Source organism: Bradyrhizobium sp. MOS001 (genome assembly GCF_004634465.1).
In the GTDB taxonomy this organism is placed as follows: domain Bacteria; phylum Pseudomonadota; class Alphaproteobacteria; order Rhizobiales; family Xanthobacteraceae; genus Bradyrhizobium; species Bradyrhizobium barranii.
This window is the reverse complement of record NZ_SPVJ01000003.1, coordinates 342,506-447,524: the sequence shown is the minus strand read 5'-3', so window position 1 is coordinate 447,524 and position 105,019 is coordinate 342,506. Positions and strand designations below refer to the sequence as shown.

The 105,019-nt window shown below is 61.8% G+C and carries 85 protein-coding genes and 1 pseudogene (1 of these 86 only partly in view); 47 read left to right on the top strand and 39 right to left on the bottom strand.

Features of this window, described 5'->3' with window-relative positions; genetic code table 11:
* Nucleotides 1-211: 211 nt before the first annotated feature.
* From CT676_RS07710 to CT676_RS07700, 3 genes are read right to left on the bottom strand one after another with little or no spacing between them, the layout of a single operon-like run.
* Entirely contained in the window at nt 212-1,084 is an 873-nt protein-coding gene (locus CT676_RS07710; protein WP_028149198.1) for an ABC transporter permease, read from the bottom strand.
* Nucleotides 1,081-2,022, bottom strand: a complete 942-nt coding sequence (locus CT676_RS07705; RefSeq protein ID WP_135214268.1) for an ABC transporter permease — start codon at nt 2,020-2,022, stop codon at nt 1,081-1,083. Before CT676_RS07705 ends, CT676_RS07710 begins: the two co-directional genes overlap by 4 nt.
* Nucleotides 2,023-2,079: 57 nt before the next feature.
* Nucleotides 2,080-3,591, bottom strand: a complete 1,512-nt coding sequence (locus tag CT676_RS07700; protein WP_135214267.1) for an ABC transporter substrate-binding protein — start codon at nt 3,589-3,591, stop codon at nt 2,080-2,082.
* A gap of 221 nt (nt 3,592-3,812) precedes the next feature.
* Here CT676_RS07700 and CT676_RS07695 point away from each other — a divergent pair, with 221 nt between their 5' ends.
* The 5 genes from CT676_RS07695 to CT676_RS07675 are packed head-to-tail and all read left to right on the top strand — an operon-like array spanning nt 3,813 to nt 10,311.
* Nucleotides 3,813-5,021, top strand: a complete 1,209-nt coding sequence (locus CT676_RS07695) for an ROK family transcriptional regulator (protein WP_343287537.1) — start codon at nt 3,813-3,815, stop codon at nt 5,019-5,021.
* Nucleotides 5,018-5,794, top strand: coding sequence for a glucosamine-6-phosphate deaminase (gene nagB, locus CT676_RS07690; RefSeq protein WP_135214266.1), 777 nt, complete (start codon nt 5,018-5,020; stop codon nt 5,792-5,794). Before CT676_RS07695 ends, nagB begins: the two co-directional genes overlap by 4 nt.
* A complete protein-coding gene (gene ggt / locus CT676_RS07685; RefSeq protein ID WP_135214265.1) occupies nt 5,791-7,386 on the top strand; it encodes a gamma-glutamyltransferase in 1,596 nt (531 codons plus the stop codon). The genes nagB and ggt overlap by 4 nt, the downstream gene beginning before the upstream one ends.
* A gap of 36 nt (nt 7,387-7,422) precedes the next feature.
* A complete protein-coding gene (locus CT676_RS07680) occupies nt 7,423-9,048 on the top strand; it encodes an ABC transporter ATP-binding protein (RefSeq protein ID WP_135214264.1) in 1,626 nt (541 codons plus the stop codon).
* 33 nt (nt 9,049-9,081) lie between these two features.
* Nucleotides 9,082-10,311: a Gfo/Idh/MocA family oxidoreductase gene (locus tag CT676_RS07675; RefSeq protein ID WP_135214263.1), complete on the top strand. Its 1,230-nt coding sequence runs from the start codon at nt 9,082-9,084 to the stop codon at nt 10,309-10,311.
* Nucleotides 10,312-10,400: 89 nt separating this feature from the next.
* Here CT676_RS07675 and CT676_RS07670 read toward each other — a convergent pair whose 3' ends face one another.
* The 4 genes from CT676_RS07670 to madL all read right to left on the bottom strand — a co-directional run bounded on the left by CT676_RS07670 (nt 10,401) and on the right by madL (nt 13,904).
* Complete coding sequence (locus CT676_RS07670; RefSeq protein WP_135214262.1) at nt 10,401-11,549, bottom strand: ABC transporter substrate-binding protein; 1,149 nt, start codon at nt 11,547-11,549, stop codon at nt 10,401-10,403.
* A 466-nt stretch (nt 11,550-12,015) separates the two neighbouring features.
* Nucleotides 12,016-12,702 carry a GntR family transcriptional regulator gene (locus tag CT676_RS07660; RefSeq protein ID WP_071911412.1) on the bottom strand — a complete coding sequence of 229 codons (687 nt, stop codon included), beginning with the start codon at nt 12,700-12,702 and terminating at the stop codon, nt 12,016-12,018.
* Entirely contained in the window at nt 12,703-13,467 is a 765-nt protein-coding gene (madM, locus tag CT676_RS07655; protein ID WP_063981840.1) for a malonate transporter subunit MadM, read from the bottom strand.
* Nucleotides 13,464-13,904, bottom strand: a complete 441-nt coding sequence (gene madL / locus CT676_RS07650; RefSeq protein WP_028149209.1) for a malonate transporter subunit MadL — start codon at nt 13,902-13,904, stop codon at nt 13,464-13,466. The genes madM and madL overlap by 4 nt, the downstream gene beginning before the upstream one ends.
* Nucleotides 13,905-14,097: 193 nt before the next feature.
* Here madL and mdcA point away from each other — a divergent pair, with 193 nt between their 5' ends.
* From mdcA to CT676_RS07615, 7 genes are read left to right on the top strand one after another with little or no spacing between them, the layout of a single operon-like run.
* Nucleotides 14,098-15,744, top strand: a complete 1,647-nt coding sequence (mdcA, locus tag CT676_RS07645) for a malonate decarboxylase subunit alpha (RefSeq protein WP_135214261.1) — start codon at nt 14,098-14,100, stop codon at nt 15,742-15,744.
* Nucleotides 15,745-15,754: 10 nt separating this feature from the next.
* Nucleotides 15,755-16,072: a malonate decarboxylase acyl carrier protein gene (gene mdcC, locus CT676_RS07640; protein WP_071911406.1), complete on the top strand. Its 318-nt coding sequence runs from the start codon at nt 15,755-15,757 to the stop codon at nt 16,070-16,072.
* On the top strand, nt 16,069-16,983 hold the full coding sequence (locus CT676_RS07635) for a biotin-independent malonate decarboxylase subunit beta (RefSeq protein WP_135214260.1): 915 nt from the start codon (nt 16,069-16,071) through the stop codon (nt 16,981-16,983). The genes mdcC and CT676_RS07635 overlap by 4 nt, the downstream gene beginning before the upstream one ends.
* Nucleotides 16,970-17,710: a biotin-independent malonate decarboxylase subunit gamma gene (gene mdcE, locus CT676_RS07630; RefSeq protein WP_135214259.1), complete on the top strand. Its 741-nt coding sequence runs from the start codon at nt 16,970-16,972 to the stop codon at nt 17,708-17,710. The genes CT676_RS07635 and mdcE overlap by 14 nt, the downstream gene beginning before the upstream one ends.
* The gene (mdcG, locus tag CT676_RS07625; protein WP_135214258.1) at nt 17,703-18,350 is read left to right on the top strand and encodes a malonate decarboxylase holo-[acyl-carrier-protein] synthase; all 648 of its coding nucleotides are present in this window, start codon (nt 17,703-17,705) and stop codon (nt 18,348-18,350) included. The genes mdcE and mdcG overlap by 8 nt, the downstream gene beginning before the upstream one ends.
* A complete protein-coding gene (gene mdcB / locus CT676_RS07620; RefSeq protein ID WP_063981834.1) occupies nt 18,347-19,210 on the top strand; it encodes a triphosphoribosyl-dephospho-CoA synthase MdcB in 864 nt (287 codons plus the stop codon). Before mdcG ends, mdcB begins: the two co-directional genes overlap by 4 nt.
* Entirely contained in the window at nt 19,210-20,130 is a 921-nt protein-coding gene (locus CT676_RS07615; RefSeq protein WP_084795019.1) for an acyltransferase domain-containing protein, read from the top strand. Before mdcB ends, CT676_RS07615 begins: the two co-directional genes overlap by 1 nt.
* Here CT676_RS07615 and CT676_RS07610 read toward each other — a convergent pair.
* Nucleotides 20,070-21,095 (bottom strand): hypothetical protein, encoded by a 1,026-nt coding sequence (locus tag CT676_RS07610; protein ID WP_135214257.1) that lies wholly within the window; start codon nt 21,093-21,095, stop codon nt 20,070-20,072. The genes CT676_RS07615 and CT676_RS07610 overlap by 61 nt on opposite strands.
* Before the next feature lie 348 nt (nt 21,096-21,443).
* Between CT676_RS07610 and CT676_RS07605 the strand changes: the two genes are divergently transcribed.
* The 4 genes from CT676_RS07605 to CT676_RS07590 all read left to right on the top strand — a co-directional run bounded on the left by CT676_RS07605 (nt 21,444) and on the right by CT676_RS07590 (nt 26,933).
* A complete protein-coding gene (locus CT676_RS07605; RefSeq protein ID WP_244623099.1) occupies nt 21,444-22,877 on the top strand; it encodes a hypothetical protein in 1,434 nt (477 codons plus the stop codon).
* A 145-nt stretch (nt 22,878-23,022) separates the two neighbouring features.
* Complete coding sequence (locus CT676_RS07600; protein ID WP_244623098.1) at nt 23,023-23,586, top strand: hypothetical protein; 564 nt, start codon at nt 23,023-23,025, stop codon at nt 23,584-23,586.
* A 141-nt stretch (nt 23,587-23,727) separates the two neighbouring features.
* Nucleotides 23,728-25,464 (top strand): ATP-binding cassette domain-containing protein, encoded by a 1,737-nt coding sequence (locus tag CT676_RS07595; protein ID WP_135214255.1) that lies wholly within the window; start codon nt 23,728-23,730, stop codon nt 25,462-25,464.
* A 116-nt stretch (nt 25,465-25,580) separates the two neighbouring features.
* Nucleotides 25,581-26,933, top strand: coding sequence for an HlyD family type I secretion periplasmic adaptor subunit (locus CT676_RS07590; RefSeq protein ID WP_244623097.1), 1,353 nt, complete (start codon nt 25,581-25,583; stop codon nt 26,931-26,933).
* Nucleotides 26,934-26,989: 56 nt separating this feature from the next.
* Here the strand turns inward: CT676_RS07590 and CT676_RS07585 are convergent, their stop codons facing one another.
* From CT676_RS07585 to CT676_RS07565, 4 genes are all read right to left on the bottom strand, one after another.
* Complete coding sequence (locus CT676_RS07585) at nt 26,990-27,772, bottom strand: response regulator transcription factor (protein ID WP_135214253.1); 783 nt, start codon at nt 27,770-27,772, stop codon at nt 26,990-26,992.
* 212 nt (nt 27,773-27,984) lie between these two features.
* Nucleotides 27,985-28,569, bottom strand: a complete 585-nt coding sequence (locus tag CT676_RS45150; protein WP_244623096.1) for a hypothetical protein — start codon at nt 28,567-28,569, stop codon at nt 27,985-27,987.
* Between the two features lie 297 nt (nt 28,570-28,866).
* Complete coding sequence (locus CT676_RS07570) at nt 28,867-29,427, bottom strand: hypothetical protein (RefSeq protein ID WP_135214251.1); 561 nt, start codon at nt 29,425-29,427, stop codon at nt 28,867-28,869.
* Between the two features lie 430 nt (nt 29,428-29,857).
* Nucleotides 29,858-31,651 carry a caspase family protein gene (locus CT676_RS07565; protein ID WP_135214250.1) on the bottom strand — a complete coding sequence of 598 codons (1,794 nt, stop codon included), beginning with the start codon at nt 31,649-31,651 and terminating at the stop codon, nt 29,858-29,860.
* A gap of 211 nt (nt 31,652-31,862) precedes the next feature.
* On the opposite strand from CT676_RS07565, the gene CT676_RS07560 reads away from it, so the two are divergent.
* The 3 genes from CT676_RS07560 to CT676_RS07550 all read left to right on the top strand — a co-directional run bounded on the left by CT676_RS07560 (nt 31,863) and on the right by CT676_RS07550 (nt 36,020).
* Nucleotides 31,863-32,633: an isoprenylcysteine carboxylmethyltransferase family protein gene (locus CT676_RS07560; protein WP_063981829.1), complete on the top strand. Its 771-nt coding sequence runs from the start codon at nt 31,863-31,865 to the stop codon at nt 32,631-32,633.
* 382 nt (nt 32,634-33,015) lie between these two features.
* Nucleotides 33,016-34,893 carry a caspase family protein gene (locus tag CT676_RS07555; protein ID WP_244623095.1) on the top strand — a complete coding sequence of 626 codons (1,878 nt, stop codon included), beginning with the start codon at nt 33,016-33,018 and terminating at the stop codon, nt 34,891-34,893.
* Nucleotides 34,894-35,033: 140 nt separating this feature from the next.
* Nucleotides 35,034-36,020: a hypothetical protein gene (locus tag CT676_RS07550; RefSeq protein WP_135214248.1), complete on the top strand. Its 987-nt coding sequence runs from the start codon at nt 35,034-35,036 to the stop codon at nt 36,018-36,020.
* 17 nt (nt 36,021-36,037) lie between these two features.
* On the opposite strand, the gene CT676_RS07545 is transcribed toward CT676_RS07550, so the two are convergent.
* Genes CT676_RS07545 through CT676_RS07535 form a run of 3 tightly spaced genes read right to left on the bottom strand, consistent with a single transcriptional unit; the run spans nt 36,038 to nt 40,264 of the window.
* The gene (locus CT676_RS07545; RefSeq protein WP_135214247.1) at nt 36,038-36,685 is read right to left on the bottom strand and encodes a DUF4384 domain-containing protein; all 648 of its coding nucleotides are present in this window, start codon (nt 36,683-36,685) and stop codon (nt 36,038-36,040) included.
* A gap of 18 nt (nt 36,686-36,703) precedes the next feature.
* Entirely contained in the window at nt 36,704-38,482 is a 1,779-nt protein-coding gene (locus tag CT676_RS07540; RefSeq protein WP_167767974.1) for a caspase family protein, read from the bottom strand.
* A gap of 57 nt (nt 38,483-38,539) precedes the next feature.
* Nucleotides 38,540-40,264 (bottom strand): hypothetical protein, encoded by a 1,725-nt coding sequence (locus CT676_RS07535; protein WP_135214245.1) that lies wholly within the window; start codon nt 40,262-40,264, stop codon nt 38,540-38,542.
* A gap of 157 nt (nt 40,265-40,421) precedes the next feature.
* Between CT676_RS07535 and CT676_RS07530 the strand changes: the two genes are divergently transcribed.
* Nucleotides 40,422-40,703, top strand: coding sequence for a hypothetical protein (locus tag CT676_RS07530; RefSeq protein WP_028156828.1), 282 nt, complete (start codon nt 40,422-40,424; stop codon nt 40,701-40,703).
* A 98-nt stretch (nt 40,704-40,801) separates the two neighbouring features.
* On the top strand, nt 40,802-41,785 hold the full coding sequence (locus CT676_RS07525; RefSeq protein WP_167767973.1) for a DUF4424 domain-containing protein: 984 nt from the start codon (nt 40,802-40,804) through the stop codon (nt 41,783-41,785).
* Between the two features lie 9 nt (nt 41,786-41,794).
* On the opposite strand, the gene CT676_RS07520 is transcribed toward CT676_RS07525, so the two are convergent.
* Genes CT676_RS07520 through tssI form a run of 9 tightly spaced genes read right to left on the bottom strand, consistent with a single transcriptional unit; the run spans nt 41,795 to nt 55,384 of the window.
* Nucleotides 41,795-43,603, bottom strand: a complete 1,809-nt coding sequence (locus tag CT676_RS07520) for a serine/threonine-protein kinase (RefSeq protein WP_135214243.1) — start codon at nt 43,601-43,603, stop codon at nt 41,795-41,797.
* Nucleotides 43,600-44,376: a protein phosphatase 2C domain-containing protein gene (locus tag CT676_RS07515; RefSeq protein WP_135214242.1), complete on the bottom strand. Its 777-nt coding sequence runs from the start codon at nt 44,374-44,376 to the stop codon at nt 43,600-43,602. The genes CT676_RS07520 and CT676_RS07515 overlap by 4 nt, the downstream gene beginning before the upstream one ends.
* A gap of 6 nt (nt 44,377-44,382) precedes the next feature.
* Nucleotides 44,383-45,084 carry a type VI secretion system-associated protein TagF gene (gene tagF, locus CT676_RS07510; RefSeq protein WP_135214280.1) on the bottom strand — a complete coding sequence of 234 codons (702 nt, stop codon included), beginning with the start codon at nt 45,082-45,084 and terminating at the stop codon, nt 44,383-44,385.
* Nucleotides 45,081-48,623: a type VI secretion system membrane subunit TssM gene (gene tssM / locus CT676_RS07505; RefSeq protein WP_135214241.1), complete on the bottom strand. Its 3,543-nt coding sequence runs from the start codon at nt 48,621-48,623 to the stop codon at nt 45,081-45,083. Before tssM ends, tagF begins: the two co-directional genes overlap by 4 nt.
* Nucleotides 48,624-48,666: 43 nt before the next feature.
* Nucleotides 48,667-50,193, bottom strand: coding sequence for a type VI secretion system protein TssL, long form (gene tssL, locus CT676_RS07500; protein WP_135214240.1), 1,527 nt, complete (start codon nt 50,191-50,193; stop codon nt 48,667-48,669).
* Nucleotides 50,190-51,527, bottom strand: coding sequence for a type VI secretion system baseplate subunit TssK (gene tssK / locus CT676_RS07495; RefSeq protein WP_014493496.1), 1,338 nt, complete (start codon nt 51,525-51,527; stop codon nt 50,190-50,192). Before tssK ends, tssL begins: the two co-directional genes overlap by 4 nt.
* Before the next feature lie 48 nt (nt 51,528-51,575).
* The gene (gene tagH / locus CT676_RS07490) at nt 51,576-52,934 is read right to left on the bottom strand and encodes a type VI secretion system-associated FHA domain protein TagH (protein WP_167767972.1); all 1,359 of its coding nucleotides are present in this window, start codon (nt 52,932-52,934) and stop codon (nt 51,576-51,578) included.
* 12 nt (nt 52,935-52,946) lie between these two features.
* Nucleotides 52,947-53,510 carry a hypothetical protein gene (locus CT676_RS07485; protein WP_135214238.1) on the bottom strand — a complete coding sequence of 188 codons (564 nt, stop codon included), beginning with the start codon at nt 53,508-53,510 and terminating at the stop codon, nt 52,947-52,949.
* Nucleotides 53,511-53,515: 5 nt separating this feature from the next.
* Entirely contained in the window at nt 53,516-55,384 is a 1,869-nt protein-coding gene (gene tssI / locus CT676_RS07480) for a type VI secretion system tip protein TssI/VgrG (protein ID WP_135214237.1), read from the bottom strand.
* Between the two features lie 352 nt (nt 55,385-55,736).
* Here tssI and CT676_RS07475 point away from each other — a divergent pair, with 352 nt between their 5' ends.
* The 9 genes from CT676_RS07475 to CT676_RS07435 all read left to right on the top strand — a co-directional run bounded on the left by CT676_RS07475 (nt 55,737) and on the right by CT676_RS07435 (nt 67,816).
* Entirely contained in the window at nt 55,737-57,050 is a 1,314-nt protein-coding gene (locus CT676_RS07475; protein ID WP_167767979.1) for a type VI secretion system ImpA family N-terminal domain-containing protein, read from the top strand.
* A 127-nt stretch (nt 57,051-57,177) separates the two neighbouring features.
* The gene (gene tssB, locus CT676_RS07470) at nt 57,178-57,705 is read left to right on the top strand and encodes a type VI secretion system contractile sheath small subunit (protein WP_028150766.1); all 528 of its coding nucleotides are present in this window, start codon (nt 57,178-57,180) and stop codon (nt 57,703-57,705) included.
* 16 nt (nt 57,706-57,721) lie between these two features.
* Entirely contained in the window at nt 57,722-59,224 is a 1,503-nt protein-coding gene (tssC, locus tag CT676_RS07465) for a type VI secretion system contractile sheath large subunit (RefSeq protein WP_028150765.1), read from the top strand.
* A gap of 48 nt (nt 59,225-59,272) precedes the next feature.
* On the top strand, nt 59,273-59,758 hold the full coding sequence (locus tag CT676_RS07460; protein WP_014493489.1) for a type VI secretion system tube protein Hcp: 486 nt from the start codon (nt 59,273-59,275) through the stop codon (nt 59,756-59,758).
* A gap of 180 nt (nt 59,759-59,938) precedes the next feature.
* On the top strand, nt 59,939-60,487 hold the full coding sequence (gene tssE, locus CT676_RS07455) for a type VI secretion system baseplate subunit TssE (protein ID WP_094184183.1): 549 nt from the start codon (nt 59,939-59,941) through the stop codon (nt 60,485-60,487).
* 1 nt (nt 60,488) lies between these two features.
* Nucleotides 60,489-62,456: a type VI secretion system baseplate subunit TssF gene (gene tssF, locus CT676_RS07450; RefSeq protein WP_135214235.1), complete on the top strand. Its 1,968-nt coding sequence runs from the start codon at nt 60,489-60,491 to the stop codon at nt 62,454-62,456.
* Nucleotides 62,420-63,484, top strand: coding sequence for a type VI secretion system baseplate subunit TssG (tssG, locus tag CT676_RS07445; RefSeq protein ID WP_135214234.1), 1,065 nt, complete (start codon nt 62,420-62,422; stop codon nt 63,482-63,484). Before tssF ends, tssG begins: the two co-directional genes overlap by 37 nt.
* 97 nt (nt 63,485-63,581) lie before the next feature.
* Nucleotides 63,582-66,221: a type VI secretion system ATPase TssH gene (gene tssH, locus CT676_RS07440; RefSeq protein ID WP_063981813.1), complete on the top strand. Its 2,640-nt coding sequence runs from the start codon at nt 63,582-63,584 to the stop codon at nt 66,219-66,221.
* Nucleotides 66,222-66,226: 5 nt separating this feature from the next.
* Nucleotides 66,227-67,816, top strand: coding sequence for a class I SAM-dependent methyltransferase (locus CT676_RS07435; protein WP_167767971.1), 1,590 nt, complete (start codon nt 66,227-66,229; stop codon nt 67,814-67,816).
* A 90-nt stretch (nt 67,817-67,906) separates the two neighbouring features.
* On the opposite strand, the gene CT676_RS07430 is transcribed toward CT676_RS07435, so the two are convergent.
* The gene (locus CT676_RS07430) at nt 67,907-68,602 is read right to left on the bottom strand and encodes a hypothetical protein (protein WP_244623093.1); all 696 of its coding nucleotides are present in this window, start codon (nt 68,600-68,602) and stop codon (nt 67,907-67,909) included.
* Between the two features lie 135 nt (nt 68,603-68,737).
* Between CT676_RS07430 and CT676_RS07425 the strand changes: the two genes are divergently transcribed.
* Complete coding sequence (locus CT676_RS07425; RefSeq protein ID WP_167767970.1) at nt 68,738-69,616, top strand: hypothetical protein; 879 nt, start codon at nt 68,738-68,740, stop codon at nt 69,614-69,616.
* 212 nt (nt 69,617-69,828) lie between these two features.
* A complete protein-coding gene (locus CT676_RS07420) occupies nt 69,829-70,827 on the top strand; it encodes a hypothetical protein (protein ID WP_244623092.1) in 999 nt (332 codons plus the stop codon).
* A gap of 120 nt (nt 70,828-70,947) precedes the next feature.
* Here CT676_RS07420 and CT676_RS07415 read toward each other — a convergent pair whose 3' ends face one another.
* Both CT676_RS07415 and CT676_RS07410 read right to left on the bottom strand, forming a co-directional pair.
* Nucleotides 70,948-71,850, bottom strand: coding sequence for a hypothetical protein (locus CT676_RS07415; protein WP_135214232.1), 903 nt, complete (start codon nt 71,848-71,850; stop codon nt 70,948-70,950).
* A gap of 117 nt (nt 71,851-71,967) precedes the next feature.
* Complete coding sequence (locus tag CT676_RS07410; RefSeq protein ID WP_135214231.1) at nt 71,968-72,534, bottom strand: hypothetical protein; 567 nt, start codon at nt 72,532-72,534, stop codon at nt 71,968-71,970.
* Between the two features lie 373 nt (nt 72,535-72,907).
* Here CT676_RS07410 and CT676_RS07405 point away from each other — a divergent pair, with 373 nt between their 5' ends.
* Together CT676_RS07405 and CT676_RS07395 are read left to right on the top strand one after the other, a co-directional pair.
* A complete protein-coding gene (locus CT676_RS07405; RefSeq protein ID WP_063981808.1) occupies nt 72,908-73,936 on the top strand; it encodes a hypothetical protein in 1,029 nt (342 codons plus the stop codon).
* A 495-nt stretch (nt 73,937-74,431) separates the two neighbouring features.
* A pseudogene (locus CT676_RS07395) lies at nt 74,432-75,348 on the top strand (lipid A biosynthesis lauroyl acyltransferase).
* Here CT676_RS07395 and CT676_RS07390 read toward each other — a convergent pair.
* From CT676_RS07390 to CT676_RS07365, 5 genes are all read right to left on the bottom strand, one after another.
* Nucleotides 75,328-76,947: a B12-binding domain-containing radical SAM protein gene (locus CT676_RS07390; protein ID WP_135214230.1), complete on the bottom strand. Its 1,620-nt coding sequence runs from the start codon at nt 76,945-76,947 to the stop codon at nt 75,328-75,330. The pseudogene CT676_RS07395 and the gene CT676_RS07390 sit on opposite strands and share 21 nt — an antisense overlap.
* A gap of 216 nt (nt 76,948-77,163) precedes the next feature.
* Nucleotides 77,164-77,571: a Rap1a/Tai family immunity protein gene (locus CT676_RS07385; RefSeq protein WP_071911343.1), complete on the bottom strand. Its 408-nt coding sequence runs from the start codon at nt 77,569-77,571 to the stop codon at nt 77,164-77,166.
* 699 nt (nt 77,572-78,270) lie between these two features.
* The gene (locus CT676_RS07380; protein ID WP_063981798.1) at nt 78,271-78,960 is read right to left on the bottom strand and encodes a hypothetical protein; all 690 of its coding nucleotides are present in this window, start codon (nt 78,958-78,960) and stop codon (nt 78,271-78,273) included.
* 495 nt (nt 78,961-79,455) lie between these two features.
* Nucleotides 79,456-80,040 carry a protein-S-isoprenylcysteine O-methyltransferase gene (locus tag CT676_RS07370; protein ID WP_063981797.1) on the bottom strand — a complete coding sequence of 195 codons (585 nt, stop codon included), beginning with the start codon at nt 80,038-80,040 and terminating at the stop codon, nt 79,456-79,458.
* Between the two features lie 5 nt (nt 80,041-80,045).
* Nucleotides 80,046-81,278, bottom strand: a complete 1,233-nt coding sequence (locus tag CT676_RS07365; RefSeq protein WP_135214229.1) for a hypothetical protein — start codon at nt 81,276-81,278, stop codon at nt 80,046-80,048.
* A 185-nt stretch (nt 81,279-81,463) separates the two neighbouring features.
* On the opposite strand from CT676_RS07365, the gene CT676_RS07360 reads away from it, so the two are divergent.
* The 4 genes from CT676_RS07360 to CT676_RS07345 all read left to right on the top strand — a co-directional run bounded on the left by CT676_RS07360 (nt 81,464) and on the right by CT676_RS07345 (nt 84,294).
* Nucleotides 81,464-82,186 carry an SGNH/GDSL hydrolase family protein gene (locus CT676_RS07360; protein ID WP_244623091.1) on the top strand — a complete coding sequence of 241 codons (723 nt, stop codon included), beginning with the start codon at nt 81,464-81,466 and terminating at the stop codon, nt 82,184-82,186.
* 182 nt (nt 82,187-82,368) lie between these two features.
* Entirely contained in the window at nt 82,369-82,629 is a 261-nt protein-coding gene (locus tag CT676_RS07355; protein ID WP_135214228.1) for a hypothetical protein, read from the top strand.
* Nucleotides 82,630-83,731: 1,102 nt separating this feature from the next.
* Nucleotides 83,732-83,905 (top strand): hypothetical protein, encoded by a 174-nt coding sequence (locus CT676_RS43900; protein ID WP_166343440.1) that lies wholly within the window; start codon nt 83,732-83,734, stop codon nt 83,903-83,905.
* Between the two features lie 8 nt (nt 83,906-83,913).
* Entirely contained in the window at nt 83,914-84,294 is a 381-nt protein-coding gene (locus CT676_RS07345) for a hypothetical protein (RefSeq protein ID WP_244623090.1), read from the top strand.
* 188 nt (nt 84,295-84,482) lie between these two features.
* Here the strand turns inward: CT676_RS07345 and tenA are convergent, their stop codons facing one another.
* The 5 genes from tenA to CT676_RS07320 all read right to left on the bottom strand — a co-directional run bounded on the left by tenA (nt 84,483) and on the right by CT676_RS07320 (nt 89,961).
* The gene (gene tenA / locus CT676_RS07340; protein WP_135214225.1) at nt 84,483-85,157 is read right to left on the bottom strand and encodes a thiaminase II; all 675 of its coding nucleotides are present in this window, start codon (nt 85,155-85,157) and stop codon (nt 84,483-84,485) included.
* Nucleotides 85,158-85,656: 499 nt separating this feature from the next.
* Nucleotides 85,657-86,517: a carbohydrate ABC transporter permease gene (locus tag CT676_RS07335; RefSeq protein ID WP_135214224.1), complete on the bottom strand. Its 861-nt coding sequence runs from the start codon at nt 86,515-86,517 to the stop codon at nt 85,657-85,659.
* Entirely contained in the window at nt 86,514-87,401 is an 888-nt protein-coding gene (locus CT676_RS07330) for a sugar ABC transporter permease (RefSeq protein WP_135214223.1), read from the bottom strand. The genes CT676_RS07335 and CT676_RS07330 overlap by 4 nt, the downstream gene beginning before the upstream one ends.
* 65 nt (nt 87,402-87,466) lie before the next feature.
* Nucleotides 87,467-88,810, bottom strand: a complete 1,344-nt coding sequence (locus CT676_RS07325; protein WP_135214222.1) for an extracellular solute-binding protein — start codon at nt 88,808-88,810, stop codon at nt 87,467-87,469.
* Nucleotides 88,811-88,923: 113 nt separating this feature from the next.
* Nucleotides 88,924-89,961 carry a LacI family DNA-binding transcriptional regulator gene (locus tag CT676_RS07320; RefSeq protein WP_135214221.1) on the bottom strand — a complete coding sequence of 346 codons (1,038 nt, stop codon included), beginning with the start codon at nt 89,959-89,961 and terminating at the stop codon, nt 88,924-88,926.
* A gap of 69 nt (nt 89,962-90,030) precedes the next feature.
* Here CT676_RS07320 and CT676_RS07315 point away from each other — a divergent pair, with 69 nt between their 5' ends.
* Genes CT676_RS07315 through CT676_RS07300 form a run of 4 tightly spaced genes read left to right on the top strand, consistent with a single transcriptional unit; the run spans nt 90,031 to nt 94,072 of the window.
* Entirely contained in the window at nt 90,031-90,873 is an 843-nt protein-coding gene (locus CT676_RS07315) for a glucosamine-6-phosphate deaminase (RefSeq protein ID WP_244623089.1), read from the top strand.
* Nucleotides 90,870-92,018, top strand: a complete 1,149-nt coding sequence (locus tag CT676_RS07310) for an amidohydrolase family protein (protein ID WP_135214220.1) — start codon at nt 90,870-90,872, stop codon at nt 92,016-92,018. Before CT676_RS07315 ends, CT676_RS07310 begins: the two co-directional genes overlap by 4 nt.
* 10 nt (nt 92,019-92,028) lie before the next feature.
* A complete protein-coding gene (locus CT676_RS07305) occupies nt 92,029-93,075 on the top strand; it encodes a Gfo/Idh/MocA family oxidoreductase (RefSeq protein ID WP_135214219.1) in 1,047 nt (348 codons plus the stop codon).
* A complete protein-coding gene (locus tag CT676_RS07300; RefSeq protein ID WP_135214218.1) occupies nt 93,065-94,072 on the top strand; it encodes a Gfo/Idh/MocA family oxidoreductase in 1,008 nt (335 codons plus the stop codon). Before CT676_RS07305 ends, CT676_RS07300 begins: the two co-directional genes overlap by 11 nt.
* A 502-nt stretch (nt 94,073-94,574) precedes the next feature.
* Here CT676_RS07300 and CT676_RS07295 read toward each other — a convergent pair.
* Both CT676_RS07295 and CT676_RS07290 read right to left on the bottom strand, forming a co-directional pair.
* Entirely contained in the window at nt 94,575-95,210 is a 636-nt protein-coding gene (locus CT676_RS07295) for a response regulator transcription factor (protein WP_028152046.1), read from the bottom strand.
* 313 nt (nt 95,211-95,523) lie between these two features.
* Nucleotides 95,524-96,741: an ATP-binding protein gene (locus CT676_RS07290; RefSeq protein WP_244623088.1), complete on the bottom strand. Its 1,218-nt coding sequence runs from the start codon at nt 96,739-96,741 to the stop codon at nt 95,524-95,526.
* Nucleotides 96,742-97,301: 560 nt separating this feature from the next.
* Here CT676_RS07290 and CT676_RS07285 point away from each other — a divergent pair.
* From CT676_RS07285 to CT676_RS07265, 5 genes are all read left to right on the top strand, one after another.
* On the top strand, nt 97,302-98,900 hold the full coding sequence (locus CT676_RS07285; RefSeq protein WP_135214217.1) for a DcaP family trimeric outer membrane transporter: 1,599 nt from the start codon (nt 97,302-97,304) through the stop codon (nt 98,898-98,900).
* A 411-nt stretch (nt 98,901-99,311) separates the two neighbouring features.
* Nucleotides 99,312-100,877, top strand: coding sequence for an AbgT family transporter (locus tag CT676_RS07280; RefSeq protein WP_135214216.1), 1,566 nt, complete (start codon nt 99,312-99,314; stop codon nt 100,875-100,877).
* Between the two features lie 202 nt (nt 100,878-101,079).
* A complete protein-coding gene (gene glsA / locus CT676_RS07275) occupies nt 101,080-102,078 on the top strand; it encodes a glutaminase A (RefSeq protein ID WP_135214215.1) in 999 nt (332 codons plus the stop codon).
* Nucleotides 102,079-102,150: 72 nt separating this feature from the next.
* Nucleotides 102,151-103,800 carry an MFS transporter gene (locus CT676_RS07270; RefSeq protein ID WP_244623086.1) on the top strand — a complete coding sequence of 550 codons (1,650 nt, stop codon included), beginning with the start codon at nt 102,151-102,153 and terminating at the stop codon, nt 103,798-103,800.
* A gap of 103 nt (nt 103,801-103,903) precedes the next feature.
* On the top strand, nt 103,904-105,019 hold the 5' portion of the coding sequence (locus tag CT676_RS07265; RefSeq protein WP_135214214.1) for a M20/M25/M40 family metallo-hydrolase. It continues 267 nt past the right edge of the window; the window shows 1,116 of its 1,383 coding nt (coding positions 1-1,116); the start codon lies at nt 103,904-103,906; the stop codon falls past the right edge of the window.

Sequence of the window (105,019 nt, the reverse complement as noted above, 5' to 3'; positions counted from 1 at the left end):
TGATTGCGGGACATCCCGCCCTCGATCGCGGACACGACACGCTTGCGAAGATCCAGAGAATAAGGCTTGCCCATCCATGCTGGCCTCCAACCCAGCCAGAATGGTGAATCAGAAACACACCGATTTGGGAATCCCAAATCGATTCAACCTAACCCCATCCCGCTTTAGGCCACGCCGCGGAGTCCCCCAGCGGAACAGGCTCGTCTTCCATCTAGTGCCTGGGATTGAGGGCATCATTCAGGCCGTCACCCATCAGGTTGAAGCCGATGACGAGCGCAATGATCGCGAGGCCGGGCCAGAAGGCCATCCATGGCGCCTCGCCGAGAAATTGCCTGGCAACGTCAAGCATGGCGCCCCATGAGGGGGCCGGAGGAAGCTGGCCAAGCCCCAGAAAGGCCAGGCTCGCCTCGGCGAGAACTGCAATCGCCATGGTCAGCGTCGCCTGCACAATCGTCGGCGCAAGCACGTTCGGCAGCACCTGTCCGGTCAGGATGGCGAGATGGCCGAGGCCCTGGGACCGGGCCGCGGCGATGTAATCCTCGGTGCAGACAACCAGCGTCTCGGCACGCGCGACACGAACGAACACCGGCACGGCGGAAATGCCGATGGCAATCATCGCATTTTGCAGGCTGGGGCCCAGGAACGCGGCGAGCGCAATCGCCAGCACCAGAAAGGGGCAAGCGAGCAGCGCATCGGCGAAGCGCGAGATCACCATGTCGGTGAGGCCGCCGAAATAGCCGGCCATGAGACCAAACGGAAGGCCGATCAGCACCGCGACCGTCACGGAGACGATGCCGGCGGCAAGCGAGGCTTGCGTGCCGAAGATCACGCGCGACAGCACGTCCCGACCGAGATCGTCGGTGCCGAACCAATGTGCCGCACCGGGTGCCGCGCGAATCGCCATCCAGTCCGGCGAGTTTGGATCGTACGGCGCAATCCACGAGGCAAACACCGCCAGCACGACGAAGAACAGGATGATCGTGGCCCCGATGACGGCGGATGGTTCGCGCAACAGGCGACGAATTTCCGAAGGAGCGGCGGCGCGTGCCTGACTTGCGACCGGCACCGTCTCAATCGAGCTCATGACCTGAGCCTCGGATTGAGCAGCACATAGGCCACGTCGGCAATCAGGCTCATCAGGAGGAATACGGCTGCTGTGCAGAGCACGACCGCCTGAACCACGGCATAATCGCGGCTGAACACGCCGTCGACGACCATCTTGCCGAAACCCGGGATGGAAAAGACCTGCTCCGTCAACACCGCGCCGGCCAGCAGTTCGCCAAATTGCAGTGTGCCCAGCGTGACCACGGGAATCAGCGCGTTCGGCAACGCGTGACGCATCACGATGGTGCTTTCGCGGACGCCCTTCGCGCGGGCGGTGCGCACGTAGTCCTGCTTCATCGCCTCGATCATCGCGCCGCGGACATGGCGCATCATGATCGCAGCGGTGCCCGTGCCGAGCACCAAAGCGGGCATCAGCATCGAAAGCAGGTTGCCTCCCACGCTCTCGGACGGCGGAACGAAACCTCCGGCCGGAAGCCAGCCGAGATTCACCGAGAACAGAAGGATCAGCATGATCCCCAGCCAGAAATGCGGGATCGACAGTCCGGCAAGCCCGAACAGACTGGCGCCGTAGTCGAAGGGCGTCCCGCGCCCCAGCGCCGCGAAGATCCCGATCGGCAACCCGACGAGCAGCGCGACCAGCATCGACAGGGTCGCGAGCTCAGCGGTCACCGGCAATTTTTCCGCCAGCATGGTGCCGATCGGTAATCGGGTGCGTACCGACGTGCCGAAGTCACCGTGCACCAGGGCTTTCAGCCAGACGGCGTATTGCACCGGGATCGGATCATTGAAGCGATACTTCTGCCGAAGATATTCAACGACTTCGGGATTACGCTCTTCTCCGGCGAGCGCCAGCGCAGGATCGCCGGGCAGCAGTTTCTGCAGACCGAACACCATCATCGACACCAGCAACAGGGTCGGCAGCAGGACGGCAAGCCGGCGCAGAAGCAAGCTCTTCATCGGGGCAGACTGGTCCTCACCAGGACGAGCGCATCGGCGGGCGCGAGGCGTTGCACATCAATTCACAGGCCTGACACCGACCAGGCGCAACAGACCGTCCGGCACCATGACGATGCCGCCGACCGATTTGCGGGCCGCAAAGAACCAGTTCGGGTGATGGAGGGGAATCGACGAGAGCGCCGTCAGGTAAATGTCCGTCGCTTTGGCGTAGAGTGCCTTGCGCTTGGCTTCGTCAGCCTCGCCCCGGGCCTGGTTCAGGATCGCATCGAGATCCTTGTTGCAGTACTTGTTGACGTTCTGGGAGCCCGCGCAACTGAAAAAGGCGACCAGCGTCGGGTCCGGGTCAGCGCGGCCGCTCCAGTTGCCGATATAGGCTTCGAAATTGCCGTTCATGTAGCGCTCGATGGCCGTGGTCGTTTCCATGGGCAGCAGCTTGACGTCGAAACCGGCCTCGCCCGCCATCGACTGTATGATCTGTGCGACCCGGGAATCGCCGGCCGTATTCTCGTACTGGATCTCGACCGGCACGCGAGTCATTCCGGCGGCGGCAATCATTGCCTTGGCCTTGGCAACATCGCGAGCCGGCGCCTTGCGCGCGCTATCGTAGAACGGAGATGACGGCGGGATCATCTGGTTATCCGCCAGGAACTCGCCGTTGAAGGCAACGCGGTTGATGACATTGCGATCGATCGCCAGCTCAAAGGCCTGACGCAGCGTCGAGTTCTTGCCGAGTGGCGTATCGGCCTTCGCGCCCGCGCCGACATTGAACATCAGATGCGAGACGGCAAGTCCCTGGCCGGAATGCAGGGCGAGGTTGGGATCGTCGCGTACGGTCTTGAGATCGGTCGGCGCGATACGCTCCGCGAGATCGAGATCGCCCGCCCGGACACGCGACAACCGCACGGTCGAGTCGGGAACGTAGTAGTAGACGACCTCGTCATAGCCGACCCGTGCAGCGTTCCAGTAGCCGGGATATTTCTTGACGCGAATGAGGTCGCGCGACTTGCGCTCGGCAAATTGATACGGACCGGCACAGACCGGCGCGGCCGCAAATTCCCCGGCTTTCTCCGTGGCGGCCTTGGGCGAGACCATCATGCCGGCACGATCGCTGAGATTGGCAAGCAGCGGCACGAACGGCTCCGACAGGTTGAACTTCACCTTGTCCGCGGCAAGCGCTTCGACGCTCGCGACCGGCGCCAGCTCGGCCTTGCGCTTGGAATCCGGCATGGACTTCATGCGCTCGATATTGAACTTGACTGCCGCTGCATCGAACGCGGTGCCATCGTGGAACGTGACGTTCTGGCGTAGCGTAAAGGTGATCGACTTGCCGTCCGCGGACCACTCCCATGCCTCTGCCAGCTGCGGCACGATCTTGAGGTCGGGGGAGATATCGACGAGCTTGTCACACAGCGCCGCAAACACGAAGCGGCCGGAGTATGTGCCGCTGAGTGCCGGGTCGAGCGCATCGGGATCGTCCTGAATGCCGACCCGCAATGTCGCGGCACTCGCCGAGACCAGGCCCGATGCGATCATCAGAATTGCCGCCCACGCCGTGCCCGTCCGCTTCATACGGAATTCCTTTCGTCGCACGCCTATCCCAAGGCTTCCAAGGCTCTGCTGTTGGAGGTCAAGACAAGCACGACTGAACCTATTTGTAAATGTCTCGAACAAATCATGGAACTAAATTACAATACATCGCTTTCGAGAGCGCAAAATCCTCGTGCCTCACCCCTTGACGACAGATCAAGCGAAGTATTAGTTCGGTATATTGACTAATTGGATTGAGGCCCATGCCAGACGCCCCCTCATCGCCCGTTGCGCGACAGCAATCCGTGCGCCTTGTGGTAGAGCGCCTGCTGCGCGATCGCTCGGTATCGCGCGCCGAAATCGCCCGCAGCACGGGCCTGTCCAAGCAGACCATCTCCGAAGTGATGCGTGATCTCGAGCGCGACGGCTGGGTCCATGAGGACGGTCAAATCCAGGGCAGCGTGGGGAGAAGCGCCGTCACCTATGCGCTCCGGCCGGATGCCGCCTTCGTGTTGGGTATCGACCTTGGCGGCACGAAACTGCACGTCGCACTTGCCGATCTGCACGGTGAGATCGTCGCCGAGAGCATCGAACCGACATCCTGCGACGGCGGCGCTGCCGTGGTCGCACAGATCGATCGCATGAAGGATGCCCTGCTTCAGCGTGCGTCCGTATCGGCGCAACGCTTGCGCGGCGGCGTGATGGGAAGTCCGGGGATGGTCGACCCAGCGTCGGGCAGCATCGTCATCGCGCCCAATATCCCCGGACTGGATAGCCTGGACGTGAGGGCCGCGCTGCGCGAACGGCTCGGAATCGACGTCGCTATCGAAAATGACGTCAATCTCGCCGCAATCGGGGAGCACTGGCGCGGCAACAGCCGCAAGGCGCGCAGTTTCGCCTTCATCGCAGTCGGCACCGGCATTGGCATGGGCATCTTTTCGAACGGCTATCTCGTGCGCGGCGCACGCGGGGCGGCCGGCGAGATAGCCTACCTGCCGCTTGGGGGCGATCCCTACGATGCGCGCGGTCTTCGGTTCGGCACCCTGGAAACCGCGATCGGCAGCGCCGGCATTGTCGAACGCTATATCGCGCTCGGCGGCGCGCCCGGCAGTACCGTGCGCGATGTCTTCGATCGGCTCGCGGTCGAGGAGGCGGCGCGAGTGACGATCGACGAGATCGGCCGGATCCTCACGACCGCGATCCTGGCCGTGCACAGCATCCTCGATTCGGAAATCATCATCATGGGCGGCAGCATCGGCGCGCGGCCCGAGTTGAAGGTCCGGATCGATGAACATCTGGCACGCTGCATGCGCGAGCCTGTTCGTATCGAGCTCAGCGCGCTCGGCAATCGCGCCACGCTGATCGGCGCGATCGGAAGCGCGATCGACCTCGTGCATCGCTCGTTGTTTGGCATCGGCAAGGATGCGGGCCCGCTGGCTCTTCCTTTCACGGCAGCAGATGTCGCGGCATGAAGGAGCAGGCGCCGAGAATCGAAGTTGTCGGCAATGCCGCCGCCGTCGCGGAACGCGCAGCCGCGCTCGTCATCGCGCGGCTACACGATCGGCGGCCGGTTACCCTCGGTCTTGCGACCGGAGCGACAATGGCGCCGCTCTATGCCCGCCTTGTCGCCGCGACCCGCGCCGGCCTCATCTCATTCCGAACGGTGTCGAGTTTCAACCTCGATGAATATGTGGGCGTCGCACCCCAATCGCCCGGAAGCTTCCATGCCTATATGCAGCAGCACTTGTTCAGGCATGTGGATATGGAAGCCGGTCGGGCAAAGATCCCCGATGGCACGGCCGACGACGTCGCCGCCGAGGCCGCGCGCTATGAGGCGCAGATTGCGGCTGCCGGGGGCATCGACCTCCTGCTCCTCGGCATCGGCGCCAATGGCCATATCGGCTTCAATGAGCCAGGTTCGGATTTCGCCTCACGTACCCGCGAGGTCAGACTCGACGAGGCAACCCGCATCGCGAATGCCATCAATTTTCCCGATCCGGCGTCGGTTCCCGAACGTGCGATCACAATGGGCATAGCAACAATCCTGGAGGCTCGGAGCATCCTCCTGATCGCCAAGGGACCGGAGAAAGCAGCCGCACTCGCGGCCGCGATCGAGGGTCCGATCACAACAGCTTGTCCTGCCTCGGCACTCCGCCTGCATGGCAACGTCGATATCCTTTGCGATGAACCGGCTGCCGCAGCCCTCGCCACGCGGCCCCACAACAACAATCGGAGAAGGGCATGAGCTGGGGACAGCGCGATTTCATGGTGCCGGGGCGCTCGCTGGCGGTGGGCGATCGGGGCATGGCCGCGACCTCTCATCCGGCTGTCACGCTCGCTGCGGTCGAGATCCTGCGCAGTGGCGGCAATGCGGTCGATGCCGCCATTGCCGCGATCGCCCTCCAGGGTGTCATTGATCCGCATATGACCGGCATCGGCGGCGACTGTTTTGCGATCTATGCTCCCGCCTCCGGCAAGCCCGTCGCTGTCAACGGCTCGGGCCGAGCGCCGGCGAAGGCCGAGCTCGGCTGGTTTCGGCAACGCGGGCTGGCGTCGATCCCGGACGATTCACCCCATGCAGTGACAGTTCCGGGTGCGGTCGATGCCTGGTGCCGCCTCTCTGGCGACTATGGTTCAAAAGGCCTGGACGAGGTTCTGGCGCCGGCGATCCGCGCGGCCGAGACCGGCTTTGTGGTGACGCCCCGCGCCGCACTGGATTGGGCACGCTACGCCGATCGCATCGAACGACATCAGACTGGCGTACCGGTCTATCTGCCCGGTGGCGCTGCGCCCGCCGTCGGCAGCAAGCTCAATCATCCCGCACTCGGCGCGACGCTGCGCCGGATTGCACGCGAGGGACGCGCCACGTTTTACGAAGGTGCCGTCGCCGAAGAAATCGTCGCGACATTGAAGGCGCTGGGCGGAGTGATGCAGCTTGAAGATCTCGCAAGTGCCCGATCGGAGTACGTTGAGCCGATCAGCGCCGACTACCGCGATCATCAAATCCTGCAATGCCCGCCTAACGGACAGGGCGTCGCGGCGCTGCTGATCGCCCGCATCCTTGCCGGCTTCGACATGGCCAGTCCGGCGCTCGGCGAGGCGGATCGCATTCACCTCCTAGCCGAGGCAACCAAGGCGGCCTACCGGCAGCGCGACGCGCTGGTCGCCGATCCGGAATTCCGTCCGCTCGATGTCGATTCGCTACTCTCAGAGGCGTCAGTTGCGGCATTGCGCTCCGCCGTCGACCTGAAGCGTGCCAGCGCATCAGCGGATTTTGACATGCCTGTTCATCGTGACACGGCCTACGTTGCGGTCGCCGACCGCGACGGCAACATGGTATCCTTCATCAATTCGCTTTTCTTCGCGTTCGGCAGCGGCATCTACGCTCCTCGCGCTGGCGTGCTATTGCAGAACCGGGGTTCGGGATTCTCCCTTCTCGAAGGACATCCCAATGCGATTGCGCCGCGAAAACGTCCCTTTCACACCATCATTCCGGGTCTGCTGGCGAAGCATGGCAAGCCGATCATGGCCTTTGGCGTGATGGGTGGACAATACCAGGCGGCGGGACATATGCAGATCCTGAGCGGCGTGCTCGATCGTGGGCTCGACATTCAGCAGTCCTCGGATGCGCCGCGCAGCTTTGCGTTTGATGGCACACTGAGTCTCGAACCCACGATTCCCGGCTCCGTCGCCGACGAATTGATTGCGCGCGGTCATCGCGTGATCTGGGCGGACGAACCGCTCGGAGGTTGTCAGGCCGTGCACGTCGATCATTCCAGGGGCGTCATTCTCGGCGCGTCGGACCATCGCAAGGACGGCATTGCACTGGCGGCGTGACCAGGATGAGAAAGACGTGATGTCGGATCGGACAGCATGAGCGAGACAATAGAGGCGATCCTGTCGATCGAGCGGCTGACGCTGGCGCTGCCCGCCGGCGGGGATCGTGCCTCTGCCGTCGAGGACGTTTCGCTTGCTCTGCATCCGCGACAAATCCTCTGCGTCGTCGGGGAATCCGGCTCCGGTAAATCGGTCTGCGCCTCTGCTGTCATGGGCCTGCTGCCCAGGGCCATTCGCCCGGTTGCAGGGGCCATACACTTTGAGGGGCGCGATTTGCTGAACCTCCCCGCAGCAGAATGGCGGACGTTGCGCGGGCGACGCATCGCGATGATCTTCCAGGAACCGATGACAGCGCTCAATCCTGTGATCAGGATCGGCGACCAGATCATGGAAGCGTTCGAGGCGCACGGACAATTCACGCCAACTGAGCGGCAAACCCACTTGCGCGCCCTCCTCGAAGAGGTCGGCATGCGCGACCTCGAGCGGATCATCCACAGCTACCCGCATCAATTGTCGGGTGGCCAGCGTCAGCGTGCCATGATCGCAATGGCCCTTGCGCTCGAACCATCGATCTTGGTCGCGGACGAACCAACCACGGCACTCGACGTCACGACACAGGCACAGATCCTTCGGTTGATCCGGGACATTCAGCAGCGGCGCGGCATGGCGGTGCTGTTCATCACCCATGATTTCGGCGTCGTCGCCGACATCGCGGACCGCGTCGCGGTCATGGAGAAGGGGCGCGTCGTCGAACAGGGGTCCGTGGAGGACGTGCTCGAACGCCCGCAGCATCCCTATACGCGTCGGCTGCTCGCCGCGGTGCCCGGCGGGACCCCGCCGGTCCGGGTCCGGGTCGAGGACGAACCGATCGCCTGCGCCGCGACCGGACTTGCGAAGATCTATCGTGGCAGCGACTGGTTCAGCTCGCAGACCGAGGTCGCAGCCGTAAAGAATGTGACCTTCGAAATCCGGCGCGGCGAGACGCTCGGCCTCGTTGGAGAGTCCGGCTCGGGCAAGAGCACGATCGGTCGGCTGGTGATGCGTCTCACCGACGCCGATGCCGGTGTGGTCCGTATCGGCGAACTGGATTTCTCCGAGGCTCGCGGTGCCGGCCTGCGGGCCGCCCGCAAGCACGTCCAAATGGTGTTCCAGGATCCCTTCGCCTCGCTCAATCCGCGTCGCCGCGTCGGGCGAATTATCGCCGACGGACCGATCGCGCACGGCGTCCCGCCGGCGCAGGCCTTCGCACGTGCCGAGGAACTGCTGGCACTCGTGGGACTCGACCCGAGCGCCGCGCGACGCTTTCCGCATGAATTCTCCGGAGGGCAACGCCAGCGGATCGGAATTGCGCGCGCGCTGGCGCTCGACCCAGAGGTGCTGGTGGCCGACGAACCGGTGTCGGCACTCGACGTCTCTGTCCAGGCGCAGGTGCTCACCTTGCTCGAGACGTTGAAGGCGCGGCTGCGGCTGGCGGTGCTGTTCATCACCCACGATCTCAACGTCGCGGCCCAGGTCTGCGACAGGATCGCAGTGATGCGCCTCGGAGAAATCGTCGAGATCAGGCCGACGGCAGATCTACTGACACGGCCGGAGCATCCCTACACGCAGGCACTGCTGGCCGCGATCCCGGGCAGGCAACGCAGGACGCCCACGTCGGTCTGAACCACCACATTTTCATTGAAGGAGGTCTCTGACATGCAGAAGCTCACGGAACTTCCAATGCTGCGCATCGGCCTTGTCGGCAGCGGCTTCATCGCCGCGTTCCATCTGCAGTCCATGCTCGGCGTGCGCAACGTCAGCGTCGGCGGCGTCTACAGCCGTTCCGCCGAGCGACGGACGCGCATCGCCGACAAGGCGCGCAATCTTGGCCTTGGGCCGGCGCATGTGTTTGACAGCATCGAGGCGATGGCAATGTCCGGCGAGGTCGACGCGCTTTGGCTGTTGACGCCGAACGACAGCCGTCTCGACATCATGCGCGAGATCCACCGCGTGACCAAGGCCGGGGCTCCCCTGCGCGCCATCGCCTGCGAAAAGCCACTCGCCCGCACGCTTGCCGAAGCACGGGAGATGCGCAGGCTCGTCGAAGATGCAGGCCTGCTTCACGGTTATCTGGAGAACCAGCTTTTCTCGACCGCGGTGATGCGCGGCAAGGACATCATCTGGCGGCGAGCCGTACCCGGAAGTGGACGCCCCTATCTCGCGCGTGCCGCCGAGGAGCATTCAGGACCGCACGAGCCATGGTTCTGGCAAGGCGACAAGCAAGGAGGGGGCGTGCTCTCCGACATGATGTGCCATTCAGTCGAGGTCGCACGCTTCATGCTGACCGCGCCAGGCGCAAAGCGCGACTCCCTACGGCTGGTCAGTGCCAGCGCCACGACGGCCAATCTCAAATGGACGCGCCCCCACTACGCTGCCGACCTCAAGAGGCGAATGGGGGTCGATTTCACCAAACGTCCGGTCGAAGATTTCGCGCGCGGGATACTTTCGATGGAAGATACCGACGGGAATCAATTGATGATCGAGGCGACAACCTCATGGGCGTATGTCGGCGCGGGCTTGCGCATCCAGCTTGAACTGCTTGGTCCCGAATATTCGATGGAGTTCTCCTCGCTCTCGACTGGCCTCAAGGTCTTCCTCTCCCGCGCGATCAGCGGATCAGAGGGCGAGGATCTCGTCGAGAAGCAGAATTCCGAGCAAGGTCTGATGCCGGTAGTCGAGGACGAAGCCGGCATCTACGGCTACACCGACGAGAACCGCCATATGGTGGAGGCATTCAGGCGGGGCATGAGTCCGGCAGAAACCTTCGATGACGGGGTCGGCGTCATGGAAATGCTTATGGGGCTCTATCGCTCCGCGGAGCTTGGCCGGACCATCCATTTCCCGGATCCCGAACTCGAGCACTATGTCCCTCTCGTGGCGCGCTGACGGCGTGCCCTGTCCTGCAGGCTGACGAGTCGAGATCACCGACAAGAAGCTCGGCTTCAACATCGCGTCTTCCCGAGGATGGCGCGCTGCTATTTCGCCAAGCGGAACTTCCCGCCCTCGACCTTGATCAAAAAGGCTGAGCGTTCATCATAGCCGTTGTGGTCGGTCTTGCTCATGTTCGACAGCCCGTTGTTGAGATAGATGTTCTCCCCGCGCTCGAGTTCGTCCCGCAGAGCTGCACGAAACTCGGGCGTACCCGGCTTCGTCGTCTTCAGCGCGTTCGGAGCAGCTTTCCCGATCAGCGCGACGACATCCCAGAGGTGAGCCGCGAACATATTGGGCTTCTGACCGTTCACCGCCTCATAGGCCGTCACGAACTGCTCCGTCGCGTGACGGAACGGGTCTCCCGCCGGAAGATCGGCCGCAACGGTAAAGGCCTCGCCGGCGAAAATAGCGCCTTCGACGGTCGCGCCTCCGAGCTTGATGAACTCCTCGCTGGCTACGCCATGCGTCTGGAAGATCTTTCCGGTGTATCCGCGCTCACGGAGCGCCTGCTGCGGCAGGACCGCCGGTGTGCCAGCAGAAGCAATGAAGACGGCGTCAGGATTCGTCGACATCACCTTCAACGCCTGGCCGGTGACGCTGGTATCCGCACGCGCGTAGACTTCATGTGTCGTCACCGTCAGGCCCAAGGTCGGCGCAAGGCGGCTCACCTCCTTATAGTAACCTTCGCCATACCCATCCGAAACACCGATAAAGCCAAGCGTCTTCGCGCCGGATTTCGCGATGTATTTGAGAATGGCGCTCGCCATCAGGTCATCGTTGGGGACGACCTTGAAGGCCCAGGCCCGCTTGTCGTCCAGCGGCTGAACGATGGCGGTGGCGGCCGCAAGCGATAGCAGCGGCGTCTTCGACTCCAGCGCGACGTCGAGCATCGGCATGGTCACCGGCGTCAGAGAAGACCCGACCAGCACGTCGACCTTGTCCTGGATCACGAGCCGGCGCGCGTTCTGGATCCCTTTGGTGGAATCAGACTCGTCGTCCAGGATGATGTAGGTCGCCTTCTCTCCGCCGATCTCTTTTGGCAGAGCTGCGACAGTCTTGAGCTGGGGTTGCCCCAACGCAGATCCCGGGCCAGTGGCCGAAATCACAATTCCGACTTTGATTTCCGCGTGCGCCGCGCATCCATAAAGTACGCAGGCCACAACAAGACAAACGCGCGTGAAACCGATCGTCATACAGCTCCTCCCTGTCCGCCCCAGTGCTTCGGCTGGTTGCATCGGACCCCGCGGGGCAGCATCAACGCCCCGGAGGAGATCGTCCGATATTCTGGCCCTGTCCCGGGGTTACGAGCAACCAGACGAGCGACCCTAAGCGGATTGCAGGGCCGTGTCTGTCCCTATGCCTAGGGACAAGGACCCGCGTCTCAAGCCAGGCGCCGGCCCAAGCCGCAGGAGTACGGTTCGTTGCGTATGTTTTGCTTCGGACTATTGGCCTAACAGCTTCCTGATACCTGTCAAACCGGCACGCAGGAACGGATCTGAGTGGATGTAGAAATATTTGACGCCGCGCTCAAGCCGCTCGGCGCGATGCGAGCGCGGCGCGCCTCGATCAGGCAGAATGGGCACGCGACCTTACCAATGGTCCATGCCTGCGGCCGCCGGATGCGGTCATGCTATCGGCCCGATCGTGCGATCGGGCTACTCAGCCGAGGCGATCATCGATGTAGCGCCTGAGTGCGGACGCGGCATTCAGCATGTGCGCACGCATTCGGCGCGCGGCAGTCTCTCCGTCACCTTCCGCGATCGCCTGCATGATGGCGTCATGCTCGTCGCGGGACTTGCGAATGCGATCGCCCTGCCGCAATTGGGTGCGGCGGAAGGCGCTGAGCCGCGAACGCACGTCCTGCGCCTGCTCGGCGAGAAACGAGTTGTGCGTTGCGCGATAGATGCATTCGTGGAATTCGCGGTTGAACGTGTCATAGGCATCGACATCGTTGGCCTCGACCATCTTCAACGAGGCGTCATGGAGTTCGATCAGATGGCTCCGCTCGAGCGGGGTCATGCGGTAGGTCGCGAGCCTGACGCACATGGCTTCCACCTCGGCGCTGGTCTCGAACATGTCCATGATGCGCTCCGGCGTCATCCGCGCAACGACGAGGCCGCGGCGGCCGCGCACCTCGACGAGGCCGCTGACCACGAGTTGGCGAAGCGCCTCCCGCACCGGCGTGCGGGAAGCTCCAAAACGATCGGCAAGCTGCTGCTCTTCCAGGGCCGAACCGGCGACGAGCGCACCTGAGGCAATCTCGTCCGTGAGCGCATTCCGGATGCGATCGGAGAGCAGCCCGCCATCGTCCTCCGCGTCGACTGCGACCTTCAATACTTCTGCCATTCAGCCTCCCGTGATCGCGCGCACCGCGAAGTAAAGGATCGAGGGCGCGACCAGGCATCCGAGCCCGGTGTGGAATGTCGCCGTCAGCGCACCATAGGGCACCAGACGCCGGTCCGTCGCCGCCAACCCTCCAGACACGCCGCTGACCGTTCCCATCAAGCCGCCGAACACCATCGCGCTACGCGGATTGTTCAGGCCGATCATCTTCGCCACAAAGGGCGTGCCGATCATGACGATCACTGCCTTGAATACACCGGTCGCGATCGAGAGCGCAATAACCGGTGAGGATGCGCCGATCGCCGCACCCGTGACCGGGCCCACGATGTAGGTGACCGCACCGGCGCCGATCGTCGTCAGCGATTCCGCGTCAGTGTAGCCAAACGCCGCGGCGACGAACACGCCGAGAATGAACGGCACCACCGTTCCCAGTCCGAGTGCGACCGCACCGATCACCCCGGCCTTGCGCGCGTGGACGACATCGACCTCGAAGGCGGTTGCGACGATGGCGAAATCGCGCAGCATCGCTCCACCCATCAGGCCGATCCCGGCTAGGGCCGGCAGGTCGGCCACGCCCTTCTCGCCGCCGGTGGAGATGCCTCCCCAAAAGGCTAGCGCAAGGCCCAGCATGATCGCGATCGCCGAGGCGTGAATGCGCCCGAAGGTGAGATATTTCGAGATCGCTCCGGAGATCCACATCAGGATTCCGACGACCGCGAACGCAGTGATCAGCGCATTGGCGGCGAGAATGTGAGACATCATGATCATCCGATCCTTCCGGACTTGAAGTGGGGCACAGGTGCAGCGAGCGCCTCGGCCTCTCGCGCCTCGATCTCGTCCATGGTCTCGACACGACCGCTGAACCGGCCGATCAGGGCCACCATCGCGAAACACACCGCGACCGCGCCGATCCCCGCAATGACGACGATCGGACCGCCTTTTGCCGCGGCGACCACGTTCTGCTGCGCGGCCATGGCGACCACGATCGGAATGTAGAAGCTGCCCCAGAACTCGACGCCGGTCTTGAGCCCGTGGCTGAGTATGCCGTGCCGCACCAGCCAGAGCCGGGCCGCGATCAAGAACATCATGGCGATGCCCACGCCGCCGACATTGGCCTTCACGCCGAGGGCGACGCCGAGCAGGTCCCCCAGCAGGCCCCCTAAGAGGGTGCAGATCGCGAGCAGCGCTACGCCGGAAATGGTCACGGGCGCCTCCCCTCGGCGAGCAGGGCACGATCCCCAGGACTTGGACTATCTGCATGCATTCGCATCGTAAATTCCCTCCTGTGTATGCGAATATCCATCGCTTATGGGTTTATGCATGCACTAATTGACATTTGAGAGCAATACGCATACATTTAGGCAATCGAAAGCCAACCCCGCATGCCAAGGAGCCGAAATGAGCGATTGGGGTATGCAAAAGGCCGCCCTGGCGGAGCGCCTGGCGGCCGGCGGCCAGCACGCGAAGGGCAAGATGGTGCCCATTGCGAACCTGCCTGCATTCCTGAGGGCGGTGATCTGGTCAGGGGACCGGGTTTGCCTGGAGGGCGATAATCAGAAGCAGGCCGACATCCTCGCCTCGGCGCTCGCGAACCTCGACCCCCAGGATGTCCATGACCTGCACATGGTGCAGTCGGGGGTGGTCCTGCCCGCCCATCTCGACATCTTCGACAAGGGAATCGCGCGACGGCTCGACTTCTCCTATTCGGGGCCGCAAGCGGCCCGCATCGCGCGCATGCTGTTCGGCCGCAAGATCGAGCTCGGGGCCGTGCACACATACCTCGAGCTGTTCGCCCGGTATTTCATCGATCTCACGCCGAATGTCGCACTCATCGCGGCGGTGAGCGCCGACAAGGACGGCAATCTCTATACGGGGCCGAACACCGAAGACACGCCGACGGTGGTCGAGGCGACGAGCTATAAGAACGGTCTCGTCGTGGCGCAGGTCACCGAAATCGTCGACAAGGTGCCGCGCGTCGATATTCCCGGCGACCTCGTGCATTTCGTGGTCGAGGCCGGCCGCCCCTTCTATGTCGAGCCGCTCTTCACCCGCGACCCGGCCGCGATCACCGAGACCCAGATCCTGACCGCAATGCTCGCGATCAAGGGCATCTACGCGCCCTACGGCGTGCGCCGGCTCAACCATGGCATCGGCTTCAACACCGCCGCGATCGAGCTGCTGCTGCCGACTTATGGCGAGAGGCTCGGCCTCAAGGGCAAGATCTGCACCCATTTCGCGCTCAACCCGCATCCCACGATCATTCCGGCGATCGAATCCGGCTGGGTCGACCAGATCCACTGTTTCGGCTCGGAAGTCGGCATGGAGGATTACGTCGCGGCGCGTTCCGACGTCTTCTTCACCGGGCCCGACGGCTCGCTGCGATCGAACCGCGCCTTCTGCCAGACGGCGGGCCTCTATGCCTGCGACATGTTCATCGGATCGACGCTCCAGATCGACCTCGAGGGCCACAGCTCGACGGTGACGACCAGCCGCATCGCCGGCTTCGGCGGTGCGCCCAACATGGGCTCCGATCCGCGCGGCCGGCGCCACCCGAGCGAACCCTGGCTCAAGGCCGGCGCCGAAGCCGATCCCGATTCCAACGCGGCGCTGCGCCGCGGCCGCAAGCTGGTGGTGCAGATCGGCGAGACCTTCGGCGATCGCAATGCGCCGCTGTTCGTCGAGCGGCTCGATGCGCTCGATCTGGCGCGCGAGCTCAAGCTCGATCTCGCGCCGGTGATGGTTTACTCGGACGACGTCACCCACATCGTCACCGAGGAAGGCATCGCCAACCTCTTGATGTGCCGCAGCAAGGACGAGCGCGAGCAGGCGATCCGCGGCGTTGCCGGCTACACCGATATCGGACGCGCGCGTGATGCGAAGCTGGTCGAACAGCTCAGGCAGCGCGGCGTGATCCAGCGCCCCGAGGATCTCGGCATCGATCCGCTCGACGCCGACCGGCGCCTGCTGGCGGCCCGCTCGATCAAGGACCTCATGCTGGCCTCCGGCGGTCTCTACCGCCCGCCCAGCCGCTTCCGCAATTGGTGAGGAGTTTTGCATGGAAAAGCTCAGCTTCAGACTGACTGCCCCGAGATGCGCCGGCGGCACTCGCACCCAGGCGATCGTCGGCGTCGTCGCCTCCGGCAATCTCGAAGTCCTGCTGGAACGCGTCTCGCCGGCAGATGTCTGCACCATCGACATCGCAACGGCTGCTCATGGCTTCGGCATGGTCTGGGACGCCGTGGTCCGCGACTTCGTCGCCCGCCGCTCCGCCGGGGGCTTGCGCATTTCCATCAATGACGGCGGAGCCAGGCCCGACACAGTGGCGCTGCGCCTTGCGCAAGGCGTCCGCAAGATCGAGGAGCCGGAACGTTGACAGCCGTCACAGCCGACGCCAATTTGCTGAGCTGGTACGAGGCCAGCGCCCGCCAGCGCATCGACGCGCTCGTCGACGCCGGCAGCTTTACCGAACTCAACGGCCCCGAGCTGCGCGAGATGAGCCCGCATCTGGCGATCTTCGACCTGCCGGAACAGTTCGACGACGGCATCGTCGTCGGCCGCGGCCGTCTGGACGGCGCGCCCGTGCTCGTCGCGGCGCAGGAGGGACGCTTCATGGGCGGTGCCTTCGGCGAGATCCATGGCGCCAAGCTCACGGGCCTCTTGCGTGCCGCGCGTGCGCTTCATCAGGACGTACTGATCCTGTTCGACACCGGCGGCGTGCGGCTTCAGGAAGCCAATGCGGGCGAGCTCGCCATCGCCGAGATCATGCGCGCGATCATCGAGGCACGGCGCGCCGGCATCCACGTGGTCGGCCTGATCGGCGGCCGTGCCGGCTGTTATGGCGGCGGCAGCCTGATCGCCGGCACCTGTTCGCACCTGATCATCTCGGAACAAGGCCGGCTCAGTGTCAGCGGCCCCGAGGTGATCGAGACCAACAAGGGCATCGAGGAGTTCGACTCGCGCGATCGCGCGCTGGTGTGGCGCACCATGGGCGGCAAACACCGTTACCTCATCGGCGGCGCTGATGCGTTCGTCGACGACGAGGCGCAGGCGTTTCGTCAGGCGGCGGTCGACGCGCTCAAAGCCAACAGACGATGCGACGTGGCGGTGCTCGAAGCCGAGCAGACGCGCCTCGAGCGGCGATTGCAGCGTTTCGGCGAGGCCGAGGACGCCATCGAGATCTGGCAGACGCTCAGCATCGACCAGCCGACTCAGATTCCCGCACTTCCGACCGGCGCATTTCTTCGCGCGGCAGACAACAGGGAGAACGCCGATGACGCTCGATGAAATCCTGGCCAGTCTCTTTCCAAACGGCAGCAAGATCGCAACCACGGGCGCGATGATCGCGGGACAGGCGATCCTGCCCGGTGGAGGTCCCGTCCACGTGCTGGGCATCACGCAGGGTCAGCCGCTCGGTGTCGATGAGGCGATCGTGCTCGCAGGCCACGTGATCGAGATCGTCAAATCCGGCGATCGTGCGCCGATCCTGGTCCTGGTGGATTCGTCGAGCCAGCGCATGAGCAAGCGCGACGAGTTGCTTGGCCTCAGTGAGTATCTGTCGCATCTCGCCAAGACCCTGCTGCTGGCGGAAGCCGAGGGACACCGCACCGTCGGCCTGCTCTATGGTGGCAGCGCGGCCGGTGCGTTCATCGCCACCGCGCTCGCCACGGCTACGCTGGTGGCGCTGCCCGGAGCGCATCCCGCCGTGATGGATCTGCCGTCGATGGCGCGGGTCACCAAGCTGCCGATCGATGTGCTGAAGGCCAAGGCGGAAGCGACGCCGGTGTTCGCGCCTGGCCTCGACAACATGGTGCAGACCGGCGGCATTCACGCCGTCTGGGATGAAAATGCGCCTTTGGCGCCGCAGCTTGCGGCCGTGCTGCAACGGCCGCAGGGACAGGACGATCGCGCCCGGCTCGGCGCCGAGCGTGGCGGCCGGCGGAAGGCGGCCGAGATCGCCGATCGGGTTGTCACGCTCGCGGCAGCCGCGCATGAGGGGGCGCAACATGGCTGAAGCCCTCCAGCGCCATACGATGGTGACGGCCTCGGCCACCGGGTGGGCCGCCGCGATGAGCCGAAATCCCGCGCTCGCCAGCGAGCCGATTATCGAGGGCTGGGCGCGCACCGGCCGCCCGCTCGTGGTTCGCAGGCCGGCCTGCAACGACCCCGCAGGCATGATTCCGCTTGGCCTGCCGCTGCCGCCGAGCCACGGCAAGCGGCGTATCGCGGTCGCGCTCGCCCCCGGCGAACTCATCGCGCATGCTCCGCCGCCATTGCTGGCGGATACGGCAGCAGCCGCGCCGGCGTCGTGGCGCCAGACCATCGACCTGCTCGTCCGCCTTCTGCCTGAGACGCGCACGTACGGCAGTCTGGCCTGGCAGCATCTCACCGGCCTGCCCTATCTGTCCGATGGGTCGGACCTCGACCTGCTCTGGCCGCTGTCGTCGGCGAGGCACGCGATCACCCTGCCGTCCGACATCGCGCGGATCGGAGAGACGGCGCCGATGCGGCTCGACGGCGAGATCGTCTATCACGCCGGCGGCGTGCAATGGCGCGAGCTGACCGGCGCTGACGAGGACGAAGTCCTCGTCAAAGGCGCGGCCGGCGTTCATGTCACCACGCGTGCGGCGTTTCTCGCCGGTGGCGCGTCATGAATGTCGCGCTGAGATGGCAAGCGCCGCCGCAACGCGCGCTCCGCGCGGAGCAGCTCGGTCATCTCGCATCGCTGTGCCTGAAGCTCGAAGTCGAGACCTATCCGAAGCCGGGGCTCGTCAGCCACGTCGACAACGGCGCGCATCGCGATATGGACGCCGGGCTCCTGTGCCGAAGCGCCGACACGCTGGCTCCGTTCTTCCACGACCTCGCAGCCGCGGGCGCCGAGGGCGCCGGCATGGACCGGTTGCGCGCGATCGGGGTTGCGGCGGAGCGCGCGATGTTGGCGGCGACCTCAGGTGTGAACACGCATCGCGGCGCGATCTTCGGACTGGGTCTGCTCTGCGCCGCGGCCGGGTATCGCGGCGCTCTCGGTATCCGCAAGCCGCTCGGCGAATTGGTGTCGCAACGTTGGGGCGACGCCATCTACGCAGGCCCGATATCCCTGCGTAGCCACGGCGCCGTGGCGTCACGTCGCTACGGCGCCGGCGGCGCCAGGGCGGAAGCGGCTTGTGGCTTCCCCTCCGTCTATGACATCGCCCTTCCCGCGCTGCATGCGGCGCGGACGCTCGCGCCTCGGGATGAGGAGGCGGTTCGGGTTCAGACCTGCATGGCGCTGATCGCAGATGTTGCCGACACCAATCTGTTGCACAGGGGCGGAGTTGACGGATTGCGCTTCGCGCAGGCCAGCGCATCCGCATTCCTTGCCGCAGGCGGAATCGGTTGCCCAGGCTGGCGCAAGCACGCCGACGGCATTCACCAGGCGTTCGTCGCGCGCAATCTCAGTCCGGGCGGATCGGCAGATCTGCTCGCCATGGCTCTGTTTGTGGACGCTCTCTTCGTCGATCGGCTGGCCCCCTGATGCTTGCACTGCTCTGCGGCGGACAAGGCACCCTGTCGGACAATATCTTCGATCTCGTCGCCGATCGGCCTGCTGCGGAATCGGTCTTCGCCGCTGCGACCGCTTGTCTCGGCGAAGATCCGCGGAAGTTCATAAGGACGCGCCGCGCGGACGAGCTGTCCGCCAACCATGCCAGCCAGATCCTAACCGTCACATCGGCGCTCGCGATCCACGCCTGTATCGCGGACTTGCTGACTGAGGGCACCGCTGTCACGGGCTACAGCGTCGGCGAGATGGCGGCCTGGAGCGTTGCGGGAATATGGACCGCCGCCGAAGCGTTGCGACTGACCGATATCCGCGCCCGATTGATGGACGGCGTGGCGGGGCCGGATGGGCGGCTCGGCTATGTCCGCGGGCTCGAACGAGCCACGCTCGAACACCTGCTCGAGACGCACCGCTGCGAGATCGCAATCAGGAATCCCGGCCTTCTTGTCGTGGTTGGAGGCGCGGAGTGCGATGTCATCGCCCTCTGTCAGGAGGCGACGACACAGGGCGCCGCCCGCGCCGGTCTTCTCGCCGTCAAAATCGCCTCGCATACGACGCGTCTCGAACCGGCCTGCACGCCCTTGCAGCAAGCGCTTGCGACCAGCAGACGCGCTCCTGTCGCAGACCAACGAACCCTCCTCGCAGGGGATGGCGGCGAGCGCATCTTCTCCGTGACCGATGCGACAGCAAAGCTCGCATGCCAGATCGCGCGCCCGATCGACTGGGCGGCGACGCTGGAGGCTCTCGTAGAGCTCGGGGTCGATCAAGTCCTGGACCTCGGTCCAGGACACGCGCTTGCCGAGATGACGCAAGGCTTCCATCCATCGATCCGCTGCTACGCCGCCGACGGATTTCGCACGATCGATGGTCTGCGAAACTGGGTTGTTTCCGAATAGGCAGGGCGCCCGGCGGCTCGCGATTGAGCGAACGCATGAAATTTCTCGAGAGAACTCGCCCTCGACAAGAGAAGCCTCCAGATACTCACCGCGATCGGTGCTGAAAGCTGTGGTGTTGAGCGACGCCAGGCATTGCCCCATAAGTCCTGTTGGGCCCAAACCAGGGAGCCGCGCCGCCAGGGAGCTCGAGGCCCATTCTGCCTGCTGGCGTCAACTCGCCGCTGGCAAGCGAATAATAGCTGGGGCAGCAGCGCGGCCCACCGAATGGTTAGACTCGCGCTCAAGACGGAGACAAGCCCCAAAGCCATCAGCAGCATGCCAAGCCAGGTCCAAACCCGTCCGTCATCGCCCGCCTCTGCGGCGGAAAAGGCGAGCGGCGCCGCCGAGGCGGCAACCACGTCACTGGCGGCTGGCGCCGCCGCAAGGAGTGCCTCCACGTCGACCTGGCGCGGCGTGATCTCGTCGGCCGTGAGCCGGTCGCGTTTGGAAAGGGGGGCCGGCGACGCGCGGGTTGCGATCCCGGTGGCGAGGACGGGACTGGCATCAACCACCTGCGCGGGCACGGACGGGCTCGGCCGGGACGTATCCGCAGGTGCGGAGCGCGGCAGCTCCGCGCGCGCATCCACCACCGTCTTCCGCTTGCGCGCCGCGGTCTGGTTCTCTTCGGCCGCGGCGACACGATGTTTGGTGGCGCGTTGCTGAACCAGCTTCTTCGCCCTCTCAGTTCCTTCGGCGATCTGGAACCAGCATCTGCGCTGGCCTTCCACCCGATAGACCCAGTGCTGGCCATCGGCGGTCGACTTGCCGGGCCGCGTCAAGCACTCTGCTTCCGCGGAAGCGGGCGCAGGGGCTGTGGCGGGACCGGCATTGAAGAGTTCGGAAAGAGGCGTCGAAAACGCGGATGATGTCGAGAGACCTGCAATAAGCGTAAAAGCGGCGCAATAAACTCGCAAATGACCGGACATGGAAAACCCCGGTGTTGCGCCCCTGCCCGGACGGGAGCGTTGGCCGTGACCTAGGTCGCAATGCGACCTAAATCCGGCAACGCCGTGGATTCATTTTGGCCGCAGGCGATCTGGCCGTCAGCTCGATTGTCCATTTTCGCCATCCCCTCAAGGTCGCACTTTCAAGCATCGGCCCACGCAAAGTTGCAAAGGCTGTTTACCCGAACGGATGTAGCCGATGTTACTGGTGCCAGACGAAGCGCTATATCCGAACTGACGACTGGGCATTCGACCTTCCCGGGATGACAGTCTGTCGGGAGTGCAGAACCCGTCCGATCGCGCGGAGCGATTGCGATGAGGGAGGCTACGATGGATTTTTCGCGGATGTCGGATGCAATCCGGCTGCATCACGCCTCCCATCGCCACGATGGGTACGATGGTGACGACGAAGCGGGTCCGGCACCGAGCGCACCGTTCCTGACTGACGCGGTTGGCGGTGGCGCCCTGGTCCATGGTCCCCGCCCGTTTGCAGGTCTTGCAGATTCTGGAGCGCACCCCGCGAGCGCGAACACCCAGCACAATGACTCCGACCCGATTCAATCCAAACATCCCACGTCGGTGGGCGACACGGGCGGCCACGTCGGCAACCACGCTGCGGCGGGCCTGGATGCTTCGTCCACCACGCCCGCTTCCGGCGCATCACATCCCGGGATGGGCATTGCTGCGGTCGAGAGCGGAGCCAACACGGCCGGAAACGGCGGAGATGGCTACTTCTACGGAAGCATCATTCACGCGTCCCTGTTGATCTATCAACCGATCAACATCTCGGTGAGCTTGGGATACGGCTCGGTCGCCCTGGCCAACCAGTCCAACAATTTGAATGTCGATCAGTCCGCCTTTCAGATGGCCGGCGTCGGCGGCCATGGCGGCAATGACAACATTGCATCGGGAGGCAGCGTCAGTACGTCCCTAGGCGCCGGCCTGATCGCGAGCGGCGACAACGGCGCCGGAAACGGCGGCAGTGGCTATTTCTCGGGTGCGATCGTGGACGCTCCCGTGGTGATCTATCATCCGATCAATATTGCGGTGGCGGCCTCGGGCGGCACTGCGCATGCAAGTCAATCGAACACGGTGGATATCGATCAATCGGCCACTCAGATCGCGGGCGTCGGCGGAAGTGGCGGATATGGCAATTTGGCCGCCGGCGGCAGCGTCATGACGCTCGACCCCAGCTGGGGATCAAGCAACGGAGGCGGCGTCTTTGGCGTTCAAACGGGCGGAAGCCAGGCCGGCAATGGCGGTGACGGCGTGTTCTACGGTGAACTCGTCCATACCTCGTTTGTAGTGTACAACCCGATCAACATCGCAATCGCGGGCTATGGTTCCAGCACTTACGCGGTCCAGATAAATGATGTCTCCGTGGATCAATCCGCGGTTCAGATCGCTGGCATTGGCGGGCACGGCGGCAACGACAACGCCGCAGCGGGCGGCCATGCAAGCCTTCTTTCCCATAATCTGTGGGGCGGTTCCGATACGATCGCGACCGGCTCGAACAGCGCAGGCAATGGCGGCAACGGCTATTTTGCCGGCAGTCTGATCGACGTCAGCGTCGCGATCTATGCACCCATCAACATCGCAATCGCAGGTCCCCATTCGACGGCCGTAGCCGATCAGGTCAACAACGTGCACATCGACCAGAGTGCGGTCCAGATCGCCGGCGTTGGCGGGGACGGCGGCCACGGCAATCTCGCACTGGGTGGCGATGCCGCGCATCTCTTGTCGGATCTTCACCTGGTGGCATAGCGAAACGTCGCATCGCTCGCATAGCCGATCGCATCGCGGCACGCGCCGTCGCCACTCTTCGCATGCAAAGCCCGCGCAGAGGCGCGTCTCCTGACGAAATGTCGTACTTTCGTACGTAGGCCCACCAAACCGGATGGTGTCCGATTTGACATCTATCGCCATCGCGCGCGGGCGGACCAGACTTGCCGCGCGCGTCCGCCTGATCGGGATGGATGTTGCACGACAGCCAACAAACCGACGGAGGCCTCAAATGATGCCAAAGGCAATCAACATCTCGGATACGATCAAAGTCAAATCGATCGACACCGGTGGTCAAAGTGCCGGAAATGGCGGCGACGGTACTTTCAAGGGAGCCATCATCAGCAAGCCGACTGTCAACTACGATCCGACCAACAAGGCGGAAGGTGCCGACGTGCACGTGAACACCGGCGATCACGTCAAACAAACGGCGGATTGGGATGCCGGCGGCGCAAACGCCAAGGCCTCGTATTTTTCGAAGGCCCATGGCGGAGACGCCGAGTCGAACGGAAGCCAAAAATCCTACAGCGGCTACGATACCTCCAAGGTCTACGCCAATACGGATGCCACCCAGATCAACAAGGTCATGGTGGACCAGCACCAGGAAGTTGTGGCCGGCATCGGCGGCGATGGCGGAGACGGCAACTTCGCATGGGGTGGCGGAGTGACCTTCCATCTCGATACGCTCTAACCAGCCGCTCGTCCGACTGGCGGGACCGGCGGCCGCGGCCGCCGGTCCTGGATTTCACGCCAATGATCTACCGATGCCGTTGCCGGATTGCGTTGGCCATCGGTCAAGTGCGCCGGACCTCGATTTCAGGCGGTGACGATCATGCTGATGCCGCCCATTCGGTTGCCTATCCTGCCGCAGATCAGGACGCCACTGCACGCGGCCCTCCGGTCCTGCGCGGGACCGCTCGGTCTCGTATTCGCGTATAGCTGCAGCTACAACCTGCTCCTGTTTGCGCCCTCGATCTATCTTCTTCAGATCTACGACCGGGTGTTGTCGAGCCGGAGTGGCGACACCTTGCTCCTGCTCACGCTCATTGTCGCGATCACAGTGGTCGTCGGCGGCGTGTTCGATGCGTTGCGGCGCGCCGTCCTGGGACGCCTTGGCGCCTGGCTCGACGATCGCCTTCGTCCTTGCGTGCTTTCGGCCGGCCTCGAATCGGCGCTTCGCAGCGATTGGACGCAAGCGTCGGGCGCATATCGGGATCTCACCGTGCTGCGCCAGTTCGTCGAGTCCGGCGCATGTCCGATGCTGTTCGACGCGCTCTGGGCGCCCTTGTTCCTCCTTGTGCTCTTTCTGATCCATCCCCTGCTTGGCGTGGTGGGCGCCTGTTGCGTCGCCTTCCTGTTCGCGCTCACAGTTGCCGGTGAGCTGGTCACGGAAGACGTTCTGCTCAGATCCGGCGCCGCGCTGTCCAGAAGCTGCGGCCGCCTCCAGACTGCAGCGAGCAACATCCACATGATCCGCGCCATGGGAATGTTCGATAGCGCTGCGCGCATGATCCACCGTGACGCGCAGCACGCCCGCAGAGAGCACGATGTGGCACTCCGGCGAGGCGAGATCGTCTCGCTGGCCACCAAGCCGGTTCGCGCGCTGTCGCAGGTCTTGATCATGGGGGCTGCCGCATGGCTCGTCCTCGATCACGGGAAGAGTCCGGCCATCATCTTTGCTGCCACGCTGATGTTCGGCCGTGCGCTCGCGCCGGTCGAAAGTGCGGTCGCAGGCTGGAAATCACTCGTGACGGCCGTGAGCGCCTGTCAGCGGCTCGGCGCGCTTCTCGCCGCATTCCCCGTCACCCGGCAGCAGAACGCGGAGGTTTCTCCGCCGCAGGCGCGAAGCGGCCTCGTCGTCGACAATGTTGACGTGAGGCTTGCGGGGACCAACCGTCTTCTGCTGAACGGTGTCTCGCTCAGCCTCATGCCCGGAGAATGCCTTGGCATCATCGGTCCGTCCGGGTCAGGCAAGTCCTTGCTCGGCCAGGTGATCGCCGGGCTGTCGATGCCAACGCATGGCCGTATCCTCCTCGACAATACTGACGTCTCGCTGCTTCGCGAGGGCCGAAGCGGCGACCGCCTCGGATATCTCCCCCAGGACATCAACCTGCTCGGCGACACGATCAACGACATCATCGCACGCCTTGAAGATGCCGACCGACGGAAAGTCATCGAAGCGGCCAAGCTCGTCGGTATCCATGGGGCGATCATGGGCCTGCCGCTGGGGTACGACACGGTGGTTCAGAGCGAAGCAACCTTCTCGCGCGGGTATCGGCAGCGCCTCGGTCTCGCCCGCGCCTTTTTCGGCAGTCCACGCCTCGTCGTTCTCGACGAACCCAACGCCAGCCTCGACTACGGGGGCGAGCGAATGCTCCTGGATGCCATCGAGCACATGAAGCTCGCAGGCGTCATCCTTGTCGTCGTCACTCACCGGATGGGTCTCCTCGCCGCCACGGACAAGATTGCCATCATGGAGGGCGGCGCGGTCGCCGCGTTCGGCGACAGCGAGGACATCTTTGAACGGCACCTGAGCCGCCCCCAGGTTACTTCGCAGATTGCGCCATGATCTGGAACTCTCTCACCATATGGACGCATCCCGCCGTATCGAGACTTCCCATGATCTGGGACCAGCTCATGCGAGCGCCGGCGAGCCCCCTGCCCGCCCGGCGATCTGGCGTCGTGGTGACCGCAATCGACGATTTCGAGCCTCTGGAATTTCCATGGTGTTCGACGCCCACGCCGACCTCTCCGCGCGGAAGGCTTCGCGGTATCACCGTCGCGGGCAATCTGCTGGTGCTCTGCTTCATGCTAGGGCTTGGGACATGGGCGAGCCTCGCGCCTCTCGAGAGCGCCGCGATCGCCTCCGGCGTCGTGGAATCGGAATCGAGCCGCAAGACGATTCAGCATCTGGAAGGCGGCATCATCAGGAAGATCCTGGTTTCGGATGGCGATATCGTGCGCAGCGGCCAAACGCTGATCGAGCTGGACGACACCCGGGCCGGCTCGGAGATGCAAAGCCTCCAAGGCCAATTCTGGGATGCCGCTGCTCGTGCCGCACGGCTTCAAGCCGAGCAGCAGAGATTCGAGAGGATCGCAATCCCGGACGCGCTGGAACAGGACAGCAGGCAGAGCGAGGTGGCGGCCGCCGCGGTGTCGGCGCAGCAATTCATTTTTCAGGCACGCCTCCAGGTTCACGAGTCGCAGCTTGCGGTCATTCGCGAACGAAGGCGTCAAGTCGAGAAGGAGATCGAAGGTCTCAAGGCTCAGGAAACCGCCACCGGGCAACGGGTCGACATCGTTCGGGAGGAACTGGATATGGTCGCGACCCTCGTCAACAAGGGACTCGAACGGCGGCCGCGGCTGCTGAACCTGCAGCGGGAGCTGGCCGACGTTGAGGGCCGCCGCGGCGAGATCGCCGCGCAGATTGCCCGCGCCGGGCAGGTCATCAGCGAACAGCAGGCCACCTTGTTCAAGCTCGAGAGCGAGAGGCAGAACGAGATCGCACAGTCGCTTCGTGAAGCACAGAACCAGATATTCCAGCTCCGCGAGCGGTTGCTTGCGGCCAGGGATCAGCTATCGCGAACGGAGATCAAGGCGCCCGAGGACGGCGTGATAACCGATCTGCGGGTTCATACGGCCGGCGGCGTCATCGGAGCGGGCGCTCCGCTCATGGACCTGGTGCCCCGGCAAGACCGTCTCGTCGTGACCGCGCGCCTGAGGCCCGAGGACATCGATGTGGTTCATCCCGGCCTCAATGCCGAGGTTCAACTCGTACCGTACAATCAGCGTCGCGTGCCTCGCCTGAAGGGAACCGTCGTGCACGTATCCGCAGACCGGCTGCTCGACAAGCGTACCGACCAGCCATACTACGCGACCAGGATCCGGATCGACGACGGACAGATCGTCGCGAACGACATCCAGATCGTCCCCGGCATGCCGGTTCAGGTGTTCATCACGACGGGGCGCGGCACCGTGGCTCTCTACGCGCTCAGGCCCCTGCTCGACAGCTTCCGTGGTGCATTCAGAGAGGACTGAAGCGCGATGAGATTCGGGTGAATCGTCATCGCGCCTTTCCGGGTCCGGATCATGCATTAGGTCTCCGGCATGAGAGCCACGCCGGGGACGTGATCGCGACTCGGCGCGGGCAACCGGCCGCGCCAGCGGAGCACGGCCTCCGTGCGATTGTGAGCGGCACATTTCCTCATGATATGCTGAATGTGCATTTTGACCGTGCTTTCCGACAGGCCCAATTTGGCGGCGATCAGCTTGTTGGGCAGGCCGAGCTCCAGTTCCGCCAGAACCTGTAGCTCACGAGGCGTGAGATCGGTCACACTCCTGTCGATAGCCACTCTGGCTCCCTCGTTCATCAGATATGCGGGCGCGAGCCCGCGCGCATCCGGCGGCTCGAAATCCGGTATCCTGTTCATCCCGGCCACGGGCAACGGCCTGTAGGCGCCGCCGACAAGAACAAGGCGCAGGCCGGCTATGGCGATCTCGATCGGTAGCGAGGTGGAAAGAAAGCCGCGCACGCCCCGCTGCATCGCGGCCTGCACGGTCGGCTCGTCCTCGTGGTTTGACAGGACCACAGTGGCGGCGTTGGGACAACACTCCGCAACGAAGGCGAGATCGTCCTCAACCGAGGGATCGCCGATGGGCTTGTCCGCGATACTCAGCAGCACCAGACGAACATCGCGGGCTGACGTGCAGTCCAGGCCTTGGACCGATGCCATGTCAAGGATCTCAAGTTCGTCCAGCTCCCGCCTGAGGACGTGCAGAATGCATGTACGAGGCAACAGGAGCGGCTCGATGATCACCAGAACCGGCAAATGAAGGGATTCATTAAGCCGTTTTGAAGTGTTGGTTATGTCGTGCATGATGTCCTCGAGATGAAAAGAACCTCCGCGATATTCCCATTCCGTATTGCGTCTCCCCTGCTGCTGCATTCATCCTGAATGCATCATCACGAGAGCGGCGCAGTGCCGCGTTAGTGCCGTATCCACTGCGGGATCACTCGACACCTGGGGGGAAATTCTTTCCGCTCAAATCATCTGGGCGTGTACCGCGCGGTGGTGCAGTCGACGCATCCCTAATTGCAGATATTTCGATACGCCGTTGATGCCGCCGACCCTGACTTGCCGTCGACGACATATGCTTCATCCTCCTTCACGAGATACAGGAACGGCCTCTCGCCAGTCTCGCCGCCTGACGCGCTTCTTCCTTTCACGCGGCCGCAAATCGTATCCACGGGGCGTCCAAACATGTTCTTTCGCATTGCGCGCTTCACGTCGCTGAGTTCGACCGTTTCCGGCCCCCTCATCTGCGTCGCGATCGCAACCTTCGCCTTGTCCAGAGCAGGGTCCGGCATTTCCGCGGGCCGTTCGGATGCCGGGACGCTGATGCTCGTCCGCGGGGACGCCGCTTTGGCAAGGTCGGTCGATCCGCGTTTCTTCGGAGATTTCGGAGATGATGTCTTGCCGGGCCTTGCCAGCGTTGCGGAACTCGATCTGACAGCCGCAGGCTCTTGCGCCAACGCCGTCGGCATTGGCGGCGCGGGTTGGGCGACAGCGAAACAGGGTCGTGACGCGCATCCGAGGAAATACCCTCGGGAAGGCGCAAACCAGCCAAAGCCGATCAGGACTCCCGCCAGCACTCCGACAAAAAGCAGTCCCATCCGATTCCCCTCCTCCGGGAGCTCGGCTCGCACTCGTAACTAGGACTAATTCCGCGCTGGTGATCTATCTGTTGCGCAAAAGCATTAAGCGCCCATTAAGCGCGCGCCGTTGTCCGGCCCATGCCTGGATGGGCGGATTAGATCGGGCTCCAGACCCGTGCCGAAATGACCGCGCCGATTGCCACAATGTAGTCGTTTTTCTGAATTCGGCGGAGATCGCCACGCGAGGAGGACGTTCCCCCGCTTCGGACACGCGATCTGCAGGACGACGGCGACTTCGGCGGTCGGCCCGACGACTTATCCGCCAAATCGCTTGATCAGCTTTGAGCCCTTGGCTGCATCGATCTGCTGGCCAGTCAAGTCGGAGCCGGCGCTCAATCCTTTCGTCATGAGGTTCTTGACGCGTTGCGCCGCCTGCTTCTCATTGGAATAGTCGATCTCGACATGATCGAGGCTCATCAGATGGCCAAGCTCGTGAGCCCAGGCGCGTCCATTGGCGTGGTCATTGCCATACCACTGGACGAAGCTTGCCGGCTCGGGTTCGCTATTGGGGTATGAACTTCCGCCGGCGGATAGATTTTCAATCGAATTGACGAGGTAGATGTGGATGGCATTGTCCGGATCGTGCCGAGAGGCAAGAACACCCAGCAATCGCTGATCATTGCTGCGCGCGCTCTTTGCCATGTCGAGCGGCTTCTCCATCAAGCAATCGCTGATCACGAACGCGATCTTGGCCTTTGACCAGATCGTATTGACCACGTCGAGCGCCTTCTTGGCCGCGTCGCTGCTCCATTGCCCGGGCTCAACGACCCCCCTGTCGGCAAATGGCGTGATGTAAATCCTCAACGGAATGGGCATCAGCTTCTCCGAAGTCCGAAATTGCGATCGTATCTCCCTGCGCCGTCTTTCGAAGATGGTCACGGCCGGAAAGACGCTGTCCGGTCCTCAGCTACGGCGACAGCTGCCGGCCTGAGGGCAATCACATATGCGCACTTCGCGTTCCTATGCGCTTTCGCGGCAGCAATCGCGTGAGCGGTTTGTTTGACCCTTGTTAGCCACAACGGCGACTAACGAGCCACGTTTCGCCCGCCTCGTCGACTGAACGTGAATCGGGTCAGACGAGCATGTGCCCCTGGTGCGCGGGTCGGCCAATCCAGCTGGAAAATGTGTCGCGAAGACCCGGAAATCTCCGCAAGGAAAGACTGGGGCCGGGCTTACGTTCAGAATGGCCGATGCAGACTCGAACGGCATGCTTGAACACGGCGCTACACGATATCGGCTGAAATCTTCAGGGCAGGAAGAACATGAATGGCATTCCGCCGCCTTCCGGCTTGTTGCTTGCGCTGGCCTCGGGTCTTGCGGGTCTTGCAGGAGCAGCTTCCCTCTCCCTTCGTTCAAGTCTTGCGGACGGGGCCTGACGGACCTTGCGCTTCTCGCATTCATCGTCGCCATTCAGAAAGTAACCCGCAGCGCAGGCAATCTTGACACAACGATCGCCGTCGCGCTTGAGGCCGGATCCGCAAATCAAAGGACAAACCCGCGCCGGTTTGAGCTTGATCGCATCGAGCGCATCGGCGCTCGCGGTCTTGGTATCGAACTTGGTGCCGGCGCTTTGATTGAACAGCTCAAGCGAGCGCCGCGACGCCGCATCCCACTCCCCACTGGCCGATCCCGTGAGGCAACCGACCCGGCGCAATTCGGTTTGCACCGATTTTGCCAGCTCGGCTGGCGAAGGTGGCGGCACGGGAGCCTGTGGATTGGGGAGCGCTGCCACTTTTGTGTCAGTGTTTGCCTTCGCCTCTTGCGGCTGACCTGTTGCTGATGGTGCAGCGTTCTTCGCGGCAGGTGCCGTTTCAGCCGCGACACGCCTTTGTTCGGCTTGAGCAGCCTGATGCTGCGCGGTTTCCTTGGCGGCCTCGGCGGCGGCCCGCGCTTCCTGCGCTGCCTTCAGATCCGACGCAGCCTTGGCAAGTTGCATCTGTTGTGCGCCCTCGTTCACGAGCCGCGCCTGCTCCTGCTCGGCCTGACGCGCCTTTTCGGCCGCAGCAACGCGCTTCTCCTCCGCATCGATTTTGGCGAGCTGAAGCTTTGCGAGACTTGCGTAGTAACCATCCGGATACTGGACGATGAAGAAGTTCAGTGCATCCTTGTTGCCAACCTGCAGCGCGAGCTCGTAGTCGCGCCGTATTTCGGATCGCAGCGTTGGCGATGGGGCAGCTTCCTTCGCTGCCTCCCTGGCTGGTTCTCCGGCTGGTTCCCTGGTTGGCCCCTTGGCTGTTTCCTTGGCTGTTTCCTTGGCGGGCACCAGCGGCACGTCGTCGCCGCCAAGCGTGCCGTAAACATAGGGCTCCTGCCGATTGCCCGTCGCTTTCATGACGTCGTCGCGAACGAAGCCGAACACTCTGCGCAAATCCAGACCCGGAGTCCCGATATATTTGACCAATGCGGCAGCGTAGGGACTGTTCTTGCTGTTGCCGTCCGACGCTGTCGAGCCAGCCTTGGCGGCGAAGGCAACCAGAGTATTCGCCGTCGCCGGCTCAATTCGGGCAAGGCCCCGGCTGATGGACCGCGAGCCGACCGTCCGTTTCATCTTTTCGGAGAAAGGATTGTTGCGGCAAGCGTCGAGGATCACAAGCCGCAGCTGCCTTGCCGGTTCAATGGCCAGCATGACGCGATCGAGCGAAAACGCCTCATCGTACACATCCGTATCGCGCTCGAGGGTGGCGTCGACCGGGATCAGATAGTTCGTACCTTCGATCTCCATACCATGACCGGCGTAGTAGATGACGGCCACATCTGCGTCGCGAGCCTGATCGGCAAAATCGCGCAGCGTGCGCCGCATCTCGATCGCCTGAAGATCCTGGCGGGTTTGCACAACGTCAAAACCTGCGTTCTTTAGTGTCGCCTCGACAATCGCAGCGTCATTGACGGGATTCGAAAGTGGCGCCGCGTTTTTGTAGGCAGAATTGCCAATGACAAGTGCGACGCGATTCCCCGCCCATGCCGGCTGACAGAAGAAGAGCAGCAGCACAGGAAGAAGGAACAAGATTCGGCGCAAATTCACGAATCCGTGCAAACCCATGGCAGTACTACTGTTTAATTATGCGCTTTATCATTCGTGTCGCCACGACAGGTTCGGTTCAATGACAACTCGACGATCCGGAAGGTCCGCGGAATGTGGAACCGCATGGGACTGGCTGGTGTGGCCGCGCCCGGAGATGTGGCCAGCCAATTGACCTCTCCAGGGGCCTGGCGTCTAGTGAGGCAGATTTTGAGCGAGCGAGATCACTGCTGTGACTGACGCGAAGGTCGGCCAGGAGGGGACAGCCAGGAACCGGATCGCCGGCGGCGTCAATCCCTGGCTGGACTGGACCTCCAGGGTGGCCATCGTGATCGTCTATGGCGGGTCTGCTCTCATTGGCGCCGCCAGCATCCATCGCCTTCCGTTGGGCAGCGTGGACAACTTGCTGATGATCGCAGCCAGTATTGCCAACGTCCTGTTCCTCGGACTCGTTGCACTGACAACCATGACCCGGCTGGTCCCGACAATGAAGTCGAAGGGCGTTGAGATGCGGGTCTCGGCCCTGCTGGGCGCATTTCCGACCGTCGCACTCGCTTTCCTTCCGAAGGCAGAGCTCGGCCCGATCTGGTCGGCTCTGTCCACGACGTTGATCCTTGTGGGGATCTCGCTTTCTATCGTGGTACTCCGCTGGTTGGGCAAATCCTTCAGCATTCTACCGGAGGCGAGGCGCCTTGTGACGGAAGGGCCTTATCGAGTCGTCCGGCATCCCCTCTACCTATGTGAGGGGATTGCGTTGGTCGGTGTCACACTTCAGGTCCTTTCACCACTTGCCGTGCTCATCGCCATCGTGGTTGCGATGATTCAGTGCCGACGAATGATCAACGAAGAGCGGATTCTAAGACTGGCCTTCCCTGAATATGACGTCTATGCCGCGGCAACGCCTTTTCTGATCCCTGCAGGTCTGATCCCCGCGAGACTCGGGCGGCGAGCTCATCAGGCCGGACCGGAGCTCTCGACCAAGGCGATCGATCCGCACGCCTGACACCGCGCTTCACGTCTCCTCGATGTGCGGCTCAGCGGAACTCGAGTTTGAACCAAGCCGGAGGCCTTGTGCCGCGCTGCCACGAGCAGCCCCCAGAAAAATAACCGTTTTATATCAATATCTTATATTGTGATCGCGCCCTCAGCAGAGCACTGGCGGGCGCCTATCATCCACATGAATCGGCGGATAGCGCCCGGCGCAATATCTTCCATGCCTTTTGAACGCGTCCGCATTTCGCAACAACACATAGGAATGGATCGGGCTCGAGTTTGGTACTGTATGCAGATAGGCAGCCGCCAGTAGCGTACGAATTCAGGAGCTGTTTCTCACGCGGCCATCTTCGCGACGTCACCATTCTACGGGCATAGGTTGAGTGTTCGCCATGAGAGTGTACAAGCACCTTCGAATTTTGCTTCTTCTCGCCGCTTCGCTGTTCCTGGCCTCTCAGCCAGCCTGGGCGACAAAGCGCGTGGCTTTGGTGGTCGGCAATTCCAACTATCAAAACGCCCCTCTGCTCCCAAACCCGGCCAACGACGCTGCGGCTATCACCGCGACCTTGAAGGGAGCAGGTTTCGACGTGGTTGACTCAAGACTTAACCTCGCCGCGACCGATATGCGGCGGGCCTTGAGAGAATTCGCCGATCAGGCCCGCAATGCCGACATAGCTCTGGTGTACTACGCCGGCCACGGTATCGAGATCGACGGGACAAACTATCTGATCCCGACCGACGCCAGACTCGAACGAGACACGGACATCTACGACGAAGCATTCTCGCTCGACCGCGTCCTGCTGGCGATTGAGCCTGCGAGGCAACTACGCGTGGTGATCGTCGACGCGTGCCGCAACAATCCGTTTGCCGATTCGATGAAACGTACAGTTGCCTCGCGATCGATCAGCCGCGGGCTGGCCAGGGTCGAGCCCACCGTCTCCAACACGCTGATCGCGTTTGCCGCCAAAGCGGGACTAACCGCACTCGATGGCAACAGCCAGAATAGCCCGTACGCGACGGCCCTCGTGAAGTACATCGCAAAGCCGGGGCTCGACTTGCGAAGGGCTTTCGGCTTCGTCCGCGACGATGTCTTGCAAGCCACGGGCAACCGACAGGAACCCTATGTCTACGGCTCGCTCGGCGGCGAAGACGTTGCGCTTGTTCCGGCGACCAAGGCCGAGGAGCCGGTACAGGCAGCCAACCCCCAGTCGGAAATTCGACGTGATTACGAGTTGGCCTTGCAGCTCCGCAACAAGCCTGCTCTGAACGCGTTCCTGACCCAACATCCGGACGGATACTACTCAAATCTGGCCAAGCTGCAGCTCAATCAGCTCGACGCCGAGGACGCACGCGTCGCGGCCACGGCGAAAGCGCAGGAGGCCGAGCAGCAGCGAGCTCGCCTGATGTCCCAGGGCGCCCAGCGTGCCGACCAGGAGAAGGCGGCCGCGGATCTGAAGGCTGCGGAAGAGGCCCGGATTGCGGCCGAGAAGACGAAGCAAGCGGCGCAGGAGCAGGCCGCAGAGGCGGAACGGAAACGTATTGCATCCGAATCTACAATCGTCGCTGCACTCTCCGGGAATAAACCGGCTGTTGAGAGTACCGTCGCGGATAAGCCAGCGGCCGCTACGCCCGCTGAGGACAGCAAGACGCCCAAGCTTGCCGCGCTGAGCGACGAGCCGCGCCAGACCGATATCGCAAAGGCCGATCTCTCCAAGTCCGTAGATATCGCCAAGTCTGTACAAGGCGAATTGAGCCGCGTCGGCTGCTTCACCGGCGCCGTCAATGGCCAATGGAATGCGGCCTCACAGCGCTCGTTGGCTCTCTTCAACCAGCACGCGGGAACCAAATTCGACGCCAAGCTCGCAAGTCTCGACGCGCTTGACGCAATCAAGCTCAAGCCGTCCCGGGTCTGTCCCCTGATCTGTGATCATGGCTACAAGGCTGACGGTGACCTGTGCAGCAGGATCACCTGTGCCGAGGGTTCGTTCCTCAACGACGACAATGAATGCGAGAAGCGACCCGGGAAGAAACCGGTTGCAAAGCGCAACACGGACGAGCGTCCGTCACGTGCGGATCGTTCGGCACGCGAGAGGCCGGCGCCGGCAGCCGACGTTCCGCGGCGACAAGCAACTGCGAGGTCCGGCGGTGGCGGTGGTCAGGTCGTTTGCGATCAATCTCTGTGCCGTCAGGTTAGAAGCGGCTGCCACCTCGAATACCGTGGCGGCGGCGGCCCCGGGGGCAACGTGGGTAATGTCGAGTCCTGCAACTAGCAACGCGCAAGGCTGCCACGGCGTCATGGAAGGCCAGGAGGCCGCGCGGATCTTGGTGTCGAGAAGGTGTGACGGGCGGCAGAGCTTAACACTGGGTCATCCAGGTCCGTGCCTAGATTGGCCGAAGCGGAGCGACCTGCGTGGTTGCGTGTGAGCTTGAGCAAAAGGACGCCAACGCCTTTCCCGGGGTGACGCTCTTCACGAAGCGGCAGGCCCCCGGCATGAAGCCGACGGCGGTTTATCTTCCGCCAAAGCACCCAACAGCTGCCACCAAGTTCGATGTCGTGATCTGGCTTCACGGCTTCTATGTCAAAAACCATGAATTCCTCTTCCACAGCGATCCAGCGCGGCTGCGCGAACAGGTCCGGGATTCCGGCAAGGACGTAGTGCTTATCGCGCCGTTCCTGGGCTACGAGTATGCCGTTGGCGACACCTTTGCCGGAAACTACAGCGTGTCTGACCTGGCAACCGCGAACTGGGGCGAACGCTATCTCGAGGAGATCCTTGGAGCTCTTGCCAGGTTCCTGGGCCTCTCCTCGACGTCCATTCCTCAGCTCCAGATCGGCAAGCTCATCATCGCATGCCACTCCGGCGGCGGTAACGGCATGCGTAATCTCGTTGGGAGCCTTGGAAAGTATCAGGGCAAGCTGACGGCCTGTTGGGGATTTGACTGCCTCTACGGTGCCAATGCGCGGCCCGATGATGCGACCTTCTGGTACCAATGGCTGTCCGGACAGAGCGGCCGGGCGCTCGAGATCGTGTATGGTCCATCAACTCTGCCGCAATCGGTGAAGCTGGACCTGATCGGGCGTGGGCTGGCGACGACCGATGGCAATCAAACTCAGCCTCAGCGCCCTGCCCTCAAGAACCTCAGCGTAAGCTTGGGTCATCACGATCTATTCCCGGCATTTGGCCAGATGGTCAGGGTCAACGATCTTGACCCGGCTTTCGTGGATCGCTTCATGATACCGCAGGTCGCGGACCAGCCGCGGCATAAGCCCGCGCCGCAGCGCGGGGAATTCCTCCAGCACGCAATTTCCAACGTTCGCAGCGCTTTTCCCTTTCCAAAGGACATTCACTACATGATCGCCCGGGGTGGCTTCTTCAGCCGACTGAGCAAGCTATGACCCAAGCTTCACCGGACTCACTTGATGGAATAAGATTTGACGTCGAACGACCAATTGTTCGTCACCAGCTTTCCGCTGCTGTTGTCCGGCACGCGCAGCTCGCTGGTCCAGGCCGATAGATAGCTCAACGCGTCGGCCTGACCTTCCAGCTTGCGGGGCATGTCCGGCAAATCGAGCAATTGCACGCGTCGCTCGCTCAGGATGGCGATCATCACAGCGGACCCCGTCGGCGGTGCGACGACATATTCAAAACCACGCTGTCGCGCCGCCGGGGCAGGAACAACAAATTCGACACCCGGCTTGACGAGATTGATGTCGCGTTCGTTCGACTGCGCCAATAGCTCGGGGGTCGGAAAGATCTGGGACATCCGCCCTTCCGCGTCGACGTCGACCAAAATGAGATATCCGGTCTTCCTGGCCGTGACGCCGAACGAGACCTTGCCGCCGACGTTGACGGTCTGGCTCGGCAGGATCTGAAGGGACACACTCGCGGCATTGGTCTGCCCGCGCACCGCTTGTACAGGCCAAAGCCAACGTGCGTACGTCGTGCCGACATGCAACGACGCCGTCGGCAATGGTGCTGCGGACGCAGCTCCGCTACCCGCCAGCAGCAGCAGGAATGCGAGCCATGGTCGCGCCTGGCGGATCGGCTGCGATGACGGCATGGCCTGCTCCCCTAAGAGTCAGGGAGCACTGAAGAAGCCGATCGAGGCGATTCGCGCGTCTGCGGGCAAGTAACGCTCGAGACTCTTGATCACTTGCCCCGAGGCGCGACGCCGGTTGAACTGCATCAGGGCTGTCTCAAGATCTACCATGCGTTGCTGCGAGGTCACCGCAACGATCTGTTCCGCACCGAACGGCTCGCCGACCCTGAGCGGTAGGCGCAAACTCGCCGATCGGGCCAGCGCCGCATCAGAACCCACCGGATACAACAATTGGATGGTGCCATCGCCAGACACATTGAACAGCAGCACCGCCCTTGACGCCACATCGGACAGGTCAACTTCGACGGTCTGGCCAGCACGCTGTTGGCGATCGTCTGGCCAGATGCGCATGATCTGCGGCGACCGGGTCGCAATGCGTTTCAGTTCACGAATTGCCGCTGTCCGGTCGACTACCGTCGGCAGGTCTGCAACGTCGATCCCGTAGGCGACCACGTCGCCCCACGCGATCACGTCGTGCGACACGGGATCCCAGATCAGGTCGGGATTGTCCGTCGGTTGGACCGCCTGCACGGGAACATCCTTTGGCTTCACGCTCGCAAAATAGCTCGTCTTGCCGTCGAGCGCCGCCAGCCGGATTGGTGCAGCGAGGCGGAGAGGCCCCGGCGCGTCGCCGGCCGGAAGTTCCTTGGTTGCCGCCGCGGCAAGCGTCGGAATGGTTGGTGCCTTGGCCGTGACAGACGGCGGCGCGGGCGCCTGTCCCTCGATGGCCCCGGATCCGGCCGGCCCAGAGGCCGCTCTCGCGGCCGGCCCCTGAATCAGCACGACACCGCGCGTCAATTCGAAGGCGACGTCGGTATCCGGCGTCTGAGGCGGCGATGATACGGTCACAATGTTCTGGCGCTGGTCCGAGAGCTGATAGACCACCTGTCGAACATTGCTGAAGAGCTCCTTGAGCGTCACCTTCCCATCGTGATTGATGTCTGCGCTCCCCTCCACCGCCCGCGCGACCGCATAGCTGAGAGCCCCGCGCAGGCCATCGATGCCAGGGATGCGGACTTCCGGTGCCTTGGTGTAGCGGTCCACCGCAGCCAGGAACGCCGTGTGGTCAAGATCGAGTTCTGACTTCGGATCGTTGCTGTCCGACACCGGCTTCAGTTCGTCGACCAGCAACGTGTAACGCGGAACCTGCCGGAAGCTCATCTCAGCGGCACGCGGATCGATATCGCGCACCATGCCGCCACCGTGGCAGGTATCAGCCACGAAGATCACCCTCGCCCCGCGCAGCTCGAACTGCCGGATGAAATGGTTGAACTCGCTGCCCAGAACACGTTCAACCGACCCGGTTGGCGTAGTTTCAAAGCCTGGCAGCAAGAACACGTTTTCCATTCCGTCCGGCTCCGAGCCCTTGACGCGCTCCGGTTCCTGGGTGCCATGACCGGCGATCGACAGAAAGATGAGGTCGTTGTTCTTGGTCCGCTCCACCAGTGCACTGATCTCGCGCAGGACGCTTGCCCTGTCGGCCTGGGCGTTCGTCAGTACGACGACGTCGCCAACCCCCATGCTTTTCAAGCTGGTCACGATGTCAGTGGCGTCAGCGACCGCGCCCTTCAATTTCCGCACGTGCTGATAGTCATCGATCCCGATCACGAGCGCGCGCACGGCCGCCCCGTCCGGATTGCTGATCGACAGTCCTCCTGCCGCATATGCGTGAGGGGTTATCAGCCCGATCAACGCAGCGAGCCCGATGGTGGCGCATAGCCGCCTGATCCCGCAATCAAATCCTCTGGGCATCCGCATCGTGATCCACCTCGACATCATGCCTACCCATTTTGTAGCTCTGGCGACACACCGGGTTCAGCGCCTTTTGCTTGCCGTTTTGCGGCCCGCCGGCGATTGTTCGGTCTCCTGATAGGCGCTCGCTGAAACTGCCGTCTGATCGTCCGCGAAGGCTCGAAAGCGGACCGGAACGTAGCCGCGCGAAAGCAAGCTCGCCAACGGGTAGACGTTGCGGCAGACGCGGCCGTTGCAGCCGCCGGTCGAGGATTCCATCACCTCGGCCTTGCGATCCGGCGTGAACCGCAGGAACAACATCACATGCGAGCCCGGCTTGTTCAGCGCATCGCCGGGCCTCAGGTCCCAGGGATTTGCCACGGGCGCTGCGATCGCGGGGATAGCGGCAGTCGTGTAGTGGACGGAGAGCCCCCACGCGGCGCTGACGAATGCCGAGCAGTCGACGCCAGCCACATCCGGCCGTGGTGCATTGCGAGTGCACACATTGCCAGCCAGCGTTCCGCTCTCGATCCGCTGCCGGAAGTTCGCGAGCGAACCGTGGCAGCCCCAGCAATAGGGTACACCGCGCACCTCCTGGTTCACCTTTCCCTGCAGATACCACGGCCGACGAACACGGCTGAAGCCGCTGCATTGGCTGTCAGGATCGTTGCCGTAATTCGCCTGCGTCAGCTTCCACTGGATGCCCTCGAACGCAAACGCTGTCTCGATCGCCTGCTGGCGATTGGACGGTCTCACGGCGGCCGACGCGTCAAATTTGACGCCGGATTGCGGTGCCGGCGCGGCTGCCGTTCGCGACGGCCGCACGTCGATAATCGAAGCGTTGGTCAGAGGCCTGAAGCCCACACCAACCACTTCAATACCGTCCGGCTTGGTCCGCAGGAAATAGACATCGCCATCGCCCGAAACCGTGACGAACCGCCGGGTCAGCGGCGTGTTTTCCAAAGGAAGCTCGTAGATTCCTTCGAGACGCCCGTTCGCGGCATAGCGTGCGACGAACGTGGAGGCATTCTTTCCCGACGGCGGAACGTCCTCCGCCAGCACATAGAAGCGGTCACTGTTGTCAATCTCGAGAAACTCTACCGTGCCGAGCTGGTTGCGCACCCGCAGGCCGAGCTGGCCGATCGTCTCGTTGGTGACCATGGTCTGGATTTCGACCCGTACGCTGGCATTGCCCTTGTCCGGAATGATATCGGCAATCACCGAGCCCTTGCTTCGAGTAGCAACATATTGCCGGTCGGGCTGCCGCGTCGTCTTGATGATGGCCGCGCGGGTGTTCTGGTCGAGCAGGTCGGTGGCGCTGCCTGGCGTCTGTGATCCCATCTGGGCAAAAGCCGAGACGGCGACCTGGTCGTCCGCGCCACGGCTCGAGACCTCTTCAAGCTGGATCACATCACCACCGAGGCCGCGCGTGGATTGCCCCGGCGCCGCCTTCAGCGTCCGTACGCCGCCGTCCCAAACCATGATGTCGTCGTTGTGGACGACGAGATCCGTCGGCTGGACGTCTTTCGGCATGTTGAGGACGTCAGGATCTGAGCTCGGCTGTTTCGGATCAAACTGGAGGATGCGACCGTTGATCTGATCGAGCACAAACAGGTTGCCCTGCCCGTCGGCGCTGAGTGCTTGCGGTCCCGCGAGTTCCACGTCCTCGCTGGCCGGGACGATGCCGACCATGGAAGCGGCCGAACCGCCGGCAAAGCTGCGTACGACAGTATCGTCGGCGTACGCCTTGGTTCCAAGAATGCCAGCGCCAACGATGAAGACCCAGATCCAATGACTTGGACGAAGCATGTTCGCCTCAATGTACCCCGAACCGATCGCCGCGTCGGATCGACTAATCCGAGATGCCGTTGATGCGGCGCGTCAATTAGTGGTGAGCAATCTCAATCACGTTCAATCTATCACTGGACGGTGATAGTCCGAATGTCTTCAGCTTGCGGTGCAAAACATGGCCCGGAATAGATTTGAGCAGGTGAGCGAAGTCCAGCCCGACGCGATCACGCTTGTCCTGAAACGCGACAATGACGGCATCTCCGGATCGATCGTGCTGCCGGCCGCCGCGAGCGGGGGACGGCTGACGACCGACCAGGTCAGCGCGCAGTTGCCGGCGCAGGATGCTTTTCGCGGCGCGATCCGGCTGGCAAACGACGTAAAGCTCGCGCTCGTAGTGTGCGATCCAGACGGGGTCTGGAAGTCTGAGTGGGGCGATCTTTATCAGCCGATCGATTGACCCGCACCGGATGGAACCAGCATATGCTGCGACGCCACATCGAGACGAGCTTGCCGAACGGACCCTCCCCCCGACCATCGTTCTGGATACGGGCCTCCATGGTCGCGCTGCTGGTTGCGACAAGCTGGCCGGCACGCGCCAACGACTCGGCTGCGGAATTGTCGATCGGCGGGCTCCAGTTCGTACGCACCAATGACGTGGCCATGGAGAGCGAGAACCTTCGTATCGCGCTCGACAGGATTAGCGTTCGCTATCAATTCGCCAACGTCACCGCCAAGCCGGTCACGCTTACCGTTGCCTTTCCGCTGCCCGACATCGACCTGTCGGAGGCTGAGAACATCGCACTGCCGTCAAATGATCCGATCAACTTCGTCGACTTCGAGACCAAGGTCGATGGCAGCCCGGCGCCGCTGACCGTCGATCAGCGCGCCATGGTCGGCAACAAGGATGTCAGTGCCCTGCTCCGCGAACTCAAGTTGCCGCTGCTGCCGATTGGTAACCGCGAGATCCGGGTGAACGACCTGCCCGAGGCGACCCGGGCCCGGCTCGTGGACGACGGACTTCTGATGCCTGCCGGAATGAGCGACAACGGTCGGCAGCAGTACGCGCCAAGTTGGGTTATCAAGACCTCGGCTGTGCGCCAGCAGGTGTTTCCGCCCATGCGCACCGTCTTGGTCGAACACCAGTACCGGCCGAGCGTCGGCTCCAGTCCCGACACCATCCTGCGCTCGAGCCTGCGCCGCAGTGGCGCACTCGCTCAGGAAGTCGCGCGTTACAGGAAAGAATACTGCGTCCAGGATACGTTCCTCGCCGAACTCGACAAGCGCGCGGGCAGCAACCAGACCAACAGCGCGAAACTGCAGGAGCGGCGCATATCGTATGTGCTCAAGACCGGCGCGAATTGGGCCGGGCCGATCCGCTCATTCAAACTGACTATCGACCCAGGCGGCAGCGACCGTTTGGTGAGCTTCTGTCCCGGGCGGCTAAAGGCATCGTCCGCTACTGGAAACATGCTTGAATATACGGCAAGCGACTTCAAGCCAGATGCCGACCTGAAAATCCTGGTGATCGGAACATTCTGAGCGTGCTGGTCAATTGGTGAGCAGTACGTAGCGCGCGGCCGCGATGACAGTCACCTTGTTGCGCTGAGCCTCGCTTAGCGCCTGCAGAAAGAACGTGTCGGCAGCCATCGGTCGCGGCTGGCGCAATGAGTCCAGAACCTGCGGAACCGCCACGACCAACAGCAATTGCGGACCGCTCGCGCGCGCTGTCGGGAGCGTAAACGAAAGTGAGTCGATGCCCGGCTTCAGAAGGTAGGAGAGGCTCTGGACTTCGCCGCGATCCGACACCATGAGCAGCTCCACCACGCGGTTGGCAAAGTTCTCAATGGTCCCATTAAGGGTTTCGCCGCCCTTCAGCTCTGTCGCTGACAGGGTGATGCGTGGCATTCGCGCCTGATCGCTCCCGACCTGACTCAAGAACTTGACGGCTGGGCATTGCGCCTGGGTCACTTGCCTGACGCCGACCGAAGCTTCGAAACCCTGCTCACGCCGAAACGCTTTGTCGAAGGTGTCGAATGGGGCGGTCGAGGCACCGAACCCTTCGATGACAGCCGCATTTGGGCTCACAGCAATCGGCAAGACAAAGAAGCAGTCACCGCCAGAATATTGGGCCACGTATTTGCGGATGCGCTCAGCTCGCCCCGGCCCATCGAGCGCCGGAGACGGCGTTGCCGTCGGCTGCGCGGACAACTTCTCTGTCTCTTGGCGTCCGGGCTGTGGTCCAGCGGGCTCGACCTTCGGCGGCACCATTGTTCCAGCGAGTTTCGGAGGTGGCGGCAAGACCGCGGTGCCGGGCGCTGACCAGACCAGCTTGTAGAAGGCATATCCGCTACCGCCGACCAGCAGCAACAATGCCGCCACGCCCGCCCCCAGCCAGAGGCCGCGCGCACTCCGCGCGGTCGACGGCATCGTGCCCTGCGACGGCGGCGCCGCGCTTTCCGGCCGCCGTAGCGGATCGAAGCCATATAACGGCGCGGCCGGTGTCTGGGCCGAACCGGTTGGCGTCCAGCTGGCGACCTCCCCCATGGTCGGGCGCAATGCCGGATCAGGCTGCAGCATCCGCTCCAGCAAAGGCCGGATTCGCATATCAACCGCACCGAGATCGGGCACACGCCGGCGCTTCTCCACCAGTTGAAACTGGCTGCCGCCCATGTCGAGTTTCTGCCCGGTCAGCGCATGGAACAGCACAAGACCGAAGCTGTAGACATCGGATTTCGCAGTCACGTCATTGCCGTACAACCCAACCTGTTCCGGCGATGCGTAATTGTCCTTGCCGGCGAAGCCCGAGCCGATGATGGTCTTGTCACCCATCTGGGTCGACCGGGCGATGCCGAAGTCGATGATCTTGGCCCGCCTGACGTCGTCGAGCGGAACGATGATGTTGTCCGGAGAAACGTCACGATGGATGATGCCGTGCTCATGGGCGGCCTCCAGTCCCGATGCGACGCGCTGCATCAGCCTGATCAGCGCCTCGAAGGCCAACGGCCCATCATCGAGCATGTTCGAGAGCGAGCGGCCATTCACGAATTCCATCGCGAGATAAGGTCGCTGCAGCACCGGCTCCACGGTAAACAGGAAGTAACGAACGATCGCGTCATGCGGAAGATTGTGGAGTGCCGCGGCCTCTCGACGGAACAGCGCGAGCGCCGCCTCGTTGTCAACCATGTCGGGCAGCAGCATTTTCACCGCAACAGGCGATCCAGTCTGGATCTCACGGCATTTGTACACCTCACCCATGCCGCCCGCGCCGATCACCGCTTCGATCTCGTAAATGCCGTTGAGACGCGTGCCGGGCGGCACGCCGTGATAGGACGATCGGAACGGATCGTTCGGGGTCATGGTTGCGGCTCCCGATTGAGCGGAGATCTTGTCGCCTCCTGAGATCGTGGCGTCAGCAGTCGCACGATCACAATCGTCACGTTGTCAAGCCCGCCACGATCAAGAGCCAGCGCGAGCATGTCATCGCAAGCCGCCTGGGCGCGTCGCGTAGCCACGTGCTGCAGGATCTCGTCGTCCTGCACGTGCCTGGTCAGGCCATCGCTGCAGATCACGAAGATATCCTCCGGCTCGGCCGGGCCTGTCACCACCTCAAATTCCGGATCATCGGCGACACCGACGGCACGAGTAATGGCATTGCTCGGCCAATCATTCACGTCTTCGCGCGACAGAGCACCTTCGGCGATCAGTTCCTCCAGTTCGCTGTGATCGTGCGACACTTGGCTAATTGCGCCACGACTGATCAGGTAGACCCGGCTGTCACCCGCCCATATGCAAGCGTAGTAGCTATCGCGAACGAGCAGAACCGCCGCTGTGGTCCCGACGGTGGCACCCTGTCGTTCATGACTTAGCGCCAGTATCTGCTGGTTTGCGCTGAACAGCCGCTCCTCGCATTCCGCCAGCAGGTCTGCGGCTGATTCTGGCGTGCCGATCGCGTCAAGCGACTGCACGACAATGCGACTGGCGAGATCGCCGGCCTCGTGACCACCCATACCGTCGGCGACCGCCCAAAGGCCGACGTCGGTTCGTACCAAACATGAATCCTCGTTCCGCTCCCGCACCCGTCCGGCATGGGTGACGCTACCAACATCGAACAAGGATGGAATATGCACCATCGCGTGTCATCCATTCCCGGATGCCGCGTGGCCGAGATCACCGGTCAGCAGCGTGATGTAGTGAAACGGATCTGGTAATCCGCGGCAACTCAGCGCCATTGGCGGAAAGCCTTCCCCTCCGGCGGTCCACCAGAAGCTAGCCGCGGCGTAGACCTGTGGGTTGGTGGCGCAAAGTGCTGCAAACGACCCCGCGAAGGCGTCGACCGCCGAGGCCCTTCCCATTGCCGCAGCACCCAGCGACGTGATCGGCGGATCGCCGGCGATGGTCTCCTGCAGTCGTGGCACCGCAAGCCGATCCAATGCATCGGAGATCTGCTCGAAGGTTGCGGCCCGATCCAGGGTCGAAAGCATGAACGCTTCCACTTGCCCGAACCATTCGTCCTGCGGATCAATGCTCGGCGGCGGCAGCGAGACGGCCTCGCCGGTCACCGCATGCAGGGTCAAGGGATAGTATCGCCCCACCCCGTCGAGCGAGGGCATGATCGCACCCGCCACTGTCGTGCCGCAGATCGCGGCGCCGAGCCAAAACCGCCAGACCGGAGCGGTCAGAAAGGCCTGCTGCCATCCTGGGCCAAGCTGGTGGCGACTTGCTGACAGCGCGGCCTGTACCCACGGCTCCCAGGCTTCCAGGAAGCTGCGCGGGGTCGCGATCGCGATGAAATCGCGCTTGGCGCCGATCTTGCCGAATAGCCCGCAACGCATGGTCATATCCCGGTCGGGCAACGAAACTCGCGCAGCACTGACAGGTTCAGCGGGTTGCGCAACGACCCAGTCGAAATTTGATAGTTGAGCTCGCGCCCCGCGACGATGAAAGTCGCGCTGGCCGTTTCCGCTTTCACGACCAACGAGCCCGCCTCCAGCATCCGAAAGAGCGACCAGGGACCAATGCGCTCAAGCACGGATGGCGCGCCGGTGTCGTTACTAACTGAAATTGCCGTTCGCGGCGCCGGGCCCGGCCATAGGACGGTCGTTGGCGAGTTGCTCTGAGGCGGTGGTGATGGCGGTGGCGTCGGTTGCGGACCGCCGAACAAGGACGACGTGGCCGGTCCGGGAATGGTTGGGCTCGCAATCGTGGTGCCGCCGATCTCGGTCTTAACGGTCACGCCTGGCCCCGGTGCCCCAGGAGGCCGGATCGCGAAAGAAACGGCGGGCACACCGCCGCCCGTCTGGAAGAACGCATCCCGGATATAGGCCGCATTCTGGAATTGTTTGAGCGTGTCGGGCGAGAACGACCGACCAACGGGGCTCTCCTTGCGCCAAGCCCAGTCCGACCGCGACGTGTCGGCATAAGGTGCCAGGTACTGGGTGAAGAACTTGTCCATAACGCCATTCGGACTGAACAATTTGGCAAAATCCGCCAGCGGGACTTCCTGGCCGCTGCTGCGGACAAACGGGTAGCGGTTGGTCACAGTCTGTTGGCAGACCGGCGTGACCTGATCGCGCAACGCTTGCAGGATTTGCCCGGCGGTTGAAGCCGCGATGCTGCCTTCGAACTCCGCGGCTGCTGCGCGCAGCATGTCGGAGAACGGCGGCGGCATGCGCGAGGCATTGTTGCGGAGCGCTGCGACCTGGGTCTGAAGCGCAGCCGTGGCCTGTGCTGTCAGTTGGGGATTCTCGACGATCAACGTCAGGTTCTGCGCGATGTCGTTCAGGTTCGCGACGGTCGAGTCGATCGGCCGGCGGGTGCTCTCGCCTTCGAGCGCCGCGTGGTAAGGTTTGAACTGCGCCTCGATCGTCGCGCCAGGCGGTCCATCCTGGGCATTCGTGAAGAGTGCCGGCGCCGGTGCGGCAGCTGGCGCCGAAGCATTTGCCGGCTTCGCCCGTTCCTTGGTCAGCACCGTCTCGTCGCGCACCGATTCCAGAATTTGCCGCATCGGCGAGGTCGGCGCCGAAAGCGCCCGCAGCACCTCGTATTTCGGCTTGTCGGCGAGCAGCTTCTTCAGGCGCAGGCTCCCGAGCGCCGTTCGCCAGGTCGTCACGAAATCGTTGGAATAGATGTTGAGCAGATCGCCGGCCAGATTGTCGTACTGCTGGTCGATGGCCGACTGCTGGCCTGCATCACCCAAGACCCATCGCTCCCGCTTCATCCGCTCAGACAATCCGGACAGCCGGGCGACGAACTTCTGATGGAAGCCGTTATACGTGAAGAACTCAGGTACCCGCACCGCGTCCAAAGGCTGCCCTGTCGTGGTTTCGAACACGACACCCATGTCAGGTCCGCCATGGCGGCTAGCGATCCAGTCGCCAGCGGTCGATGCGCGAGCCTCCGATTTCAGAAACTCGTAGGCACGTTGCGACACGCTCAGGCGCGCCAAGGAGCTCTGGGCCTGCTTGATCAACCGGCCGTCGAGTTCGACCAGCGGCGGCTGCTCGGTCTCGAGGTCGAACATTGCCACGAGGTTCTCGTCGAGCAGACGCCGCCCTTCCGCGTTGGTGGCGCCAGGATAGAGGTTGTCCGCCCAGTCACGCTGCATCCAGGAGCGGATCAGCTCGCGGTCCGGCGACTGCAGGCCGCCGACCATCAGATAGACCTTGAGCGCCTCGTAGACGAAGGCAGGTTCGTTGATGCGCGCATTGAGCTGCTCCTCGAGGCGATACAGCAGGCGCGGCCGGAACATGCGCTCAAGCGCCGTATGATAGGCCGCCTTCGACGGCGACAGCAGCCGGGCGTGCTGACTGAGCCCGTAGCGAGCCGACAGAGGCACCGACTCGCCGCGCGATCCGTAGCCTGCCGGGGCGTTGCGCAGCCGGTAGAGTAGCGGCAGCACCTTGTCGAGATCATGATCGGCAATCAGCGTCTGCCTGATAAGTGGAGCGCCGGCGGCCGCATACTCGCTATCCGCCTGCAGGCTTTGCTCGATCAAATCGGAGTTCCGCTTGTAGCTCATCAGCCAGGCTGCGATCAGTCCGATCGAGACCAGGCCAATCAATGACAGGGCCGCGGTTTTCAGGATCAGCGCGCGGCGCACCGCGGCACGGTCGGTCGACACCCAGTCGGCCTCGCCGATGATGACCTTGGAAATCAGGTCGGCGAGGAAGAAACTCTTGCCCGCGCCCGAATAGGATCCGGAACCGACCTCCTCAGCGCCGAACGTACGTGCCAGCGACCCGATCAATTGGTCGATCGGCGTGCCCTGCTGCGTACCCGAGGTAAAGTAGAAACCGCGCAGATTCGCGTTCACGTGATAGCGCGTCGGCTCGAAGATCTGGTTGAGGAAATCGTGGATCTGGGGCTTGAGCCGCGCCATCTGTGCCGGAAAGCCGAACAATTGCACGCGGTGCTGGGGCGTCGGCTCGTCCTGCAGACGGTCGAGCGTCTCCTCGCTCAGGCGCTCCAGCAGACGGTCGAACTCGACCGGGATCTGCCCCACCAGATTCTGGGTCTTGTCTGCGGTCTGGAACGTGGCACCCCAGACTTGGCGGCGGCCGGCCTCGCCGAGATAGGCGAAATACTCGGTGAAGCCGGCAACGAGATCGGCTTTGGTAAATAGCGCGTAGACCGGGAAGCTGACCTTGAGTCTCTGATGCAACTCGAGCAGGCGCATCCTGATGGCATCGGCGTGAAGTGCGAGTTCCTGCTTCGGCAGCGTCAGGATGTCTTCGATACTGATGGCGACAAGGACGCCGTTGATCGGCTGGCGCGACCGGCTTTTCTTCAGGATGTCCAGGAACGCCAGCCAGCTGTCCTTGTCGGCCTTGCTGTTGGAGTCCTGGGTCGTGTAGCGGCCGGCGGTATCGATCAGCACCGCCTCCTCGGTAAACCACCAATCGCAGTAGCGCGTACCGCCGACCCCCGCGATCGCTGCGGGCGTCGCCCCGCGCGCGAGCGGAAATTTGAGCCCGGAATTGACCAGCGCCGTGGTCTTGCCGGCGCCGGGCGGACCGATGATGACGTACCACGGCAGATCGTAGAGATAGCCCGACTTGTTGCCGCTGGCGGTCTTCAGCGTCGCGAGCGCATCCTTCATGCGCTCCTTGAGCACCGGTTCATCGCTGACAGGCTGGTCCGCACCAGCGATGCCATCGGCAATCTCCTTGGCACCCTTGCGCCGCTTGAACAGATTGAGGCCAACGACGCCTGCCACGACCGTGGTGAGCAGCAGAATAGCGATCTGCCGGACGATATGGTTCTCCAGCGGTCGCCAGTCGCCGAACGCGATGAAGGGACCGGCGAGATAGATCACCGCTCCGAGCGAGCTGAGCCCTACTCCGTAGAGAACGATGCGAAGAATGTCCTTGGCAAGCATCTAACCGTACCTGTTGCAAACCACCTGACCCGGCGGTATCCGCCTATTCGCTGCGTTCGATAAAGATCTCGACGCGCCGGTTCTTGGCGCGTCCCTCGGGTGTCGTGTTGCTACCGATTGGCGCATCTGCTCCTTTGCCCTCGACGTCGACGCGCGAACCATCGGTCAAGCCAGGCTTCAATGCCGCGGCAACCGCCTTGGCACGCTCGACCGACAACTCGAAATTTGTCGGGAAGCGGACTGTGCGGATCGGCGAACTGTCGGTATGGCCGACGACCCGGATCCGTCCCGGCTCCTTGTCGAGGGTTGCCGCGACGCGGAGTGCGATCGGCTTGAAGCCGTCGAGGATGGTCGCCTGGCCCGACGCGAACAACGCCAGGTCGCAGACCCTGATCACGATGAAGCTCGGGGTCTGGTCCGCCGTCATGGCACAGGCGGTGTTCTCCTTCGCGAGCGCGTTGCGGATGCGTTGCAACTGGGTGATGCGATCCGGTGGCGGCGGGGGCGGAGGCGGCGGCGGTGGTGCAACGACCTGGCGTTTGAGCTCGATCGGGCCGGCCGGATGGAGCGCGAGCGCCACCTCGGCAGCATTCTCTGCACGGCCAGCGAGGAGCGTCCGCAGGACGAAATAGGACCCGGTCAGCAGCGCGGCGACGACGGCCGCGACGAGCCAGACCGGAACGCGCAGACGCTGCCGGCGCCCCGCCAGCGCCTGTCCGCGCCAGTTGGGCGACAGGTCGCTCATCGTCTTCGGCCGGACCCGGCGCAACAATTCATAAAGGTTACGCTGGATCAGCTGCAGGTTCGCAAGTCCGCCCCCTGACGTCCGGTGAATGCCCTGAAAACCAAGCGCAAGGCAGGCGTGCTGAAGTTCGAGGACGGGATAGTTGACCAGTGGATCAACCTTCAAATGGTCGAGGATCTCGAAGAAACGGACGCCGCCGACACGCTCGCCGAAGAACCGGCTCAGCATCGAATATTGCGTCCAGACGTGGCGCTCCTCGGTCGGGATGTGCTGCACGATATCGTCGGCAGTGGCACACAGGATGTATTTCGCTGTGTTGGCCTGGTGCTCGGATATGCCCGCGGAACGGATGTCCTTCTCGAAGAACTTGATCGCGTCTGCAACCTGCTCCATCAAACTCGCGAACGACGCGCGCATGAGCGCCACCCGCAACCGACCAAGCAGCTGCAGCAACGGGCCCGCAGCGCGCATCACTGGATTGGCATTTGGCGCGACGAGATCGTCGACGCGCAACGGCGGTCCTGGCGGTAGCATGGGCTGCTGCGCCTGGGCTTGCGCGGGTGTCGATATCCATTCCTCAGCGGGATGGCTGGCCGGCGCGGAGGCGTAGTTCGAGCCCTGCGGGACAGGAGAAAATGATGGCGGTGGCGCCGGCGCGCCGGGAGAGGGTACCGGTGATGGCGAATAGCCTGGACGTGCCGCAGGCCCCTCGCCCAGCGGCGGCTGAAAGGTCGGCGCCGGCGGCAACTTCCCGCCGGGGTTGGGACGGATGATCGTCCGTTCGCCCCGACCGAAAGGATTGACCGGCTTGTCCCTGTCGCTCATGGCCTGTCTTCCAGGATGGCCCAAAGATACAGCTCAAGCTCCGGCCAGTCGCCGGAGAAATGCATTCCGATCGAGGCCGCCGTGCTGAACTCGGGCCACAGCGGCGACTTGCGGTCGAGATAGAAATAGACGTGATCCGTGATGGCCCGGATGTGCGGCGGCGGCGTCGGCAAATGCGCCAAGGTCAGGCCCGGCAGGTTTGCGTGCACGATCTCGTTCATCTTGGTGTTCGGCCCGACCTTGAACAGATGCGGGAAATCGTTCTGGATCTCCACGAGCGGCCGCCGTGCGGCAACCTCCAGCACCAGGGTCGCGTTTCGGAATAGCGCTCGATCGCGGATCGGCGACACGAACGCATTCTGTGCGCGCTCGATGATCTCCAGGCGGATCGCCCGCCGGCCCAATCGCGCGCTCAGGAAGTCCTGGATGTCGCTCACCAAGGGTGTGAAGACGTTCTCGAGATCGTCGTGATCGTAAGCCGGATAGTTGCGCGCCCGCCGTTCCGCCGTAGAAAATGTCGCAAGTTCACCCGCGAATCTCAGCAATTCCTCGTACAGGCGCTCGGGGTGCACGCTGCCGGAGCGCTGGAAATGAGTCAGGACGGGAATGGTACGGTTCAGCACTTGCAGGACCAGATAGTCGACGCTCTGCAACCCACCGCCGGATGACGGATCGACCGCGTAACGCGCGAGCTCGTCGAGTTTGGTCTCGACCCAGCCGATGATGCGGTTGAGCCAGCCATCGATGATCGGATGCGCGGCGCAGATCAGCATCGGCGGCACGAATTTATCGTCGAACAGGATGTTCTTGTCGCGCACCTCGAGAATGCGCGCGATGCCGAGCCCCATGTATCCGGGCTTGCTGCTCTTGCGCAGTTCGAACGACAAGCGCGGATAGGCGATGTCGATCTCTTCCTCGATGCGTAGCGCAGAGGTCGAGTCGATGAAGGTTTCCGAACTACGAACATAACGACTGGCGCTGTCGGTGCGATCCTCGTCGACCTCGCGGGTGTTTGGCGCCGCGACCGGCATCATCAGCCAGACGACCTGGCCTGCGGCCGTCTCCGGCACGTCGATCGCTTCGGGAATTTGGCTGTCCGCTGGGATATCGAACGGCGTACCGTCCGGCATGACGCCGGACGCATTGCGCACCGCGAACTTGCTCTGTTCGGTAAGATCTTTGTCGATCTCCAGCTGGGCAAAGCCCCACGGGTATGGTGTCGTGTAGCGAACGCGCTTTTCCAGCAAGTGTTCGATGTAGCGGTCGTTCTGCTGCAGATGATGCGGCCGCAGAAACAGACCTTCCGACCAGAAAACTTTGCTGTACCAAGACATTCCTACATCCACTTAGAAATTGTCGGCAGCCGCGTGGTCGCCGATAGTTTACTTTGAACCGGGCTTGTCACCGCGGTCGTAATAGTTCGAGAAATGCAACATAAAGGTTTCGATCGGCGCGCTGTTGTCGCGACCAAGATGCGCCTTCCAGCGCGTCAAGAACTCGTCCCAGAGTTTGCCCTTGTTCGTGCCGAGCCAGGAGCTCGCGCCACGCTGAAGCTCGAGCTCGCGGGCCATCAGCGTCGGATCTATGCCCGCAATCAGCTCATGGACAGCGTGCTGCATCGCCATGTAGGTCTTCAACTGATGTGACTTGAGATCACTGAAGCCCTGTGCAAAGGCGCGCTGTGCGTCGAGGTAGCTGCGCGTCGGCGGCCCAAAGAGAATGCGCATCGCTTCTTCCGAGGTCGGCGAGAACTTCAGCGGATTATTTTCGAGGGCTTGGACGGTGGTTTGGCTGGTGCTACGGGTCAGTTGCTTGGCTTGGGTCCGCGCCTGCAGCAGCGCCATCAGATTATCCACGGTCATACGCAAGATGACGCCAAGCTGTTCGGCGAGTTCGGCATCGGACTTGCTCGCAAAGAAATTGTCCGGCAATCCTGCAGCGCGCGCCACCAGTCGCGCGAACTCGGTACCGCCGACTGGCTTGGCCGTGACAGGTCCCTCGTCTGCCGCTGGCGCCGGGCGCGATGGCGATGCTGGCGGCTGGGCAGCGGCTGGTTCATCATCGATCCATACCGACGGCCGGCGTGGGGTCGGCATGATGGGCGGGCGCTCGACTTGCGGTTTCGGCGCGTTGGCTGGACCGGCTGCCCAGTTCATGTCGTCGTCCTGCTCGGACGGTTGGTACGGAGACGCCGGCTGTGACCGTCGGAACGGGTCTACACCCGGTGCCGGGACGCTCGCCGCCCAATCCAGGAACCCCGGATTGACGGGCCGCGCAGCCTCGCGTGGCTTCTTCAGCAGTTGCGGATCGATCGGCGGCGGAACGTCACGATCGGCTGTCCAAAGCTCTCCATAGTCGGCATGCTGCTGGACCGAGGGTTCGCGCAGTTGCGCCTCATGGTTTGGGCTGCCCCCGCCAGCCTCATTCTCCAGCGAAACTCCGATGATGTAGTGGCCGATCGTGAGTCGGTCACCGTCGCGCAAGCGGTGCGGCCCCCGCATGCGCTGGTCGGCACCGTTGAGAAAGGTGCCGTTGGTCGAAACGTCGTGCAGCCAATAGCCACCGTCGCGAAAGTGCACCTCGCAATGCTTTCCGGAAATCGTCCGCGCCGGATCCGGCAGCGTCCAGTCGAGGTGACGGTCCCGGCCAATATCGACTGAACGCCTGCCGGTGACCGTAAACGACACAGGTCCGCCATCCGGAAGGTTCGGTTCGTTCTCGATATTAAAGCGAAGCACCATCACATCGTCTCGTTAGCGCGGAGGGCGCGGTTCGCCGCGAGCCAATTGAATACCATCCTCTAGGCATGACGTCATTATCCGGTCCCGGGAGTCACGGGGGAGCCGGCAGAGGCCGATCAGCAGTGCTGCACGCACCGCCCGCGCGGCCTGATCTGGCTTAGCTTCCACGGGCGCAAATTCCGGGGGAACCACGCTTCCGCCGGACCAGCCGGCCGCCAGCGCCAGCCATGTCGCCGGCTGCTCAGGATCATTGGCATTGCCGACAGCCAGCGCCTTGTTCCGGGACTGCTCGTCCGGTTGCCGGACCCAGGTCTCCACAATATTCAGCGACCTGGTATCGCTGGCGTCGAAATGGTCGAACATCAGTTGCAGAGAGCGACATCCCCAGGCAACTGCTACGCGCCTGGGAAGCAGATAGGCACAGTAAGACACGGCCGGGTGCCAATTCCGCGCATCGGCGGCCTCCTGAAGGAAGTCCAGCGAAGGCTTGTCAGCGTCGGCTTTGCCGACATCATAACGCGCCAAGGGATAGGCCTGAAACAGATCCTGAACCGTACCGAACCGAACTTGTCCCATGACCGTCAACCAACAAGGGTTGGAGTACCGTGGGCGACCAGCGGACCACCGGCAGCAAGCGCCATACCGGCCTGCGCCGTCATGGCGATCGTCGGCGCGTTGATGACGATGCCCGCCGGGGTCAGGATGATCTGACTAGGACCCACCTGCAGGGTGATGTTGGCATTGGCCATGAGCGTGATGCTGAGGCCTGCATTAACAGACTGGTCCATGGCCAAAGTGATGTGCTGACCACCCAACTGGATATCGAGCTTATCATTGCCGTTCTTGAGCGTGGTGTTGCGCGTGTCGCCGCCAAATGCAGCTTCGCCGATGGTACGTGTCTCGGTGTCGCGGACCGTTACGTCGTGGTCCTTCTCGGCATGCACCGTGATCTTCTCGGATCCCTTCTTGTCCTCGAAGTTCCACTCGTTGAAGCCGCCGCCGCCTTTGGTGGAGTCCGACTTCAATCCCGCAATCGTCTTCTTCGACGGCAGATCGTAGGGCAGCTTGTATTCGTCGTTGTACACGGTGCCGATCACCAGGGGCCGGTCCGGATCCCCCTCCAGGAATTCGATAACGACTTCCTGTCCGACGCGTGGGATGATCTGACCGCCCCAGCGCTTGCCAGACCAAACCTGAGCCACGCGCAACCGGCACGACCGCTTCTTCTTCCGATCCCAGAAAAAGCGGACATAGATTTCGCCCAGGGACTCGACGTCGATTTCCTCGCTCGAATTATCGTCTTTGGTCACCACCTTGGCCGTCTGGATGCCGTTGATTCTTGGCTTCGGCGTCATCATCAGCGCTCGAAACGGCCGATCGCTCGGCAAGAACTCGTAGCTGCCGAAATAGACGTGTTGCCCTGCGTCGCTCGGACCGCCGGTGCGATAGGATTCGATCGAGAACGAGTGCACAGCTCGCACCACGAGATATTCGACGTTCTGCGAGTCCTTGGAGTGCTTTTCGAGCTTCGTCAGCCCACCGGGGAACAGGTTGACGGCGTCGCCATTGCCGCGGCGACGCCGATCCATCGCCTGCTCTGCCTGGAGCTGGATCTTCGCGTAGCGCTCGCCGTCGGATTTCTCCTTGAACTTCCCGGGATAGTCATAAAACTCCATCTCCGACCGAGTGTAATGCTCGGAGCCCTTGGCGTCGCTGATCATCTGAGCGTTGGGCTTCTGATAGTTGTAATCGTTGAGTTCGATCTTGCCGGTACGAAATCGTCGCTCCGATACCCATTCATAGATGTGCTGCTCGCCGCGCCGGTCGGCACCCGCCAGCGGGATGTAGGGAATCGTAGCAAGACCATTGATCGGACTGTGCGACGATTTGGAGTCCGCCAACACCAGCGTGTGCTTGCCGCCCTCATGCTTGAAGAAGTAGTAGATGCCGTGCTGCTCCATCAGCCGGCACACGAAGTTCATGTCGGTCTCGCGGTACTGAACGCAATATTCGAGCTTCGGACAAGAACCCTCTTCGGTCAGTTTGGATTCATAGTCGGTGAAGCCGCGTTCGTTGAAGACCTCTTTGATGATGTCGGGCGCCTTCTTGTCCTGAAAGATCCGGCAATCGGTGGTCCGCGACAACAGCCATAACCAGGGCCTCAGCACGATCCGGTAGCTGAAATAGTCGTTCTTCACCCCGAGCCACTGGGCCTCCGTCAGAATGCCGCTGAACTCGCGCTCCTTTTCATGCAGCTTTATGGTCAGCGTGCACTGCTGACCGATAGCGCGGTCGAAGTCGAGGTCGGCATCCTCACTGAGACACTCGATGCGATACTCGAACAGTTCGCTGAGACCTTCCGAGCCTTCGAATCCGGCAAAAACCAAAACGTCCTTGCCAAGAGGCGTCTTGAGTTCGCAGAGGCGGGTATCCTGCGTAAGCTGGCCCATGTGGGCTTAAACTCCCTCCTTCGATCGAATGACCCGCTGCAAAAAAGCTGATCAGACGTTATGCAAGAACGACGGAAATCCTGCGTGCCGCCGGCTGTGCCGGCAAGCCCGCCCCAGGGCTGGGCTTCCTGACGTTCCACAACGGCCGCCAAAGAACTACCCCGGGCCATCAAGTAGTCGGCTCCAAGAGCTTGCCGGTTCACGCGAAAATGGCATGATCTTCGGGAATGAACCAAGGTCGGCAGGCATCTGACCCATAGGTATAGATTCCGGATCATGCGCCCCCGCGCGATCCCCTAGTCGCCACGGGCTCGGCAGCGGGGCCGTGAACGAGCAGATGGACGGTCCGCATATGCTTGACGTCGCCTCCCTGACGCAGCCCATTGCCGCTGACGATCCCTGCGGGCCGGATCTCGACGCCATCGGAGACGTCCAATATCTGAACTTCTTCGCAGGTGCGGAATCGCTGCTACCGATGTCGTTCTTCGAGGTCGTCAATGCCAACGGAGAGCGTGGACGCTTCGATCCAAAGGCAGTCGATTTTGCCGGCCAGTTTGCCGCCGCGCAGCCCATTCTGGCGCGTACCCGCGATCTGCGCCTGAACCTGCTGCTGGCCAAGTTTTCAATCCTCAACCGCGATCTCGACGGCTTTCTCTGCTGCCTGAAGGCGACCAACCTGCTGCTGCGCGAGCAGTGGGAGGCGGTGCATCCGAAGGGCGAGGACGGCGACTACGCACTTCGCGCCGTCACAGTCGAGGCGATCGACGTGTTCCCGACCGTGATCAACCCGCTCCAGTTCCTTCCCCTGATCGAGAACCGCAGACACGGCAACCTCAACTACCGTGCCTACCAGATCGCTCAGGGCGAAATTCCCGCCGGCGACGCCGACGCCGACGGCCCTGATCTGGCGGCCATCGAGCGCATCGTCAGCGAGACAGATCTCGACACTCTCAAGGCAACCAGCGGGCGGTGCTCCGCGGTCGCTGCTGAAATCGCGGGTATCAAGCAAACCTGGCACGAGAGGTTGAACGCGGGGCAACCGATCAGCCTCGACAGGCTCTCTGGCTTGGTTAACGGCATGGCTGCCTGGCTTGCGGGTCTTGTCGCGTCGCGCGATCCGGCCGCGATCGCCGCAACCGCGGAAGATGTCGGACCTGTCGATACACAGGCGCCGTCAGACACGACCGGTGTGGTGACTTCATCCGCACAAGCATCTGCAGCGCTTGCAGCAGTGGCAGGCTATTTTGCCCGAATGGAACCGTCCAACCCGGCACTGTTGCTGGTGCGTCAAGCGCAGGAGATGGTTGGCAAGTCATTCATTGAAGTCATGCGGATGCTGGTGCCTGCGCACGTGGAGAGCGCTGCGATCAACATCGGGCGCGACAAGGTCTTCGACCTGCCGATCGAACGGATGGCGGAACTCGCCACGTCATTCTCATCGACGGCCGAGAACAACACCCAAGATATTGTATTTTCAGTGGAAAGCAGAGCGCAAGCCTTGGGCCTGCTGGCAAAGGTGGCGTCGTTTTTCCGAGCCGCAGAGCCGTCCAGCCCCATCCCCTTTTTGGCAGATCGCGCGCGCGACCTCGCGCAACGAGACTTTCTCAGCCTTTTGAATGATGTTCTTCCTGAGGGAGCGCTTAAAACAATCGACAGATCGCATTGAACCCAGCTTTCGCTCGAGGGCACTAAATGGACACAAGGATGTTTGCCGACCGCAGCAACTTGAAGTCCCCTAGCCGATCTGCGTCGCGCAAATTCGACGTCTAAAGCGATTTCGTAGTGAGGGAACCATGGCTACAGATAGCGGTCAAAAATTCATTCGTCGAAATCGCGCACCACGCGTGCACATCACATACGAAGATCCTTACGACGCCGAGCGGCTGATCGAACTGCCGTTCGTCATGGGCGTCCTCTCCGACCTTTCCGGCAATAACCCCGGCGTCGAGAAGGCGAAGGTCGAGGAGCGCAAATTCCTCGAGTTCGACATGGACAATTTCGACAGTCGCATGGCGGCAATCCAGCCCGGTGTGACGGCGCGCGTCGCCAATCGTCTCAGCGACGGATCAGACGAAAAACTTTCGGTCAATCTGCGCTTCAACAAGATGGCCGACTTCACTCCCGTGGCCGTCGCCCGCCAGGTGCCGGCTACAGCCAAGCTGCTCGAGGCGCGCGAACAACTTGCCAACCTGCTGCGCTACATGGATGGCAAGGTAGCCGCCGAGGATCAGCTGAAAAAACTTCTGGCCGATCCTCAACTGATGGCAGCGCTTCGGGAACGCGCGATCAGCCAGTCGACCGAACCTGGCACCGAGAGCTAAGGAAGGAACGGGGACCATGGCAAAAGAAGCTGTTCACAAAGAGAGCACCACCCAGGTCAAGACCGTCGAAGCTGACGAGTTTGCCACTCTGCTGAAGCAAAGCTTCAAACCGCGCACCGAGCGCGCAGCGACCGAGGTCGACAACGCGGTATCCACGCTCGTTCAGGAGGCATTGAAAGACTCGAGCGTCATCAAGTCGGACGTGCTCGACACTATCGAGGAGATGATCGCGCGGATCGACCAGAAGCTGACCGCGCAGATGAACGAGATCATTCACGCACCCGAATTCCAGGCGATCGAAAGTACCTGGCGGGGCCTCCACTACCTCGTCTTCAACTCGGAGACCGACGCCAACCTCAAGATCCGGGTCATGAACGTCTCGAAGAACGAGCTGTATCGTAATCTGCGGCTTTACCCCGATGCGCGCTGGGACCAGAGCCCATTGTTCAAGCAGATCTACGAATACGAGTTCGGCCAGTTGGGCGGCGAGCCGTTCGGCTGCCTTATCGGCGACTACTATTTCAGCCACCTCCCCACCGACGTACAGTTGCTGCGCGATCTCAGCAAGATCGCCGGCGCCGCACACGCCCCCTTCTTCAGCGGCGCCGAGCCGACGCTGATGGGAATGGACTCGTGGACCGAATTGTCCAACCCTCGCGATATCGGCAAGGTGTTCGACACGCCGGAATATGCCGCATGGAAGGGACTGCGCGACCAGGACGACTCGCGTTATCTCGGCCTGTGCATGCCGCGCGCGCTGGGTCGCCTCCCCTACGGCGCGAAATCGGAGCCTGTGGAGGAGTTCGCCTTCGAGGAGGAGACAGACGGGCACACCGGCGACAAATACGGCTGGATCAACGCCGCCTATGCGATGGCGGTCAACATCAACCGCGCCTTCAAGGAGTTCGGCTGGTGCACGCGTATCCGCGGTGTGCAATCCGGCGGCGAGGTCATCAATCTGCCGACGCACACATTCCCGACCGACGACGGTGGGGTCGATCTGAAATGCCCGACCGAGATCGCCATCAGCGATCGCCGCGAGCACGAACTTGCAAAGGCGGGCCTCATCCCGCTGATCCATCGCAAGAACACCGACAAGGCCGCCTTCATCGGTGCCCAGTCGCTTTACAAGCCGAAGAAGTATTTCGGCGAGAAGGGCGTGGATGCAACCGCGTCCGACAACCTGTCGTCACGTCTGCCCTACATGTTCGCAGTGTCTCGCTTTGCGCACTATCTGAAGTGCATGGTTCGCGACAAGATCGGATCCATGAAGGAGAAGGATGAGCTGACGGTCTGGCTACAAACCTGGATCAACGAGTACGTTGATGCCAACCCAGCCCTATCGTCAGAAGCTCAGAAAGCGCGCAAACCGCTGGCCGCTGCGAAGGTAGAGGTCATAGCAAACGAGGAGAACCCGGGATATTACAACGCGCGCTTCTTTCTTCGTCCGCACTTTCAATTGGAAGCGATGGATGTCGGCCTCAGTCTGGTTTCACGCCTGCCAGGTCCCAGCTCCTGACGCTGCAGCATCGCAACCGTACACACAGAAATTTGAGAGGACCATGCTATGGCTGTCGACATCTTCCTGAAACTCGATCCGATCAAGGGCGAGTCGCTGGACGACAAGCACAAAGACGAAATCGATATTTTGAGTTGGTCGTTTGGCGAGAGCCAGACCGGTACCTTCCACAGCGGATCGGGCGGCGGCGCCGGCAAGGTCAGCGTGCAGGATCTTCACTTCACGCACTTCGTTGACAAGGCCACGCCGGAACTTTTCAAGGTCTGCGCAAACGGCAAGCATATCGACAGCGCGATCCTGACGGTCCGCAAGGCCGGCGAAAACCCGCTGGAATATCTCAAGATCGAGATGAAGCAGGTTCTCGTGACGAGCGTATCGACAGGCGGATCGCACGGCGAAGATCGCCTTACCGAAAACGTGAGTCTGAACTTCGCGAAGGTCAAGATGATCTACAAGACCCAGACGGAGAAGGGTGGCGCCGGAGCTTCGCCGACGTTTGGCTGGGATGTTCCTGCCAACAAGGAATGGGCCTGATTGTCGGCCCCTCGCCTGGCGCCGGTTGCGATTGGCGAACCGGCGCCAAGCGGTGCGATTTTGATCGCACCTCTCGTCCGGCCCGGTTGCGGGCCCGAAAGCCTGCTGGGCGACGCCAAGTCGGACACCAACGCGCGCCCCCCGGGATTGCATGCGAGTTGGGCGTCATGGGGACCGTGAATGACCATTGCACGAAAGAAGGATCGGCTCTCTCCCCCACTGATGCTGGCATTTCGCTCAGCCCATGAAGCGCGCGACGCACGCAAGAAGCTCAATCTACGCGATGAGTCTGGCGAGCGGGTCATTGCAGGGCGGCGGAGCGCGGGCCGATTTCCAATCTCGGAAACGTTGCTCCGGCGCGAGGTCTCCCATGACCTCGAAACGCTCCTCAATACCATTGCCCTGGAATCGACCCTGGATCTGAACGGCCACGATTGCGTCCGAACCTCAATCCTGAACTTTGGCTTCCCTGATATTGCCCACCGTTCGATCGACGAGGTCGCCGACGACGAGCTCACCGACGCGTTGCGCGAGACGCTCACGACTTATGAACCGAGGCTCGATCGCAACACCATCCGGGTCCGACGCGACGGCTCGGTCGGCCCCGAGCAACTCAAGCTGCGCTTCATCGTTCACGCCGACCTGAAGGCCGAGCCGCTCAACGTCCCCGTGGAGTTCGTCGCCGACGTCGACCTCGACAGCGGCGATATCCAGATCAACCGACTTTAGCATGAACCGCGAATTCCTGGATTTTTACAATCGTGAACTGTCACTGCTCTACGAGCAGGCCGGGGATTTCGCCGAAGAGTATCCCGGCATCGCAGAACGCCTCGGTGGGCTGATCCGGGATCGCTCTGATCCCATGATCACGGGATTGCTGGAAGGTGCCGCATTTCTCGCCGCTCGCGTTCAGCTCAAGCTCAAGCACGAATTCCCGGAATTCACTGCAAACCTGCTCGAGCAACTGGTTCCGAATTACCTTGCCCCGACTCCGTCGGCCATGCTGGTCACGGCACGCCCCCCCTATGCCGACCCAGCGCTACGCGATGGCAAGAAGATCGCGCGCGGCGCCTATTTCGACGCCACCTATCGCGAGAGAGAACGAAGTCTCTCCTGCCGATTTCGACTTTGCCGCGATATCGCTCTTTGGCCATTTGACGTCACCGGCGCCGAATACTTCTCGACGGCAGGCGCGCTGCAGGCGCTCGGGATTCCCGTCGGCGGCGACGTCATCGCCGGGCTCAGGCTGTCGTTGACCCACCGTACCGCGGCCCGGCTCGATGAGGAGCTGCCGGACGCGGAGGCCAGGGCCAAGCCGGAAACCTGGTTTGCAGGCTGCCGCACGAGCGAACTTCCGATCTACCTTTCAGGCGCGGAATCCGACGCCATTGCGCTTTACGAGCAATTGATCTCGAACTGCAAGGGCGTCTACTTCCGGCATCTCGATGATTTCGGCGATCCGGTGGTGACTCGTGCGCCCCATGACTGCGTGCAGCAGATTGGTTTCGACGAGGACGAGTCGCTGTTTCCCAACGACAACCGGGTCTTTCGCGGCTCGGAGCTGCTGCGGGAATATTTCATGTTTCCACGCAAGTTCCTCGGCTTCAACCTGACGGGACTTCGCAGCGTGATGCCACGGCTGCGCAGCAAATCGATCGATATCGTCTTCGCTTTCGATGAACACAATTCACGGCTTGCCGCCGCGGTGCGGCCCGATACCTTCAGGCTCTATAGCGCGCCGGCAATCAACCTGTTCGAGAAGACGAGCGATCGCATCCCCGTCAAGTCGAATACGCACGAGTACCATGTGGTGCCCGATCGCAGCCGCTATCTGGAATACGAACCGCACCAGGTACTCGAAGTCTACGCGCACTTTCCGGCCGACAAGGACAAGCGGCCGGTGCGCCCGCTGTATTCGGCCGCCGTCGACCGGACCAGCGGATCGGTCGAGGGGCTTTATTTCACCGTTCGACGGTTGCCCCGGCGCCGCACAGTGGGAGAAAAGACGTACGGCGCATCATCGGACTACACCGGGACGGACATGTTCCTGTCTCTGCTGGAGCCCGGTGAACTTAGCGGCGAAGGTGCGGTCGCCGAACTCAGCGTCCGGGCGCTGTGCTCCAACCGGCATCTCACCGAACACTTGCCGGTCGGCCAGGGCGGCGCCGACTTCCGCCTGCTGGACGATACTTCCCTTGATCTGATGTGCGTCGCCGGTCCCACCCGACCACGCGAACCGATCGTGGCCCAATTGCGCAGCCGCAGCGAGATCGCGAACAGCGGAATCGTCAGCTGGCGGCTGATCAACATGCTGAGCCTGAACTATCTTGGCCTCGTCGAGCGCGGTGGCGGCAAGAACGCCGGAGCCCTGCGCGAAATGCTGTCCTTGTTCGCCGATCAGTTCGACGACGCCACGGAACGCAAGATCCGCGGCGTGCGCAGCATAGAAAGCCGGCCGGTCGTACGGCGGGTGCGCGAGCGCACCGGCAGCGGCGCAGCGCGCGGCCTGGAGATTACCATCACGCTCGACGAGAAGGCATTCGAGGGCAGCGGCGTGTTCTTGCTCGGAGCCGTGCTGGAGCGCTTCTTCGCCGACTATTCGGGCTTCAATACCTTCACACAGACGGTCGTCTCGACGTCGGAGCGCGGCGAGATCATGCGTTGGCCGCCGCGCATGGGCACGCGGAGACCTCTATGACGCTGATCGACCAGATGAAGGCGGAGCCCTGGCGGTTCGATTTCTTCAATACGCTGCGCCAGCTCGAGCGCGCCAACTCGGATCGACCGCGGATCGGTGACAGCGCTGCACGCCGCGAGGAGTATATCGACCTCGGCCAAGTGCCTTATCTGGAGTTCCCCGCCTCCAACCTTGCGGCCGTCGACGACGTGGGTGGCCGGCTCAGGATACTCGTCAAATTTCTCGGTCTCCTGGGGCCGCAGGGCGCGCTGCCGCTTGCCACCACCGACGAGAGCCTCAGTTGGTGGCTGATGCGGGATGACGCCTTCCCGCGCTTTCTCGATCTGCTCAACGGACGCTTTCTGCAACTCTTCTTTCGCGCCTGGGCCGATGCGCGGCCGATCGCTCAGCACGACCGTCCGGCGGATGATCGCTTCATCGCCTATGTCGGCTCCTTCGCCGGCCTCGGCTCCGACGTTTTCGCTGATCGAGACACCGTACCGGACATGGCGAAGCTCAGCTTTGCCGGACTGATCTCCCCCAGAGCGAAGTGTGCGTCACGGTTGACGCGGTTCCTGCAGGGGCTGTTCGACGTCAAGGTCGAGATCGACGAATTTGTCGGCACCTGGCTGTCATTCGACCCAAGTCATTGCAGCCGGCTCGGCGGAACCCATGCCAGGCTCGGCCGGGACGCTCTTCTGGGCTCACGCGTGTTCAGCGTCGAGGACAAGATCAGGGTGCGGGTCTTTGTCAAGAATTTTACCCAGTACGAACAGTTCTTGCCGACCGAAGCGCGCAACTTGTCGGAGCCTCTGGCGGACGCCGTGTTCTTCTATATCGGCGACGAATTGGAATGGGAGGTGGAGCTCGCCATTCCAGCGGGAGAGGTCGTCCCGGTCAGGCTCGGACAGAGCGGACGACTTGGATGGACCACCTGGGTCTCGCCGAACTGGACTTCCACGGAAGAATATCGCCGCGATGCCCGCTTTCAGCTCAGCGAGCGCTTGAGCGCCCGTCGGGCCGCCGCAGCCGATGCCCCGGCGATTTGAACCTATCCGTAGCGCCGATTGCCTAAAGCTATGGGATTCGATGAAATTTCCGCTTGATGCCAGGCATCCGCGGATGGATTAAGCAGGAGGATCCGCCGTGACCGACATCAGCATTGAGGCTGTAACGGGCAAGCTGAACCGGGCCGGCTATGATGCCTTCATACAGGCCCTGCGCCACGCAAAGAGCGCCGGCAATCGCAACGTCGAGCTAGCGCACTGGCTGTTTCATATCCTGCAGCAGGAACGCAACGATCTCAGCCTCTCGGTCGATCATTACAAGCTCGACCGGGCACGCTTGTTGTCGGACCTTGCCGGCGTGATCAATGGCTTTCGTAAGAACGAAACCGACATGCCGGGCGTCGCCAATCCGGTCATCGATCTGCTCGATCGGGGCTGGCATTATGCCACGCTCTTCTTTGGCGAGACCCAGATCCGCACCGGTCATCTGCTCGTGGCGGGCCTGAAATCGAATGATATTCGTCGCACGCTGAACAACCTCTCGCAGGAATTCGCCAAGGTCAACGTCGACGCACTCGCCGCGGAGCGCCGCAATGTCTGGGCCGGCTCCGACGAGGAAACCATGCGGCCGATGGACGGTTCGGGCCTGGTCGGCGCAGGCACGGAAGGCGCGGCCCAAGCGGGTCCCAAGGGGACGACGCCGCTCGACCGGTTCTCCCAGGATCTCACCGCCAAGGCCAAATCAGGTGAGATGGATCCGATCCTTGGCCGGGACGAAGAAATCCGCCAACTGATCGACGTGCTGATGCGACGGCGGCAGAACAATCCAATTCTTACCGGCGAGGCTGGCGTCGGCAAGACCGCAGTTGTCGAGGGATTCGCCCAGCGAATCGCCGCCGGCGACGTGCCGCCACCGCTCCGCGGTGTAAGGCTTTGTGCGCTCGACATCGGCCTGATGCAGGCCGGTGCTTCCATGAAGGGTGAGTTTGAGCAGCGCTTGCGCTCGGTGATCGACGAGGTCCAGAGCTCACCCACCCCGATCATACTGTTCATCGATGAAGCCCATACATTGATCGGCGCCGGCGGCGCGGCCGGCACCGGTGATGCGGCCAATCTCCTGAAACCTCCTCTCGCCCGTGGCACGCTGCGCACGATCGCCGCCACCACATGGGCAGAATATCGCCAGTATATCGAGAAAGACCCCGCGCTCACACGACGCTTCCAGCCGATCCAGATCGATGAACCGGAAGTGGAGACCTGCTGCATCATGCTGCGCGGACTTCTCGGTCCGATGGAAAAGCACCACGGCGTTCGCATCTCCGATGCTGCGATCGTCGCAGCGGTCAACCTGTCCCACCGCTACATTCCTTCACGGCAGTTGCCGGACAAGGCGGTCAGCCTGCTTGATACCGCCTCGGCGCGCGTGGCCATCAGCCAGAGCGCGACGCCAGCCCTGATCGAGGATGCACGCGTTGCGATTACCGCTCGTGAAGCCGAGAAATCGGCACTCGTCAGCGACAGCGATCTTGGGCTTAAGGACAGCGACCGCATCACGGCGATCGACAACGACATTGCGGCACTGAAGGACAAGCTGACGAACCTCGAAGCCGATTGGGCCGCAGAGCAGGAACTCGTCAAGGACATCCGGAGCATCCGGGAGATTCTGTCCCAGCCCAAAGAAGGCGAAGATCCGGCTGCCAGGCGCGCGGAGTTGCGCGGCAAGTTCGACACACTTGAGAGCATCCATCCGGAGAAGCGGATGGTCTATGCCCATGTAGACCAGCAATCGGTGGCGTCCGTTGTCTCTGACTGGACCGGCATCCCGGTCGGCCGGATGATGCGCGACGAGATCGAAACCGTGCTGAAGCTACCGGAGATCCTCAACCGCCGCGTCGTCGGCCAGTCTCATGGGCTGACGATGATCGCCAAGCGAATCGAGACCAGCCGCGCCAAGCTTGACAACCCTTCCAAGCCGATCGGCGTGTTCATGCTGGCTGGTCCATCCGGCGTGGGCAAGACTGAAACCGCCCTGGCGCTTGCCGAGACCCTTTACGGCGGTGAGCAGAACATGATCACGATCAACATGTCGGAGTTCCAGGAAGCGCACACCGTCTCGACCTTGAAGGGTGCACCTCCCGGCTATGTCGGCTATGGCGAAGGTGGACGCCTCACCGAGGCTGTCCGGCGCAAGCCCTACAGTGTCATCCTGCTCGACGAGGTGGAGAAAGCTCATCCCGACGTCCACGAGATCTTCTTCCAGGTGTTTGACAAGGGAACCATGGAGGACGGCAACGGGCGGCGGATCGACTTCAAGAACACCTTGATCATCCTTACCACCAACGTCGGCACCGATCTGATCATGGGCCTCTCGCGCGATCCAAAGTATCGCAACGAGCCGGAAGAGCTCGCCAAGATGCTGAGGCCGGAACTGCTGAAGGTGTTTCCCGCAGCGCTGCTCGGACGCATCGTCTCGATACCGTACTTCCCGCTATCCGACGAGATGCTCGCCGGGATCGTTCGGTTACAGCTCGACCGGATCGGACGACGCCTCCGCGACAATCATAACGCGTCCTTCGACTACGATGACGCGGTCGTGGAGCACATTGTGTCACGTTGCAACGACCCGGATTCCGGCGGGCGAATGATTGACAACATCATCACCAACACCCTGCTCCCGGAGCTGTCGCGCGAGTTCCTCAGCAAGTCGCTTGCCAAGGAAGAAATCAAGCAAGCGCGGGTCTCGATCGAGAACGACAAGTTCGCATATTCGTGGAACTGAGGACGATGAACATTCAAACCGAGCATCGCCACCCGAACGCCGGTCCCACGCCATACGACGAGGTCTACTACCCCGGCCACGTCTACGGGCTCACTCATCCGAACCATCTTGCTACCATTGCTGCCGTTTACGGCATGCAGTCAGCGCCGGTCGAGCGTTGCCGGGTGCTGGAGCTTGGCTGCGGCGTTGGCGGCAACCTGTTGCCGATGGCCTTTCAATATCCAATCAGCGAATTCGTCGGTGTCGACCTGAGCGGCGTGACGATCGAGCGCGGCCAGCGAAACATCGCCACATTGGGCCTGAGCAACATCAAGCTTCTCCATTGCGACATCATGAATGTCGACGCAGGCTTCGGGGAGTTCGACTACATCATCGCACACGGCGTGTATTCCTGGGTGCCGCCGGCGGTGCGCGAGAAGATGATGATGATCTTCAAGCAGAACCTGGCTCCCCGCGGGGTCTGCTACGTCAGCTACAATGCGCACCCGTTCTCGCATCTTCGCGACATGGTCCGCGACATGATGCGGTATCACACCCGCCGTCTCACCGGCATGAAGGAGAAGGTCGGACAGGCCCGCGCGATCCTGAAGTTCCTGAGCGACGGCTCGAAGGCCAACTCGGTGCACGGCGCAGTTATGCGCGACCAGTACAACCGCGTCCTCAAGTCCCCCGACGAGCTTCTGTTTCACGACGATCTCGATGATGGTGCCGAGGCGTTCCTGCTGCATGAGGTCGCCGAGGACGCAAGCCGCCATGGCCTGCAATATCTGGGCGATGCTGATTTTTCACGACGCTATCTTGCCGGCTATTCCGAGGAGGTTCGCGCGACGCTGCAGCGCTTCCCGGAAAGCGAGTTCATGGCGCGCGATCAATATCAGGACTTCATCGACGGCAACGGCTTTCGGCGCACCTTGCTCTGCCACGACAGCATTTCGCTATCCCGCCAGGTCGACCTCGATTTCGTCACCCGGTTCCATTTGCTGAGCACGACCAACCCGGTCGACCCCGACGCCTGCGTGACCGACGATTCCGCGATGGAATTCGAGAACCAGGACGGCAGCAGGGTCACGGTAACCAATCCGCTATTGAAGGCCGCGCATCTATGTCTGGGCCGGGCCTGGCCGCGAGCATTATCATTCGACGAGCTGCTCGATGGGGCCCGCGCGCTGCTGGGCGATCGGCGGGCGGATGATGACCAAAAGGTGTTGACGGAGGCGATGTTCATCCTGGCTTGCAGCGGCGAGGTTTCGTTCCTGCTGTCGCGTCCCTTTTTGTTGAAGGAAGCTACCGAGCATCCGCCGCAGGCGAGCCTGCTCGCGCGAAGACAAGCGCAGACAGGTCCGCTCGTCACCAACCTCCTCCACCAAACGGTGCAGTTGGAGGACGACCGGACCAGGGATTTCCTGCAATTGCTCGACGGTGCGCGGACCATCGACCAGATCACGGCCGAAATGACCGAAAAATTCGGCCCGACCATCCGGATAGACCAGAAGGATAGTGCCGGGCAGCCTGCCGAGCCGTTATTGCTGTCAACACGAGAAAGCGTTCAGCGCTCGCTTGCGATGGTCGGCAAGCTGGGCCTGCTGGTCGCGTGACGCGCTCAAGTGCATCGGCCACTGTGGGGGGAGTGGCGGACAGGAGCCCGAAGCTCTGCCAATTCCTGAAGCGGACGCGGCCCCCAGCACTCAACCATCGTGGGTGTACTGTTGGCCAAGCAGCCATCCAGTGAGAATACCCGCGGGTCCGCTGGTATAGACCGGATGAAAACCTACACCGGCGCGCAGCGTCCGCCATTCACTCTCGCCAACCCAGGGAATTCCAGGATCACCCTTTTGGTATTGCGACAGCAACGTTTTGGCGACCTCAGCGGCATTGGCGTAAATCGGGCCGTTGGCCCAGCGTGGTCGCGGGAGGCCAGTCATGCGGCAATAGAGCGCCGTGCAGACATACGCGGACGCCTCTTCGGCATTGGCGTCAAGGCCGGTACGCAACAGATCGTAGGCTGCATGCAGGCTCTCATGGACGATATAGGCCTCGTCCATCCGCCCCGCTGCCGACACGACCTCCAGCGTGTTCGCCGCAACCGCTGTGCCGTCCGCCCTGGTTCTCGCGACATCGTTGTATTGTGCAGCAACGCCTGCCGCGAGATCCGTCGGAGGTCTGACGGTGACCTGCCCCAACCGGATCGCGCGGGCGACGTGATGGAACGTTTGCGGCGCAATCGTCACATGGCTGCCGCGGATCGGAAACCGGAAGCGCATGCGTGCGACCGCCGGGCCATTGAGTACGTCCAATACCCTGCTCCGCAGTGACATTTGATCGTCCTCGTTGTTCGCACTACCCCACGGTTGGTGGTCGCCGTTTCCGATCAGCAGGTTCAAACAGTCATTGCACCGGCGCGATAGGAATTCGAATAACCTGGGCCGGGCGGCAGCTTGGTCGAACGAGCCGGCATTGAACCCGAACCCGTCCGGGCGAGACCAATTTGGGGCGAGGATTGCCTCGGAGTGCGCCCCATGACGACGACCGATCCGACGACGACCGACACTTACCGGAAGATCGCGGCACGACTGACCATGCTGCGGCCGCAGATCGATTTGAAGAATTATTTTGCCGGCCCCAACCCGGATGTGCGCCTTTATGACGAGAAGCCCTACATCCGACACCAGCTCGAGAAGTATGGTGTCGCTGCCGCGACGACCACGCTCGACGGCGTCACCTTCCTGCCCAAGGACTGGGAAGAGCTGATCAAGAAGCTGCGCATTGCCAAGACGACGGACGGATTCGACGCCTTCGCCGAAGGGCAAAGCCCGGAGAAAGCGTCGCATTGGGCCCTCGATCTGTCGATGGCGGCAACGATCGGCAAGGGGTTTCGGGAGGTCTGGCGCCCAAAGCTGTCCGACAGGCCGCTCTCAACGCAAGATCTCCCGGGCCGCCACGGCTTCGGGCTCGGGCGCGACCGCGGACAATGGAGCGATGCCTACAGCTCGCAATTCGGCAAGGACCCGCAGCCCCAGGACATCACCTCGTTGCATTTCGCCGTGGCACCTGATCGGGTGAACGTGCACGTCGACGAAACAGGCTTCGTATTCGAAGGCGTGGACGGCGCCCTAACGGTCGGGCCGAACTTCGTGCATCACGCCGGCAATGAGCTGTTCTGGAAGAGCAACAAGCATATACCGCAATGGGCCGCAGAGCACATCGATCTGATCCTGCCGAACAGCGCGAACGACTTTTCGCGCGTGGGCATTTCGGTCGACATGTACCAGCGCAAAGACTTGCGCGTTACGGTCACGGGCTCCTGCGGACTTTTCGGCGGTTTCGAGTGCTCCGGAACCGTGACCATCAGCGGCACGCATGACCTGCTCGGCTCGAAGTCAAAAGGCCGGCGCTAAAGCGGATATCGCTCGTTCGACATTGCTCCGTGTCTACGCCTCCAACCTACGAATGAGGCTCTTCGATTTGCCACGACCAGTTCGCGGACCGAATGAATGGAACCATCGAACCGCCTCGAGGTAGCGGCGACGAATAAGTATTGGCGGCGAGAACGCGTAGTTCCGCAGGAATCAGCAGGGGAGGCCTTTCATTGCCGAACCAGGAAAGGCCCTTGAGGCCTGTCGTCGAAAGCTATGTACCGCCCGCGGGAATCCGGCATGCGGTGATGGCAGGCGAGACCTGGATATCCCTCGCCAAGCGGATCGGCATCGACCCCTGGGACCTCATCGAGTTCAATTTTCCGGGCATCAAGCTCGTCAAGCAGCGCGATTTCCAACAAGCCACACGGCAGGTGAACTGGTACCTGGCCGAGTATGTAGGCTGCCGCGCGATGTCGCCCGACCGCCAGAATTTTGCGTTTTCCTCGGGTACGACCGGCGGGAGAGGTGGATGGCGAGGGGGATTCATCTATCTGCCGCCAGGTACGCCGCCTCCCCCGCCGATTGCGCCCACTCCACCGGTTGCGCCCACCCCAGCGGCTCCGACCCCGCTGGAATGTGAAGGAAGCCGACCCGACTTCGCGCGCGTGCTGGACGTGAGCGAACGGGATTTCGCGCGCAACGTTTTTGGCCCGACGCTGCCACCGTGGGAGACGATTGCGATTACCAATGGCCTCGGAGCAGGCGGAAGACCGTGGACGAACGATGGACCCTTCTTCAGGGGAAGCAATCCCATGGTGCCGAGCATGCGGTATGCCATCAATCTTGGCAGTGTCGCGTTCAGTAACCTGGCATCGCCCAGCCCCACCTTCGGTCTCTTGTGCGACGACTTCGGCCGCATTTGCGACCTCTTCGTGCACGAAATGACCCATGTGTGGCAGGCGTTCAACGATTCAAACTGGACGATGGCGCGCTCCTTCTGGGCGCAGACAATCGGTTCCGGCTACGAGTACACGCCGGGCGATTCCTGGGACTCATACAACGTCGAGCAACAGGCACACATCGTTGAAGATTGGCACAAATACAAAATCAGTTCTCCGATGCTTGCCGAGGAGCGCTATCCGTACGTCCGGCTCGTGATCCGCTCTGGACGCCTCACTTTTCCTCGCGGGCTGGATCTTGCGGCATTGAAAAAGGACCTTCAAGATCTGCGCGCAAGGCACCTGGACTAGAACCCACTGCAAGGGAGTGGTCGGGAGTCTACTTAACTGAAGCACCGACACGCCGAGCATTCGACGCGGTGGGGTCGCGCATTCTTCCTCTCAAAAGTATTTTTCCGACTTGCGTGCTGGTCAGCTTCGCAGCGCAAGCACACGGAGAAGAATTGCGCGGCCGCCATGCGACAGGCGATCGTGAAACAGTTCGGAGAGCCGGTCTCCACGCTTCCGCACCGAAAACCTCTTCCCGAGCTCATGGGCGCGAGACAGCGAGCAATAGAGAAAATCACGACGTAGCCGGCGCAGTCGGCTGCCATACCCTTTAACATCGGTGCTCGCGTAGGCCTCCATCAGGGTGCGCACCAAATAGTCGTCGCTCGGATCAACATAAGTTTCGTGGGAAACGCTCGATGATCGCATGGACACAGGTTCATCGCTCGACAGAAATAAGTTCCTGCGGGTCAGCCCATCCGATACGCCCGTCGCTTCTTTTGTGAAATCTCCATAGTTCACAAAAGGCAGCGCTGCGAGTTGCCGGCGCAGATTTTCGAGCGTCGCCGACGGGATCCGGACGCCGTTGCCCGCGCTGGTGTCGAGCTTATTGGCGCGCACCGTGGCGTAGAGGTCGCCCCAGAATTTGTCCCAGGGGGCGGTGCCGTTGCGGTTAGACGACGGATTCTTGCGAACGCTATATGTGGTTTGAGTGAGGTAGGCCGCCAGTTCGCCCATGTGGCGCGTAACAGCGCCGTCAGGATCATAGACGTCGATCATGGCGTGGACGCACTCATGCAGGAGCAGCGCCCGATCGCTATCATTTGCGGGCGGCGGCTTCTTCTGCGTCAACAGAACATCCGTAACCTGATCGTAGAAGGCGAGATCCTGAGTGCCGCCCTTCACCAATATATTGCCGGCACGAATGTGATCGCGAACTGTCGTCAAGTATTCGCCCTTGATATGGATCTTGTCGACGTAGAACTCGATGCCAAGCGCTACCGAGTCACTGAGTGTGTCCAGGACGTCGCCTTCGGTCAGTGGCATGACCTACCTCCCTTGCGTGGTCGAGCAATAGTGGTCCGGCCAGGCCCCGCAAGCGCTGAAACGCTGTACTGCACTAATAGGAGCCGCCCGCCCCTCCGTTCGCGTTGTGGAAGGTGGCTAGATCGTCACGCCGCCGCCGCCGAAGATTTCGACGACCACAGCGCGATTGGCGGCCCTGTTCATCACGGTCGTGTTGTCCTTCAGATACTCGTAGAGTGAAGCGGGCTTGACGGAGAAAACGCGCGAGCGGGCGCTTGGGCCGAACAGGTGAAAGACGTTCTTGGCCCGGCCCGTGCGCAGGAAGCTGTTGTTCCGTTCGCCGCCGGTGCTGTCGCTGTATCCGACGATCTGGAACTGCAACGACTTGTCGGTCTCGAATCGGATGAGCTGCGCTGCCAACAGCGGATCGCGCTTGGCGATGTTCTTGAGATGCCGCCAGTCGACGCCGAAATCCCAGATGATGAGATATTGGCAGATGCCGGCCGGCGGGACCAGACTGACGTCCACACCGAGATGGCCGACCTCGGTGCGGGACGTCGCGACTTCATTGGCCACGTAGGGAAAGACGGCGGCGCTGTGAACCTTGGCAAGCGGCGAGCACTGCGGTTGCGTCGCCATATTCGGCATCTGTTCCACCGGACCCGGCGGCGTGTATTGCGGCAGTGGCTGCGGCGCGCGTCCCATGGCAATTTCTCCCGTTGCTGGCGTGGCCTGCCCAAAGCTAAGCACTGGAGGGAGCGTCGGCTCCCACCACGGCTATGACTAGTAGTGACGTGAGCGGTCGGGGAAGTTCAAAGGCGAGGTGCGGGCGCCCTCAACAGGGCCATTAGCGGACATTGATTGGCCTTCCGCGCTCTCCGAAAAGCGGAGTAGGCTACGCCTATTGCCGTCCGTGCCAAATTGTTGCGGAGGGACTGGCCATGAAACTTCGCCGCCGAAATTTTCTTCATCTCGCCGCGGGGACCGGCCAGATTGTTTTCCCGCCGCCGAAGGAGGCTCTCATTTCCGCGCGCAAGATTTCGCGTTGACGGACCGAACTAAGACAGGAGAACCAGACATGGCCGCCTTTCAAGAGGTTTTCCGCCGCTCCGGCATCGATGAGCGCCGCAGCCCGCCGGGCATGGTGGTGCCGTTCGGCGGCTCCAACATCGTGGCGCTGATCGATCCCGGAAGAAAGCTCAAAGTCGATCCTAACGCCCATGCCCTCGGGATCAAGGAGATCGATGGCGCCGATACCCTTAGACGCGTCATGCAGGCCAGAGAAACCTTCTCCAAACCCGATATCGATCCGCAGCTCAGGGCGGCGTCACTTCCCGCCACCTTCAATGGCGATGCACGGTTTTTCGAGATCAATGGCCGGATTAAGCCGATTGGTTTTCCCGGCCTGGAGGTGGTGGCCCGTTCGGCCGGCCGGAAGATCGAAGCCAAGCTCTATGTCGTGGTGCTACCGGAAATCAAGATCAAGGTGGCGTTCCGCAATGTCATGGTTCCGGGGAGTGGCGGCGCTCCGGCGTTTCACGCCAAGAAGCCCTGCAACGAGCAAGACGAATTGCTGACGATGAACAATATATGGAGGCCGCAGGCCAACATCCGCTTCGAGCGGGTGCCAAGCGACTGGCTGGTCATCGACGACTCGCAGGCTGCCATCAAACAGGAGATCGCCAATGCGACTGGCATGAAGGATGCGAGCCTGGCGACCTTTCCCGATGTGATCGACGTCGAAAAACTGAAGGGCATCTTCGTCAAACACAAAGTTCAGGGCGCCCATCTAACCATTTTCTGCGTCGATAAGGTTTGGTCCAATGGCGGCCTCGCCAATGGCTCGTTTGCTCGCGGGCTGGACCTTGCCTTCATCAGCTCGCAACGCGGGCCTAACACGTCTGCCCATGAATCCGGCCATTTTCTCGGCTACTACTCGAAGAGCGCGAGCAAACCTTGGGACAGCCAAGGCCACACGCTGGAGACCGATCCGAAAACCGGAAAAGAAAACAGGGCGGAAGACATCAAGATGCTGATGCGCGGGGGAGGCGCCGGGTGGAAAATCCCGTTCAATCTCGTCAAGGAGTTCCGCGACTTCCCCGGCTAGCATCCGAAGATCAGACAGAAGCTGGAAATCACTCCAGACGTTGAATGTCGCCTTGGGTCAAAAGCTGCCCCGACGGCCCCGAAACGCTTACTTTGCCACCTGGCAGGCAGAGCGTGTCATCGGCCATCATGACCGCAATACGCTGCGCTTACGCCTCGATCCCAAGGGAGATTCGACAGACCTTGAGCCGGGCATGAGTGTCTGGCTTGAGAACTAGCGAGGACCCGAGCTCCGAAGTATCGCTTCGGCTGCTCACGTCTCAATCGGCTTCGGAGCTGATGTCGCGATTGGACTGCACCCCACGCCTGGGTACGCTCATTGTTACGCGCGAAGCACTCGATCGAACCCGCACGATTCATCCTCCGTTGCAGGCGAACTCGAGAGGCGCGCCCTGCGCAACTCGTCGGTGTCTTTGATCGCATCGCGTATCGGTGGCATGATGATGCGCGCTGAAGCCCGTGGAAGCCGAAATTGTAAGCCAAGGTTGTCGTTGCAATGCGGACCAGGCTCCAACTTCGCGACGTGACCAAGCCCCTGGGCCAAGCGGCGGTGGGCGCGTTGACGATCGGAATACTGCGTGCCGCTCGCCATTTCGATCCAACCAAGACCGCCAACTTATTCGCTCGGATCACTCGCTCAATCGGGCCCATGATGCGGGAGCAAAAGATCGGTCGAGCCAATCTAACCGCCGCATTTCCGGAAAAATCGCCTGCAGAGATCGAGACCATTCTCGCAGGCGTCTGGGACAATCTCGGTCGAGTCGGCGCCGAATTCGCGCATCTTGATCACATCTGGAACTATGATCCCGCACGGCCCAAAGCTAGCTGCATCGAAATCGACAGGCGCTCATATGAATTGTTTACGCAGCTGCGGCTCGACGGCAAACCGGCGCTGATCTTTGCGAGTCATCTCGCTAACTGGGAACTTCCGGCCCTGGCAGCCGTCGCGCACGGGTCGGATACTGCGATCCTGTATCGCCGACCCAACATCGCGTCCGCCGACCGCATCATCCAGGATATGCGCGCCGTGAAAATGGGCACGCTCATTCCCGCGGGTCGTGATGCGCCCCTAAGACTTGCCGAGGCCCTTAAAAGTGGCCAGCACGTTGGAATGCTGGTCGACCAGTATCTGACCAACGGCGTCGAGGTTACTTTCTTCGGCCGCAAGACCAGGGCCAATCCGATGCTTGCGCGACTGCTGCGGCAGATTGAGTGCCCGATTCATGGTGTGCGCGTCATCCGTCTGCCCGGACAGCGCTTTCGTGGCGAACTGTCTGAAGAAGTGAAGCCGGTCCGCGATGCCGCCGGACAAATGCCATTCAGGGAACGATGCAGGCGGTCACATCGGTCATCGAGGGCTGGATCCGCGAATATCCCGATCAGTGGCTGTGGCTACACCGTCGCTGGAGGTAGCACTTGACTGACTGCGGTAGCCCTTCTTAGTGGAGGTACATGGTCCAGCTCGGCAATGCGGCGGTCAATCTCGCCGATCACGCGTTCCGAGAACGGCCCGAGGTGCATGTACAACGCCATCAGCATCACGATGTACCGTAGCGCGCCCGGATTGGTCTCCGCGACTTCGACGAAGGTCTTCCAGAACGGCTCGCGAACCTTCGGCAGGGCCCGCATGATCTTGTGTACGCTGTCGATGCCGCCAAGCCTCTTGCGCACGTCGCCATCCGGCAGGTCGCGGCGTCGGTCGGACCGGTCGAGCATGGCGGCGAGACGCGACAGCCGTCCTGCATATGCTGCCGGACTGTAGACGTGCCCGAGCACAGCCTTGTAATCGGCAAGGATGTCACGAAGCGGACGCTTAGTATCGAAATTGCATCCGAGCGTGCACTGATCGCCCGTCTGCTCGACATTCATGAGGTCATGGCCCTGGTGCAAGCGGCCTTCCGCGGCCAACCGCCGTGTAAGCTGTGTCCCAGGCAGCGCATAAAGCAGTCCAACGATGGAGACTGGAATGCTCGCCTCCTCGATGAGGTCGGCCATCGCCTGTCCTATCGAGGCCTTTTCGCTATCGAACCCGACGATGAAGCCAGCGGTGACGAACATGCCGTAGCCGTAAATCTTGTGAATGCACTCGGCGATGTTGCGCCTGGTGTTCTGCTTCTTCTTCATCTGCACGAGCGTCTCGGGATCCGGGCTCTCGATGCCGACGAAGATCGCGAAGAAGTTCGCATCCTTCATTGCCTGCAACAACTCGCTGTCGTCCGCGATGTTGATCGAGGCTTCGGTTGAGAACTCGAATGGATAGTCGTGCTCCTCCAGCCAGGCTTTGAGCCGCGGCATCAGGGTGCGGAGGTTCTTCTTGTTGCCGATGAAATTGTCGTCGACGAAATCGACATGCCCGCGATAACCGTGATCGTAGAGCGCCTGCAACTCTGCGAGAATCTGATCGTTGGTCTTGGTACGCGGCACGCGACCATATAGCTCGATAATATCGCAGAACTCGCAGGTGAACGGGCAGCCACGCGAATACTGCAAGCCGATGTATAGATAGTGATCGAAGTTGAGCAGATCGTAGCGAGGCATGGGGCTCAGCGTGACATCTATCGTGAATTTCTCGGCGATGAACACGCCCTTGCGTTCGCCGCTTTCCCAGGCGGCGATGAACTGCTCGATGACCTGCTCGGCCTCGCCGATCACCTGGAAGTCCGCGTCCGCGTAAAGATGCGGGCTGGAGGAGACGTCCGGCCCACCAACACATACCGGCTTGCCGCGCAGGTGGGCGAGATCGATCAGATAGATGGCATCAGGCTGCTGGTTGAGCATACCGCCGATCATCACAAGATCGGCCCAGTCGAGGTCCGCATCTGTCAACGCCTCGGTATTGCGGTTGACGAGCCGGATGTCCCAATGCTTCGGCAACATAGCGGCGACGGTGATCAGGCCGAGTGGCGCCGTTGGATACTTCGCGCCGACGAGTTCGCAGGCCTCCGCATAGTTCCAAAACGAATTCGGAACGAACTTCGGATAGATCATCAGGACGCGGCAGGGGATTGTCATGCTGTTCCAGCCCGGGCGTTGATGGCACAATGCCCCGCTGTTGATCGGGGCTCAAGGGGTCGCTTCGCTCGTCGATAAGGCGTTTGAGTGCTGGTTATGGAGGTGAGCACTGCGGTTCAGCTCGCGCACCTCGGCAGTAGTGCATTGCGAATCAATCAGGTCGGACGCGAACATCGCGGACCGTAAGGCTCGTATTAGTATCAGCAGATACGCGTTCTAATTGGATTTTTTTGGGGCACGCTTTTTCGGTCCAGTTCCGGCACCGTCCCCACGGCAGGGCCAAGCATCCCTGAATGCTTCGATCGCGACGGTGATCCCCGGTTCATTCACTCGATCCGGATTGTTATCAAGATACTGCAGAAAAACCTTCGCACTTTGCAAAGGGCTGCCTTGCGCGGGGGGGCATGCACGCACGTCAGCGGGCAGATTTGGTGAAAAGAGCATCGCGGTCTCGATCATTCCCTCACATGCGCCTGCGGACCGAGCTTCGTCCTGATTGCGAAGCGAGTTCTTGACAAGCAGCTCGCAAGACTTTTGCGCGTCGGTTCCCTTATCGACAACCGTGGCACTGGCCTTCCCGATGATCGCTAGGATAAGGCCGGCAACAATCATATGGACCCGCATCCACGTCCCCCGAATACCGGCGCGATAGCTTGCAGGCATTGAGTATGCCGCAATAGAGCGGCCGCCCGCGCCGTTCCAGGCGGCTCAGACGGCTTAGCTCAAAAAAAGCGTCTGATCCACCGCGCTCGAATAGGAGCGAAGTGAACTCACCTCTTCCATTTCCACAAAGCTAAAAGAGCCCTTGTCGACTTGACAACACGCAGCTTTACGCGCCGTGACCGCCGCAAAGGTCGGCTACACCGCGATCATGATCGCGAATCAACATCGGCGGCGACAAGCGTGCTGATGGTACAGATCTCGATCCGGCGAGGAGAGCATCTATTATCCTGCCGTGCACGCGACGTGCACTGGTCGATTGATGTCGATGCTCGGCCTCGACGCAGAACCATTGCCTAAGCGGTGATCTTCGTCTGCGACGACAAGTTCTGCGAACCTTCCTCAACTACGCCAAGGAGGACTTCACCCTCAGAACGGTTTCCAACAAGAGCTTAGCCACGACCAAGCGGAGGTGGAGCTGCCTTGCAGCGCAGCGCCACGGACGTTCCATGATCTCGCGGCCTATTCATCAACCAGGCGAGGCAGCGCACGAAGGTTGGTCGTATCGAACCGCATCCTCAAAGAACAAGCTCGCTTGAATTTCTTGAAGACCTCACACCCATCCAGACGCAAGGAAGAGTGGATGAACTCAATCCGAGGATTTTAGCCTCGACCTGGTTCAAGCTGCACCGTTTTTCGTCCCCCGTTCAGCTCTCTGAGTTTGTTGACGTATTCCTCAGGCTTTAGCAGATGAAACGGAGCGTTGAGGCCCATGAACGTCGCTATGCGGCCGATAAAGGCAGTACAGTTTGTCGTTGCTGCATTCCAGAGCGGCGAAGACTCCTGCTGGCGCTTGATATAAGCAAAGACCTTCTTGGCGTCTGCCTCAGACAAATAGACACGATAGCTGGCCGTCAGATATTGCTCGTCAAGATCACCGTAGGTCGCACCCGTCTCAGAAGGGACAAACATAATGTGTCCCAGGATATAGGGCACCTCGTCGCCGGCCGGAGCCAGACCAGCGACCTCGACCTGCTTTTCGCCCGTCTTTCCGTACCAGACGAATGCATGACCGTACGTTGCCGCCGTGCGGGCACGAAAATCAACGTAGTAGGGACCCGTGGCGGCAGCTCTTCGAGCTGGCTTTACATCGGATATCGCCGGCGTAGCAGCAGCCATGGTCGCTGCATGCTTCATCGCCGAACTGGGGAGAGCGTCCCGTTGCTGCTGGTCGGTACGCGCCACGAGTGGTTGCGCGCTACTGATCCCGGCCCCCAAGCCTACAAAGGCCGCCAGCATGGCGGCCTTTGCAAGAAGCCCCAGACCCGGATATTTCCGAATCACTCCCGCCATCTTCGAATCCTCTTGGATCCAAGATCCGATGCCACAGGTAATCTGCTACCCCAAACGAACGCCGCTGGCGTACGAATGAATAGTCAGATCAACCCTTGGTCACCAACGGAGCCGGGGCAGCGACCGGGTATTTGCCCACGGGGCTCTTACCCACGGGATATTTGCCGATCGGAGCTTTGCCAACCGGCGCCGCGACGGCAACCGGCTGAGGCCGTGGCAGGTCCGCAGCAGCTGCGGTTCCCACGAAAGCCAAAGAAGCGATTCCAAGGACAACGAATTTCAACATCGGTTCTCACCATTGTTCGGAACGATTGGATTCACCTGACACGCATAGAAATAACCCGACACTCGCCACGGCACCAACGAATAGACCGGGGAGTCCGCGGTTCCGACCGCTTTTTCTGCCGCATGTTGCGGAAATGGCACGCAAATTGAGGCATCTGGTTCCAAATCAGTCTCGTGGGTACCACAGGTCGAGACGTGCCGGGACCTACCTCAGAGTATCCACGGGAAGACCCGACCGGTCCGCGCCATATAATCGCGATAGCTGTCGCCAAACGTCTGCAACATCATTCGCTCTTCCCTTGCGACGCGGCCAAAGAACAAGATCCCGAAGCCGGCAAGGCCCGCGAAACCGGCGATCCAATTCGGCAGCAGCAATGCCTGGGCGATGGCCCACAGCCAAAATGCCGAATACATCGGGTGTCGAACTCTCCGGTAAATCCCTTCCGTCACAAGCTCATGGTTCTCCCGCACGTCGAGACTTATCGACCAATTCCGGCCGAGTGCACGGTGTGTCAGGTGAAACACGCCCAAAGCCGCAATCGCAAAGAAAGACCCCAGCCAAGCCAACCAGGGATAAAAACTGTGATCTGCGAAACGAGGCATTCCTGTCGCAACGTAGGCGAGCGGCACAAGTCCGAGTCCCGAAAGAGATATGAGCAGGAGCGCAGTTTCCAGGGGGCCGCGAGCGCTCCGCACAACCCTCGCACGGCGGGAACGCCGCGCGTACTTATAGCGTATGAGGTACCAGCCGATCACCAACGCAACGAAGATGACTTTTGAAATGGTGGGCGTCATTTGAATCAGGCTGCCGCGCCCGGATTTCCCAGCAGTTCGCTTTCCGACACCGGCGCGCCCGCAACAAGGCCTCCGTCGTCAGCGATCATCGACACAGCGCCATCCGGGGCGAGCGTCTGGGATTTGGCTGAAATAGGTCCGCATGTGAGCATGAAGTAGTCGTACGATGTTCGCCTGTCATTTCCACTGACGAACTGGCAGTGCACGCGGAAGAAATTGAAGCGGATGCGTTGATACATGTCGTCGTCAAGCATTCGACTAATCTTCACGACCCTGACGGTCGCCTCGTTTTCTGTCGACAAGCCCATTTCGGCCATCGGCCGGCATTTGTAAAAATTCAACGCGTCCGTGAGGGCCTGATAGTCGCCCCAGAAGATCGCGCGGGAATCGGCGACGCGTTCCACCGCCCTGCGAAAGCGCACTGCCTTTGGGTGCAGGCCGATCTTGAGTATGGATGATCCAACGCTCAAGAATGTGACGGGAATCTTTTTCCGACCGAGCGCAGGGTCCCGCTTCAAGGCGCGATCAAGTAGATCAACCGCTAGTACGGCGCCAAGGCTGTGCCCTACGACCACAATTTCGTCTGCGGCAGAGTTGCTCGCCGCAACCACGAGCTCGGCGGCCAACCTGTCCAGCCTCTGCTCTATCTCCGAATTACCGAATCGAATGTACTCGCAAGAGAAAATCCAATCGTCGAACAAGTCGCCCAGGTGCAGCCAGCGCCACGGACCCGCCAACACGGCTGCGAGCCCGAAGAGGCCGCCACCGGTAGCAATGGGAATTGATCCAGTGATCTTGAATGCAGCCACGCCAATCAAAAAGGCGGCAGCGATGAGCAATCCGAACGTAACGAATGGATAGAGAAAGAAAAGTGCGTAGCGCCAATTGGTCTGCAAGTAACGCCAAAGAGTGCCGGTCAAAACGAAATCCAGAAACGCAAGAATGCCGACGGAAATGCGTGAGCCGATGCTTCGCCCCCCGAAAACTTCAATTACATCGTGCCATCGGACCAGACGGTAATCGGTTTCGACGAGCCAATCGGGGCCGATTGTCGTCACGTTCCATTGTATCTGGTCGGCGGAATCATGCGAACCGTCGACGGTCGCTTTCACTGACCAAGTACGTTGGAACCTCGCAATTTCGCGCACAAAGCGTCGTTGCGCGCTGGCATGCGACGTGATTGGATCATAGCCGCCGATATGGAATACCAACCGTTTCGCTACAGGCTTGCCGGACATTGCCTTATTCCCGGACTCATACGTGCTGCTCGCTCCCCACGCGTCAATCGACCTGCAATCAAAAACAGACGTTTGAAGCCAAGGGTTGTCAAGAGAGAATCGACCAGTTATTGGGGAACATGGGTCGATTTGTTCTACCATGCGTAAGCCGAACCGCTCGAACAATAGCGTCGATCGGTGCTGCCGTGATTGTCGGTTTGTCCAGCACAGCGCCCTCTCAAGCGCAGGACGGGGCATCATCTGGCGAGAGATGCCTTGCTGCAAATTTGGATGTTTCGCTGGGCGCACAATTGCCCCGCACGGCGGCGCGTTTGAGATCTGGTGAGCCGCTAAAGATTGTCGCGATCGGATCATCGTCGACGGTGGGGCTCTGGGTACTTCGGTCCGCGGCCACATATCCGCAGGTGATGCGCCGAGAACTCTCGAGGCTTAGATCCAATGCAACGATCGAGGTCATCAACAGCGGTCGAGTCGGCGATACGATTCCGAACAACATCGCGCGGTTCGAGCGTGACGTTTTCGCGCACACGCCTGATCTCGTTATCTGGCAATTAGGTACTAATGACGTCGCCTGGGGTGGCCGGCCGGACCAAGGGCTCAAAAGAAGCGTTGTTGAAGGGGTAAGGGCACTTAAGGCGGGGTCTGCCGATGTCGTGCTGATGGATCTGCAATATGCGCCACAGGTGCTCGCTTCCGCTAGCTACTCAACGATGGAGGGCATCATCGCCGATGCCGCGAAGCAGGAACGGGTCGGCCTATTCTCTCGTTTTGCGCTGATGCGTAACTCGATCAATGCCGGAGTTGCGCAAAGCGAGCTTGTAACGTGGGACGGATTGCACAACACCGCCGATGGTTATGATTGCATTGGACGAGCCCTTGCCCGAGCCATCTCAACGAGCGCGCGTTGAGAGGCCCTAGCTCAGGCGAATCGAAGGCTGCGGGCTCGCAAGAGTTTGGGCACCGGCCGTGACAGCGATGCCGAGCGTGCAGATGCCCACCAACGCGAACAAAGACCAATTATCGTCGACAATCACCGCATCTCTCGCAGCGGTGACAGCAATTCGCGCCGACGCTGTCAGGAGGTGCGCTCATGCACCATTATGCCAGCCAACTTGTTGACCTGTTACTGGTGCTTGTCGCCGCGTGGATGGTGCCGGCCACCATCTTTATTATCTACGCCTATTTCGCTCGTCTTAAGAATCCGGTCAGCGAATCGGTCTTTGGACGTGTGGTGATCATATCCTTGTTCATCATAACCACGTCGATCTGGCTCCCGATAATTCTGACCGCCATAGTCCTATCACTGATCGGTCATTTGTGGTTCCGCTTCAGGGGACAACTACGCAAATAGCTACATATTGCTAGAGCCGAAAAAGATGGAGTCGAATTAGAGCGGCCCCTCAGAAAACTAAAAAAGGGAAGCGAAGCAATGCCCGCATTTCTCCCTGCTCTGACGATAGCTGCTGTCAATTTTATAACAATCGCCACGGCTGCAGAATGGCGACCGCAGTTTCTCTCAGCGTGCCGAAACGGTTGCGCGCAGCAAGGCGGTTTTTCGACGGACGCTTGCTTGCAGATTTGCATCTGCATGGCGTCAGAGTTGGAAGCGAAGTTTAGTATCGAGACTCTCGGCTCCATTGATCCCCCGAGTGCTGAGCAACTACACCAAACTAACGAAATCAGAATGCTTTGCGTCCGGCGAGTACTAGGACGTTAGAGCTGTTGCCATTGGCACGGTGGTCATCAGCTTGACCCTGACGTAGCTCTCCGTCTTTCCATAGCCGCAAACTTGGCTGCCCCGGCCGTTCGAGGACAATATCGCGCCGACGGCGCATCCGAGTTCTCCCTTGCGAGACCATCTCAGCCCTGAGCTCGAAAATGGCCTTTGCGCCTGGTGGATGCGATCGCAAACGGACATGGCGATCCTTCCATTCTCGACCCCGATCGACTGCCTTGGATGCCGAACGAAAGAGGATATCCCAAGAGCTGCAGAACGAACCGCGGTGGAAATAGCCGGCCGCCCAAATGCCTTACTCGGCGAAGCCGCCTACCTACGTTCCCCCAGACGGCATTTCGAGTTTACGGTTTCCCTGGCCTAGCTCCTGCGGGGGGCACTCTCTCCCTTCGTGAGAAAGGCTGATCGGGAACAGTTCAATAAGATCAATGCATCGCGGCGGTGCATGGCAAAACAGATTTTTTCCGGCCGCCGCGAGATAGGAAACAGGTGGTGATGCGCGGGATGACGAAGGGAGGATCGAGCAGCGGATTATTTAGTCGCCGGGATCCCTAACGCTCGCGACACGCCTTAGTGGGATTATTTCGCACATTGACCGAGGCGACACCGCGAGAGTTGAAATAAAAAGTGAATAGAAGAGCGGGGATATTCCTCGAAGCTGACTTGATCTCACCCTTCGCTGACTTTCTCAGCGCAACTAATTGATGAGTAAGTAGTTATGACTGATCAGCAATTAGCCCTAGAAGCGATTAGCGACGCGCAACTCATATTGGAAGAATTCCTTCGGCCCCATCCCAAGGATCATGCGCGTATCCTTGAAGAGTTGGTGGAAGTTCTCGAGCGGCCTGCTTTGATCGTTGCTGTAAGTCGATTGCAGCAACACGGCAATTGAGCGCGCCCATGAGCAAACCGCTTCAAGCGTTTTCTTTAACCGTTGGCATTGTTGCGCTCTCATCGCTCGAAATGACCAGCCTGCATGCCAAGCAACAATGCAGCGCCGCAATGCCGCCAAATCCGCAAGGGCAATGGTGGTCCTACCGCTTAATCGACGGACGAAAATGCTGGTACGCGGGCAAACCCATGCTGTCGAAAGCATTGCTGGAATGGCCTACAGAGCAGCGTCCCCAACCCGGTTCTCGCGGAGAAGCTACAGGTATCCTCATTGCTAACAAGCCCGGCAATCCTTTCGATGCACAAGCGTTGGCACTGAAAGAGGGCCCTGACACGTTTGAAGAGCGATGGCGTGCTAGGATCTCCATCTCCAACACTGGACGCGACTGAACAATACTAATGACTTAGCGATCCTGCATCTCGCCTATCGTTCGCGAGGACTTTCGCGCCTGTTCCAGGCCGTGTGCTTCGTTACTCCAGCAATCCCGCGCACTGCGTTCCTCTAGAACACCGCGCCTCCGCAACTCGTGCGCGGCAGCCGTCAAACGAGTCCCCGCAATCAACCGATTGCCGAAGAGCTATTCAACACGCTGGCCCACACGCCAGCCCATTTCCCAGAAGTCCGCCTCGAGCCGAGTGGCTTCCTTGAAGATGGCGATCAGTTCTGCCTCGCGAGCCGGCGTGGCGTAGAGATCGGCGAGATGCTCCAAATGCGCACGCGCATTCGCCGCGACCTCCTGGTATGGCACGCCAGCGTACTCGTCGATCCAAACCCGATAGGAGTTCGTCCTAGCGTCCGCATCGGGTTGCGAGGCGAGCCGCGTTGCGATCTCCGCGTACCCGATCACGCAGGGGGCAAGTGCCACCTTGAGTGCCAGCAGATCGCCGCGCATTCCGGCATCGAGCACGTAGCGTGTGTAGGCCAGCATCTCGACCGCCGGAGGAGTTTGTTCAAGGTCACTCGGGGATAGACCCCAACCGGCACACAGCTTCACATGAAGGCTCATTTCGACATCAAGGATGGCCGACAGGCCGGCCGCAGCTTCACGCATGTCGGCAAGCTTGGGCGATTTGTAGACCGAGAGTGCATAGGCGCGCGCAAACTCGATGAGGAACAGATAGTCCTGAGCAAGGTAGTGACGAAATGCGGCTTCAGGGAGCGAGCCATCTGCCAATCCGTTCGTGAAGGGATGCTCGGTGTAGGCCCGCCACTCAGCAGATGCTTCTGTCTTTAGACGCTCGAAGAAACTCACGATCCATTCCCGCCTGGCTTGCTTTCCTATGAACTTTTTACTCACGACCTATCAACGCGAACCAAGACGCTGACTTGGCAGACCGCAGCGACTAGCGGGTAGGATGCGAATGGAATTCGCTTGCCGTCGGTCGCCGGGAATGACTGGCGTTATCACACTATCACCAACAGAACGAAATGCGCGGGAAAATCAACGGAGGCGGCCATTGTCCCGCCGCTCATGGCGATCTAGTTGCAGATTCGAGTCTTGCCGGGCCCACCAATCACGTCAGTATCTTACTTGATCTTCGTTTCCCTCAGCGCGACTACCGTACCAGATACGTGCACTTTTCGTTCAAGTTCGCACATCGCAAATCAGCTTGATGGCGCTAGACCGACTTGGATGATGGCGAATGTAGTCGTCGCCCACTCATCGGTTAGAGATGCTCCGACAGAGCCGCCGATTAAGAGACGGATGATTTGCTAGGAAAATCTACGCCTATTCCGATGCTGCCATGGCGTCACTCCTTCAAGCCGCTGGAGGCCACGCCACGTACGAAATTTCGACGCATCAGCGAGAAGAACAGTGCGCTCGGAACCAGCGCCAGCGCCGCGGCCGCGCTGAGGCGACCGATGTCCACGGTGAAGCCGGTCTGAAACAAGGCGAGCCCAACCTCGAGCGTATAGGTTTCCTTGTTGGTCATGACGACGAGCGGCCACGCGAAGGCAGTCCAGGCCTGAAAGAACGCCAGCACGGCAAGAGCGCCCAACGGGCCGCGCATCAGCGGCAGCACGATCCGCAGGAAGATCCAGAGCTCCCCTGCGCCATCCACCCGGGCAGCCTCCAGCAGTTCGTCAGGGATCGACGTCATCACATATTGCCGCACCAGGAAGATGCCGAAACTCATGATGAGATAGCCGACCAGGAGCCCGGGCCAGGTGTTCAGCAGTCCGGCGGACTGGACGTTGAGATAGAGCGGGATCATGTAGACTTCGAAGGGAACGACCGCCGTCGCGATGATCACGCCGAAGATGACCGGGATCCCCGGTAGATCGAACTTGCCGAGCACATAACCTGCGATCGCCGATGTGGAGACGATGCTCGCGGTCGAGAGTGTCGCGAAGATCAGCGAGTTGCCGATCCAGCGAAACAGCGGCGTTTCGCGCAGGACGCTGACGATGTTCTCCAGCGTCGGCTGGTGCGGGATGACGGTCGGCGGCCACGCCAGCAGCTCCGGCGGCGTCTTGAACGCGTTGCTGATCAGGAAGACCAGCGGCAGGAGCATCATCAGGCTGACGACGCCAAGAACGGCGTCGATCACGAGGCCGACGGCACCGTTCTGACCAACGACGGACGGATGCTCGCGTTCCTGCTCGCTCATGCGCGACTCCTGTCGCGGAACAGCCTGAACTGCGCGCTGGTCAAAATGAGGACGATGACGAGCAGTACGACGGCTTCGGCGGCAGCGTAGCCGACCCGGTAGTTACGAAAGCTGTTTTCAAGCATGTCGAGGACGAGGACTCGGACGAGACGCCCCGGCGCACCCTGGACATCCGATGCCAGCACGAAGGCCTGCGCATAGATGTTGTAGGACGAGATCAGCGTGATGACCGACACGTACAGCATGACAGGCTTTAGCAGCGGCACGGCGATGTGGCGGAAGGCCTGAAACGACGAGGCGCCGTCGAGGCGCGCGGCCTCGTAGAGCGCCTCCGGGACGTTCTTCAGTCCGACCAGGAAGATCAAGACGGCATAGCCGATCGCCTGCCAGGAGCAGAGAACGATCAGGCACACCAGCGACAGGACAGGGTCGAACAGCCACGACTGGGCCGGAATCCCGACGAGGCCGATCAGGGCGTTGAGCGGCCCGAGCCGGGCGTCGAAAATCCATTTCCAGGCCATCGCCGCCGGAACCAGCGAGACGACGTGCGGCAGGAAGACCGAGGCCTCATAGACGCCGCTGCGCTGCAGCCCCTGCCGGGTGTTGATCAAGGCGGCGAGCGCAAGCGCGACGGGGATGGTGATCGCTACGACGCTAAAGGCGATGATGGTGGTGTTGAAGATCGCTTCGAGAAACAGCGGGTCGCTCGCCAGCTCGACGAAGTTGGCGAAACCGACGAACGGCTTGCGCCGCGAGATGATATTCCACTGGAAGAGGCTGAGCCGCAGCGTCTCGATGATCGGATAGACGCGGATACAGCCATAGAGGCCGAGGACCGGAAGCAACGCCAGAACTGGAAACAGCCATTTCGGCGTGGTGCGCATGCATCCTCCGGCAAGCGCCGGTCAGCCGCCGGCGCCTGGATTGAGTGGGTCCCTGTCGATGGAGTTTAGGGTTTGGCCAGCAGGTCTTCCCGGGCCAGGATCTTGTCGCTCTCCTCAGCCGCGGCCTTCAGGAAAGCATCGATCGCGGCGTCGTTGCCGGCCAGCGATTTGTCGGTGAACGCCTTCTCCAGCCGCGCCGCGAGCCGGGTGAGGATTTCGCTGGCAGGGCTGATCGCCGGGACCGTGAAGAAAACGTGGCCGGGCGGCGTGTTGACGAAGGCGTCGAGCTGCGGGATTTTCTTGAGCACGGCGGAGTAGTCGAGGCCTTTGCGGTTCGGGACCCAGGCCGTGTTCTCGAGCAGCCAGAGCAGATTTTCCGGCTCGTTGGCCTTTTGCACGAAATCCCAGGCGATCTGGCTCTTGGGTCCCTTGTTCGGCACGTAGAGATCGACCGGGACCATCAGCGTGCCCTTGGGCAGTGGAGCCGTGGCGTATTTGAGATTGGGCGCCTTCTTGGCGACGTCGCCGATCACCCAGGATTCCCGGATGAACATCGCGGTCTGGCCGAGCTCGAAGGCCTCCGCATCCGCCTTCATCTCGGGCGTCACGGTACGGTAGACCACGACGTTGTCGAGATACTGCTTGAGTGCGGCGCGGCCGGCTGCGTTCGCATAGGCGGCGCGCCATTTTCCGCCCTTCTCCTCGAGCAGCGTCCCGCCGTGATTATAGAGAATGGTCCAGTACTTCTCCGCGATGCCCGAGCCGCCGCCGCTGAGACGCAAGCTCCATCCGCTCACCGTCGGCACGCCGGAGGCATCGCGCTGCGCGAGCTTCTGCGCATAAGCGGTGTAGTCGGCCATGGTCTTGGGCGGACCGTCGAGGCCAGCCTTGGCGAACATCTCGGTGTTGTAGAACAGCGCGCCCTGCCCCTGGAATAACGGCACACCGAAGATCTTGCCCTCGTACATGGCGGTCTTCACGCGCGTCATGTCGTAATTGGCTTTGACGAAATCGACGATCGACGCCGGCGGCTCCGGGATGAGGCCGGCCTCGAGATACCGTGCCGCCTCGACCTCCATCTCGATGACGTCCCCGGCCGCGCCTGATGGAAGCGACAGTGCCAACCGCTTCTCGTGCTCGCGGAGCGCAATGGCCTCAACGCTGATTTCGAGATCCGGGTATTTGCTCTTCAGCTGGTCGCCGACGCGCTTGTAGAACGGGGCCAGATCAGGCCACCCGCTCCAGATGGTCAGCTTCTCCGCCGAAGCAGGAGACGCAAACGCCGGCACGGCGACAGCGAGCGCCAGCGACAGCGCGGCCGACATCCATGACCGACGCCCCGAATTCGCCGGGCGAATGTTGTCCTCGGAACGCGTGATGTAGCCGAACCTGCCGACGGGTCTCATCATGAGGGTCATTCTCGCAATACAGAATGGGACAAATCCTGCGAAAAAGCTCGCATGCAACCGGTTGCGTGTCAATTGCGATCCGTTGCCGCTTTCGAAGGCCTTTGATGAAATCGTCAGCGGCCTCGCCGCTTCGCTGGCGCCGGCCCGGTCGAGGCGCGAATGACGAGATGGGAATTCAGCTTGTGGCGAATCTCGCCCGACACGCCGCCATTCATCTGGCTGAGCAGCAGACCGACTGCGACATCGCCTGCATCGGCGCAGCGCGCCGACACGGTGGTGAGCGGCGGATAGGTGGTTTCGCCGAGGACGTCGTCGCAGCCGACGACACTGAACGATTTGGGCACCTCGACATCGAGCGCAGCCAACCCTGCCATCAAGCCTTGAGCGACAAGGTCATCGAACGCGATCGCCGCGGTGACGCCGCTCGCGACGATCTGCGTCGCCGCCACACGGCCGGTGTCATAGGAGGGTGGACGCGCGGGCACGGCGATCACCTTGAGCCCGCGCTTCTCCGCCTCGCGCCGGACGGCATTGCGCCGTTGCTGGTTCGACCACGACGTCGTGGGGCCGCTGACATAGGCGATGTGCCGGTGCCCCAGCTCGGCCAGATGTGCGATCGCAGCCGCCACACCCGGCGCGGTGTCGATCAGGACCCGCGTAATGCCTTCGATATCGCGATTGATGAGCACCAGCGGCCGGCGCGTCGCATGACGGCGGATACGCTCTTCGTCCAGGCGCGACGAGGCAAGGACAAGTCCCTCCACCTGGCCGATGAAGCGGCCGACCAGCAACTCCTCACGCGCGGGATCCTCGTCCGAATTGCCGAGGAAGACGCACAGCCCGGCCTGGTCGGCGCGCAGTTGCGCCGCCCTGATCAGCGGTGGAAAGAACGGGTTCGCGACATCCGAGACGATGAGCGCGACGTTGCCGTGGCGTCCGGTCGAAAGCGCACGCGCGACCTGGTTCGGCACATAACCGAGCTTGCCCGCGACTTCCTTGACGCGCCGGACGGTCTCCTCGGTCAGCATCTCCGGCCGCGAGAAGGCGCGCGATACGGTGGCACGCGAAACCCCGGAGGCCTTCGCGACCTGACTGATCGTCGGCACGACCGATGGACGTCCCTCCCCACCGCTATCGGAATCGCGCTTCACCGCAGGCCGCCTCCTCTGCATCGCCTTCACCTAGACATGCCCCGGCCGGGCCCGGGGCGCAAGCTTGACATGCAACCGGTTGCATCACATTCTCTCCGCTCGAGGGTAAAGTGCAGGCCCGGCAGACCATGGATGAGCATGACGGCTTCGGTGACTCCCTCAATCGCGACGTTTAAAACGCGGGATGCGATGGGCCGGGCGGCCGCTGCGGACGTCGCTGCTGCGCTCCGCGACCACCTCGGACGGCAGAGTAACGTGCGGATGATCTTCGCGGCGGCACCGAGCCAGGCGGAGATGCTGGATGCCCTTGCTCGCGAGCGCGATATCGACTGGCGGCGCGTCACAGCCTTCCACATGGACGAATATCTCGGACTTCCCGCGGATGCGCCGGAGCGCTTCGGGGCTTGGCTGACGCGTCACTTGTTCTCGCGCATCGCTTTCGGCGCGGTTCACCTGATCGGGCAGGAGCCGGATCCGGAGCGAGAAGCAGCACGCTATGCGGCCCTTCTCGGCGAAGCCCCGATCGACATCATCTGCCTGGGAATCGGCGTGAACGGTCACCTCGCCTTCAATGACCCGCCGGTCGCCGATCTGCACGACACCAAGTCGGTCAAGATCGTCGAGCTCGACGCAGTGTGCCGGCAGCAGCAGGTTGACGATGAGTGCTTCCCGACGCTCGGAGATGTTCCGGCACATGCAATCACGCTGACGATTCCCCGGCTCCTGGATGCCGACCGGCTGTTTTGCGTCGTGCCCGGCGCGTCCAAACGCGCCGCCGTCGAACGATCGCTATACGGTCCGATCGGGACCGAGTGCCCGGCGAGCGCGCTCCGCACGCACCCACGTTGCGCGCTGTATCTCGACCAGGATTCCACGCCGCCGCAGCTCTCACTGACCCCGGTACGCGCATGACAGATCCGGCAACGCGCGTTTCGGGCCGCGATCCGGAGACCGGACAGAATCGCACCATCGTCATTCAGGACGGCCGGATCACGGACATCGTTCCCGGCGGTGACGATGACGGGCTGTGGCTGTCGCTCGGCCTGTTCGATCTGCAATTGAACGGCTTTGCGGGCTACGATCTCAATGGCCGCCCTGATCTCCGGACGGTCCGCGATCTCGTCGCGGCCGTCCACAACAGCGGGGTGTCGCGTTTTGCCCCTACGCTCATCACGGCATCGCATGATGCGATCATCGATGCATTGCGCGCCATTGCACAGGCGCGTGACAGCGATCCGTTTCTCAAGCACGCAATGCCCTTCGTGCATGTCGAAGGCCCGCACATCGCGCCAGAAGATGGTCCGCGCGGTGCGCATCCGGCCGAACATGTCAGGCCGCCTGATCTCGACGAGTTCGACGCGTGGCAGGCGGCCTGCGGAAACCTTGTCGGCCTCGTGACGTTGTCGCCGCATTGGCCGGAAACGGACGCCTATGTGCGCGGCCTTCATGCGCGCGGCGTCCGTGTTGCCCTCGGCCATACAAACGCCGCACCGGATCAGATCTCCGCCGCCGTCGCGGCGGGCGCAATATTGTCGACGCATCTTGGCAACGGCATCGCCGCCACGCTGCCGCGACATCCCAACCCGATCTGGTCGCAACTGGCCGAGGACGGGCTGTGGGCGAGCTTCATCGCCGATGGCCATCACCTTCCCCGCGAGACCTTCAAGGCCATGCTGCGCGCAAAGGGGCTGGAGCGAGCGATCCTGGTGTCGGATGCCGCCGCGCTCGCGGGTTGCACACCCGGAATCTACGACGCGCCGATCGGCGGCAAGGTCGAGTTGAAGGCGAACGGCCGGCTGGAAGTCGTCGGCACATCCTTTCTGGCGGGCGCAGCCGTCAGCCTCGTGTTCGGAGTAGCCACGGCAAGACGCATGGCCGGATTGACCCTGGCAGAGGCGCTGAGGCTCGCAACGGTCAATCCGCGTATCCCGTTCAACCTTCCTGCGCTGACGGTGGGTGCGCCGGCCGATCTGCTGCGCTTCCATCTCGGCGAGGATGAATCTCTCGTGCCCGAGACGGTCTATGTCGCGGGTCGTCCTTATCGCTGCAACTCTTGAGGACTGAGACATGAACCGGCTTCGCATCGGGTTGATCGGTCCGGGAGCGATCGGCGAAACACACGCGCGGGCAATACGGGCGCTCGACGATACCGTCTTGTCCGCGATCGCCGGCGGCACGCCTGTGCAGATTGCTGCGTGCATGAATGGCGAGGACGTTCCGGCATTCGCGACCACCGAGGCGATGCTCGCGAATGCCGGGATCGACGCGGTCGTGGTCTGCACCCCGAGCGGCGCGCATCATGACGTCGCGCTTGCTGCGATCGAGGCGGGGCGGCACGTGCTGGTCGAAAAGCCACTCTGCGTCGATCCGATTGAGGCTGCGTCACTGGTCCGCGCCGCCGAGCGCTCGCAGCTGACCTGTGGCGTGGTTTCGCAGCGCCGTCTCGAACCGCAGCACCAGGCGATCAAGACCCAGCTCGACACTGGCCGGCTCGGACAGCCGCGCCTGATCGAGGCGGCGATCCATTGGTACCGCTCCGACGCCTACTACGCGGAGAAGCCGTGGCGCAGCGAAGCGGAGCATGGCGGCGGCTCGCTGTTCAATCAGGGCGTTCACAATCTCGACCTGATGCTCTGGCTGTTCGGAGCCGTCGACAGCGTTCAAGGCAAGACGACGACGCTCGGACACGCACACGCCGTCGAGGACACGACGGCGGCGCTGCTGTCTTTCGCATCCGGCACGCTCGGCGTGATCGTGACGAGTACGGCGCTGCCTCCGGGACGGCCGGCCATGCTTCGACTGTTCACCGATCGCGGCAGTTGCGAGCTCGCAAACGACAGCATCGTGCGCTGGGATTTTGCTGATGTTGCCGAGCCGCCAAGCGCGGCCGGGGTTGGGAGCGCCGCGAGCGATCCCAAGGCGATCGGGATCGAAGGACATATCGCGCAATGGCGCGACTTCGTTCAATCCGTCCGGGAGCGACGGCCGCCTGCGAGCACGTTCAGGGATGGATTCGAGGCTGCGAGACTGGTTGACGCCATCTATCGCTCGGCTTCCGAAGGTCGCGCCGTCAGCCCCAATGAGATCGCAGCGGAGGCCATTCATGCCAGCTAGCTCCGAGATGCTCGACATCGCCATCATCGGCGCAGCCCACCCGCATGTCGAATACGTACTGTCAGAGATCGCTGTCAGAACCGACGTCAGGGTCGTGGCCGTCGCCGATCATGACCCAGCGCGGCGCACCGAGCTCGAACGACGTACGAAGACGCCCGGCTACGCCGACCCGAATGCGCTTCTGGATGCGCATCGGGTTCGGGCCGCAGCAGTCTTCACCGAATTCGGTCTTCGCGCTCCAATCCTCGTCGAACTTTTACGCCGCGGCATCTTCGCGATCGCCGACAAGCCCATGGCTGTGACCCTGGCCCAGCTTGCGCTTATCGAGGAGACGCTCGCCGGGCGCAATTTGCTCACTCTTCTGCTCGAGAAGCGGTTTTATCCGGTCACGCTCGCACTCCGATCCGTGATCGACAGCGGCCAACTTGGAGACATTGTATCCATCACTGCAACCGGGCCGCACAAGCTGGTCCCAAGCCGACGTCCAGCGTGGATGTTCGAACCATCAACTTATGGCGGCATCCTCGCTGACCTCACGGTCCACGATATTGATCTGGCCCTTTGGTTGACGGGATACACCAGCGGCACGATCAGCGGCTGGATTTCGTCGACCCCGGCTGCCGGCACGACGAACTTTCCCGCGCTGGGGCGTGCTATTCTCGCCTGCGATGGCGGACCGGAATTCGCGATCGAAGTTGACTGGATCCAGCCCGAAGCATCGCCACGGCACGGCGACTATGCCATGCGGATCTCCGGGACAAAGGGTCGTGCTGACGTTCTGTTCGCGGAAAATCGACTGCTCGTCGAGACGGCGACGAGACCCCGGCGCGAAATCGACCTGCCCGTGGGCGCCTCGCCCGCCAGCTTCGTCTTTGATCATCTCGCCCGCGGCGAGACCTTGCAGATTGCGGCAAACGAGGCCCTGCGCGCCACGCGTATCGCAATACTTGCTCAGGAGAGTGCGGCCAACGGCGGAAAGCCGATGCGATGGAGTTAACACCTACCCCGCTACCCTGGATCACAGCCAAGCAGGATCTTCGCTACCTGCGCGGGGAATAGCCACGGCGCGTCTGTCGGAATGACGACCGTAACAAACCCCTAAGCTATTGAAAGGCTTGGTGGGCGCACCAGGGCTCGAACCTGGGACCCGCTGATTAAGAGCCAGCTGCGGTTTCAGGATAATCAATGACTTGCCGGTCGCATCCCAGGCTCATGCGGCTGAGAATGGGCGTCCGTCGGACGATCATAATCCGTCATTGCGCTGCCGCTCAGCCAGGTGTGCCGAGCTCAACGTTGTATCGTCGAATTCGGGAGATCAACGTCGTGCTTTCGAGCCTCGGGCCGCTGGAAGGAAATGCTTGGATGCTCCTGGAGCGGGTCTGCCCAAGTCCGGACCTTGACAGCACCGCTGTCGCTCCAGCGAAAATCGCGGCATTTCCAACGGGAGAACGCGTTGTCGCTGATCGCTTGCGAGGCGGCGACTCGCATTGAAAGCTCCATCAAGGATTGACGAGCTTCCTGCGAACGGCGTAGCGGACGAGCTCGGCCGTCGATGACATTCTGAGCTTGCGCATCGCTGACGCGCGGTGGGTCTCGACGGTCTTTACGCTCAGCTTCAGGATGACGCCGATCGACTTGTTGGTGTGTCCCTCTGCAATAAGCTGGACAACGCCCTGCTCGCGCGCGGTGAGCAGCATATCGGACGTATTTTGCTTGCCGGCCTGGTATTCGTGGAGCAACTTCTCCAACAGAACGCCCGTGAAGTAAGGTCTGCCATCGAGCAAGGCCTCGATCGCGAAGATCAGGTGCCTACTGGCGTCCGATTTGAACAGGAAGCCGCGAACGCCAGCCAGGATGGCTTCAGTCAGCAATTCCTCATTCTCGTGCATCGTCAGGATCAATACTTCGGTGCGCAGGTGCATCGACTTGAGGCGGCGGCTGACCTCAAGTCCGTTCATCAGCGGCATCGAATAGTCGGCTATCACGACGTCCGGACGCGTCTCCACCGCCACGGCCACAGCCTGCTCGCCGTTGGTCGCCTCTCCGCTGACGATCCAGTCTGAGCGGGTCTCAACGATCGCTCGGAGCCCGGAACGTACGACTTCATGATCATCCGCAATCACGATGCGTTTCACGGCGTCGTTCCCGTATGCGGGCCCAAAACCTGTCGGGCAATGGATGGAGATTTCCAGCAGTCAAGTGTGCCAATCTACCGATTATCCTTCAATGGGTTATCCTGCAAAACCCTGATATCTCCGGGCGGATGTACCAAACATCGGCGTTTCCAATCAGACAAGGACGGGCCTTGCCCGCGCGCAGCCCAAATCGGACCGCTACACGATCATCGTCGATCAGCCTTCATTTCGTGGAGGGAACTCCGGGAACCGACGGACAGAGACTGCCTGCCCTCGGGGTCCCTGATCTCCGTCATTCCGTGCACACGCTGGCTTATGATTTCAGTGACGCGCGCCGGCTGCGCCTTTTGGTCATGAGACCATGCGGGAACACCGCGCACAGCGTCGTGCCGGAATGTCGCGGTGCAAGATCGGACCGGATCTCGAACGTGCCCCCAAGCTGCTTAAGTCTCGCTCTCATGGCGGGAATGCCGACACCGGGCGATATCGCACCGTTGCCACGTTTTGTGTGATCGACCGGAAAACCGCGCCCGTTGTCGCTGATCGTCAGATGGAAGTGCCCCTCGATCGCCTCGACGACGATTCTGACCTCCGTCGCCTTCGCGTGGCGGAATATGTTCGTGAGCGCCTCCTGAATGACCCGCAGCACCGAGAGCTGGCTCGCGTAAGGTAGCTTATCGACGGCGGCGGGTATCCTCGTGCTCACCCGCAACGACGTACGTGCACCAAACCCCAAGGCATGCTGCTCGATCGTCGCCTTGAGTCCTCGGTCCGTCAGATCCTGGGGGTGGAGCAGATAGGTCAGGGAACGGATTTCCTTGAGTGCCGCGTCGATCGACGCGTCGATATCATCGCAAAGCCGCTCGACGCCGCGCGGGTTATCGAGGCAAGTGCGGACACGCATCACACCAAGACTGGCGGCAACCAGCTCCTGGCATGTCGAATCATGAAGCTCCGATGCGATCCGCTGGTGGATGTCCTCGCGGATGGACATCAGGCTGACGTCCCCGTGAAGGAAAGCAGCCTCTTCAGTCACACAGTCGAGCCCCTCCTTGTGGAGTAACCGATGACCGCCAATCAACCGGGCCGCATTGCCGGCCATGGGATGGAGGATCGGAACAACGGTTGTCTCGACATCCCGCAGCAAGCCGCCGAGCATCAGACTGTGCTGGATTTTGGCCTCGGTTCCTTCCGCAAGACATGCCTGGAGGATTTCACAGAGACGCTCGGCGTCTTCCTTGCCAAGACATTCGAAGACGTCCAGCTCTCGGACCTCCTGCTGCGACATTCCAAGGAGAGCCTCGAAGGCCTGATTGATTGCCTCGTACACGAAGCGCCCGCCACGTGAGGGGCGGACCGCGAAAAGGAGCTCTTCGGAGTGTGTCCAATATGAGCGATCGCCAATTGCGTCCTGGCCAATCAGGTGATCGTCGATAAAGGGACGCGCCGGCTCGCAAGCAGGAGAACTGTGTGGCTTCACGGTACGCACCCAACTTTCCGGGTCGTTTTCGAGGTCGAACTCAACGCTCAATCTCGAAAGCTCCCCTCTCCAGTCGTCCCAGCATCGATCGCCGGACTACAGGAAACGCCCTAGGGGATAGATCGGATTATACGCTCGATCTTACCCTCAGCCAGCAGGTTGTATTCTCCGAGGACCAAAACCTCGCATGACTGGCATGAATTCCGGCATATGACTATGCAGTTCGTGCCACGTAAATATGGCGGCGGCACCCAAGGCGCGACGATACGGGATGCAGCGCACAGTGGTGGGATTGTGAGCCATTTCGATTTTACGCACCCCTCCCTATCCTGAGATCGCTTTTTGCGCTGCAGGATGATGTTGAGCCGACCGAGCGCGATGCAACTGCGCTGCGGTACAACCGAAATGGCACAATCTCGCCGAAAATTTCGACCTTCGATGGAGCCGGCTTGCGATCGCTGAAATCAAGCGCAAAACTCGATGTGCCCTGAACGTGCCAACAGGAGGCTTGCGTGCGAACATTCCGAGCGCTTTGTGGCGTTGCATCAATCGCAATATTTGCCGGTCCGTCTTTGGCGCAGACACCCGCCAGTCAGGAGCAGAAACCTTCCATGGAAGAGTTGATGCGCCGTCTCGATGCGCTGCAAGCCCGCGCAACAGAAGGTGACAAGCTGATCAGCGCGCTGCGCCGTCGCGTCGACGAACTCGAAACGCGCGATAAGCATTCGAAGTCCCAAGCCGCCACCGCACGTCGTGACGTCGTCGCACCGACCGCCGGGCAAAAGCCGCCTGCGATTCCGGTTGCGTCGACTGAGCCGCGAATGACTGCGAGTGCTGCGGTCCCTCCACAAGCCGCGGCGGCGCCCATTCCGGGCCTGCGTCCGCCCGAACCGATGGGCAGTCAGTTCGACGGCGAAGGCGAGGACGCGCTGCGTTCCGATCTCCCGGGCTTGTCCTTGCGCATCCCGGGTTCGCAGTCCGAGGTGCGATTCTACGGTTTCGCGAACGTCAATGGCTACCACGACTTCAATGGCCGCAATCAGTCCGATGCGCCGACAGTGCAAACCATTCCGCTTTCCGGAAGCCCCGCCGACATCCAGGGAGGCGATACCGGATTGTCCGCCCGGTTCAGCCGCATCGGTATGGATACGCGCACGGCGACCGCCTGGGGCACTCTGGAGACCCGCTTTGAAGGCGACTTCGGCGGGGGCACGGCAACCTCACCCAATGCGGTCTTTCGGCTCCGTCAGGCCTGGGGCGAGGTCGGCAGCGAACAGTTTCGTGTCCTGGTCGGCTGGGCGAACAGCCTGTGGAACGAGGGCGTCTATGAAACCGTGAACTTCTCGACCAATCTCAACCAGTCATTCGTGCGCCAGGCGCAGGTTCGGGCGACCGCGACATTGGCTCCGGGATTGACCGGGCACGTTTCGATCGAGATGCCGGATACGCAGTACACGTCCGCGGCAGGCGTATTCACGCAGATCAGCACCCCGGCTGGCTTTGGTGGATTGAGTCCGTCATTTGCCTCCGTGCCCGATCTACTCGGCCGGCTCGAATACCGGAACGATGGCCTGGGCCTCGACCTGCGCGGCCTGCTGCGCGATCTCACCATCCGCACGGCTGGTACGGCGGCGGCGCCGCCAGCGGTCGAGCGCAATACCGCCGGTTGGGGTGTCGCAGGTAGCGGTCGCTTCCCAATGCGATGGCTGTCACCAGCTTTCGGTCCGGACGAGCTGGTTGGCATGGCCTATTACGGCCAAGGCATCGGGCGCTATTTCGGCGCCAATACCTTCGGCCAGGATGCGCTGTCCAACATCGGCCTACCCGGCGTTGTCGATCCCAGCCTCGACGCCCTGCCGACCTATGGCGCGAGCGCAGGCTACCGCCGCTTCTGGACACCGCAATTACGCAGCAATTTCGTCTACTCCTACGCATGGCAGCAATATCCGTCCTATGCGCAATTGTTCGTGCCGGGATCTGTCTCGGCGACGTCGTTGAACAGCACCATGCAGCAGGGGATCTTCAATTTGATCTGGAGCCCGTTCGCCGAGCTTCGTGGCAACAGCGTCGGGACCGGATGGCTCGACGTCGGTCTTGAATATGTCTACTCCCATCGGGACGTGTACGGCGGCACCGCAGCAACAGCCCCGGTCAGCACCGGCTCTGGTACCGCCAATCGCATCCTTGGCTCGGCCACTGTGCGGTTCTGAAGACAGCCTTGTTGCTTCGCAGGCAGACATGGAAGCCTTGCTGACACAGACGTTCGTTCGGGTCGGTAATTGCCCCGGAACAATCTAGGCGCATTCGGTATTCAGCCGGATTTTGAAGCGCCTTATTGATTGTTCGTAAGGCAGCGTGTGAACGGACAGATCGCGAAAGGATGAGCAATCCTCTCCCGAGAGGCCTCCGTGCCTCCATGGTCCTTTCAGATCGTCGCCGCACTCGCGGCGATGGCGCTGGCATCTTCGTCAGAGGAGTAGCGGGGTCGTCGCGTTGATTACGAGATCAGCGGTTTCGAGCGCGCATTGGCGTCCGATCCTTCCTCGCTGTTCTCATAGCATGGATCATCATGGTACCAGCGCCGCTCCAGCCGTCGCTAATGGAGCGGGAGGATTTCCGACATGAGCGCGCGCAGTGACGCCACGAACACGCCGCCATCGAAGACGATGACGCAAAGAGCCCTCGACACTGTCGAACGTGTCGGAAACAGCGTCCCGCACCCGGTCGTGATATTTCTGATCCTCATCGCCATCGTGTTGGTTCTGTCTCACTTACTCTACATGTTGGGGGCAAGCGTCACCTATCAGGCCATCAATCCGGATACTCACAAGATCGAGACCGCGACCTCTGCCGCCAATAGCCTGCTGACGGCGGATGGAATTCGTCATATTTACACCCGGCTCGTGCCAAACCTCATGGGTTTCACCGCGGTTGGGCTGCTGATCGTCGCCATGATGGGCGTCGGCGTCGCCGAGGAAGCCGGCCTGGTCAACGCGTTGATCAGAAAACTCGTGGCCGTCTCTCCGAGCTGGGCACTCGTTTACATCGTCGCGTTCGTCGGCATCTTGTCCAGCATTGCCGCAGACGCCGGCTATGTGGTGTTGATCCCGTTGGCCGGCGCCGCCTTCTTGAGCGTTGGCCGGCATCCTCTCGCCGGGCTCGCTGTGGGATTTGCCGCAGTCGCCGGTGCATTCACCGTGAACATGATCATCAAGCCGCTTGATGCCGTTCTGACGGAAATCACCAACGACGCAATCCACATGGTCAACCCCACCACGTCGCTGGATCTGACCGCCAACGTCTCGTTCTCGATCGCCTCCGTTGTTGTCCTGACCATCGTCATCGCGCTCATCAACAACCGGATCATCGAGCCACGGCTGGGCGCTTACCAGGCCGAGAAGGCCGCCAACACTCAGCCGGAGGCGAACGGAGGGCAGCTTTCCGCCGACGAGTCGCGTGGGCTGAGGTACAGCGGCTTTGCGCTGCTCGGGGTCGTGATCCTGTTCCTTCTGTTAACGGTTCCGTCGGGCGCGCCCCTGCGCAATCCGACGACGGGCGTCCTGATCGGCAACTCACCATTCATGAACGGCCTGATCGGGGTCATCATGGTGCTGTTCCTTGCAACCGGGATTGCATACGGCATCGGCGCGAGAACGGTGAATAGCTCCGCGGCCGTCATCGCGGCCATGACCAAGGCGGTGGCTTCGCTGAGCGGCACCATCCTCCTCTTCGTCGTCATCAGCCAGTTCGTCGATTACTTCAACTATAGCAACATTCCAACGTTGATGGCCCTGACGATGGCCGATGTCTTGAAGAGCGCGAATATCGGCACGCTGTGGCTGCTGGTTGGCTTCATCATTGTCGTCATGATCCTGGACTTCGTGTTCACGCCGGCGATCGCCAAATGGGCCATCTTCGCGCCGGTCTTCGTGCCGGTGTTCGTACAGCTTAACGTCGATCCCGCGGCCGTCCTGGCCGCCTACCGCGTCGGCGACTCGCCGATCAACGCGATTACCCCGCTCAATGCCTACTTTGCCATGGTGGTCGGATTTGCCCAGATTTACGACAAGAAAGCGGGCGTCGGGACGGTTGTCGCGCTGATGTTGCCGTACACTCTCTGGATAGCCATCATTTGGACCGTGCTGTTCGTTGTCTGGTACCTGCTGGGCTTGCCTTGGGGATTGTGAGGCGCAAGGCAGCCCTAACCCGGAAAAACCCCGAGATGTCCGGGTAAATGGCCTGATTGTTCACCAAGGAAAATCAACGTTAGATGACGGTCCGTTGGGCCTCGTTAAAGGCAGTGAACGAAAACGGCGAGTGAGGAGCGTTTGACCCGACACATGTCGGGGCTCCCTCGGTGCTTCTCATTATGGAGGCTTGGAACGCGCAATGAATGCGAACGCCGATGCCGACAACAACTATTCCTACGTATCAACCGGACACCTGCCGGCCGAAGCGGAAGTCATCTCGCTGATCGACGAGGTGTACGCGCGCTACAAATCAAATACGGACGGCAAGAACTCTCAAGTATATCCCGCTCTCGCCGAAGTGCCGAGCGACTTGTTCGGCGTTTGCGTGGTCGGCACCAACGGCGCGGTGTACGCCGTAGGGGCGGCCGAATACGATTTCTCCATCATGAGCGTTTCCAAGCCGTTCATCTTTGCATTGGTCTGTCAGGCCCTCGGCGCGGCGCAGGCACGTCAGAAGCTTGGAGCGAACGCGACCGGCCTTCCGTTCAACTCGCTCGCTGCCGTCGAACGAAGTCCCGATGGCCGCACAAATCCCATGGTGAATGCGGGCGCGATTGCAACGACAAGCCTCGTACCGGGAACGACGGCTGATGCGAAATGGAAGTTCATCTACGACGGATTGTCACAGTTCGCCGGACGTCCGCTTGCGCTTAACGACGAGGTTTATGCCTCGGCGACGGAGACCAACTTCCGAAACCAGAGCATCGCCCGCCTGCTCCAGAGTTTCGAACGGATTTACTGTGATCCGGCAGAGGCGACAGATCTCTACACCAGACAATGCGCGCTGAATGTGAGTGCCAAGGATCTGGCGGTGATGGGTGCGACTTTGGCGGACGGTGGCGTGAACCCCATCACGAAAGTGCGCGTGGTCGATCCGTCGGTCTGCCACTACGCACTGGCCGTCATGACGACTGCCGGAATGTACGAGACATCAGGCGATTGGCTTTACGATGTCGGGCTACCGGGCAAGAGCGGCATCGGCGGCGGGATCGTCACAGTCTCCCCCGGAAAGGGCGGTCTGGGGACCTTTGCGCCGCCGCTTGACAGCGCCGGAAACAGCGTCAAGGGACAGCTTGTAGCGAAGTATCTGTCGCAGCGGCTGGGCATGGATTTATTCATGTCCAACCCGGAAGCGTAGGTTTGCAATTGTCGGAGATTCAGCCCGCACTGACTGCGGCTGAACTCCAGAAAAAATGACAGGGGACACGCCATGACGATGGCATCTGCGACGACGGTTCACTCCGTTGAAGAAGAGAATGCATCCTGGGTGCCGATGATCACCATCGCCCTTGGCCAGATGATCATGTCTTTCAACGTCGCCTCCTTACCGGTTGCGCTGGGAGGGATGGTCAACAGTTTTGGCGTTCCGCCCACGACTGTCGCCACCGGTATCGTGGCTTATTCGATGCTTGTTGCCGGCTTCGTCATGCTCGGTGCGAAGCTGACACAGCGCTACGGGGCGACGCACGTATTCCGCGTTGCCGTGACCGTGTTCGGCGCCGCGCAGGTGTTGATGACTTTCAGTCCAAACGCGGATCTCATGATTACTGCGCAGTCCTTGTCCGGCGCGGCTGGTGCGGTGATCGTACCGTCGTTGGTCGCGCTTATCGCGGAAAACTACAAGGGGCGGCAGCAGGCAACAGCCGTTGGTGCATTGGGTTCCGCGCGCGCCGCTGCGGGCGTTCTGGCGTTTGTCATCGGCGGTACTCTAGGCACATTCATCGGATGGCGTCCTGCGTTCGGGATTCTGATCGCCGTGTCGGCTGTGGTTTTCCTTTTGAGCTTTCGTCTCAAGCCCGATGAGGCGCGTCCGGAGGTCCGGATCGATTTCGTAGGCGTCATTCTCGCTGCCGCAGCCATCATTCTGATCAGCTTCGGTTTCAACAACCTCAATCGGTGGGGGCTGGGATTGGCGGGGCCCAATGCGCCATTCGACCTCTTTGGCGTATCTCCCGCCCCGATCATGATCGTGATGGGTATCGTGCTCGGTCAGGGTTTTCTGAGTTGGACCCACAGACAGCAGGCTGCGGGGAAGACGCCGCTTCTAGCGCTCGAGGTGATCGACTCCCCGCAGGAGCGGGCGGCGGTGTATGCGATGTTTGCTGTCGTAGCGCTGGAAGCGATGCTCAATTTCTCGGTTCCATTATACATCCAGATCGTGCAGGGGCGCACGCCGCTGGCGACAACAATCGCCATGATGCCCTTCAACCTCACCGTCTTCTTCGCTGCGATGCTGATCGTGCGGTTCTATGGTCGGTTCACGCCGAGGCAGATCGGACGCTATGGCTTCATACTCTGCACTGTGGCGCTCCTTTGGCTCGCCTTTGTCGTGAGGAATGATTGGAGCGCCGTCCCGGTTCTCCTTGGGCTCGTGGTTTTCGGCATTGGACAGGGATCGCTGGTCACACTGCTGTTCAACGTGCTGGTCACGGCTTCGCCGAAAGAGCTCGCGGGCGACGTCGGCTCGCTGCGCGGCACGACCAACAATCTCGCCGCGGCCGTCGGCACAGCGGTGGCCGGGGCACTCCTCGTCGGCCTATTAAGCGCGGCTGTTTTGCGGACCATCGCCGAAAATCCAAAATTGCCGCCTGAGATACAGGCGCAGCTGGACCTGGATAACATCACCTTCATCAGCAATGACCGGCTGCAGAGCGTGATGGAGCAAACCACGGCCTCTCCGGCTCAAGTGGCGGAAGCGGTGCGCGTCAACACTGTCGTGCGATTGCGCGCTTTGAAAATTGGCCTCATCATCATGGCTGGCGTTGCCTTGCTTGCGATTTTCCCGGCAGGGAAGCTGCCCAACTTCCTGCCAGGCGAAATTCCCGACCCGGCGCCGCGTAAGTACGGAAGGAACGAATAGCAATCGTAACCTCCTGGCAAGAAACAGCGTTTGCTACGACGGACAATGTGGCGATCGCGCCCGCGTACTGACCAACGGCTCAGAAGACCCTCCGGAGGGCTCCATGACCAAGCTCGATGATGTCCTGTCCAACGTCGACGCAAATCTCGATGCGGCTCTCGAGCGTCTGTTCGCGATCCTGCGCATCAAGTCGATTTCGACCGATCCGGCTTACAAGGCCGAATGTACGGCCAATGCCGAATGGCACGTGGCCGACCTCAAGAGCATTGGCTTCGACGCCTCGGTGCGCCCGACACCGGGGCACCCGATGGTCGTGGCGCATGACCGCAGCGTGCCCGGTCCCTCGGCACTGTTCTACGGCCATTACGATGTGCAGCCGGTCGATCCGCTCGAGCTCTGGGAGCGCGATCCCTTTGACCCGTCTATCCAGACGATGCCCGATGGCGCGAAGATCATCACGGGCCGCGGCGCCGCGGACGACAAAGGCCAACTCATGGCCTTTGTCGAGGCCTGCCGCGCCTGGAAGGCGGTCACCGGCAAACTGCCGATTCCGGTTTCGATCCTGCTGGAGGGCGAAGAGGAATCCGGTGGCGTGAACCTGCCGGGCTTTCTCGATGCCCATGCCGCGGAGCTGCGCGCAGATATCGGCCTGATCTGCGACACCAACATGTGGGACCACGAGACGCCGGCGATCCAGACTATGCTGCGCGGACTCTGCGGTGAAGAGGTCATCATACACGCCGCCGACCGCGACCTGCACTCGGGCTTCTATGGTTCGGCCGCGGCCAATCCGAACCGCATCCTCGCCCGCATCCTCTCTGACCTGCACGACGACAACGGACGCGTCACGCTGCGCGGCTTCTATGACGGCGTACCGGAACTTCCCAAGGCGCTGCGCGAGCAATGGGACAGCCTGAACTTCAGCGCAAAGTCCTTCCTCGGCGGCATCGGGCTTTCGATTCCCGCCGGCGAGAAGGGCCGCGACGCGCTGGAGATGGTCTGGTCGCGCCCGACCTGCGAAATCAACGGCATGGGCGGCGGCTACCAGGGGGCCGGATTCAAGACCGTGATTCCCGCCATGGCATCGGCAAAGGTGTCTTTCCGCCTGGTTTTCGATCAGGACCCCCATGCCATCCGCAAAGCCTTCCGGGAGCATGTGCATGCACGCGTCCCGGCCGATTGCCGTGTGGAATTCCTGGAGCATGGCGCGGGTCAGGCG

Coding starts and splice junctions, on each gene's coding strand:
- CT676_RS07710 (WP_028149198.1), bottom strand. CDS start 1,084: ATGAGCTCGATTGAGACGGTGCCGGTCGCAAGTCAGGCACGCGCCGCC.
- CT676_RS07705 (WP_135214268.1), bottom strand. CDS start 2,022: ATGAAGAGCTTGCTTCTGCGCCGGCTTGCCGTCCTGCTGCCGACCCTG.
- CT676_RS07700 (WP_135214267.1), bottom strand. CDS start 3,591: ATGAAGCGGACGGGCACGGCGTGGGCGGCAATTCTGATGATCGCATCG.
- CT676_RS07695 (WP_343287537.1), top strand. CDS start 3,813: ATGCCAGACGCCCCCTCATCGCCCGTTGCGCGACAGCAATCCGTGCGC.
- nagB (WP_135214266.1), top strand. CDS start 5,018: ATGAAGGAGCAGGCGCCGAGAATCGAAGTTGTCGGCAATGCCGCCGCC.
- ggt (WP_135214265.1), top strand. CDS start 5,791: ATGAGCTGGGGACAGCGCGATTTCATGGTGCCGGGGCGCTCGCTGGCG.
- CT676_RS07680 (WP_135214264.1), top strand. CDS start 7,423: ATGAGCGAGACAATAGAGGCGATCCTGTCGATCGAGCGGCTGACGCTG.
- CT676_RS07675 (WP_135214263.1), top strand. CDS start 9,082: ATGCAGAAGCTCACGGAACTTCCAATGCTGCGCATCGGCCTTGTCGGC.
- CT676_RS07670 (WP_135214262.1), bottom strand. CDS start 11,549: ATGACGATCGGTTTCACGCGCGTTTGTCTTGTTGTGGCCTGCGTACTT.
- CT676_RS07660 (WP_071911412.1), bottom strand. CDS start 12,702: ATGGCAGAAGTATTGAAGGTCGCAGTCGACGCGGAGGACGATGGCGGG.
- madM (WP_063981840.1), bottom strand. CDS start 13,467: ATGATCATGATGTCTCACATTCTCGCCGCCAATGCGCTGATCACTGCG.
- mdcA (WP_135214261.1), top strand. CDS start 14,098: ATGAGCGATTGGGGTATGCAAAAGGCCGCCCTGGCGGAGCGCCTGGCG.
- mdcC (WP_071911406.1), top strand. CDS start 15,755: ATGGAAAAGCTCAGCTTCAGACTGACTGCCCCGAGATGCGCCGGCGGC.
- mdcE (WP_135214259.1), top strand. CDS start 16,970: ATGACGCTCGATGAAATCCTGGCCAGTCTCTTTCCAAACGGCAGCAAG.
- mdcG (WP_135214258.1), top strand. CDS start 17,703: ATGGCTGAAGCCCTCCAGCGCCATACGATGGTGACGGCCTCGGCCACC.
- mdcB (WP_063981834.1), top strand. CDS start 18,347: ATGAATGTCGCGCTGAGATGGCAAGCGCCGCCGCAACGCGCGCTCCGC.
- CT676_RS07615 (WP_084795019.1), top strand. CDS start 19,210: ATGCTTGCACTGCTCTGCGGCGGACAAGGCACCCTGTCGGACAATATC.
- CT676_RS07610 (WP_135214257.1), bottom strand. CDS start 21,095: ATGTCCGGTCATTTGCGAGTTTATTGCGCCGCTTTTACGCTTATTGCA.
- CT676_RS07605 (WP_244623099.1), top strand. CDS start 21,444: ATGGATTTTTCGCGGATGTCGGATGCAATCCGGCTGCATCACGCCTCC.
- CT676_RS07595 (WP_135214255.1), top strand. CDS start 23,728: ATGCTGATGCCGCCCATTCGGTTGCCTATCCTGCCGCAGATCAGGACG.
- CT676_RS07585 (WP_135214253.1), bottom strand. CDS start 27,772: ATGCACGACATAACCAACACTTCAAAACGGCTTAATGAATCCCTTCAT.
- CT676_RS45150 (WP_244623096.1), bottom strand. CDS start 28,569: ATGGGACTGCTTTTTGTCGGAGTGCTGGCGGGAGTCCTGATCGGCTTT.
- CT676_RS07570 (WP_135214251.1), bottom strand. CDS start 29,427: ATGCCCATTCCGTTGAGGATTTACATCACGCCATTTGCCGACAGGGGG.
- CT676_RS07565 (WP_135214250.1), bottom strand. CDS start 31,651: ATGGGTTTGCACGGATTCGTGAATTTGCGCCGAATCTTGTTCCTTCTT.
- CT676_RS07555 (WP_244623095.1), top strand. CDS start 33,016: ATGAGAGTGTACAAGCACCTTCGAATTTTGCTTCTTCTCGCCGCTTCG.
- CT676_RS07545 (WP_135214247.1), bottom strand. CDS start 36,685: ATGCCGTCATCGCAGCCGATCCGCCAGGCGCGACCATGGCTCGCATTC.
- CT676_RS07540 (WP_167767974.1), bottom strand. CDS start 38,482: ATGCGGATGCCCAGAGGATTTGATTGCGGGATCAGGCGGCTATGCGCC.
- CT676_RS07535 (WP_135214245.1), bottom strand. CDS start 40,264: ATGCTTCGTCCAAGTCATTGGATCTGGGTCTTCATCGTTGGCGCTGGC.
- CT676_RS07530 (WP_028156828.1), top strand. CDS start 40,422: ATGGCCCGGAATAGATTTGAGCAGGTGAGCGAAGTCCAGCCCGACGCG.
- CT676_RS07525 (WP_167767973.1), top strand. CDS start 40,802: ATGGTCGCGCTGCTGGTTGCGACAAGCTGGCCGGCACGCGCCAACGAC.
- CT676_RS07520 (WP_135214243.1), bottom strand. CDS start 43,603: ATGACCCCGAACGATCCGTTCCGATCGTCCTATCACGGCGTGCCGCCC.
- CT676_RS07515 (WP_135214242.1), bottom strand. CDS start 44,376: ATGGTGCATATTCCATCCTTGTTCGATGTTGGTAGCGTCACCCATGCC.
- tagF (WP_135214280.1), bottom strand. CDS start 45,084: ATGACCATGCGTTGCGGGCTATTCGGCAAGATCGGCGCCAAGCGCGAT.
- tssM (WP_135214241.1), bottom strand. CDS start 48,623: ATGCTTGCCAAGGACATTCTTCGCATCGTTCTCTACGGAGTAGGGCTC.
- tssL (WP_135214240.1), bottom strand. CDS start 50,193: ATGAGCGACAGGGACAAGCCGGTCAATCCTTTCGGTCGGGGCGAACGG.
- tssK (WP_014493496.1), bottom strand. CDS start 51,527: ATGTCTTGGTACAGCAAAGTTTTCTGGTCGGAAGGTCTGTTTCTGCGG.
- tagH (WP_167767972.1), bottom strand. CDS start 52,934: ATGGTGCTTCGCTTTAATATCGAGAACGAACCGAACCTTCCGGATGGC.
- CT676_RS07485 (WP_135214238.1), bottom strand. CDS start 53,510: ATGGGACAAGTTCGGTTCGGTACGGTTCAGGATCTGTTTCAGGCCTAT.
- tssI (WP_135214237.1), bottom strand. CDS start 55,384: ATGGGCCAGCTTACGCAGGATACCCGCCTCTGCGAACTCAAGACGCCT.
- CT676_RS07475 (WP_167767979.1), top strand. CDS start 55,737: ATGCTTGACGTCGCCTCCCTGACGCAGCCCATTGCCGCTGACGATCCC.
- tssB (WP_028150766.1), top strand. CDS start 57,178: ATGGCTACAGATAGCGGTCAAAAATTCATTCGTCGAAATCGCGCACCA.
- tssC (WP_028150765.1), top strand. CDS start 57,722: ATGGCAAAAGAAGCTGTTCACAAAGAGAGCACCACCCAGGTCAAGACC.
- CT676_RS07460 (WP_014493489.1), top strand. CDS start 59,273: ATGGCTGTCGACATCTTCCTGAAACTCGATCCGATCAAGGGCGAGTCG.
- tssE (WP_094184183.1), top strand. CDS start 59,939: ATGACCATTGCACGAAAGAAGGATCGGCTCTCTCCCCCACTGATGCTG.
- tssF (WP_135214235.1), top strand. CDS start 60,489: ATGAACCGCGAATTCCTGGATTTTTACAATCGTGAACTGTCACTGCTC.
- CT676_RS07435 (WP_167767971.1), top strand. CDS start 66,227: ATGAACATTCAAACCGAGCATCGCCACCCGAACGCCGGTCCCACGCCA.
- CT676_RS07425 (WP_167767970.1), top strand. CDS start 68,738: ATGACGACGACCGATCCGACGACGACCGACACTTACCGGAAGATCGCG.
- CT676_RS07415 (WP_135214232.1), bottom strand. CDS start 71,850: ATGCCACTGACCGAAGGCGACGTCCTGGACACACTCAGTGACTCGGTA.
- CT676_RS07410 (WP_135214231.1), bottom strand. CDS start 72,534: ATGGGACGCGCGCCGCAGCCACTGCCGCAATACACGCCGCCGGGTCCG.
- CT676_RS07405 (WP_063981808.1), top strand. CDS start 72,908: ATGGCCGCCTTTCAAGAGGTTTTCCGCCGCTCCGGCATCGATGAGCGC.
- CT676_RS07390 (WP_135214230.1), bottom strand. CDS start 76,947: ATGACAATCCCCTGCCGCGTCCTGATGATCTATCCGAAGTTCGTTCCG.
- CT676_RS07385 (WP_071911343.1), bottom strand. CDS start 77,571: ATGCGGGTCCATATGATTGTTGCCGGCCTTATCCTAGCGATCATCGGG.
- CT676_RS07380 (WP_063981798.1), bottom strand. CDS start 78,960: ATGGCGGGAGTGATTCGGAAATATCCGGGTCTGGGGCTTCTTGCAAAG.
- CT676_RS07370 (WP_063981797.1), bottom strand. CDS start 80,040: ATGACGCCCACCATTTCAAAAGTCATCTTCGTTGCGTTGGTGATCGGC.
- CT676_RS07365 (WP_135214229.1), bottom strand. CDS start 81,278: ATGTCCGGCAAGCCTGTAGCGAAACGGTTGGTATTCCATATCGGCGGC.
- CT676_RS07355 (WP_135214228.1), top strand. CDS start 82,369: ATGCACCATTATGCCAGCCAACTTGTTGACCTGTTACTGGTGCTTGTC.
- CT676_RS43900 (WP_166343440.1), top strand. CDS start 83,732: ATGACTGATCAGCAATTAGCCCTAGAAGCGATTAGCGACGCGCAACTC.
- CT676_RS07345 (WP_244623090.1), top strand. CDS start 83,914: ATGAGCAAACCGCTTCAAGCGTTTTCTTTAACCGTTGGCATTGTTGCG.
- CT676_RS07335 (WP_135214224.1), bottom strand. CDS start 86,517: ATGAGCGAGCAGGAACGCGAGCATCCGTCCGTCGTTGGTCAGAACGGT.
- CT676_RS07330 (WP_135214223.1), bottom strand. CDS start 87,401: ATGCGCACCACGCCGAAATGGCTGTTTCCAGTTCTGGCGTTGCTTCCG.
- CT676_RS07325 (WP_135214222.1), bottom strand. CDS start 88,810: ATGATGAGACCCGTCGGCAGGTTCGGCTACATCACGCGTTCCGAGGAC.
- CT676_RS07315 (WP_244623089.1), top strand. CDS start 90,031: ATGCAACCGGTTGCATCACATTCTCTCCGCTCGAGGGTAAAGTGCAGG.
- CT676_RS07310 (WP_135214220.1), top strand. CDS start 90,870: ATGACAGATCCGGCAACGCGCGTTTCGGGCCGCGATCCGGAGACCGGA.
- CT676_RS07305 (WP_135214219.1), top strand. CDS start 92,029: ATGAACCGGCTTCGCATCGGGTTGATCGGTCCGGGAGCGATCGGCGAA.
- CT676_RS07300 (WP_135214218.1), top strand. CDS start 93,065: ATGCCAGCTAGCTCCGAGATGCTCGACATCGCCATCATCGGCGCAGCC.
- CT676_RS07285 (WP_135214217.1), top strand. CDS start 97,302: ATGGAAGAGTTGATGCGCCGTCTCGATGCGCTGCAAGCCCGCGCAACA.
- CT676_RS07280 (WP_135214216.1), top strand. CDS start 99,312: ATGAGCGCGCGCAGTGACGCCACGAACACGCCGCCATCGAAGACGATG.
- glsA (WP_135214215.1), top strand. CDS start 101,080: ATGAATGCGAACGCCGATGCCGACAACAACTATTCCTACGTATCAACC.
- CT676_RS07270 (WP_244623086.1), top strand. CDS start 102,151: ATGACGATGGCATCTGCGACGACGGTTCACTCCGTTGAAGAAGAGAAT.